Genomic DNA, 115343 nt, shown 5'->3' on the forward strand with positions numbered 1-115343 from the left:
CAGCAATGCATGGAGCTGGGCTTCGAATATTTCCAGGGCTATTATTTTGCGCGGCCCGTCATCCTGAGCGGCAAGAAGATTTCGCCGTCGCAGCGCAGCGTGCTGCATTTGCTGGACTTGCTCAACACCGAGGCCAGCAGTCACGAGATCGAACGCAGCGTCAAGCATGACGCGCTGATCACGCTGAACCTGCTGAGGCTGGTGAACACGCCGGCGGTCGGTGCGCGCTACCGCATCAACTCGGTCGGCCATGCGCTGATGGTGCTGGGGCGGCGTCAGCTCAAACGCTGGCTGCAGATCCTGCTGTACGTGAAGGGCGGCGGCGCGCAGGAGTTCACCTCGCCGCTGCTGCAGCTGGCCACCACGCGCGGCAAGACCATGGAGCTGATGGTCGAGCATTTGCGGCCTGGGCAGCGCGTCAGCGCCGATATCGGCTTCACGGTGGGCGTGATGTCGCTGATGGACACGCTGTTCTCCATCCATATGCGCGACGTGCTGGAAAGCGTCAACGTGCTGGACGAAGTGCGCGCCGCGCTGCTGCATCGCAGCGGCGACTACGGCAGCATGCTGAGCCTGATCGAGCACATCGAGCGCAACCGCGACGGCAAGCTGCTGGCGCAGATGCTGCACCAGCTGGAGCTGACGCCGGCCGAGCTGTACGCGATCCAGCTGGCCGCGATCGAGTGGGTGACGGACTACACCCGCGGCGTCTGACCCCGCTTATTGGCCCAGCAGCAGGAACACGGTGGGCTTCTTGTGGAAGTCCGGCGCCTTGGCGCTCTTCCATTGCGACGCGCTCATGGTGCGGATGGTTTCCGATGGCAGGCTGAGGTCGGTCGCCACGCAGATCAGCGTGCTCGGCGCGCAGGCCGCCGTCAGCGCTTCCAGCATGGCGGCGTTGCGGTAGGGCGTTTCAATGAACAGCTGCGTTTGCTTTTCCTTGCGCGAGCGCTGTTCCAATTCCTTGATGCGGGTGGCGCGCTGCGCGGCGTCGGTCGGCAGATAGCCGTTGAAGGCGAAGCTCTGTCCGTTCAAGCCGCTCGCCATCACCGCCAGCAGCAGTGACGACGGCCCCACCAGCGGCCGCACCGGGATGTTGTGCTGATGCGCCAGCCGCACCAGGTCGGCGCCAGGATCGGCCACCGCCGGCACGCCGGCTTCCGACACCAGTCCGCCATCCTGGCCGGCCAGCAGCGGCGCCAGCAGGCCCGCCAGCGCGGCCGCCGGAGTGTTGACGTTGAGTTCGGAGATCTTGATTTCCTGTAGCGGCTTGGCCAGCGGATGGTTGGCGTTGACCAGCTTGAGGAAGGCGCGCGCCGTCTTGGCGTTCTCGGCGACGAAGTAATCGAGTTGCGCAGTGATCCGCTGCACCTGTTCGGGCAGCACGGAGGAGAGCGCTTCAGTCTCGCCCAGGGTGTTCGGTATTAAGAAGAGGGTGCCGGTCATAAAAACAGTCAGGTATTAAAGAAGGAAACGCCAATGTTGCGCAGCATGCCTGTCAGCGCGATCAAAGGCAAGCCGGTGAGGGCGGTCGGGTCGCTGCTGTCGATGCGTTCCAGGATGGCGATGCCCAGCGCCTCGTTCTTAGCGCTGCCGGCGCAGTCGTAGGGCTGTTCGATGCGCAGGTAAGCGTCGAGTTCGGCGTCGGGCAGGTCGCGGAACTTGACGACGGTCTGGATGTCTTCAACCTGTGCCGTGCCGGTGCGGCCATCCCACACGCACAGCGCGGTGTGGAAGATTACTTCGCGGCCGCGCATCTTCTGCAGCTGGACCAGCGCGTTGGCATGGTTGCCCGGCTTGCCGATCTGCTCGTCGTCCAGCGTGGCGACCTGGTCGGAGCCGATGACGATGCGGCCAGGCAGCTTGGCGGCCACGGCTGCGGCTTTCTCGCGCGCCAGGCGCAGCGCGGTGGCGCTGGGCGTCTCGCCGGGCAGCGGGCTTTCGTCGATATCGGGCACCGCCACGTCGAACGGCAGTTGCAGCCGTGATAAGAGTTCGCGGCGGTACGCGGAACTGGAGGCGAGTACGAGTAAACTTGATGTCATGAGGGGAATGTTATATGCTCTGTCGCCGGACGTGCCAGCGGCAAAAAAGAACGAAAAATACGCTAAGGCTTTGACTTGACGATGAAAACCCTGTTATTATCGCAGGTTTTCCGGGGAAATTTTCTGTAATGAATGCTATTGTGATCGACGCCTTTGAATTTTGTCGGAGCAACGGCAGCCAGCAAGGCGTGACGCCTGTTGCCGAAATGACCCGTTTGACCAAGGATTGTGCCGATACGTCGGGTACGATCGCCTGGAAAGCAGTAGGGGGCACCAGCAAGATGGGCTTCCCGCAGATGACGCTGTCGGTTTCCGGCACCGTGCAACTGGTCTGCCAGCGCTGCCTGACGCCTTACGCACACACCATCGACGCACAAACCGTGCTGATGCTGGGTAAGGACGATGAGCAAGCGGACGAGATCGAAGAAATGATCAACGACGAGACGATCGATGTGATCGTCGGCAGCCGCAGCATGGAGCTGATGGACTTGGTGGAAGACGAAGCGCTGCTGGCCCTGCCGCATACGCCGAAACATGATGTCTGCCCCGACTCCGCTCTGCTGGACAAGGCAAAAAGCGAAAAGTTGTCGCCGTTCGACGCCCTCAAGGGCCTCAAATCCGAATAAGCAGTACCGAATAAGTAGTGTTGTAAAGAACGTGTCAAACGCGTGTAGTAAATCGAGTATGGCAAGTCAGCAGTGAAAATGTAGTAAATCTCAGTTTAACTATGCCGGTTCAGTTTTGCCGGCAGGATACTCGATTCGCATGTATTTGCTGGTCGAATGTGTTAAAATTTTAGAACTTATGTATTAGGAGTCATTAACATGGCAGTTCAACAGAACAAGAAGTCCCCTTCGAAGCGCGGTATGCACCGTTCGCACGATTTCCTGGTTGCTCCACAACTGGGTATCGAGCCAACCACCGGTGAAACCCACCTGCGTCACCACATCAGCCCTAACGGCTTCTACCGTGGTCGTAAAGTCCTGAAAACCAAAAACGACGAGTAATCGACGCTTTTGCTGGACCCGGAAATAGGCGGTGCTACGTGGATAACTCGCGGAGCATCGCTTTTTCTTTATCATCGGCTGCAATCCTCTTTTGCACACCGTCATTTTGAAACGCGTAGACCTGGATGTGGTTGGTCCGCAGCTTGCCGCAGCTTGCCCCGCATGGGCTGGAGCGTGGTACTGAATCAAAACAAATGACAATCAAAATTTCTATCGACTGCATGGGTGGCGATCACGGCCCGTCGGTCACTATCCCCGCAGCAGTTTCCTTCCTCAAACGTGAGCCTGACGCTGAACTGATCCTGGTCGGTTTGGAAGACGTTATTCGCGCGGAATTGAAAAAGCAGCACGCCGATACGCATCCGCGCATCACCGTGCAACACGCCTCCGAACAAGTCACCATGGACGATCCGCTCGAAGTGGCCCTGCGCCGCAAGAAGGATTCGTCGATGCGCGTCGCCATCGAGCAAGTCAAGGACGGCAAGGCCCAGGCCTGCGTCTCGGCCGGCAATACCGGCGCGCTGATGGCGGTGTCGCGCTACGTGCTCAAGACCATGACCGGCGTCGACCGTCCGGCCATCTGCGGCATCATGCCGAACCAGAAAAATGGCCCGACCTATATGCTGGACCTGGGCGCCAACGTCGATTGCGAACCGCATCACCTGCACCAGTTCGCCATCATGGGTTCGGTGCTGGTCTCGGCCATGGAAAAAATCGCCCGCCCGACCATCGGCCTGCTGAACGTCGGCACCGAGGACATCAAGGGCAATGAAGTGGTCAAGGCCACCAGCAAGCTGCTGCAGGCCGATCACGAACGCGGCGCGCTCAACTTCCACGGCAACGTCGAGGGCAACGACATCTTCAAGGGCACCACCGATATCGTGGTGTGCGATGGCTTTGTCGGCAACGTGACCTTGAAGGCGGTGGAGGGCGTCGCACGATTCTTTGGCGACACCCTGCGCACGGAATTCAAGCGTAATCTGTTGACCATGCTGGGCGCCTTGCTCGGCGGCGGTGCGCTGAAGGCGGTCAAGGACCGCTTCCAGCCATCGCGCCACAACGGCGCCAGTCTGCTGGGCCTGCGCGGCCTGGTGTTCAAGAGCCATGGCGGCGCCGATGCCTATTCTTTTGAGTGGGCGATCCGACGCGCGTATGATGCTGCAAAAAATGATGTGTTGGGGCATATCTCGGAAATGATCGCCGAGCTCATGCCGCGCAACACGGATACCCCGGAAGTACCAAGCTCAACTATTTAGTGGACGGTAGAACGGCATGACTTTGTACAGCAAAATTATAGGCACCGGCAGCTACCTGCCGGAAAAGCGTGTGACCAACCAGGACCTGGCTGATCAACTCGCCGCCAAAGGCATCGAGACCTCGGACGAATGGATCGTCAGCCGCAGCGGTATTTCGGCACGCCACTTCGCCGAGCCTGAACAGAAATCGTCGGACCTGGCGGTCAACGCCGCCAAGAAGGCGCTGGAGATGGCTGGCCTGGAGCCGAACGACATCGACCTGATCGTGCTGGCCAGCTCGACGCCGGACTTCTTCGGCAGCTTCCCCAGCACCGCCTGCATCGTGCAGAAAAAACTGGGCATGACCAACAACAGCGCGGCAGTCGACGTGCAAGCCGTGTGCAGCGGCTTCGTCTACGCCGTGTCCACCGCCGACGCCTTCATCCGCGCCGGCGTGCACAAGAACGTGCTGGTGATCGGCGCCGAAGTGTTTTCGCGCATCCTCAATTTCGACGACCGCACCACCTGCGTGCTGTTCGGCGACGGCGCCGGCGCCATCGTGCTGAGCGCGTCGGAAGAGCCAGGCATCCTGGCCACCAAGCTGCACGCGGACGGCCGTCATTCGGACATCCTCAGCGTGCCGGGTTCGGTCGATGGCGGCGCGGTTGCCGGCAGCGCCTTCCTGTACATGGATGGTCCCGCTGTCTTCAAGCTGGCCGTATCGGTGCTGGAGAAGGTCGCGCACGAAGCGCTGGACAAGGCCAATATGACCTCCGACCAGATCGACTGGCTGATACCGCACCAGGCCAATATCCGCATCATGAACAGCACCGCCAAGAAGCTGGGCCTGCCTGCCGAGAAGATGGTTGTCACCGTCGACCAGCACGGCAATACGTCGGCCGCTTCGATCCCGCTGGCGCTGGACGTGGCTGTGCGCGATGGCCGCATCAAGAAAGGCCAGCACATCATGATGGAAGGCGTCGGTGGTGGTTTCACCTGGGGCGCGGTTTTGGCGCGGTTTTAACGGCCTGAATTAGAATTAGAGTTCTAACGGACTCGTCGGTAGCAAAGCTGTCACGATGGCATGCTAGCGTAGCGTTCAATAAAAATGAGATGGATGAAGTATGACTAAATTTGCTTTTGTATTTCCAGGCCAGGGTTCGCAAGCGATCGCGATGATGGACGGCTTTGCCGGCAATCCGGTGGTGGCGCAGACCATCGCCGAGGCATCCGACGCGCTGCAATTCGACCTCGGCAAGCTGATCGCCGAAGGTCCGAAGGAAGAGCTGGACCTGACCACCAACACCCAGCCGGTCATGCTGACCGCTGCGGTTGCCGTCTACCGTGCATGGATCGCCGCCGGCGGTCCGCTGCCATCCATCGTTGCCGGTCACAGCCTGGGTGAATACTCGGCGCTGGTGGCTGCCGGTGTGATTTCGTTCAAGGATGCCGTGCCGCTGGTGCGCTTCCGCGCGCAAGCGATGCAGGAAGCCGTGCCGGTCGGCATGGGCACCATGGCTGTCGTGCTGGGCCTGTCGGACGACGACGTCCGCGCCTCCTGCGCCGAAGCCGCTGCCGCCGTGCCTGGCTCGGTGGTCGAGGCCGTCAACTTCAACGCGCCGCTGCAAGTTGTGATCGCCGGCGACACCATCGCGGTCGAGCGCGCCTGCGAGATCGCCAAGGCCAAGGGCGCCAAGCGCGCCATGAAGCTGCCGGTGTCGGCGCCGTTCCATTCGTCGCTGCTGAAGCCGGCTTCGGACCGCCTGCGCGACTATATGGAAGGCCTGACGTTCTCGGCGCCGCAGATCGCGCTGATCAACAACGTCGACGTCGCCGTGCTGACCGATCCGGCCAGCATCAAGGATGCCCTGGTGCGTCAGGCCGCAGCGCCCGTGCGCTGGGTTGAAACCATGCAGAAGGTCGCCGCCGAAGGCATTACGCAAGTGGTCGAGTGCGGACCTGGCAAGGTGCTGATGGGCTTGACCAAGCGCATCGACGCCACGCTGGTCGGCGACGCGATCACCGATCAAGCCTCGCTGGAACGCGTGTTGACCCTGCTCAAATAAGCAGCCGGGTCTTCAGGCACACTCCCTAAACGTTTAAGGAACACCATGAATTTAGCAAATCAAGTTGCCCTGGTTACGGGCGCATCGCGCGGCATCGGCAAGGCCATCGCCCAGGAGCTGGCCCGTCAAGGCGCCCGCGTGATCGGCACCGCCACCACCGAAGCCGGCGCGGAAGCGATCTCGGCTTATCTGGCCGAGATCGGTGCCGAAGCCGGCAAGGGCATGGTACTCAACGTCACCGACCCTGAGCGCTGCGCCGCCGTCATCGACGAGATTGCCAAGACCTTCGGCGCCGTCGGCATCCTGGTCAACAACGCCGGCATCACGCAGGACCAGCTGGCCATGCGCATGAAGGATGAAGAGTGGGACAGCGTCATCGCCACCAACCTGAGTTCGGTCGGCCGCCTGTCGCGCGCCGTGCTGCGCGGCATGATGAAAGCCAAGACCGGGCGTATCATCAACATCACTTCGGTGGTGGCGTCCTCCGGCAATCCGGGCCAGATGAACTACGCCGCCGCCAAGGCTGGCGTGGAGGGCATGGGCCGCGCGCTGGCGCGTGAAATCGGCAGCCGCAACATCACCGTCAACAGCGTGGCGCCGGGCTTCATCGACACCGACATGACCAAGGGCCTGGGCGAAGAACAGCACGCCGCCCTGTTGACGCAGATCCCGCTGGCACGCCTGGGCAAGCCCGAGGATATCGCCGCCGCCGTCGCCTTCCTGGCGTCGCCGCAAGCAGCGTATATTACCGGCACCACCCTGCACGTGAACGGCGGGATGTACATGAACTGATGCGTTCCGGTGGCGTAAAATCCACCGGTTCTCGTCTTTTAGCAGTGATTTCGGATTAGTTGTAGGCAAATACGCAGCAGCTACCGAAATTAGTTTTTCAGTGCGCAAACCTGATAAAATGCGCGCTTTCCGTAACAAACAAAATGGAGCCATAACATGTCGGATATCGAACAACGCGTTAAGAAAATCGTCGCTGAGCAACTGGGCGTCGCCGAAGCAGACATCAAGATCGAATCCTCGTTCGTCGACGACCTCGGCGCTGACTCCCTGGACACCGTTGAACTGGTGATGGCCCTGGAAGACGAATTCGAAATGGAAATCCCTGACGAACAAGCAGAAAAGATCACCACCGTGCAGCAAGCGATCGACTACGCTACCGCCCACGTCAAGGCGTAATTTCTGCCCGATCGACTTTAGGAGAATCGCTTGAGAGGTTCTAAAAACCGTCGTGTTGTCATCACCGGCCTAGGCGCCGTGACCCCGGTCGGCAATACCGTTGCCGAATCGTGGGCCGCGATCACCGAGGGTAAATCCGGGATTGCCAACATCACCAAGTTTGATGCGCAAGCTTTCACCACCAAGTTCGCCGGTGAAGTCAAAGGCTTCAATATCGAGGATTACATCCCCGCTAAAGAAGCGCGCCACATGGATACCTTTATCCATTACGGCATGGCAGCCGGCATCCAGTCGGTGCAAGACTCCGGTATTGTCGTCACCGAAGAGAATGCCGATCGCATCGGCGTCATCATCGGTTCCGGTATCGGCGGCCTGCCGCTGATCGAAGCCACCAAGGAAGAGTACGACAAGCGCGGTCCGCGCCGTATCTCGCCTTTCTTCGTGCCTGCCTCGATCATCAATATGATCTCGGGCAACCTGTCGATCAAGTACGGCATGCGTGGTCCTAACCTGTCGATCGTCACGGCCTGCACCACCGGCCTGCACTGCATCGGCGCGGCCGCCCGCATGATTGAGTACGGCGATGCCGACGTCATGGTGGCCGGCGGTGCGGAATCGACCGTATCGCCACTGGGTCTGGGCGGTTTCGCCTCGGCCCGCGCGCTGTCGACCCGCAACGACGACCCAGCGACCGCGTCCCGCCCATGGGACATGGACCGCGACGGTTTCGTGCTGGGCGAAGGCGCCGGCGTGATGGTGCTCGAAGAGTACGAACACGCCAAGGCCCGCGGCGCCAAGATCTACGCCGAGCTGCTGGGGTTCGGGATGAGCGCTGACGCTTATCACATGACCTCGCCATTGGAAGATGGCAGCGGCGGCAGCAAGTCCGTGATTGCAGCGCTGGCCAACGCCGGCATCAATCCGGACCAGGTGAACTACCTGAACGCACACGGTACGTCGACCCCGCAGGGCGACGTGGCGGAAGTGCAGGGCATCAAGCGCACCTTCGGCGCGCACGCCAAGAACATGGTGATCAATTCGACCAAGTCGATGACCGGTCACCTGTTGGGCGGCGCCGGCGGCCTGGAAGCAGTGTTTACGGTACTGGCGGTACACCATCAGGTGTCGCCTCCGACCATCAACATCTTCAACCAGGACCCTGCTTGCGACCTGGACTTCTGCGCCAATGTGGCCCGTCCGATGAAGATCGAGTATGCAGTCAAGAACTCGTTCGGCTTCGGCGGCACCAACGGCAGCCTGGTGTTCGGCAAGATCTAAAGTCCGTAAAAGTTCAACTCCGCGTTGAACTAATCCGCGCAAGCCCTGTCCAAACAGGGTGAGCGTGGATTCGGCGCCGGCATTCGCCGGCGCCAGAATTGCCCGGCCTTCGCGGCCGGCGCTTCCGAATGTAATCCCCTGTGTTGTTGTGCGTCCGCTGCCCATGTCGATTGCGGTCTCTGTCATCGTTCGCCCCTCGTCCGGCTTGCGCATCGTGCATGCCGGCCTGTGCTGCTGCGTGATGGCCTCGGCCGCCGCCTGTCCGGGCTGGTGCGCGCCGCTGCTGTGCGTGCTGGCTGGCGTGCTCGGCTGGTGCGGGCGGCCGCATCGTAATGTGTGCCAGCTTGATATTTCCGGTGTCGGCCAGCTGCGGCTGGCGGTATACCGGGAACACGGGGTGGCGCTGCGCCTGCTGCAGGGTTCGACCATATGGCCGGGCTTGCTGCTATTGCGGCTGGGCGGCGACAGCGGCAGGGTGCAGGTGCTGATAGTGCTGCCCGACAGCGTCACGCCCGCCGACTGGCGCGCTTTGTCGCTGGCCTGCCGGGCCATCACCGCACGTGCTGAAATAAAAACGCGAACACTGTGAACTTCTTGCAGCGGGCTAACTCTATAGCATATGGCTACAGAATTCGGCCACGCTGCAGGCCACTGAGGAATGCAGGAGTGACGACAGAACGTGAGTGTGACCAGGTGCTGGTGGACCGGGTGCGGGATGGTGACAAGCAGGCGTTTGATTTGCTGGTGGCGAAGTACCAACGCCGGCTGATGCGCCTGCTGTCGCGCATCGTCCACGATCCGGCCGAAGCCGAGGATGTGGTGCAGGAGACGTTTATCAAGGCCTACCGCGCGTTGCGGCATTTCCGCGGCGACTCGGCCTTTTATACGTGGCTGTACCGCATCGGCATCAACACCGCCAAGAACTTCCTGGCCACGCAGGGGCGTCGCACGCCCACGTCGACCGAAGCCGACGCCGAACAAGCCGAAGCCTTTAACGATGGCGAGCATTTGCGCGACATCAATACGCCGGAATCCATGCTGGCGAGCAAGCAGATCGCCCAGACCGTCAACGCGGCGATGGATGCCTTGCCCGTGGATTTGCGTACCGCGATCGCCTTGCGCGAGATCGAGGGACTGAGCTATGAGGAAATCTCCGACATCATGGCCTGTCCCATCGGTACTGTACGCAGCCGTATCTTCCGCGCCCGCGAAGTCATCGCCGAAAAATTGAAGCCTTTGTTGGACTTGCCTGTTGACAAGCGCTGGTAAGGCGAGAATGATGGCAAGTGTTATTGGCAACTGGCAATGCGCCTGCGGCAGGCGCGGCGGACGTGTTTTGACATGGCGGGATACGCGATGGATACCCAGAAAAGACTGCACGAAAACATCTCGGCGCTGGCCGACGGTGAGCTGGCGGACAGCGAGCGCGAGCTCGCGCTGGCGGCGCTCGATACGGCGGAAGGGCTGGCGGCCTGGCGTGCCTACCATCTGGCCGGCGACGTGCTGCGCGACCAGGCCAGTGGCGCCTTGAGCGACGGCTTCAGTGCCTCGCTGTCGGCCCGCCTCGCGGCCGAGCCCGTCTACACGGCCACAGCCACCTCGGCCGAACGCGGGCCCGACCCGTCGGCGCCCGCACCCGACCAGGCCGAATCGCCGGCCGACGTCATCTTGCCCTGAAACGCATACGCTTATAACATCTGCGAGCGCGCCATCGGGCGACTTTTCGCTTACCATACGCTAGCCTTAGCCTCGCGCAACTTTGCCCGAGGGGTACTTGCGTTCCAGAACTTTACAAAGACTGATACTTTCCATGAAAAATAATTTCGCTGCTGGTAGTAAAACTCTTTCTGCGCTGCTGGTCAGCGCAAGCGTATGGATGTCGCCGGCCGTGCTCGGCATGGCCCCGGCGACGGCCGCCGCGCCGGTCACGGGCGCCGTCATCGGCCTGCCTGATTTTGCCGACCTGGTCGACCGCGTCGGCCCGGCCGTGGTCAATATCCGCACCACCGAACGTCTGAAGCTGGGCGGCCGCGGCAATGCCGACGGCCAGCCGGGTGAAGAAGAAATGCAGGAATTCCTGCGCCGCTTCTTTGGCGGCGCGCTGCCGCAGCCGGGCAACCCGGGCGGCAAGACCGTGCCGCGCGGCCGCCGCCAGGCGCCGTCCGACGAGCCGGTGCAGCGCGGCGTCGGCTCCGGCTTCATCCTGTCGGCCGACGGCTATGTGATGACCAACGCCCACGTGGTCGACGGCGCCGACGAGGTATTCGTCACGCTGACCGACAAGCGCGAGTTCAAGGCCAAGGTGCTGGGCGCAGACGCCCGTACCGATGTGGCCGTGCTGAAGATCGAGGGCGACAAGCTGCCCTTCCTGGTGATGGGCGATTCGGACAAGATCCGCGTCGGTGAATGGGTGATCGCGATCGGTTCGCCGTTCAACCTGGAGAACACCGTCACCGCCGGCATCATCTCGGCCAAGCAGCGCGACACCGGCGACTACCTGGCGCTGATCCAGAGCGATGTCGCGGTCAATCCCGGCAACTCGGGCGGCCCGCTGATCAATATGCGCGGCGAAGTGATCGGCATCAATTCGCAGATCGCCACGCTGTCGGGCGGCTCCAACGGCATTTCCTTCGCCGTACCGATCGACGAGGCGATCCGCGTATCGGAACAGTTGAAGAAAAACGGCAAGGTCACGCGCGGCCGCATCGGCGTGCAGATCGGCGAAGTCAGCAAGGAAGTGGCGGAGTCGCTGGGCCTGAAGAGCGCGCAGGGCGCCGAAGTGTCGCTGGTCGAGCCGGGCGGTCCTGCCGACAAGGCCGGCATCAAGGCGGGCGACATCATCCTCAAGTTCAACGGCGTGCCGGTGAACCGTTCGTCCGACCTGCCGCGTCTGGTGGGCGGCACGGCGCTGGCCAGCAAGGCCACCGTCACCGTGTGGCGCAAGGGCCAGCAGCTGGACCTGCCTGTCACCGTGGCCGAGCTGGAAGCGGACAAGGCCGCCAAGGCCGGCAAAGGCAAGGGCGGCAAGGCCGAACCGGAAGTGGCCAAGGCCAATGCGCTGGGCTTGAAGGTCAGCGATCTGACTGCCGAGCAGAAGAAGGAGTTGGGCGTCGACGGCGGCGTGGTGGTCGATTCGGCCGAGGGTGTGGCCGGCCGCGCAGGTGTGCAGGAGGGCGATGTGCTGCTGCAACTGAACAACATCGAAGTCAAGGACGTGAAGCAGTTCAACGCGGCCGTGGCCAAGCTCGATGCGAAGAAACCGTCGGTGCTGCTGGTGCGCCGCGGCGACGTGGCGCAGTTCGTTTCCGTGCGTCCTAGCGCGAAGTAAGGAGTTCGCCCCGCCCGCTTCGGCGCGGCGGGGCGCCAGTCATGCATTTCACCCTCTACTCCCGCAGCTACTGCCACCTCTGCCAGGACATGCTGGACGCCCTGATGCGCCTGCAAACCCCATCCCAGCCCATCACGGTGGATGTCATCGATGTCGATGCCGACGACGCCCTGGTGGCCCGTTTCGACGAACTGGTGCCGGTGCTGTACGCCGACCTGTCCCAGCCCGAGCTGTGCCACTACTTCCTCGACGAGGCCAAAGTGCGCGAAGTGCTTCGAATTGCTTAATTAATAGGCATTTCCGCCGCATTTTTTGCCTCAAAGGCTTAAGCAATATGCATTTCTCACTGCATAAGTCGGCCTTTCCCCTCTGAAATCCGGTAAAATGCGGGGGTAGAAAAGCTTCCGTTTTGCTTTCAGTGGCTGTCATCAAGGCGCTCGCCAGGGCATTACCGCCCCGCTCGGAGCGCTTTTTTCGTATTGCGCGCAGTTTCTGCGCCCCGTCGTTTCAAACCCGTTTTTGAATATTTGTTAATGAACAACATACGCAATTTTTCCATCATCGCCCACATCGACCACGGTAAATCGACCCTGGCGGACCGCATTATTCAATTGTGCGGTGGCTTGTCCGAACGCGAGATGGAGTCGCAAGTGCTCGATTCGATGGATCTGGAGCGCGAACGCGGCATTACGATCAAAGCCCAGACCGCAGCCCTGCAATACAAGGCCCGCGACGGCATCGTCTACAATCTGAACCTGATCGACACCCCCGGCCACGTCGACTTCTCGTATGAAGTGTCGCGCTCGCTGTCCGCCTGCGAAGGCGCGCTGCTGGTGGTCGACGCCTCGCAAGGCGTGGAAGCCCAGACCGTGGCCAACTGCTACACCGCGCTCGACCTGGGCGTGGAAGTGGTGCCGGTCCTGAACAAGATCGACTTGCCGAACGCCGATCCTCCGACCGCGATCGCCGAGATCGAAGACGTGATCGGCATCGAAGCCGGCGACGCCGTCCATTGCTCGGCCAAGACCGGCCTGGGCGTGGAAGACGTGCTGGAATCGATCATCGCCAAAGTCCCGCCGCCAAAGGGCGACCCCGACGCGCCGCTGCAAGCGCTGATCGTCGACTCGTGGTACGACCCGTATGTTGGCGTGGTCATGCTGGTGCGCGTGATGAACGGCACCCTGAAGCCGAAAGACAAGATCAAACTGATGGCCACCGACTCGCTGCAGCTGGTGGAAGACGTCGGCATCTTCGCGCCGCGCTCGGTCTCGCTGCCGCAGCTGTCGGCCGGCCAGGTGGGCTTCATCATCGCCGGCATCAAGGAACTGAAGGCCGCCAAGGTGGGCGATACCGTCACCCTGGCCAACCGTCCTGCGCCGGCGCCGCTGCCAGGCTTCAAGGAAGTGCAGCCGCAAGTGTTCGCCGGCCTGTTCCCGGTCGAGGCCAACCAGTACGACGCGCTGCGCGACTCGCTGGAAAAGCTCAAGCTGAACGACGCCGCACTGATGTACGAGCCGGAAGTATCGCAGGCGCTGGGCTTCGGCTTCCGCTGCGGCTTCCTCGGCCTGCTGCACATGGAAATCGTCCAGGAGCGCCTGGAGCGCGAATTCGACATGGACCTGATCACCACGGCCCCGACCGTGGTGTATGAAGTGGTCATGCGCGACGACAGCATCATCAAGGTCGACAATCCGTCCAAGATGCCGGAGCCGACCAAGATCAACGAAATCCGCGAGCCTATCGTCACGGTCAACCTGTACATGCCGCAAGAATACGTCGGCTCGGTGATCACGCTGTGCATCGGCAAGCGCGGCGTGCAGATGGACATGGCTTACCACGGCCGCCAGGTCAAGCTGGTCTATGAAATGCCGATGGGCGAGATCGTGCTGGACTTCTTCGACAAGCTCAAGTCCACCTCGCGCGGTTACGCGTCGATGGACTACGAGTTCAAGGAATACCGCGCGTCCGACGTGGTCAAGGTCGACATGCTGATCAACGGCGAGAAGGTCGATGCGCTGGCCATCATCGTCCACCGTTCCAACTCCGCCTACCGCGGCCGCCAGGTGGCCGCCAAGATGCGCGAACTGATCCCGCGCCAGATGTTCGACGTCGCGATCCAGGCCGCCATCGGCGTCAACGTGATCTCGCGCGAGAACGTCAAGGCGCTGCGCAAGAACGTGCTGGCCAAGTGCTACGGCGGCGACATCAGCCGTAAGAAGAAACTGTTGGAAAAGCAAAAAGCAGGTAAAAAACGCATGAAGCAAGTGGGCTCGGTAGAGATTCCACAAGAAGCGTTCCTGGCAATCTTACAAGTGGACGACAAATGAACCTGCAAGTGATCTTAGGTAACTTTGCTTTAATCCTGTTCGTGCTGATGGTGATCACCGGTGTGATCTGGTTCCTGGATGTGTTCTACCTGGCCAAGCAGCGCCGTGCCGCCGCCGACCGCGCGCTGGCCGACTACGACGCCCGCAACGCCAAGCTCACCGCCGACGGCATCAAGGTCGACAACCTGGGCAACCGCGCCGCGATCGAAGCGAACCTGCTGCGCCAGCCGACCTGGATCGAGTACTCGGGCAGCTTCTTCCCGGTGATCGCGCTGGTGTTCTTCCTGCGCTCCTTCCTGTTCGAGCCGTTCAAGATCCCATCGTCGTCGATGGTGCCGACCCTGTTGGTGGGCGATCTGATCCTGGTGAACAAGTTCACCTACGGCATCCGCCTGCCGGTGCTGAACCAGAAGATCGTGCAGATCAACAACCCGCAGCGCGGCGACGTGATGGTGTTCAAATATCCGCTGGATATGACCCAGGATTACATCAAGCGCGTCATTGGCGTGCCGGGTGATAAAATCACGTATGAAAACAAGCGCTTGACGGTCAATGGCGTGGAAGTGAAGTACTCGCCGCTGGACGACTACCTCGACGACGAACACTTGCAGTACAACAAGCAGTTCCAGGAAAACCTGACCGGCGTCAGCCACCGCATCCTCAACAACGAGGCGGCGCCTACGTTGAGCCTGGATGGCGTGAAGAAGTTCCCTTACAGCGAAAACTGCACCTACAAGTATGAAGGCTTTACTTGTGTGGTTCCGCAAGGCAACTACTTCATGATGGGCGACAACCGCGACAACAGCGCGGACAGCCGCTATTGGGGCTTTGTGCCGGACAAGAACATTGTCGGTAAAGCCATCGTCGTGTGGATGAACCTGGGCAATCTGCGCCGCATCGGCAGCATCAACTAATCATCCGCTCAGCGCATACTCGGTCGAAAGGGAATAAGATGCAATCAGGCTTGAAACGGCAGAACGGCATTTCCCTGGTCGGCTTGATCTTCGTGCTGGCCGCGCTGGGCTTCATCGGCGTGCTGGCGCTGAAGATCGTGCCGACCTACACCGAGTACCGCGCGATCCAGAACGCCATCGTCACGGCCAAGGCCACCGGCGGTTCCGTGCTGGAGATGCAGAAATCGTTCGACGCCAATGCGACCACCGGCTACATCAGCTCGATCACCAGCCGCGATCTGCTGATCGCCAAGGAAAACGGCGAGTTCGAAATCAGCTTCGCCTACGAAAAGAAAATCCCGCTGGTCGGACCCGCCAGCCTGCTGTTGGAATACCAGGGCACGACGTCGAAAAACGGCGTGCCGGCTCCGGCCAAAACCGATCAATAAAGTAAAGAACCGTACAGAACAATGAATCTTCAGTTATTGCAAACCCGTTTAGGCTATACGTTCCAGGATGCTGGCCTGTTGCAGCAAGCCTTGACGCACCGTAGCCATAGCAGTTTGCATAATGAACGACTGGAATTCCTGGGCGATTCGATCCTGAACTGCGTGGTGGCGTCCATCCTGTACGAGCGCTTTGTGGCGATCGACGAGGGCGACCTGTCGCGCCTGCGCGCCAACCTGGTCAAGCAGCAATCGCTGTACGAAATCGCGCAAAAGCTGGAGCTGTCGCAGTTTCTGCGGCTGGGGGAAGGGGAGTTGAAGTCGGGCGGTTTCCGCCGTCCTTCGATCCTGGCCGACACGCTTGAGGCGCTGTTAGGCGCCATTTTTTTGGATGGCGGCTTCAACCCCGCGCGCGACGTGATCCGGGCCTTCTACATTCCTATCCTGGAATCGGTCGACCCGCAAACCCTGGGCAAGGACGCCAAGACCCTGCTGCAGGAATTCCTGCAAAGTAAAAAGATTTCCCTGCCGCTGTACAATGTGGTTGCCACCCATGGCGCCGCGCACAGCCAGGAATTCGAAATCGAATGCCTGGTGCCCAAGCTGGGCATCCAGGTTTACGGACGCGGCGGCAGTCGCCGCGCCGGCGAACAGGCCGCCGCCAAACTGGCGCTGGAAGTGGCCGAGCAAGCGTTGGTCAAGACCCCGGCCGCCGGCCGCAAGGCCAAGCCACGCGCTGCCCAGCTGAAGCTGGCCGGCATCGCCACCGTGCAGACGACCGAGGCCGGTAACGAGCCGTCGCCACCGCCTGCCAAAGCAGCAAACAAGTAAAGAGAACTGAAATGAATACCGAAACGACCTCCGCCAACTTCCGTTGTGGCTATATCGCCATTGTCGGCCGCCCTAACGTGGGCAAATCGACCCTGATGAATACCCTCATCGGCGCCAAGGTCAGCATCACCTCGCGCAAGGCGCAAACCACGCGCCACCGCATCACCGGCATCCAGACCCATGACGATGCGCAGTTCATCTACGTCGACACGCCGGGTTTCCAGACCCGCCACTCGAACGCGCTGAACAACACGCTCAACAAGACCGTCACCAACACCCTGATCTCGTCGGACCTGATCCTGTACGTGATCGAGGCGGGCACCTTCGGCCCGGCCGACCAGCAAGTGATGGATCTGCTGCCGAAAGAAGTGCCAGTCATCCTGGTCATCAACAAGGCCGACCGCGTGCGCGACAAGGCCGCGCTGATGCCGTTCGCCCAGCAGGTCGCTTCCAAGCATGAGTTCGCTGCCATCGTGCCGGTATCGGCCAAGCTGCGTTTCCAGCTGGACGGCCTGGAAAAAGAGATCAAGAAACTGCTGCCGGAAAACCAGCCTATCTTTGGCGCTGACGACATCACCGACCGCAGCGAAAAATTCCTGGCGTCAGAGATCGTCCGCGAGAAGCTGTTCCGTCTGGTCGGTGATGAGCTGCCTTACACCAGCACCGTACTGATCGAGCAGTTCGAGCAAGAGGGCGACCTGCGCCGCGTGTTCGCCGCCATCCTGGTTGAGCGCGATACGCACAAGTCCATGGTCATCGGTAACAAGGGCGCGCGCCTGAAGGAAGTCTCGACCCAGGCTCGCCTGGACATGGAGCGCCTGTTCGGCGGTCCGGTGTACCTGGAAATCTGGGTCAAGGTCAAATCCGGCTGGGCCGACAACGAAGCGGGTCTGCGCGCCTACGGCTACGAATAAAAGAGAGGCGATGTCCACCACCACGCTAGACGCCGACATCGCAGCGGCACCGTCGCAGGCCGAACCTGAGGCGGAGCGTGAAGTGGTGCCCGCCCCGGCGCCGGCCGCAACCATCGCTGTGTCGGCCGCTGCATCAACCGCCGCGCCTGCCAAGCGCCCGCGCGCACCGTCGCGCGAACGCACCTTCGGCACAAAGGTCGCCGGCCAGCCGGCCTTCGTCCTGCACAGCTATCCCTACAAAGAAACCAGCCTCATCATCGACCTGTTCACGCGCGACTTCGGCCGCGTGGCCTTGATCGCCAAGGGCGCCAAGCGGCCGCACTCACAACTGCGCGGCGTGCTGCAAACCTTCCAGCCGCTGTCGTCGAGCTGGGTCGGCAAATCCGAACTGCGCACGCTGACCGACGCCGAATGGGTGGGCGGCATGCTGCCGCTGGAGAAGACCGCGCTGCTGTGCGGCTTCTACCTCAACGAGCTGCTGGTCAAGCTGCTGGCCCGCGACGACGCGCACCCGCGCCTGTTCGACCACTACGTCGCCACGCTCAACCAGCTCGCCCACAACGAACCTGCGCCCATCGTCTTGAGAAAATTCGAACGGGCCCTACTTAAAGAGACAGGCGTTGCCGCCGACCTGACCCGCTGCATCGAAACCCGCCGCGCCGTGCAGGCCGACGTGGTCTATGTGGTGGACCCTGAGCGCGGCCCGCGCCCTGAGCGCGCCGCCGATCCGTGGCCACGCGTGGCCGGCAAGACCCTGCTCGACATGGAGCGCGAAGATTACCAGGACGCCGCCACGCAGGCGCAGAGCAAGCAGCTGATGCGCTTCCTGCTGGCGCACCACCTGGGCGGAGCGCCGCTGAACACGCGCCAGATCCTGATCGACTTGATGCAGTTATAACTAGATAAACGGTATAAACTAATGAGCTTCCTGCAACCATCCGGCACCATCATCGACCTCGGCGTGAACATCGACCACGTCGCCACCTTGCGCAACGCGCGCGGCACCACGTACCCAGACCCGATCCGCGCCGCGCTGTTGGCCGAGCAGGCCGGCGCCGACTGCATCACGCTGCACCTGCGCGAAGACCGCCGCCACATCAAGGACGCCGACGTCATCGCGCTGGCGCCGCAGCTGCTGACCCGCATGAACCTGGAGGCGGCCGTCACGCAGGAGATGATCGACTTCGCCTGCCGCATCAAACCGGCCGACGTCTGCCTGGTGCCCGAGAAGCGCACCGAAGTCACCACCGAAGGCGGCCTCGATGTCGTCACCCATTTCAAGGCCGTGCAAGCTGCCGTCAAGCAGCTGCAGGCCGAAGGCATCCGCGTCAGCCTGTTCATCGACGCCGACGAGGCGCAGATGAATGCCACCGCCGAAATCGGCGCCCCGGTGATCGAACTGCACACCGGCCGCTATGCCGACACCGAAGGCGCCGAGCAGGCCGCCGAGCTGGAACGCATCCATCGCGGCGTGCTGTATGGCGTGTCCAAAGGCTTGAAGGTCAACGCCGGCCACGGTCTGCACTACACCAACGTACAGGCGATTGCCGCCATCCCGGAAATCGCCGAACTCAATATCGGCCACGCCATCGTCGCCCACTCGGTGTTCGTCGGCTGGGAAAACGCCGTGCGCGAGATGAAGGCCATCATGGTCTCGACACGTTTAGGCGCAAGAAAATGATTTACGGTATAGGCACCGACATCTGCAAAATCCCCCGCATCGAGGCGGCGCTGGCGCGTCATGGCGACCGTTTCGCCGCCAAGATCCTCGGTCCGCAAGAGATGGAAAAGTATTTGGCGCGCAAAGCCAAGCACGCGGCGCGCGGCATCCGCTTCGTCGCCACGCGCTTCGCCGCCAAGGAAGCCTTCTCCAAAGCCATCGGCCTGGGCATGCGCATGCCGATGACGTGGCCGGCCGCGCAGATGCTCAACGCCCCCAGCGGCAAGCCGATGATCGTCTGCAGCGGCGTGCTGAAAGAATTCATGGACAAGAACAAGCTGTCGGCCCAGGTGACGGTCAGCGACGAGGAAGAATACGCCGTCGCTTTCGTCATCGTCGAACAAGCGCAGTGAGAGCGGTATGACTGAAGTGGAAGTGGAAACAAGCGCCCCCGACCCGCGCGAACAAGTGCTGGCCACCGTGGCCAAGCTGCCCAACCTGCCGGGCGTGTACCGCTATTTCGACGCCTACGACAAAGTGCTCTACGTCGGCAAGGCGCGCGACCTGAAGAAGCGCGTCTCCAGCTACTTCCAGAAGAATCTCAGCAGCCCGCGCATCGCCATGATGGTCGAGCGCATCGCGCGGCTGGAAACCACCGTCACCCACAGCGAAGCCGAAGCGCTGATCCTTGAGAATAACCTCATCAAGGCCCTCAGCCCGCGCTTCAACATCCTGTTCCGCGACGACAAATCCTATCCCTACCTGAAGATCACCGGCGGCGACGCGCCCCGCATGGTCTACTACCGTGGTGGCGTGGACAAGAAGAACCAGTATTTCGGCCCGTTCCCCAGCTCGTGGGCGGTCAAGGAATCGATGCAGATCCTGCAGAAGGTGTTCCTGATCCGCACTTGCGAGGACAGCGTGTATTCCAACCGCACCCGCCCATGCCTGCTGCACCAGATCGGCCGTTGTAGCGCACCGTGCGTGGACCTGATCAGCAAGGAAGACTACAAGGTCGACGTCGACAACGCCGCGCGCTTCCTGCGCGGCCGCCAGAGCGAGGTGATGGCCGACCTGGAAAAGAAAATGCACGGCTATGCCGCCGAGCTCAAATTCGAGCAGGCTGCCGGCGTGCGCAACCAGATCCAGTCGCTGTCCCGCGTGCTGCACCAGCAGAGCATGGAGACCACCGGCGACGCCGACGTCGACATCATCGCGGTGCTGGTGCAGGGTGGCCGCGCCTGCGTCAACCTGGCGATGGTGCGCGGCGGCCGCCACCTGGGCGACCGCGCCTACTTCCCGGGCCACCTGGGCGACGCCGAGGCGATCGCCGAGCAGGCCATTGAAGTCGAGGTGCTGGCCGCCTTCCTGGCGCAGCACTACAGCGAGAAGTTCATCCCCGGTACGCTGATCCTCAATATCGAGTTCGACCACCCGGCGCTGATGCAGGCCTTGCAGGAGCAGTGCGGCCACCGCATCCACCTGATCTTCCAGCCGCAGGATCAGCGCCGCAAATGGCTGGAGCTGGCGCAGAAGGGTGCCGAGATCTCGCTGGCGCGGCTGCTGTCGGAGCAGGGCTCGCAGCAGTCGCGCACGCGCGCGCTGGTGGAGGCATTGCAACTGGAGCCGGAAGACATCGACGCGCTGCGCGTGGAATGCTTCGACATCTCGCACACGCAGGGCGAGGCCACGCAGGCCTCGTGCGTGGTGTTCCATCACCACCAGATGCAGAACGGCGAGTACCGCCGCTACAACATCAACGACATCACGCCCGGCGACGATTACGCGGCGATGCGGCAGGTGCTGTTCCGCCGCTACGAAAAGGTCGCCAACGGCGACGGCGTCATGCCGGACGTGGTGCTGATCGACGGCGGCAAGGGCCAGATCGAAATGGCGCGGCAGGTGTTCGCCGAGCTGGGACTGGATATCAGCCTGATCGTCGGCGTGGCCAAGGGGGAAGGGCGGCGCGTGGGCCTGGAGACGCTGATGTTCGTCGACGGCCGGGCCTCGCAGGAGCTGGGCAAGGAATCGGCGGCGCTGATGCTGGTGGCGCAGATCCGCGACGAGGCGCACCGTTTCGCCATCACTGGCATGCGCGCCAAGCGCGCCAAAACGCGCCAGACCTCGCGCCTGGAAGAGATCGAGGGCATAGGCGCCAAGCGCCGCCAGCGCCTGCTGGCGCGCTTTGGCGGCCTGCGCGGCGTGGTCGACGCCAGCGTCGAGGACTTGAAGCAGGTCGAAGGCATCTCCAGCGCGCTGGCCGAAGAGATCTACAAGCAGTTGCATTAGGGCGTGCACAGCAACAGTGCGCTGGTTTAATGTGCGGCGGCAAGGTAGACTAGCGGCGCATTAACAATTTTCATGGCCGCACTTATTTCCGAGCTTATGCCCTTCAATATACCGATACTGTTGACCTGGTTGCGCGTTGCGCTGATTCCGCTTGTGGTAGGCGTCTACTATCTGCCCACCACTGTCCTTCCCGTTGCGGATCAAAACCTGGCGGCTACGCTGGTGTTCATCGTCGCCGCCGTCACCGACTGGTTCGACGGTTTCCTGGCCCGCCGCTGGAACCAGACCTCGGCCTTCGGCGCTTTCCTCGACCCGGTCGCGGACAAGCTGATGGTGGCGGGGGCCTTGCTGGTGCTGGTGCAGCTCGACCGCGCCAATGCCGTGCTGTCGTTCATCATCATCGGCCGCGAGATCGCCATCTCGGCGCTGCGCGAGTGGATGGCGCAGATCGGCGCTTCCAAGTCGGTGGCGGTCAGCTCGCTGGGCAAGATCAAGACCACGGCGCAGATGACGGCCATCCCGCTGCTGCTGTTCCATGATGTGCTGTGGGGCGCCATCGACACCCAGTTCTGGGGCTCGCGCCTGCTGGAAGTGGCGGCCGTGCTGACGGTGTGGTCGATGTTCTACTACCTGCGCCTGGCTTGGCCGCTGATCAAGGAAAAAGCAGGTACGCTGAACTAGTAACAAAATGCTATGATCTGGTGAGGTTCACCCCACCAGATCAGGAGCAGCGCCATGGCGTTCCGGAGATTCCTGGCCGCTTGCGCGGCAACCGCAATCTGCCTGGCAGCGCAGGCGCAGCAACAGCCCTTCGTCTGCCGCACGCAGGAAGCAAGCCTTGGCCAGCCCAGCGTCGACAACCAGGACGGCATCGGCCACCCCGTAGTCGATGAAGCCAGCGGCGCCATTGTCGGCTACAGCCGCAATTGCAGCATCGCGACGCGGGTCGAGTACTTCTACCTTGCCGGCAGCCGCTTCAAGCCTTTCGATCCCGCCACCGGCTACACGGCGCCTCCACCAGACCTGACAACGTTTAAGCGCAACGGCGCGGCTGTGCCGTTCGTGGTGCGGGTTGAAGTCGGCACCATCAACCGCTTCGTCTACACCATCGCCATGCTGGCGCCGTCGGCCAAGCCCGAGTCGGCGGCCTGGAACCGCAAGCTGGTGTACTGGCTGGGCGGCGGCGTCGGCATCGGCCATCATCAAGGCTCGCCGCTGTGGTTCAAGCCCGGAGGCTTGAGCGGCAACGAGCGCCAGTTGATGGTCCCCATGCTGGAGCAGGGCTACGCCATCGTCAGCTCGACCGGCAATGAGGCCGGCGTTCATTACAACATGCGCCTGGCGGGGCAGACCGCCTTGCTGACCAAGGCCCGCTTTGTCGAAGCTTATGGCGCGCCGCTGTTCACCATCGGCCTGGGTGGGTCGGGCGGGGCGGTGCAGCAGTACCTGTTCGCGCAAAACCATCCCGGCCTGCTGGATGGCGGCATTCCGCTGCAGTCGTATCCGGACATGATCACGCAGACCATCCCGATCTCGGATTGCCCGCTGTTGAGCCAGTACTTCAAGGACGAGGTGGCGCTTGATCCCGCGTCGCCGTGGGCCAGGTGGACCAATCAAATCGTCATCGAAGGCATGAACGCCAGCGACACCGCGCGCCACGCCTGGACCGGCGGCGCAGGATCGACCGAGTGCATCAACGGCTGGAAGATGGCCATCGTGACGGTGCTGAACCCGCGCTACAAGGATGACCGCTACGACCTCGCCGCGACCTTCTACCGTTATCCCGCCGGTGTGTTTGACAAGGTCAAATGGACGCACTGGAACGATCTGGAAGACATCTACGGCACCGATGCGCAAGGCTACGCCCCCATCTCCATCGACAACGAGGGCGTGCAGTACGGCCTGCAGGCGTTGAGGGCAGGGCAGATCGGCGTCGACGAATTCCTGCGTCTCAACGCCTGCGTAGGCGGCTGGAAGGAGCAGGCCGACTTCGTGGATTGGCAGGGCAAGGACGACCCCTACGACAGCCTCAATATGCTGCGCAGCGCCACCTGTCGCGATCCTGAGGGCGTGCCTGCGCCACGCCGCAGCGGCAGCGTGGAGGCGATGCGCAAAGCCTACAGCGCGGGCCAGGTCTTCACCGGCCAGCGCCTCGGCATTCCGATGATCGATCTGCGGCCTTACCTGGAGCCGGAGCTGAACATGCACAACGCGCGGCAGGCCTTCTCGGTGCGGGCGCGCCTGCTGGGCGCCAATCGCGCAGAGGTCAAACGCCAGGTGATCTGGTTTACCCGCTCCGAGGCCGACATGCAGGGCCGGGTGCTGGAAGCCTTGTCGACCATGGACCGGATGCTGAGCGGCGGCCCGGCGCCGGCCGAATTCACCGACCGCTGCATCGATACCGGCGGCGCCGTCATCGCCGCCGGGCCATCCGTCTGGGACGGCGTCCTGGACGCCAAACCGCAGGGCGCCTGCACCAAAGCCTTCCCGCTGTTTTCCAGTCCGCGCATGGTGGCGGGGGAGTCGATCAAGGGCGATGTCTTCAAGTGCGCGCTGAAGCCTGTCGCGCAGGCGCTGCGGGACGGCAGCTATCCCGCCGGCGTGGAATGGACGGCGCGGCAAAAGGCCAGGCTGCAGCGGATATTCCCGCATGGCGTCTGCGATTACAACCAGCCGGACCAGGGCCGGCCACTGGTTTTGGAGCGGAATCGATAAGATTGGCATCAAGGCCATTGACAGGCGTCATGGATCCTCTATAATGCTGGCCTGTTGTTGATGACAGCGACGCGGGAGTAGCTCAGTTGGTAGAGCGCAACCTTGCCAAGGTTGAGGTCGAGAGTTCGAGACTCTTCTCCCGCTCCAAGTTATCAAGAACAAGTAGCACTGGCAATAACGGCAGCTAGCTGCTAGAATGTTGGACTCCAATGCGGGAGTAGCTCAGTTGGTAGAGCGCAACCTTGCCAAGGTTGAGGTCGAGAGTTCGAGACTCTTCTCCCGCTCCAGTTTCTTCGGGACTGGTTGGCGCAGTAAAAATCAGTAACTCCAATGCGGGAGTAGCTCAGTTGGTAGAGCGCAACCTTGCCAAGGTTGAGGTCGAGAGTTCGAGACTCTTCTCCCGCTCCAGAATTTCGGATCGCAGCGCGTAACCCCGCTGTGCGTCTCAGTAAAAAGTTTCCTCTGGCGAGGTAGCAAAGCGGTTATGCAGCGGCCTGCAAAGCCGTCTAGGTCGGTTCGACTCCGATCCTCGCCTCCAGACAATTTGAACTCCAAGCGGGAGTAGCTCAGTTGGTAGAGCGCAACCTTGCCAAGGTTGAGGTCGAGAGTTCGAGACTCTTCTCCCGCTCCAGTATGTAGAAGGGCAGCCGTTGTGGCTGCCCTTTTTGCATTTGCACGCTAACTTACACACGAAAGAACATCATGAAACAGCTGCTGTCCTCCTGCGTTATCGGCCTGACCCTGACTTTCGCCCTGGCGGGCTGCGACCGCGCCAAGGCGCCGCAAGCGCCTGCGGCCGCTGCCGTGCCTATGCAAAAGATCGATATCGTCGTCGGCACCGGCAAGGATGCAGCGGCCGGCGTCACCGCCGTCGTCAACTACACCGGCTGGCTGTACGAGCCGGCCGCAGCGGCGCAGCACGGCGCCCAGTTCGATTCCTCGATCGGCCGCGAGCCGTTCAGCTTCCGGCTCGGCGCCGGCCAGGTGATCCCGGGCTGGGACGAGGGCGTCAAGGGCATGAAGGTCGGCGGCAAGCGCACGCTGATCGTACCTGCCAGCATGGGCTACGGCGAAAACGGCGCAGGCCCGATCCCACCGAACGCCAACCTGATCTTCGACGTGGAGCTGCTGGACGTCCGCTGATGAGCGATGTTGTAATTCCGTAACGAAGCGAAACCTCGTTACCGTTCAATATCGCAAAACGAAAGATATTCTCGCTTAAAACCTGACGAATTTCTGTTGATATTTTCTTTTCATTGACTAAAACCTTATTTAATTCTAAGGTTTATTCAGGCTGAGCTTACGAAAACGAAAGCTTTAGCCGCGTCGTATTCCGCAAAAACTTATATTCGCAAATAAGAACGGAGACTATGCATGAAGAAAATACCGAAGGCAGGTAGCACTGCCGCGCGGCTATCGCTGCTCGTCCTGAGCCTGCTGTCCGGCGGTGCCGGGATGAACGGCGCATACGCCCAGTCGATCACCGGTGGGCTGTATGGCTCGGTGCCGGTGGGCGCGAGTGCGAACCGGGTGACTGTCACGAACGAGCAGACCGGCTTCAAACGCGAACTGCCGCTTGACGGACAAGGGCGCTACAAGACTTCCGGCCTCAACCCCGGTTTGTACACCGTGACGCTCAGGCAGGGGGAGCAGGTGGTCGCCGTCCGCCAGGTGAGCGTGAAGCCGAACAGCGACACCGCCGTCCTTGCCGTGACGGCGGAAAACCAGGGCGGCCCGGATGCGCTCGCCACTGTGACCGTGGCCGGCAACTCGGCCCAGACCATGGTGCTGCCCATCGACGTGAACACCCCGGAATTATCCAGCCACTACAGCCGGGAGCTGATCAACAGCCTGCCGCTCATCAGCGGCAACGCCGAATCGATTGCGCGCTTGCGCTCCAACGTGCGCTACGACCAGAACACGACCGGGCTGGTCCAGCTGGGCGGGGCTTCACCGGCGGAAAACCGCTACTACCTCAACGAATTCGACACCACCAATGACCGCACGCTGCTGGGCGCCAACCGCCTGCCGCGCGAGGCGATCCAGGAAACCGAGGTAATGGCGGGCAGCTTCGGCGCCTCGTGGACCAATGCCACCGGCGGCATCATGGCGCAGACGGTGCGCCAGGGTTCGAACAAATTCGAGGCGGGCTATGCGATGTATTACACGCCGGCGACATCGGATACCTTGATGCCGGCGGAAAAAGACATACACAACGGGCAGGGCGATTACTACCGCTATACCTCGAACAACCGCAGCGAAGCGAGCACGACGAACTACCTGTGGGCGTCGGGCGCACTGGTCAAGGACAAGTTGTTCGCCTTCGTGCTGCTGGGCGACCGGCTGCCATCGCGCAGCTACACCTTCAGCCAGAACCGCGAGTCGATCGCCAGTTCGCAAAGCAAGAACCTGCTGCTGAATCTGACCTGGAACATCAACGACGACCATACGCTCAACCTGACCGGCTCGCGGACGTGGAGTAGCACCAGCACCGACACCTATCGCCTGCTGAAGGACTACACCACGCAGGTCGGTGCCTTCTCGTCCAGTTCGTATGCACCCGTGACGGAGCGCATGCTGATTGCCAACTACCACGGCAACCTAACGCCCAACCTGGAACTGCGCTTGATGGGCGGTTTCCTGGGGCAGCTCAATGACCGCGCCCACGGCGCCGAGGACATTCCCTATGTCGACGCCTACAACAGCCAGACCCAGAAGACCAGCAACATCGGCATACAGGACCGCACCGTCAATTTCCGTCCCGACGATTACTGGCGGCGCGGCTACAAGGGCGACCTGAGCTGGAGCCTGGACAATCACAAGATCGTGTTCGGGGCCGAGTACTACCAGCACTTCCTCGGCCAGGACTGGCACACGCCGCAGGCCGGCTGGTACACCTATTACGACCGTCCCAACACCGTGCAACTGCCCAATGGCGAGCAGGTCAGCGGCAAGTATGTCGGCTACTATTTCAACCGCGAGTTCGGCCGCATGGTGTCGATCAACAAGGCGGCCTATCTTGAGGACTACTGGAAAATCGGTCACGGCGTGATGCTGTACGGCGGCCTGCGCTTCGACAAGTTCGTCAACAAGGATGCACTGGAACGCCCGCTGTTCTCGTTCCCGACCACCTCGCCGCGCCTGGGCTTGTCGTGGGACGTGCACGGCGATTCCAGCCTGAAGGTCGGCGCGAACCTGGGGCGCTATTCGCTGTCCATGCCGTCGAACTTCAGCTTCGGCGTCGCCGAGTCCCATCTCGAACAGCGCAAATGGTACCGTTACAGCGGCATCGACCCCAACACCCAATTGCCGCTGGGCCTGGCGCAGATAGGCTCCACCTACACCGCGCCAGGCCATGACGGCACGCCGCCGGCGTCAGACCAGGTCGCCACCACCAACCTGAAGGCGCCTTACCAGAACGAGTTGCAGCTGTACGTGCAGAAGGCGTTCAACCGCCACTGGGTAGGCCAGGTCGATTTCGGTTATGCCGAGCTGAAGCGCGTCATCAATTCCACCTGCTACGGCCAGGGCATAGGCAAGTATGCCAACGCCCACGGCTATCCGGACTATCCGAGCGACTACGAATGCTTCGAGCTCAATCCGGGCGAGGACGTCACGGTCACGCGCGATTTCCGCGGTGACGGCAAGCCGGTGTCGCTGACGATACCGGCCGCCGAATTCGGCCTGCCCAAACCCAAGCACAAGTACATCCACCTGACCTTCGATGCCAGCCACTCGCGCAGCGCCGGCGAGCCGTGGTACCTGAACCTGAGCTACACCTGGACCCGCTCGTTCGGCAATGACAACGGCTTCCTCAACCTGGAAAACCGGAACGCCGGCTATATCGGCCAGACCGGCATCTACGATTTTCCGGAGACGACACGCGGCGCCAGCGGCAACCTGACCAACGACATCCGCCACGCGTTCACCGCATCGAGTGCCTACTACTTCCCGAACGGCTTGCGCACCAGCGGCATACTCAGCATGCACAGCGGCGAGCCGGTCAGCTGCTTCGGCCTCAATCCCGACGTCAACAGCCTCTCCTACAACTGGGGTTCGTGGGGACACTACTGCGATGCCAGCACCAATCCGGTCGGGGTCAAGACGGCGGGCACCAGTGGCCGTCTGCCATTCTTCTGGCAATTCGACATGGGCGTGGGCTACGACATGACGATAGGCGCGCACAACAAGCTGAGCCTGGACCTGAGCATCCAGAACCTGTTCAACCGGCGCGGCATCACCGACCGCTACAACACCTACAGCGCCGACGTGAACGCCGACAACACCATCGTGCCGGATGTGAACTGGGGCATACCGAGCCAGTATCAAACGCCGCGCAGGGCCTCGCTGGTGCTGCGCTATAACTACCGTTAATCGTGACCGGAGTCCATACCTTGAATCTGACCAAAACTATCCTGGCCGGCCTGCTGGCCCTGGGCCTGAGCAGCACCCTGGCGTACGCGGCCGAGCCGTCGGCGCGCCCGCCGCACTTCGCCATCGACGGCGCGCACTTCAAGCTCGACGGCCAGCCGTTCGTGATCCGCTCCGGCGAAATGCATTACCCGCGCATCCCCCGCGCCGCCTGGCGCGAGCGCCTGCGCATGGCGCGCGCGATGGGCTTGAACACCGTGACCACCTATGCCTTCTGGTCGCAGCACGAACCGGAACCGGGGCAGTGGAACTTCTCCGGCCAGAACGATCTGCGCGCCTTCATCAAGACGGCTGCCGAGGAAGGCTTGAACGTGGTGCTGCGGCCCGGTCCCTATGTCTGCGCCGAGGTGGATTTCGGCGGCTTCCCGGCCTGGCTGCTGCGCACGCAGGGATTGCGCGTGCGCTCCATGGATGCGCGCTACCTTGCCGCCAGCGCGCGCTACTTCAAGCGCCTGGCGCAGGAGGTGGCGGACCTGCAGAGCAGTCGCGGCGGCCCCATCCTGATGCTGCAACTGGAGAACGAGTACGGTTCCTACGGCCGCGATCATGACTACCTGCGCGCCGTGCGGGCGCAGATGCGCCAGGCCGGGTTTGACGCGCCCTTGTTCACGTCCGACGGCGGCGCCGGCCGCCTGTTCGAAGGCGGCACGCTGCCCGATGTGCCGGCCGTGGTCAACTTCGGCGGCGGTGCGGACGATGCCCAGGCCTCGGTCCAGGAACTGGCCGCCTGGCGCCCGCATGGTCCGCGCATGGCCGGCGAATACTGGGCCGGCTGGTTCGACCACTGGGGCGAGCAACACCACACCCAGAGTCCCGAGGAGGCGGCGCGCACGGTGGACCGGATGTTGTCGCAGGGCGTATCGTTCAATCTGTACATGTTCCACGGCGGGACCAGCTTCGGCTGGCTGGCCGGCGCCAACTATTCGGGCAGCGATCCCTACCAGCCGGACACCACCAGCTATGACTACGCCGCCGCCCTGGACGAGGCGGGACGTCCGACGCCCAAGTACTTCGCCTTGCGCGACGTCATCGCGCGGCATGTGAAAACGGCGCTGCCGCCTGTGCCCGCCGCGCCGCAACCGCAGGCGCTGCCCGCCTTCGCGTTGCAGCCGGCCGGCAGCCTGCTGGCGCGGCTGGAGCTGCTGTCCAAGGGCCAGCCTTCGCGCTGGGCCAGGGCGATGGAGGAGTTCGGCCAGAACTACGGCTACATCCTGTATCGCAAGCGGCTCGATGCGCCGGCCAAGGGCAAGCTGGTGCTCGATGGCTTGCACGACCAGGCCACCGTGCTGGCCGACGGCCGCGTGATCGGCAGGCTGGACCGCCGCCTGGGCGAGAGCACGCTGGCGGTGGACCTGCCGGCGGGCGTCCAGCTCGATCTGCTGGTGGAAGCGATGGGGCGTATCGGCTTCGGCGCCAAACTGGTCGATGACACCAAGGGCATCACGCGCGCGGTAAAGCTGGGCGACGATGAGCTGGAGGGCTGGACGGTCTACCCGCTGCCGCTGGATGCCGCGGCGCTGAAGCGCCTGCCGGCCGGTACGGCGGGTGATGCGGCCGGGCCGGGCTTCTGGCGCGGCACGCTGACGCTGGCCAAGCCGGTCGATACCTTCCTCGACACGCGTGGCTGGGGCAAGGGGCAGGTCTGGGTCAACGGCCACCATCTGGGGCGCTACTGGCACATCGGTCCGCAGCAGACGCTGTATCTGCCGGCGTCGTGGCTGAAGGAGGGCGCCAACGAGGTACTGGTGTTCAGCACCGAAACGCCCACGGCTGGCACCATGCAAGGCGTTGCAGCGCCCGTCTACGAGACGCCGAAGCGAGACTAGGGGGTAATATTGGCAAATCGCTAGCAAGGATGTTGTTGGTCTTTCGTCACAATCGCCAGGGGAGCGCCTAGGTACGGGCAATCGGGACTAGAATTATCCTATATGGAAAAATCTCTTGCTTCCACGATAGCTCGTTTCACCGACCTGCTCATGGATGCCGTCTGCATGGTCGATGCGGACGGCCGCTTCGTGTTTGTCAGTGCCGCCTGTGAGCGCATCTTCGGCTACGCTCCCCAGGAAATGATCGGCATGCAGATGATCAATCTGGTCGCGCCGGCCGATCGCGAGCGCACGCTCGCGGCGGCGCGCAGCATCATGGACGGCCAACCCAACTCCCGGTTTGAAAACAGGTATGTCCGCAAGGATGGCAAGATCGTCCACATCATGTGGTCGGCGCGCTGGTCCGAGGCGGACCAGTTGCGCGTGGCCGTGGCGCGCGACGTCACGGCCACCAAACAGGCCGAGGCGATGCAATACACGCTGTATGCGATCTCCGAGGCCGCCCATGCCAGCGACAACCTGCCCGCCTTGTTCGAGCGCATCCACGGGATTATCGGCGCCATGTTGCCGGCGGCCGGCTTCGCGGTCGCGCTGCGGGGCGAGCTGGACGAGTGCCTGCAGTTCGCTTATTACGTCAACGCCAACGGCAGCGCCGCGCCGCATCCGGTGGCGCGCTGGCTGGGCGAGGAAGTGTCGCGCAGCGGACAGCCGGTGTTGCTGACGCCGGCCACCATGACGCTGCTGCCGCCCGCATTGCAGGCGACGGCCGGCCTCGCTCCGGTCTGCTGGATAGGCGTGCCGCTGGCGACCACCCACGGCCGCATCGGCGTATTGCTGTTGCAGGGCGGGGAGGCGTCCGGCCTGTCCGGCTACACCGACCAGGAGCAGGAATTGCTGCTGTTTGTGTCCAACCAGGTGGCAACGGCGATACATCGTCAACAGCTTTACACCAGGCTGCGCTTCATGGCCCAGCATGATGAGCTGACCCAGCTGCCCAACCGCCGCCTGTTCCACGACCGGCTGCAGATGGCGCTGGCGCGCGCCCAGCGCCACCAGAGCGAATTGGCGCTGCTGTTCATCGACCTCAACAAGTTCAAGCAGATCAACGACGACCACGGCCATGCCTGCGGCGACCAGTTGCTGCGCGAAGTGGCGCAGCGCCTGAAGCACTGCGTACGCGAATCCGACACCGTGGCGCGGCTGGGCGGGGACGAGTTTGTCGTCATTGTCGAAGAGGTGCTGGTGGCCGCCGACGCCCGGCAAATTGTCGAGAAAATCCACCAGGTGCTGGCGATGCCGATGGCGCTGGCCGACGGCCTCAGCCTGACCGCCACCGCCAGCATCGGCGTCGCCCACTATCCCGAGCACGGCAGCGACATCGCGCAGTTGATACGCTACGCCGACCAGGCCATGTACGCGGCAAAGCAGACGCTGGAACACACCGGCTAGCCTCCCGCAGTCCCATCCCATCAGTGCTGGTCACGCATGGCTCCTTCGGGAGCCATATTCATTTCGGTATGCCGGGATCGCGCGGTTGTGCCGATTTCGTCCATCTTTGGCGCTAACCGTGCCAAGACGTACTCAGCCGACCCACGTAAGCTTGGTGCCGATTCGATAGCCTCTGTTGAAGCAGGCTTTCGAAGTAAACCGGCAGTTTCATGACAACGATCCCGCACACGCGATGGGGGACGTCATTACCAGGAGACGAGTAATATGTTTCAGGAAAAAATAGCTGTACGCTGGGTAAAGTTTGCGCTGGCCTTGTTGTCGGCCAACGCCGTGGCGCTGGCGCAGGCGCAGGAGCAAGCGGAGGCGATCAAGCCCGACGCCAAGATGGAGCGGGTGGAAATCACCGGCAGTAATATCAAGCGCATCGCCCAGGAGGGCGTGTCGCCGATGACCATGATCACCAAGGAAGACATCAAGCGTTCCGGCGCGACTTCGGTGCTCGACGTGTTGCGCAACCTGCCTTCGGTCGGCGGCAACGGCCGCGATTTCGGCGGCGGCAACGACTTCCGCAACGGCGCCACCACGGCCAGCCTGCGCGGCATGCCGACGCTGATCCTGTTGAACGGCAACCGCCTGCCGGTGTCCGGCTCGGACGACTCCAACGGCTTCACCTCGGTGGACTTGAACATGCTGCCGCTGGCGGCGATCGAGCGCATCGAGGTGCTCAAGGACGGCGCCTCGGCGATCTACGGCACCGATGCGGTGGGCGGCGTGATCAACTTCATCATGCGCCAGAATTACCAGGGCGTGGACCTGAGCACCAGCTACGGCACCACCACGCTGGGCGGCGGCGATGTGCGCAAACTGTCGGTGGCCGGCGGCTACGGCGACCGCGCCACGCAGAAATTCAACCTGACCTACGCGGCCATGTACGAGGACACCAAGCGCATCAAGGGCACCGACCGCGACTGGGCCAACCACATCGACTTCGGCGCCAGCGGCGGCCTGCAGTACGCCAATGTGTACGGCGCCCACGGCACCGATCCCGGCACGCTGTCGATCGGCGGCAACCGCTTCGCCGACCCGGAATGCCCGGCCGGCTCCAAGCTGCCTTATCCAAGCGGCGCCGAATGGTTCCCTTCGCCGACCCGCAACGGCTGCCTGGCCGCGACGGCCGAATTCACCGACCTGGTCAAGCCGTCGCGCCGCGCCGGTGCGACGGCCGCGCTGAACTGGGACATCGCGCCGGACCTGACGCTGTTCGCCAACGCCTTCTACACCAACTTCGACAAGCGCATCGTCGGCCAGTCGTCGTGGCTGCAGAACCGCGCGCGCAACAACCTGGTCATCCCGGCCTCGAATCCCTTCAACACCTATGGCAAGCCGGTGACGATACGGCGCGATTTTCCGGTCTATGAAGGCGGCATCAAGACCAACGTCGACAACCTCTGGCTGCTGACCGGTCTCAAGGGCGAGATGGCCGGCTGGGACTGGTCGGCGACGCTGTCGCACGGCGAGGAGCGCGGCCGCACCGATACGCTGGGCGCCTACAAGCTGGAGGAGTTGAACCAGGCGGTCGACGACGGACGCTTCAATCCCTTCGGCGTCAACAAGAATTCGGATGCGCTGATCCGCGAACTGTCGGGCGAGATGTTCGTCAAGACCCGCAGCAAGACCGATTCCATCAAAGTGCAGGCCGCGACCGAATTCGGCGAACTGCCGGGCGGGAAGGTCGGCGTGTCGGTGGGCTCCGAGCTGCGCAAGAATTCGCTGTCGTACACGCCGTCGCAGGATTGGCAGCAAGGCTTGCTGGGCCAGTACGCGGTGCTGCCGTCGATCTCCGGTTCGGAAAAATTGTCGGCCGTGTATGCGGAGCTGAGCTTGCCGTTGCTGAAAACGCTGGAGGCACAGGCCGCCGTGCGCCACGACAAATATGAGCTGGCCGGCGCCACCACCAATCCCAAGCTCGGCGTGAAATGGAAGCCGAGCAGGGAGATCATGCTGCGCGCGAACTACAGCACCGGCATGGTGGCGCCGTCGCTGCCGCAGCGCTTCAGCCAGGGCCGCGACGCCTTCTACCAGACCAAGGATCCGCACCGCTGCGTCGAGGGCGATGTGTATTTCGATTCCTACTGCACCCGCCAGGTCAAGGCGTCCAACGTCGGCACCAAGGATCTGCAGCCGGAGAAATCGAACCAGTACAACATCGGCTTTGTCATCGAGCCGATCAAGGACTTGAACATCGGCCTGACCTATTACGACATCAAGTGGAAAAACAAGATCGACATCCTCGATACCACGACGGTGCTCGATAACGAAGACGGCGCCTACAAGTCGCACGTGACGCGTAAGGATGTCACCGCCGACGATATCGCGGCCTACGAGACGCTGTCGGCGGCCGACAAGGCGCGGCTGGGGCCTTTGCGCGGTGAGCTGTCCAACATCAAGACCGGCTGGGTCAACCGCTTCCAGACGCATACCTCGGGCATCGACCTGGACGCGTCCTACACCTTCCGCACCGAAAAGCTGGGCCGCATCAAGGTGTTTGGCGAAGCCAACTACACGCTGCGTTACGACACGGTGCTGTTGGCCGATAACGTCTACATCAACTGCCCGAACAACACCTCGTGCGATGCCGGCGAGTACGGCAATCCGCGCGTGCTGGCGAACGTGGGCGTGAACTGGGACCAGGGCGTGTGGAGCGGCACCGGCATCGTCAAATACGTGGCCGGCACCAAGGTGGATCGCTCGCCGTCGGCCGTGCAGAACCAATGGTATGACTTCTATGCCAAGGGACGGCGGATTCCCGCCATCGCCACGCTGGACGCATCGCTGGCCTATTCGGGCATCAAGAACGCGGTGATACGCGTTGGCGCCAACAATGTGTTCAACCGCGATCCGGCTTTCGATCCGGGCTCCTCGCTGGGCTACAACGATAGCTGGGGCGATCCGCGCGGCCGCTACGTGTATGTCAGCCTGGACTACAGCTTCAAGTAAGCGGCGCTGACGATCCGGCCGTCTTCTTCGCGGAGGCGGCCGGACTGAAAAACATTGATCAAAAAATCATATTTTTGCTATGCTTCAGAATTTAGGCGGAATATGAAGTTATTGGCATTCGCAGCGAGCAATAGCAGTAAATCGATCAATAAAAAATTAGTGACTTACGCGGCCGGTCTGGTGGAAGGTGCGGAGGTCGAAGTACTGGATTTAAACGATTACGAAATGCCGCTGTTCAGCATCGACAGGGAAGCGGCGTTGGGCCATCCTGAATTGGCCAAGGCTTTTCTGCAAAAAATCGCGGCGTCCGACGCCTTGCTGATTTCGTTCGCCGAACATAATGGCTCGTATAGCGCAGCCTTTAAAAACCTGTTCGACTGGTGCTCGCGCATCGAGCCCAAGGTGTTTCAGAACAAGCCGCTGGTTCTCCTGTCCACTTCGCCGGGCGCCCGTGGCGGCGCCAGCGTGCTGGCAGCAGCGACCGGCTCCGCGCCGTTCTTTGGCGGCCACGTCAAAGCCAGCCTTTCCATCCCCAGCTTCCATGACAACTTCGATCTCGAACGCGGCGTGCTCAAGCACGAGGAACTGAACAGCCAACTGGTCAAGGCCGTGGCCGCGCTGACGGAAGCCGCACTCGCCGCGTAAAGTATCGCCGCCATTTCGTCGATGAATGGCGGTACCTACTCCTTCTTGCTTATCCCATAAAACCCTTTTTGTTGCGATAATCGCTATATAGTCAACTATATTGCGCTATGCCCCGGTACCCATTAAGGTCCGGGGCTAAGGTTTTTTTACATGGGGAAGTTATATGGAACAGAAGGAAAAGCGCGGCCGTCGGCTGACGTTGATGGCGTCGGCAGTGCTGGCGCTGGGGGCCGGCGGCAGTGCGGCGGCTCAACAGGGCGGCGAGGCCCGGCCGTTCGAACTGGGCACCGTGGTCGTCACCGGCACGCTCGATCAGGTGGGCGAAATCGGCAAGGAACAGGTGGCCTCCGTCATCGGCCGCAAGGAGATGCGCCAGTTCAATCGCGACAATGTGGGCGATGCGCTCAACCTGCTGTCGGGCGTCACGCTGTCGACCAACTCGCGCAATGAAAAAACCATCGCCGTGCGCGGCTTCGATGCGCGCCAGGTGCCGCTGTATATCGACGGCGTGCCGGTCTACGTACCGTACGACGGCTATGTCGACTTCGCCCGCTTCAGCACCGCCGACCTGGCCAGCATCCAAGTGGCCAAAGGCTTCAGCTCGATGGCGTACGGGCCGAACGCGCTGGGCGGCGCCATCAACCTCATCTCGCGCAAGCCCACGGCCGCCCTCGAAGGCGACGCGGCGCTCGGCTGGGCCAGCGGCCACGGACGCCAGGCTTCGGCCAACGTCGGCAGCAAGCAGGGCATCTGGTATGTGCAGGCCGGCGCTTCCTACGACCAGAGCGACAACTTCCCGCTGTCGTCCGATTTTCGCCCCACGGCCACCGAGGACGGCGGCGCCCGCAACAACGCTTACCGGCGCGACAGCAAGGTGTCGCTGAAGCTGGGCGTGACGCCGCGCGCGGGCGACGAGTACGCGCTGAGCTACTACCAGCAGCACGGCAGCAAAGGCCAGCCGCCATCGACCGATCCGGCCACCGCGCGCTACTGGCAGTGGCCGTACTGGGACAAGGAAAGCATGTACTTCATCTCGCGCACCGCGCTCGGCGGCGGCGCGGCGCTGAAGGTGCGCGCCTATCACGACAACTACGGCAACGAGGTCGACAGCTACACCAACGGCAGCTACACCACGCTCAAGACCTCCGGCGCGGGCAGCCTGGGCACGGGCCGCAGCATCTACAGCGACTGGACCAGCGGCGCATCGATGGAACTCGAAGCGCAGCAGGCGGCGATCAACACGCTGCGCCTGATCGCCCACTACAAGGTGGACAAGCACGTCGAACTCGACGGCGCCGGCGCCACCAACGCCATCTTCAAGGATGCGCTGGCGTCGCTGGCGCTGGAGGACAATGTCCAGCTGCGCCCATCGACCATGCTGTCGCTGGGCGCGGGGCGCCACCAGTTGCGGCCGCAGACCGTGTACAGCGCCGGCAATCCCTACACGCTGCCGGATACGAAGACGGCGCACGACTGGCAGGCCGGCCTGTTCGAAGACTTGTCCGCCAGCGCGCGGCTGTACGCCACCATCGCCCACAAGTCGCGCCTGCCGACGCTGAAGGACCGCTACTCGCAACGCCTGGGCACCTACATCGAGAACCCGGCGCTGCGGCCCGAGTCTGCGCGCAACTATGAGATCGGCTACCAGGGCCAGCCCTGGAAAGATGGTCAGTTGCAGGCCGCCTACTTCTACAGCGAGATCGGCGACAAGATCCAGGCGGTGGCCAACGTCTCCGGCATCAAATCGCAGATGCGCAATATCGGCAGGGTGCGCTCGTCGGGCATCGAACTCGATGCGCGCGGCAAGCTGGGCAGCGCGGTCGAGCTGGCGGCCAACTACACCTACACCGAGCTGAGGAACCTGAGTTCGCCAACGACCAAGCTAACCGACGTGCCGCAGCAAAAACTGACCGCACAAGCCATGCTGCACCCACGCGACGACATCGACCTCATCGCCATCGCCGAGCGCAACAGCAGCCGCTGGGCCTCGGATACGGTGCAGCTTGCCGGCTACGCCACGCTGAACCTGAAGGCGGTCTATCGTCCGGTGCGCGGCGTCGCGCTGGCGGCGGGCGTGAGCAATCTGCGCGACCGGAATTATTCGCTGGCCGACGGCTTCCCCAGCGCCGGACGCCAGTGGTTCGGCAACGTCAATTATCAATACTAAGCAAAGGAAATAACGATGGGCTATCTGTTACGCAGGCTGATCTTCACGCTCGCGCTGGGTGCCGCCGTGCACGCGGCCGCGCACCCCACCGATGGCGACACCGCCAAGTACGTCACCACCCGCCTGGCCGTGACGGGCGCGGTGGAGCACGCGCTCAATCTCAACGTGGCGGACTTGCGCAAGCTGCCGCCGCAGAAGCTGGGCGAGCTGCCGATGGTGTGCCAGAGCGGCGCCAAACTCGGCCAGCTGGAAAACCTGAAGGGCGTGCGCCTGCGCGAACTGCTGGAGCAGGCCGTGGTGGTGTCGCGCGATCACAATGACGTCAAGAAGATGGTCGTCATCGCCACCGCCAGCGATGGCTACAAGGTGGTGTTCTCATGGTCCGAGCTGTTCAACTCGCCGGTGGGCGAGGGCGTGCTGGTCTACTTCGAAAAAGATGGCCAGCCGCTCGGCGACGACGAGGGCCGCATCGCCATGGTCTCCAGCAAGGATATCCGCAGCGGCCCGCGCCACGTCAAATGGTTGCAATCGATCGAGGTGAAGAAGATCGCCGACTAGGGCGCTCACTCCTTGATGATGTGCTCGGCCAGATAGTCGATCAGCAGCCGTATGCCGGGCAGCAGCCCCCGGCGCGACGGGAACACCGCGTGGATGATGCCGCCTTTCGGCGCCCATCCCGGCAGCGCCTCGACCAGCCGTCCCTGCTGCAGGTCGTCCTGCACCACCATGTAGGGCAGCTGCACGAGACCGGTGCCGCGCAGGGCCGCCTGGCGCAGCGCCGTCATGTCGTCGGTGATGTAGCGGGGGCGGTGCCGCACCTGCGCCTCCACGCCGTCGGGGCCGTCGAGCTGCCACACATGGTCGCGCGACGGTCCCCAGTCCAGGCTGGGCAGGTCGTCAAGATCGGCCGGAACGGTGGGGCGCGCGCGGCCGGCGAACAAGCCGTCCAGCAGGCCCGGGCTGGCCACCAGCCGCTGCGGGCTGGACGACAGCACGCGCATCACCAGGTCCACATTCTCCAGCGGCGGAAAGCGCACCCGCAAGGCCAGGTCCAAACCCTCGCCCAGCACGTCGACGCGGCGGTTGGTGGCGTCGAGGTGGACCTGCACCTTGGGATACTCGGCCATGAAGCGCGCCACCAGGTCGCCGATGCGATAGTCGAGCAGGGCGGTGGGGCAGCTCATGCGGATGATGCCCTGCGGCTCCGAGTGTTCGCGCTGCATCACCTCGCGCGCCGCCTGCGCCTCCACCAGCACGGCGACGCAGCGCTCGTAGAATTCCTGCCCCATCGCCGTCACCGAGAAGTGCCGCGTGGTCCGCTGCAACAGGCGCACATTGTGCTCGGCCTCCAGCGCCGCGATGCGCCGGCTGAGCTTGGACTTCGGCATATTCAACGCGCGGCCTGCCTGCGTGAAGCCGCCGTGTTCGACCACTTTTACAAAATAATATAAATCGTTTAAATCCATGATGGCTTATTGTTCCAATTGGAGAACACTGACGGCATTTTATGTTACTTCCGAGAATTATGTTAAGGATTTACCATGTGCTCAGTCTTGTTTTTTCAACCAAAGGAGTACCCCATGACCAGCGAAACCATCCGCGATCCCGCCACCGACCATCTGCTGACGCCGCAGAACAGCGCCTTTGTCATCATTGACTACCAGCCTGTCCAGGTGAACTCGATTGCCTCGATGGACCGGCAACTGCTGATCAACAACATCGTCGGCACCTCGAAGGCCGCCGTGGCCTACGGCCTGCCCATCATCCACTCGACCGTCAACGTCAAGACCGGCCTGAACAAGCCGCCCATCCCGCAGCTGCGCAAGGTGCTGGGCGACTACCCGACCATCGACCGCACCACCATCAACTCGTGGGAAGACGTGGAATTCCGCCAGGCGGTGGAAGCCACCGGCCGCAAGAAACTGATCATGACCGCGCTGTGGACCGAAGCCTGCCTGACCTTCCCGGCGCTGGACGCCCTCAAGGCCGGCTATGAAGTGTATGTGGTGGCCGACGCCGTCGGCGGCACCTCGGTGGCCGCGCACGAGATGGCGCTGCGCCGCATCGAGCAGGCGGGCGGCAAGCTGATCAGCACCGTGCAGCTGTTCTGCGAACTGCAGCGCGACTGGAAACGCACCGAAACGGTGCCGGCCTTCATCGACCTGTTCGTGTCCACCGGCGGCACCGCCGGCATCCAGTTTTCGTACGACCGCGCGGAGTAAGCGCGGGGGGCGGGCGCACTGCTGAAAACGGTGCGCGCCGCTTTATTGGCTTCTGCTAAGATGGATCGACGAAGTTTCCGGGGCGTCAAGCGACGCTGACTTGATCATGGAATTTGATCCTCTAGTTACCGCAGCACGCAGCCATGCCATGCCTTCGGGCGCCGGTGCGTGGCAGCATGCAGTGGAGCCCATCGATCCGCAACCGAGCTACGACCAGTGTCCGTATTTCGTCTTGACAGTGACGCTGGACGGCCGCCTGGCGGCCTTGAATCTGTACGCCCGCCAGCGCCTGGGCGCCGGCGGTTCGGGCGAACCGGCGGCACGGCTGTATGCCGACTGGGCCGGGCTGGTGCTGCAGGAAACGGCGCTGCCGGCCGCGCGCGAACATGGCTGCTGGCACGGCGAGCTGGAGCTGCGCGGCGCCGACGGCAGCCTCCATCCCGTGACGCAATCCATCGAGTTGCAGCCTGCAACGGAACAGCTGCCGGCGCGCTTCCTGTGCCTGGCCTACGACCTGAGCCACTACGACGTCTACGAATCGCTGCTGCGCTTCAAGCGGCTGTTCCAGGACCATCCGCAGCCGATGTGGGTCTACGATTTGCAGACGCTGCGCTTCCTGGTCGTCAACGCCGCCGCCGTCGCGCACTACGGCTACACGGAGGCGCAGTTCATGCAGATGACCATCAAGAACATCCGTCCGGCCGAGCACATTCCCGCGCTGGAACGCAATCTGGCGGCCGCGCCGCTCAAAGGCGCGGAGAAGGCCGGCAACTGGACGCATCTCAAGGCCGACGGCAGCCGCATCGAAGTCCAGATCTCTTCCCATTCCGTCACCATCGCCGGCCGCCAGGCGCGCTTTGTGGTGGCGCATGACGTGACCGGGCAGCTGCGCATGGAGGCGGCGCTGTACGCGTCGCGCGAGCTCAAGCAGCTGGTCATCAACCACATCCCCCACCAGATCTTCTGGAAGGATTTGGACGGCAAGTACCGCGGCTGCAATGCGGTGTTCGCCGCCGCCGCCGGCCTGACGGCGAACGAGGAGGTGGTCGGCAAGAGCGACGACGATTTCCCGTGGCGCCACAACGCCGAGGCGATACGCGCCGACGACCGCGACATCGTCGCCACCGGCCGGGCACGCCTCAACGTCGAAGACCATCTGGCGCAGCGCGACGGCCGCGTGCTCTGGTACCTGATCAACAAGCTGCCTTTCCACGACCAGCGCGGCAACATCATCGGCGTGCTGGGCACGATCGAGGACATCACCGCGCGCAAGCAGGCCGAGCAGACCTTGCAGCTGCGCCAGCGCGCGCTGGAGGCCAGCGACAACGCGGTGGTGATCACCGCCCACGGCCCGGCCGGCGAGCTGATCGACTACGCCAACCCGGCTTTCACGCGGCTGTTCGGCTACACCGAGGCGGAGGCGGCGGGCCGCAGCCTGGACATGCTGCTGGAGCAGGAAAGCGGCGACCGCGACGCCTTGCGCGCGGCGCTGAGCGGTGCGCACGAATTGACGATGACCTTGCGCATCGTCCACCGCGACGGCCACCTGCTGTGGGCGCGGCTGCATGTGGCGCCGGTGCCCGCCGTCGACGGCCCGCCCAGCCACCACGTGTGCGTGCTGACCGACATGACGGAGTCGATCAACTACCAGGTGCAGCTGGAGCACCAGGCCAACCACGATCCGCTGACCGGCCTGCCGAACCGGGCGCTGTTCGGCGACCGCATGGCGCAGGCCATCGGCTATGCCGAGCGCTACGGCCATCACCTGTGGGTGGTGTTCATCGACCTCGACAATTTCAAGCTGGTCAACGACAGCCTGGGCCACCAGGCCGGCGACGAGCTGCTGTGCACGGTCGGGGTGCGCCTGCGCGCCTGCCTGGACGACAGCGACACCGTGGCCCGGCTGGGCGGCGACGAATTCCTGCTGCTGCTGTCGGACTCGCCGGAGTCGCCGGCCTCGGCGCTGCTGCAGCAGGTGCAGGAAACCATCGCCGCGCCGATGGACCTGGCCGGACAGATGCTGACGGTCACGTGCAGCATCGGCGTCAGCGTCTACCCGCTGGACGGCGGCGAGCCGCACCAGTTGCTCAAGCACGCCGACATCGCCATGTACCGCGCCAAGGAGGCCGGCCGCAACCAGCTGCAGTTCTACGAGGCGGCCATGCACAGCCGCATCAGCGAGCGCGCCATGATCGAGGCCGAGCTGCGGCATGCGCTGGCGCGCGACGAGCTGCGGCTGCACTACCAGCCCAAGCTGGATTTGCGCACCGGCGCCGTGGTCGGCATGGAGGCGCTGGTGCGCTGGCAGCATCCCGGCATGGGCATGGTGTCGCCGGCGCGCTTCATCGGCGTCGCCGAGGAAACCGGGCTGATCGTGGAGATCGGCCGCTGGGTGCTGCGCAGCGCCTGCTTCCAGAACGCCGCGTGGCAGCAGGCCGGGCTGATGCCGCTGCGGGTGGCGGTCAATGTGTCGGCCCGCCAGTTCCGCGATCCGGACCTGAGCCGGGAAGTCCAGGCCGCGCTGTCCGACAGCGGCCTCGACGCGCGCTACCTGGAGCTGGAACTGACCGAAAGCCTGGTGATGCACAACGTCGAAGGCGCGGTGGCCGTGGTCAAGGGCCTCAAGCAGATGGGCATCGCGCTGTCGATCGACGATTTCGGCACCGGCTACTCCAGCCTGGCCTACCTGAAGCTGTTCCCGGTCGACTACCTGAAGATCGACCAGTCCTTCGTGCGCGAGATGCTGGCCGAACCCAAGGTGGCCGCCATCGTCCGCTCCGTCATCGCGCTGGGCCAGAGCCTGGGTTTCCGCGTCATCGCCGAGGGCGTGGAGACGGCGCCGCAGCTGGCCTACCTGCGCCACCACCTGTGCGACGAGATGCAGGGCTATCTGTTCAGCAAGCCGCTGCCGCCCGACGACTTCGGCGCGCTGCTGCGCGAGGAGCGCTGCCTGGCCCTGCCGTCCGACGAGGTGCCCGGCGAACAGCAGACCCTGCTGATGCTGGACGACGAGCCCGCGATCATGGCCGCGCTGACCCGCTTGCTGCGCCCGGACGGCTACCGCCTGCTGCGCGCCAACACCGCCGCCGAAGCCTTCGACCTGCTGGCCAGCCACCCGGTGCAGGTGGTGGTCAGCGACCAGCGCATGGCGGGCATGAACGGCACCGAATTCCTCAGCCGCGTGAAAGACCTGTATCCCGAGACCGTGCGCATCATCCTGTCGGGCTATATCGAGGTGGAGGCGGTGCTCAACGCCATCAACCGCGGCGAGATCTACCGCTTCTACACCAAGCCCTGGGACGACCATGCGCTGCGCGACAATATCCGCGATGCCTTCCGCTATCAGCGCATGATGTTCGGCAAGACGCCGCGCGGCGCCGAGCGTGTGCACGACGGATAGTATTGGTGAGTTTTGTGGCGGCAAAACTTGGCATAATGAATTAGCCCAACAATGGTTGATGGAGGCGCTATGTCCGAGCTTGTCCCGCGTTCGCGTATTATGGTCGTGGACGATCAGGCTGTGCATCTGAAAGCCTTGTGCGACATCCTGGGGCAGCACGATCTGGACGCCGCGGGCTTTACCACCGGCGAAGCGGCGCTGGCCCACCTGCGCGGCCAGGCCTACGACCTGCTGCTGACCGATATGAACATGCCCGGCATGGACGGGCTGGCCCTGATCGAAGCGGCGCGCGCGCTCGACCCCGGCATCGCCTGCATCATCATGACCGGCGCCGGCACGGTCGACACCGCCGTCAAGGCGATGAAGATCGGCGCCTTCGACTACATCATCAAACCCTTCAAGGCCGCCACCCTGCTGCCGGTGCTGGCGCGGGCGCTGGAATCGCGCCAGCTGCGCCAGCAAAACGTCAAGCTGGAGGCGGCGCTGCGCGACCGCATCGACGAGCTGGGCCGGGTGAACCTGTTTCTGGAGGCGGCGCGCAAGGAAGCCGAACGCACCAACCACGAAAAGTCCGCCTTCCTGTCGAATATGAGCCACGAGCTGCGCACGCCGCTCAACAGCATTCTCGGCTTCGCCCAGATACTGGCCAGCGACCGCTTCCCCAAGGGCGAGGGCGAGCGCCAGCGCTTTTCCCAGAACATCGTCTCGTCCGGCAAGCACCTGCTGTCGCTGGTCAACGAAATGCTGGACTTGTCCAAGATCGAGGCCGGCAAGGTGTCGCTGGTGCTGGAGGCGGTCATGCTGGACGAGGTGCTGCGCGAAGTCCATGCGCTGGTGGCGCCGCTGGCCGAGAAGCGCCGCATCGCGCTGCTGCTGCCGGCCGATTGCCGGTTCGAGCTGAGCGTGGACCGCATGCGGCTCAAGCAGATCCTGGTGAACCTGTTTTCCAACGCCATCAAGTACAACCGTCCGCAGGGCAGCGTCAGCGTCGACTGCCATGTCGGCCAGCGCGGCTACGCCAGCATCGCCATCAGCGACAGCGGCATCGGCCTGACGGCCGAACAGTTGCAAACCATCTTCGTGCCGTTCGGCCGCGCCGGGCTCGACGAATCCGACGAGGAGGGGACGGGGCTGGGGCTGACCATCACCAAGCGCCTGGTCGAGGCCATGCGCGGCTCCATCGGCGTCGACAGCAAGCCGGGCGAGGGCAGCACCTTCCGCATAGAACTGCCGCTGACTAACACCGCGGCCACCGCCGCCGGAGCACGCTCGACGATGCACCACGCCACCTGACCACCATCCTTCGCAGGAGTCTGCATGAAACGTCTGGATTTCAAGGCCCTGTTGCTGCTTGCCGTCGCCGTCTTCGTTGCCGGCGTTTGCCTGTGGCTGGCCTTGCGTCCGGGCGCCAAGCCGCAGGCGGCGCCGGTCTCCATCGTCATTGCCACCAACACCGAGTATGTCGGCGCCTGCCCGGTGCTGGCGGCCCAGGCCCAGGGCTATTTCGCCGGCCAGCAGCTGACGGTGCAGCTCCAGCCCTACACCAGCGGCAGGGGGGCGTTGCAGGCCGTCGTCGCCAACCGGGCGGACATGGCGACCGTGGCCGATATTCCCATCATGTTCTTCGCCATGGAGGCCGCGCCGGTGAAGGTGGTCAGCACCATCTTCCGCACCGGCAGCGACCACGGCCTGGTGGCGCGGCGCGACCGCGGCATCGCCAAGCCCGCCGACCTGAAGGGCAAGCGCATCGGCGTCACGCTGGCCACTTCCGGCCACTTCACGCTGGACGTGTTCCTCAACCGCCAGCGGCTGGACAGCCACGACGTCGATCTGGTGAACTACCCGCCCGATGCCCTGGCGCAGGCGCTGGCCGACGGCCTGGTCGACGCCATCAGCGGCTGGGATCCCTTCCTGGCGGCGGCCGAGGAAAGCCTGGGGGCCAACGCCATCCGCTTCAGCGGCGCCGATGTCTACGAGAGCATCTACAACATGGTGGCGCTGTCGGGCTACATACAGCAGCATCCGCAGACCATGGTCCGGCTGTTGCTGGCGCTGGACCAGGGCGAGCGTTTCTGCATCCAGAATCCGGCCGCCGCCGTGGCGTTCTTTCCCAAGCTGTCGCCCAAGGGGCAGGCGGCGATGCTGGCGGCCTGGCCCGCCCATCATTTCGGACTGGCGCTGGACCAGAGCCTGCTGCTGGTGCTGGAAGACCAGTCGCGCTGGGCGATCAAGGGCGGGCTGACCAAGGCGCGCGAGGTGCCCAACTTCCTCGACCATGTCTACCTGGACGGCCTCAAGACCGTGCTGCCGGGCGAAGTGACCATCATCTACTAGGGGCCGCGCGTGAAGATCTCCACCCGCCTCAAGCTGGCGCAAATCATCTGCATCCTCCTGCTGGCGGTGATGGCGGTGGTGTTCGCCCGCACCACGCAGCAGATGCGCCAGGAGATCTCCAAGGCGGCGGTCAGCGGCGAGGTGCTGCGCGGCGCCGCCGCGCTGCGCTACCTGTCGCTGGAATATGTGCTGTACCACCAGACCCGCACCCGGGCGCAGTGGCTGCAGCGGCACAGCTCCTTGCAGGCGGTGATCGCCGGCGACAGCGATTTCGCCGGCGAGGCCGAGCTGGAGCTGCTGCACGATATCCGCGAGCGCCACCAGTCGCTGAAAAGCCTGTTCGTCGAGCTGCAGGGCCTGCAGGGCGAGCTGGCGCGCCAGCCGGAACGGCGCGTGATCCTGCAGGAACTGGAGGCGCGCTTGTCCGGGCTGATGATCAACCGCGCCCAGTCCATGATGTCGGACGCCGAGGACATGGCCCGCCTGAGCCGGGCCAATATCTTGTCGGCGCAGGCCAACCTGGTCGCCTCCGGCGCGCTGCTGGGCGGGCTGGTGCTGGTGGTGGTGATCGGCGCCATGGGGTTGACGGTGCGCAGCGTTACCAAGCCGCTGTCGCGGCTGCACCAGGCCACCGAGGTGGTGGGCGCGGGCAGCCTGGACTTCGTGCTCGATGCGCGCGCCGACGACGAGATCGGCAGCCTGGCGCGCTCCTTCGACCGCATGGTGGACCGGCTGCGCCAGACCACGGTCTCGCGCGACGAACTGATACACGCCAACGTGGCCTTGCAGACCGAGGTGTCGGAACGGCTGGCGGCCGAGCGCAAGGTGGTGGCCCAGCTGGCGCGCATGAGCCTGCTGCACCAGATCACCCGCTCGATCGGCGACCGCCAGGACTTGCCCAGCATCTTCCAGGTGGTGATACGCTGCCTGGAAGACCAGCTGCCCATCGATTTCGGCGCCATCTGCATGTACGACGGCAGCGCGCTGGAGGTCAGCTGCGTCGGCCTGCGCAGCCGTTCGCTGGCGCAGACGATGGCGATGGGCGACGGCGCGCAGATCGGCATCGACCAGAACGGCCTGTCGCGCTGCGTGCGCGGACAGCTGGTGTACGAGCCGGATGTGCGCGCGGTCGACTTCCCCTTCCCGCAGCGCCTGGCCAAGGCCGGCATGCGCTCGATGGTGCTGGCGCCGCTGCTGGCCGAGAGCACCGTGTTCGGCGTGCTGATCGTCGCCCGCTCGGCCAGCAGCGACTTCTCCAGCACCGACTGCGAATTCCTGCGCCAGCTCAGCGAGCACGTGGCGCTGGCGGCCAACCAGGCCAGGCTGTACGGCGCGCTGCAGCAAGCCTACGACGACCTGCACCAGAGCCAGGTGCAGGTGACCAAACAGGAGCGCCTGCGGGCGCTGGGGCAGATGGCCAGCGGCATCGCGCACGACATCAACAACGCCATCTCGCCGATCGGCCTGTACGCCGAATCGCTGCTGGAAACCGAGCACGGCCTGAGCGAGAACGGCCGCTCCTGCCTGCAGGTGATCGAGCGCGCCATCGACGACGTGGCCTCGACCGTGGCGCGCATGCGGGAATTCTACCGCCAGCGCGAGCCGCAGCTGACGCACAGCACCGTCAACGTCAACCTGATGATCCAGCACGTGGTCGACCTGACCCGCGCGCGCTGGTCGGACATGCCGCAGCAGCGCGGCATCGTCATCGAGATGCGCCAGGACCTGGCCGAGGACCTGCCGCCCATCCTCGGGGTCGAGGGCGAGATCCGCGAAGCCTTGACCAACCTGATCTTCAACGCGGTCGACGCCATGCCCGACGGCGGCGCGGTGACGCTGCGCACCCGCTACGCCGAGCAGATGGACGACGGCTCCGGCCCCTACGTGCAGGTCGAGGTGGCCGACAGCGGCACCGGCATGGACGAGGCGACCCAGCGGCGCTGCCTGGAACCGTTCTTCACCACCAAGGGCGAGCGCGGCACCGGCCTGGGCCTGGCCACCGTCTACGGCATGACGGAACGGCATTCGGCCCGCATCGCCATCGTCTCCGAGCTGGGCCAGGGCACGGCGGTGCAGATGTATTTCCCGGTGGCGGTGGTGTCCGATACCGGCGTGCCGGTGATGCCGTCGTACGTGCCGGGGCCGGGGCTGCGTATCCTGATCGTCGACGACGATCCCACCGTGCTCGCTTCGCTGGAGAACATCCTCAAGCTCGATGGCCACCAGGTGACGAAGGCGGACGGCGGCCAGGCCGGCATCGACCTGTTCAGCGAGGCCGAGGCGGCCGGGCGCCGCTACGAGGTCGTCATCACCGACCTCGGCATGCCGTATGTCGACGGCCGCAAGGTGGCCGAGACCGTCAAGCGGGTGGCGCCGGCCGTGCCGGTCATCCTGCTGACCGGCTGGGGCCAGCGCCTGATCCCCGACAGCGGCGACGCGCCGGTGCATGTCGACCAGGTGCTCAGCAAGCCGCCCAAGATCCGCGAGCTGCGGCTGGCGCTGGCCAAGTGCAGCGGGCAGCTGGCCTAGGCCGGGCCGCCGCTTGGTCGCCGCTTGGTCGCTGCTTAATCGCTGACCTCGAACGCGACCGGGTCCAGGCGGTCCAGCGTCGCCATGCCGTCGCGGCCGGCCGCCTGCACCTGCAGGCGCGCGCGCAGCTGGGCCAGATAGTCGGCGCGGCTGCGGCGCAGCGCGTAGTCGCGGAAATTGCTGTGCTCCAGGTCGCACCAGGCTTGCGCGCGGCCGGCGCTGGAACGGCTGGCGGCCAGCTCGTGCAGCGCCGTCAGGCCGCCGGCGTTGCCAGCGGTCAGGCGGGTGTAGCCGTAGCGGTCCATATAGCCGCCGGCCAGCGTCTCGATCAGCTCGATCTCCGCCAGCGACAGCTGCTGCTTGAACTTGTCGATGTTGGCGGCGATCGGCGGATAGCAGTTGGACGACCACAGCGCCGACATCTGCGCCAGCTGGCGCGCTTCCCGCGAGGCGGCCACGTCCAGCATCTGCGGCAGGAAGGCTATGCCCAGGAAGCGGCACAGCGCCTCCAGCGTGGCCTGCTGGCGCGACAGGAAGTCTTCATAGCGTATCGTCAGCACCCGCTCCGGCCATTGCCGCATGACCTGGTCCGCCGCCTGGTGGGCGGCCAGCCAGGCCTGGGCATTGAGCAGGGTGTCGAATTCGTGGATGATGGCCTTGTTCATCGACGCCACCTGTGCGCGCGGATCGCGCACCACGTTGACGAACAACATGTCCGGATACAGCCGCATCAGCTCCGGCGCGTAGTGCACGCTGTCGAGCGACTTGTCCATCACCACGCCGGCGCCCTGGCGCTCGCCGGCGCGCAGCAGCAGTTCCCACACCACGCGGTGCACGCTGCGCGGCTGGTCGCGCAGGGTTTCGAACAGCTCGACCGGGTCGAACACCATGTCCGGCCATTTGACCATGCTCACAGCCTGCAGGCCGACCACGTCGACCACCAGGTTGAAGTAGGCGCGGTCGTCGCGCAGGTCGCCGTACAGCGGCAGCAGCGGCACCAGGTCGACGATGTGCAGCGGGTAGGGCGAATAGAATTGCGGCGACAGGTTCAGCCGCAGGCGCAGCGCGTGACTGCCGCAGCGGCGCAGCGGTATCATCATCACGGGACGCGGCCGCTGCGGGCCGCCGGGCGATACGGTAGTGCTCATTTCAACTCTCCTCAGAAAACCAGCCAGCCGGCCAGCGCCGCGCACAGCACGACCCAGGCGGCATCGATATGCCAGCGCGCCAGCGCCCACAGCGCCAGCGCGCAGATCAGCACCGCCGCCCAGCCCGGCTGCACCAGCCCGGCCAGGGTGAAGGCGGCGGAAAACACCATGCCCGCCAGCGTCGCGCGCACGCCGCGCAGCGCCGCCTGGACCCTGGCCGAGCCGCGGATGCGCTGCATGGCGCCGCTGGCGGCGATCATCAGCACGGCGCTGGGCAGGAACATGCCGGCGCTGGCGGCGATGGCGCCGGCCAGTCCGGCCACCTTGAGGCCGACGAAGGCGGAGCTGATCATCACCGGGCCGGGGCTGAGCTGGGTCAGCGCCAGGGCGTCGACGAACTGGCGCGGCGCCAGCCAGCCGTAGGTGTCGACCACGGTGTGCTGCAGCAGCGGGATGAAGACGTAGCCGCCGCCGAAGGTCAGCAGGCTCATGCCGGCGAACACGGCGGCCAGTTGCAGCAGCAGGCCGGCCTTGGCGCTGAAGGCGATCATGCCGCTCAGCGGCAGCAGGCCGGCGGCCAGGGCCAGCGGCAACTCGTGGCGCAGCGCGGCGGATGCGGCCGGGGCCGCCGTCGCCGCATTGGCTGCGGTGGCGGTGGCGGTGGCCGCAGCGGCGGCCGCCAGCAAGGCCGGGCGGCGGTCGGTGCAGCCGACGACGGCGGCCACGGCCATCAGGGCCAGCGTGGTCGGCAGGCCGGGCAGGGCGGTCAGCGCCAGCGCCGCGCCGATGCCGAGCGCGGCCTGGCGCCAGTCGTGCACCGCCGCCGACCACAGCCGGCAGCCGGCGGCCAGCACCACGGCGACGATGGCCGGCGTGATGCCGAGGAACAGCGGCCGCAGCGTGTCCATGCTGCCGAAGCGGAAATACAGGGAGCCGAGCAGCACGATGCAGATAAAGGCCGGCAGCACCGCGCACAGGATGGCGACGGCGGCGCCGCTGACGCCGCGCAGCCGGTAGCCGGTGTAGGCCACGACATTGATCGCCACCGGTCCGGGCAGGATGGAGGCCAGCGCCAGGCCGTCCAGCAGGTCCGATTCCGGCAGCAGGCGATGGCGTTCGACGATGACGTGCTGCGTCACCGCCACCATGGCCATGAAGCCGCCGACGCTGGTGCAGCCTATGCGCAGGAACAGCAGGGCCAGCGTGGCCAGCGGCAGTGCTTGGTCACTGGGCATGATCGGCACCGGCCGCCGGAAGATGGTTGATGCCGGCCGCCGCCTTGCGTCCGCCGCCGCCCTCGAACTGCTGGCAGAAGCCGCAGGCGCTCAAGGTCAGCGGGGCGCCGGAGCGCACGCTGACCAGGTAGGAGCCGTCGCCGCGCTCGTTGAGCACGGCGAACGAGGCGCCGCCGTGCGCGGCCGCCAGCCGGTTGGCCAGCACGCCGCTGATGCGCCGCGCCCACGCGCTGGCGGGCAGGATGTAGACCGCGCCGCCGGCCAGCTCGGCGTGCGGACGCAGGCCCTGCATCAGCGCGCAGTCGTCGCGGTAGCCGGCGCACAGCGCGCGGTAGGCGTCGCTGGCGGCGATGAAGTCGAACGGGCTGTCGTGGCCGCCGAGCGCGCGGTACAGCGCGGCCGGCGCCATGTGCAAGTCCTGCTCGCATTCGCCGTAGGCATTGTAGTTGACCACCTGGCCCAGCTGCGCCAGCGCCGCCACCGCGCCCTCGTCCAGCCCGATGCCATGCGCCAGCTGCCGCGCCGCGCCGGCCAGGTTGTCGCCGAAGGCCGCCGCCACCGCCCATGGCCGGTGGCGGCCGTGCAGGTGGCGGTCGACCAGGATGCTGGTGCAGACGTCGGGGGCGCCGTCGCAATGCAGGCGCAGCCGTGGATGGGCGAAGGCGCAGTCGGCCGAATGGTGGTCGAAATACTCGACCTCGGCGCCGCCGTCGAGCAGGCGGCGCAGCGCGGCGGCGTTGCTGTCGAGCGAGATGTCGAGCACCGTGACCTGGCCGGCGACGGCGTCGTCCGGCAGCCGTTGCAGCAGGCCGGTGTCGCGCTTGACGCCGCTTACCAGCCGGGCGCGGCGCGGCGTGTGCAGGCGCAGCTGGTGCAGCGCGAAGATGCCGTCGGCGTCGCCGTTGAAGACATCGTAGTGCAGCGCGGCAGCCATGGCATCAGACGAAGCGGCGCGACAGTTGCTGGTACAGCAGCTCGCATGCGGAGTTCAGCGACAGCGCGCCGGTGTCCAGCGACAGCGCCGGCGCCAGCGGCGCCTCGTAGGGCGCGGTGATGCCGGTGAACTCCGGTATCAAGCCGGCGCGCGCCTTCTTGTACAGGCCCTTGGGATCGCGCGCCTCGCACAGCTTGCGCGAGGTGCTGACATGGACTTCGATGAAGTTGTCGGCGCCGATCAGGCGGCGGGCCATTTCGCGGTCCTGGCGCAGCGGCGAGATGAAGGCGCAGATGACGAACAGGCCGGCATCGTTCATCAGCCGGGCCACTTCGGCGCTGCGGCGGATGTTTTCCTGGCGGTCGGCGGGGGAGAAGCCGAGGTCGCTGTTCAGGTGGTGGCGCAGGTTGTCGCCGTCCAGCACATAGGCCGGACGGCCGGCTGCCACCAGCCGGTTTTCCAGCGCGCAGGCCAGCGTCGACTTGCCGGCGCCGCTCAGGCCCGTGAGCCAGAGCGTCGCCGCCTGCTGCCCGGCCTGGCGGCGGCGCGCTTCAGCCGTGACCTGGCTGCCGTGCCAGAAGATATGCGGGGCGCCGGCCAGGACAGGGCTGTCGAGTTTGTCCATTTTTCCCATGATGATTTCTCCAGATCAGAACTGTTCCCATTCCTGCGCGGGGGCCCTGGCCTCGCCGCGCGCGCGGCTGGCCGCCGGCAGCGCGGGGGCGCGCTTCAGGCCGGACGGCACGGCCACCGCCACCCGCTGCAGCGCGGGCCGCGCCGCGCCGGACTGGGCCTCGGTGCGGAACACGCTGACCAGGTCGTTCAAGCTGTTGACCTGGTCCTGCATCGCATGGGCGGCCGCTGCCGCTTCCTCCACCAGCGCGGCGTTCTGCTGGGTGACGTCGTCCATCTGGGTGACGGCGGTGTTGATCTGCTCGATGCCCGACGATTGCTCCTGGCTGGCCTGCATGATCTCGGACATGATGTCGGTCACGCGCCTGACGCTGGAGACCACGTCGTGCATGGTGGTGCCGGCCTGTTCGACCAGGCGGTTGCCGGCCTGGACCTTGTCGACCGAATCGCCGATCAAGTCCTTGATTTCCTTGGCGGCGGCGGCCGAGCGCTGCGCCAGGTTGCGCACCTCGGTGGCGACGACCGCGAAGCCGCGGCCCTGTTCGCCGGCGCGGGCCGCTTCCACCGCGGCGTTCAGCGCCAGGATGTTGGTCTGGAAGGCGATGCCGTCGATGACGGCGATGATGTCGACGATCTTGCGCGCCGAGACATCGATGGCGGCCATGGTGTCGACCACCTGCGCCACCACCGCGCCACCCTTGGCGGCGACGTCGGAGGCCGATTCGGCCAGGCCGTTGGCCTGGCGGGCATGGTCGGTATTGAGGCGCACGGTGCTGGTCAGCTCTTCCATCGACGAGGCGGTTTCCTCCAGCGTGCTGGCCTGCTGTTCGGTGCGCGAGGACAGGTCCAGGTTGCCGGAGGCGATCTGGCCGGCGGCGGCGGCGATGGTCTCGGTGCTGGCGTGCACCTGGTTGACGATGCGCGCCAGGCTGTCGCGCATGGAGCGCATGGCGAACAGCAGGCTGTGCTGGTCGTTGGGCTTGGGTTCCACGCGCACGGTCAGGTTGCCGGCGGCGATCTGGCCGGCGATTTCGGCCGCCTCGGCCGGTTCGCAGCCCAGCTGGCGGGTCACGCCGCGGGTGATCAGCCAGGCCGCCACCACGCTGGTCAGCAATGCCAGCGAGCCGATGATCAGCATCACCGTGCGGGCCTGGGCGTAGGCGACTTCGGCGGCGTCGGCCGCTTCGGCGTTTTGTTTTTCCTCGACCGCGATCAGCTTGCGCAGCAATTCCCACCAGCGTTTCTGCACCGGCCGGAATTCATAGCGCAGCAGCTTGTAGGCCTCGTCCTGTTTCTGTTCCAGCGCCAGCGCGGCGGCGCGTTCGATGAAGGGCGCGGCCAGCTCGGCCTGCTTGCGGATCTGCTCCAGCAATTCCTTTTCCTCGGCCGAGGTGGCGCTCAGCTTGGCGAACATCTGGCCCAGCTGGTCCTGCGCCGCCGCGTATTTCTTCTGCTGCTCGGCGATGCGCTTGACCTCGATCTGGATTTCCTTGTCTTCCTTGAGCAGGATGAGGTTGCGCATGGCCAGCGCGCGCTCGGTCACGGTCAGGTCCATGAGCTGGGCCAGCTTGGTTTCCACGTCGTTGACCTTGGTGATCTCGTCCAGGCGGTCCTGGATCTGGCGCATGCTGCTCAGGGCCAGGCCAATGATCACCAGCAGAAACATAGCCCCCATGCCGAAACCTAAGCCCAGCCTGTTTGCTATCGTCCAATTCTGAAATTTCATATCGCCTCCTTAAGGCCTTATGTGCATTCCGAATATCCAAATGAGATTTGGGTAGAACGCTGTCATGATCTTAGTAGGCTGAGGTCGCTTGGAAACTCTCCGATAGTCACTTTCGGCGTGAGTGCAACAAAGAAATATGTGTTGATGGCAATCTCTGAAACTTTTTGGCTCGGATGGATGCCGCCAGGCAAGCCAAGTACATGGCGTTTTTGCATTTATTCGGCTCAAATGGCCTCCTACGCAGAATCCGCCCCTGTGCAGGGGCGGCCAACAGGTCTAAAATGCTGTTTGGGCCCGTTGCCGGATTACGACAAACCGTCTTACATCCCGAAACGGAGAAATTCAATCGGCGGGTATCGCCCGCATGACATGGAATGAACATGGCAACACAGAAAACTAAAATCATCTACACGCTGACCGATGAAGCGCCTATGCTGGCGACCTATTCGCTGCTGCCTATCGTCCGCAAATTCGCCGCCTCGGCTGGCGTAGACGTGACCTCCAGCGATATTTCGGTGGCGGCACGGGTGCTGGCCGAGTTCCCCGAATACCTGACCGACGAGCAAAAAGTGCCAAATACCCTGGCCGAACTGGGCGCACTGACCCAGCTCGCGGACACCAACATCATCAAGCTGCCGAATATTTCGGCATCGGTCTCGCAGCTGGTTGCCTGCGTGCGCGAGCTGCAAAGCCGCGGCTACAAGCTGCCGGACTACCCGGAAGACGCGAAAAGCGACGAAGACAAGGCGCTCAAAGCCCGCTTCGGCAAGTGCATCGGCAGCGCCGTCAACCCGGTCCTGCGCGAAGGCAACTCGGACCGCCGCGCGCCCAAGGCCGTCAAAGAGTTCGCCCGCAAGAATCCGCATTCGATGGGCGAGTGGAGCCAGGCTTCCCGCACCCACGTTTCGCACATGCACCACGGCGACTTCTACCATGGCGAAAAATCGCTGACGCTGACCCAGGCGCGCGATGTCAAGATGGAACTGATCACCGCCTCGGGCAAGACCATCGTGCTGAAACCGAAAGTTTCGCTGCAAGCCGGCGAGATCATCGACAGCATGTTCATGAGCAAAAAAGCGCTGCTGGAGTTCTACGAGAAGGAAATCGACGACGCGTTCAAGACCGGCGTGATGTTCTCGCTGCACGTCAAGGCGACCATGATGAAGGTGTCGCACCCGATCGTGTTCGGCCACTGCGTCCGCATCTTCTACAAGGAAGCTTTCGCCAAGCACGCCGCGCTGTTCGATGAACTGGGCGTGAACGTCAACAACGGCATGGCCAACCTGTACGAGAAAATCGAAACCCTGCCGGCCTCCAAGAAGGACGAAGTCCTCAAGGATCTGCACGCCTGCCACGAGCACCGTCCGGAACTGGCCATGGTCGATTCGGCCAAGGGCATCACCAACTTCCACTCGCCGAACGACATCATCGTCGACGCATCGATGCCGGCCATGATCCGCATCGGCGGCAAAATGTGGGGCGCCGACGGCCGTCCGAAGGATGTCAAGGCTGTCATGCCGGAATCGACTTTCGCCCGCATCTACCAGGAGATGATCAACTTCTGCAAATGGCATGGCAACTTCGATCCGAAGACCATGGGCACCGTGCCTAACGTCGGCCTGATGGCTCAGCAAGCCGAAGAATACGGCTCGCACGACAAGACCTTCGAAGTGGCTGAAGGCGGCGTCGCCAACATCACCGACCTGGCCACCGGCGAAGTGCTGCTGACCCAGGTAGTGGAAGCAGGCGACATCTGGCGCATGTGCCAGGTCAAGGACGCACCGATCCGCGACTGGGTCAAGCTGGCCGTCACCCGCGCCCGCAACTCCGGCATGCCTGCCGTGTTCTGGCTGGACCCGTACCGTCCGCACGAGAACGAAGTCATCAAGAAGGTCCAGGTCTACCTGAAGGACCACGACACCAAGGGCCTGGACATCCAGATCATGTCGCAAGTGCGCGCCATGCGCTACACGCTGGAACGCGCATCGCGCGGTCTGGACACCATCTCCGTGACCGGCAACATCCTGCGCGACTACCTGACCGACCTGTTCCCGATCCTGGAACTGGGCACCAGCGCCAAGATGCTGTCCATCGTTCCGCTGATGGCGGGCGGCGGCATGTACGAAACCGGCGCCGGCGGTTCGGCTCCGAAACACGTCAAGCAGCTGGTGGAAGAGAACCACCTGCGTTGGGATTCGCTGGGCGAGTTCCTGGCGCTGGCGGTATCGCTGGAAGACATGGGCATCAAGACCGGCAACGCGAAAGCCAAACTGCTGGCCAAGACGCTGGACGAAGCCACCGGCAAGCTGCTGGACAACAACAAGTCGCCATCGCCACGCACCGGCGAGCTGGACAACCGTGGCAGCCACTTCTACCTGTCGCTGTACTGGGCACAGGCGCTGGCTGCGCAGAACGACGACGCTGAACTGAAAGCCTACTTCGCGCCGCTGGCGAAAAGCCTGGCCGACAACGAAGCCAAGATCGTCGCCGAGCTGAACGCGGTGCAAGGCAAGGCAACCGATATCGGTGGTTACTACTACCCTGATCCAGCCAAGACCGAAGCGGCCATGCGTCCAAGCGCCACCTTCAACGCGGCAATCGACGCGATCTGATCGTAGCGTAGCTTGCGCAAACTAAAAGGGGCAGCCGATTTGGCTGCCCCTTTTTTATTGCGCGGTGCTTGTGGGCGCGTCCCGCGCATCCACATAGGCCCAGGCCAGCGTGCCCGAAGCCAGCCTCACGCGCTGGCGACGGTAGGCCGCCACTTCGTAGCGGTCCGAATTCCGCAACTCCTCCGCGGTGATCGCCAGCACCGAGCCCGTGACTGCGTCAGTGGGCGAGCCGGTGTGCGAGACGATGGGGTGATGCGTCTTGCCGCTGGTCTCGACTACTGCCGGATCGTCGATCGCCAGCATGGCCAGCTGATAGGCGGGCAAACTGTCCGGGCGGCCGGATAGCAGGCGGCCAAAGGTCGCCTTCTGGACATCGGGCTGTTGCAGGGTGCCGTAGGAGAACAGCATTTCGCTGGCATCCAGCGCGGCGTCGTCCAGCGCTTTACGCGTGGCCCACACAATCGGCAGGCCGAACAGGAAGATATGGGACAGCAGGTCCAGCACCGTCGACAACGGCTGGAACGTGACGGGGCGGGGGAAGGCCGACAGCGGCAATACCACCAGCCGCATCGCCAGGAACACCAGGGCTCCGAACAAGGCTGCCGACAGCAGCGGCCTGGCCGTCAACGCCGGTGCGCGGCGGGCCGCCAGCAGGAACAGCGCCATCCACACGAAGCTGAGCGCGAAGTGGCACAGCAATCCGATCGCCGCAGTCAGCGCGCCGCCGCTGAAGGCCGCGCTGCCTAGCAATCCGCTGGCCACGACCTGCAGCAGGCGCTCCGGCGTCAGCCCGTTGTAGACGGCAAAGGAAATCGCGAACGTGATATCGAGCGCGCCGGCAATGGCGCCGCCCACGAGTACGGCATAAGGAATGGACCAGCGTTTCATGCATCAGCCTCCAATAGTTTTGCAATATCTTATATTAAAAACAAATCTACAGGAGGTCGAGCTTACTAGATCGCGCGTCCGTCGTAGTGCGTGACGGGGATGGACTCCAGGTCTATGCCTTCGATACAACGGATATTGATCGCCGCCATGGCGTCGCCGTTGGGCGCCGCGCCCTCGCTGTACGGCGCGATGCCGCAGGTAGGGCAGAAGCGGTGCTTGATCAGGTGCTTGTTGAACAGATAGGTGCTGGCGTTATCGTCCGGCGTCAGCAAGTGCATGTTCTGGCGCGGGACGAACCACATCAGCACGCCCTTGCGCTGGCACATCGAGCAGTTGCATGACATGGCCGACGTGATCTCGCCTTCGGCCTCGAACTTCACATTGCCGCAATGGCAGCTTCCCTGGTATTTCATAGCGAACCTCCTGTAAGTAGACGATCAAGACTGCTAAAGAAAAGGGCCCAGCCGCGCTCGTGGTTGATGCGCGCCTGTTCGTCGAAGAAGCGGTCATGCACGAAGCTCAGCTCCGTGCCTTCCGCCACCGGCGTGAGTTCGATGCTGATGCGCGACACCCGCTCCGGCGTGCTGTGCCAGGCCCAGGTGAATACCAGCCGCGTGTACGGCTTCACTTCCTGGTAGACGCCGGTCATTTGATTCAGGCCGCCATCGGGGCCGGCGAAGGCGAGGTGGTACTGGCCGCCTTCGCGCAGGTCGATGTCGGCCTTGGTCAAGCTCGCCTGGCCGGGGCCGAACCACTGGCTCAGCGCTTGCGGGTCGGTCCACGCGCGCCAGATTTTTTCGGGGGCGACGGGGTAGGTGCGGCGGATGCTGACTTGGGCGGGCTGCTCGGTGTTGGGCATGATGCGATTTCCTCTTGGTGGTAGAGATAGCGACCCAGCGAATCGAGCTGGTCGGTCCAGAAGCGCTGGTAGTGGGCGATCCAGGCGGCGGCATCCTGCATGGGCGCGGCATCGAGTTCGCAGCGCACCACGCGGCCTTCCTTGGAGCGGGCGATCAGGCCGGCCGTTTCCAGCACCGCCAGGTGCTTCATGAAGCCGGGCAGGGACATCTCGTATTGCTGCGCCAGCTCGGTGACGGTTTGACTGCCGTCGCCCAACTGCGCCAACACCCCGCGCCGCGTGGCGTCGGACAGTGCGGCGAAGATCAGGTCCAGGTGGGGGTCTTTATAGTTAACCATAAGGTATAGTATTGGCGAGGGTTCAGAACTTGTCAAGCATGTATTTGTGACAAAATAGGCATTTTTCAGAAAGGCGTCTGATGAGCGATGTTCTGGATGACAGTGCGGGTGATACTAAAAACCTACGGCAAGTGAAAGCGCTTTATCGGGTGCTGAAATCGAAGGACCAGCAGTCGATACGGGAGATCTTGGTTGACGAGCCGGTGTGGGATGTTGCGCCAGGTTTTCCGGAGGGCGCAATCTATCGGGGCATCGCCGAAGTGTTTGGCGGGTTCTATCCAAAACTGCTCGCGCACGTTCATACGTTTGGCGCGTTTCCGGACAGGTTCGTCGACGGCGGCGATACGGTCGTGGCGCTGGGCCACTATCGCATCACAAAAACCGAAGACAGCCCGCCGGTGCTGGTGCGCTTCTCGCATGTGTGGGGAGTGAATGAGCAGGGGCGGGTGAAAGGCGTGTGGCAGGTTGCGGACTCCGCGCAGTTCTTTGCCGCTTAATTCAATATTGCAGCTATCAAGGAGCACATATGAAAACAGAGGAAAAAGTAAAAGGCCCCGCATCTTACTTTCCGTCCATTGAGAAGACCTATGGAAAACCAATAAATCACTGGCTAGACATCGTAGGCTCTTTGAAAGATAAGAAACATATGGAAATCGTAGCGACGCTTAAAGAAGACTATAAACTTGGTCATGGGCATGCAAATGCTTTGGTTGCGTATTATCGTGCTCAGAGCGAGATTTGAGCGCTGTCGGCGGGGAGAGAGCCTTAATCTAAGGATGGCAAATGAAGACATTAGCACGTGCATTAATTCTGGCCACAAAATATGTGGACAGTCGTGTATGCGAGGATGCGTTGGATGATGATGTTGCGGTGCTCGAAAGCATCTCGGTTGAGTTGAGAAAATGCTCAGTGGACGAAAAACGTTGCCTTATTCAAGTTGCCCAAGAGCTAGGATTCGAATCGTGGCCGGATGAGATGGGCATTGTGTAAATTTAGACGTCAAGCACACCGGTCGGACTCGGCCTGCACCAGCCAGACAAAAATAAGACAACAAAACCGTTCCATTGGAAGGAATAATCCGGCGTGAAGATAGGTCCATATGCGGCTCTGATGAGTTTACTTATAGCCCTGCCGGTTTGGGCAAGCGAGCTATCGTGCACGTCCGAGTACGAGCGAGGGCGACGTGAAATGGGAGCCTGGGCCGAGATGGTGGGTGTCATGGAGGGCGTAATCTATGGACACTCTCTAGCATTGTCGCCGGCCAAATTTTGCTTGTCTGGGACGCCTAAGGAACAAGTGCAGGCCATCGCACGTGCGCTCGACGGTGATTCATATAAGGCGAACCCTATCTTGATAGATGATGTGCCGACGAGAGAACAGGCTCAGCAATTCTTGGAGCGGTTTTTTCCGTGCAAATAACCAATCCAGTCGACGATATACGGCCAGCAGCTGTCGCTCGCCAGAGCAAGTTTTCAAACCTGGCTTTGATGAGTTTGACTCCGTTGATTTTGGTAGGAGCCGTAGTGTCGAAGGCTGGTTGAATGGTACAACTGCTCAATAGCCGAAACCGGCTGTGGGCGCTTGCGGCCGAGCCGGCCGACTGCGGGCGCTGCCGGCCAACATGTAACAGCAAGGGGAGGAAATAAGCATGACCGTTGGGAAAAAGCCGGACACCGCGCGGCTGGACAAAATTGTGGCCGACGCACGACGTGCGGCCGACCAGCGCGAGCTGGGCTATCGCGAGCGCTCACTGAAAATGTACCCGTGGGTGTGTGGGCGCTGCATGCGCGAATTCACGCATACCAATGTGTCGCAACTTACTGTGCACCATCGTGACCACAATCATGACAACAATCCGCCTGATGGCAGCAACTGGGAATTGCTGTGCCTTTACTGCCACGATAACGAACACTCGCGTTATCTTGAGGCTGACCGGGGACTTAGTCTGAAATCGGCCGAGGTCGCGCCGGCAACGCATAATCCGTTCGCTTCATTGGCCGGTCTGATGAAAAAGAAAGAATAAATTCAGGGGTGGTGCCCACGGCGTGATAGGCACAATCGGCCAGAAACGGCCCTTTGCAAAACCATCTCGATTACGGAAACCCTTGATGAACCAACTTTCGAAAGAAGAACTCTTCCGGTACCACAAGAGAACCGGTTGTCCTTTGCTAGATGCGAGGACACTGCTCGAAAATATGGAACCTACTCTCTTTTTACGTATAGTTGAGGCGACTCTTCGCCCTGCTGGTGAGCTCAATAGATTGTTGGACCCGATAGAATTTGCGGAAGATACTAGAGATATCGTTTCTACGGCTCACGCTAGAGCAGTGGCTTTGATATCTCAACGACAGGGGCAGCGAAGGGGGATGTGCCACGCCGTTTGGGACGAACAGACCCGTATATTGAAAGACGACTATGGCCTTATTTGGTTTTCACCTCGGAAAATGAATCCTCACGCTTACTTTGATTGACTCATGTTATTGTAGCTCTGACGCATTTCGGCCAGTACCAGCCACTGAATTTTTGAAGCAGATAAATGAGTATAGATAACACTGAAGCCAGGTTGATTGCCAATGCTCTTTACGAGATACGTTTGCTGTTGAGTCCCTATATGGGAAGTGAAAATGATGCGCCCCATGATGTGCGTTTAGCGGCTCACGTAGCGTATGCTTTGCATAATGAAGCGGCAGCATTAATCGATGCAGAAAAATTTGACATAGAGACTGCGCTCCGAAAAGTGGCGGCAATCGATAACGTCCTGCCAGGGAACGATGGTGACCGACTGGCTTCGACGTGGGCCACTCCAAATAGAGTCGACCGGTCAGACTGAAACCGGCCAAGAGCTGCTGTTCAGAAATCAAATGATCGTACTTACTTCAACAGGCTGGATTCTCTTGGCGTTTTCTGTGGTAACGCTTTGTCTTGACGCTTTCGCTATTTGGAAGGTATTCGCCTCGCCGTTTTACGAGCCTGCGCAACGATGGGGGCAAGCAGTTCTTATCCTGCTCGTACCAATATTCGGAGCTTATCTGAGCTGGTACTTGGCCCGTGAACAAGTGGCACTTTTTCAATCGCCGCCTGTCGATCATGTTAAGGATATTGACCCAACCTGCAGTGATATTGATTATCATGGATGAAACGGGCCTGACCGCCATCGGCTGCGGAAGCTGCCGGTCTTCGGATGCCCTGTGTTAGGTCACATTTGAGATGGCTTGACCAGCACCACCTCTTTGCGCCAGACTCCCGCTCACTCGACAACAACGCGAAGGGCGGAAATGAAGCATATCGTTATGTTCAATAAGTTCCACGGAAGTTTTTGCCTGGCGGCTGCGCTGCTGGGCGCTTGTATCGCCGGCCCGCTGCACGCCGCGCCTGCTACTTCGGCCATCTCAGCCGCCACGCCGCTGGTGATCGGCGAAAGCTTCAACATCGAATCGAAGGTGCTGGCGGAAACGCGGCACATCAATGTCTACATGTCGCGCGGCTACGGCTTGCCGGCCGACGCGCCGCTGCCTGTGCTCTACATGCCCGACGGCGGCCTGCGCGAAGATTTCCTGCATATCGCCGGTCTGCTGCAAGTGTCGGTCGATAACGGCACCATGCGCCCGTTCATGTTGGTCGGCATAGAAAACACCCAGCGCCGCCGCGACATGACCGGCCCCACCGACAACGCGGAAGACAAGAAGATCGCCCCGGTAGTCGGCGGCTCGGCGCAGTTCCGCCGCTTCATCAAGGAAGAGCTGATGCCGGAAGTGAAGCAGCGCTACCGCACCACCGGCGAAACCGCCTTGATCGGCGAATCGCTGGCCGGCCTGTTCGTGGTCGAAACCTTCCTGCGCGAACCGCAACTGTTCGACCACTACGTCGCCGCCGACCCCAGCCTGTGGTGGAACGACAGCAAGCTGCTCGCCGAAGCTCCGCAGTTGCTGGACAAACGTCCAACCCGCCCGCAGACCCTGTACTTCGCCAGCAGCGGCAACGCCGGGATCGTCAAGGGCGCGGACCAACTGTCGGCCCTGCTGACCACCCGCGCACCGGGCGGCCTGCAATGGCACTACCAACAGATGCCCGCTGAAACCCACGCGACCATCTACCAGCCCGCAGCGCTGCAAGCCTTCCGCATGATGCTCAAGCCTAAGCCAGCAGCCAACTAAGGCAGGCTCAATCCGGACTGGCGCCGGCCGCGAGTTGCAACTGCACCGTGGCCGTCGCCAGATCCGCCGTCGCCTGCAACCAGGCGAGATAGACCTCATCGGCCGAGCGCTGCGCCGACAACAGTTCCAGCAGCGACGCCGCGCCTTTTTTATACGACAGGCGCATGCCCTCGGCCACCTTGTCCGCATGCACCAGCACCGAGTCGCGATAGCGCTGCTCGTTGGCCTGCGCCGCACGGAACTGCGCATGGACGCGCCGCACATCGGTCTGCGCCTTCAGCTCGGCCGAACGAAGAGCCAACGTCGCCTGCGTCACCGCCGATTGCGCCTGCAACACCTCGCCGCGCTGGGTGCGCGACAGCGGAATCGGCACGGACACCGTCAAGCCCAGGCTCAACGAACGCTGCGTCGGCGAGTTGCTCGTCGCACCCCCAGCATCCAGCACCGGCCGCACTGCCGGCGTATTCTTCAAGCTGACATTGACCACCGGATCAACCCAGCGGTTGGCCTGCGCCAGATCGGCCGACGAGCGCGCCGCATCCAGCGCCGCATGGGCGATGCGGATATCGTCGCGCTCATCCTGCGCCTGCCGCACCAGCTGTTCCACATCGTCCAGCCCGCTGACGGCCGGCGCATCGCAAGCCAGCGCCGCGTTGCCGAACACCTCGCTGTAACGCCGGCCCAGCGGAATCGACAGCGATTCAGCCGAAGTCTGCACCTGCGCCCGCGCCATCACCACATCGGCCTCGAAGCGGTCGTGCTCGACCTGCGATTGCGCCAACTCCAGCCCGCCGATATCGCCAACCTTGCGCCGCACATTGTTGGCGTTGACGATCTCGCCCAGCGCCCGCAGCGTCGCCTCCTGGCGCTCCAGCGCATTGCGCGCGCGGCAGGATTCGGCGTAGGCCGCCGCAGCGTCGGCGTACAGCTGGCGGCGTCCGCCTTCGAGAGTCGCCTCGCCGAGCTTGACCGCAGACTGCGCCACGCGGATGCGCTGCGCCCGCTTGCCGGCCGTCTCGATAGTCAGCGCCACGCCCATCGTCAACGCGGTGGATGCGTTCGGCTTGTTGGCGGCGGACAGTTCCTTCGAATCGATGCCCGCCGTCAGCACCGGATCGGGCCGCACACCGGCGATCGATATGCCGGCCTGCGCGCTGCTCACGTTCTCGCGCTGCATCTGTAAGTCCAGGCTGTATTTCGCCACGGCGGACGCATAGTCGCGGAACGTGACCTGCGCGGTGGCGGGCAGGGCGGTGGCGCACAGGGCCAGCGATACCAGCGCGCACAAAGGGTTGAGTTTAAATGTCATGAGCATGCTCCACTTGGGCCGGACCATCGTCGGCCGGCTTGGGTTTGTTTTCGATATAGCGTTCGACAAGGTAGTACAGCGCCGGCAGCCACACCAAGGTCAGGCCGGTGGCGGTGATCAGGCCGCCGACCACCACGGTCGCCAGCGGACGCTGCACGTCGCTGCCCAGTCCATGCGCCAGCGCCGCCGGCAGCAGGCCCAGTGCGGCCACGCTGGCCGTCATCAGCACCGGACGGAAGCGGCTGTACGCGCCCTTGAGCACCGCGTCTTTCAGCGACAGCTTGCCCTCGGCACGCAACTGGTTCAGGTTGGACACCATCAGGATGCCGTCCATCACCGCCACGCCGAACAGCGCGATGAAGCCAACCGCGCTCGACACATTGAGCGTCATGCCGCGCAGGTGCAGGGCGACCAGGCCACCGAGCGCGCCCAGCGGCACGGCCGCCAGGATCATGGCCGGCTGGCGCAGGTTCTTGAACTGCGCGAACAGCAGCACGAACATCAGCGCCACCACCATCGGCATGATCAGCGCCAGACGCGCCTGCGCCCGCTGCTGGTTCTCGAACTGACCACCCCAGGCCAGCTGGATGCGGCTGTGGTCGTACTGCACCTTGTTCTCGATCTGCGCCTTGGCGTCGTCGAGGAAGGAGGCCAGGTCGCGGCCGCGCAGGTCCAGCCGCACGGTCAGGTGGCGCTTGCCCATCTCGCGGGTGATGGTGCTTTCGCCATCGTCCAGCCGTATCGTCGCCACCTGGGCCAGCGGTATGCGCGCCCCCGTGGCCGAGGTCAGCAGCAGGTCGCCGATGGTGTCGGGATTGCTGCGCGAGGCATCGTTGAAGCGCACGCCGATGTCGTATTGGCGGTCGTCGATGAACACCTGCGACACCGGCTTGCCGCCGATGCCGGTGCCGATCAGGTCGGCCACATCGGCGGCGTTGATGCCGTAGCGCGCGGCGGCAGCGCGGTCGACCTCGATGCGTACCTGCGGCAGCGGCGGTTCCTGGTCGATGATGACGCTTTCCGCCCCGGGCACGGCCGACAGGGTGCGTTCGACGTCGGCGGCGATGCGGCGCGTTTCCTTGAAGTCGCTGCCGTAGATTTTCACCACCAGGTCGCTATGCGCGCCAGCCAGCTTGTCGAGCACGCCGTCGATCATCGGCTGCGTGAAGCCGACCCGCGTTCCCGGCAGCTTGGCGAAGCGCTGGCCCATCTTCTCGATCAGCTCCTGCTTGCTCAGGCCGGATGTCCACGTATCGTAGGGATGCAAGGTCACGCTGACCTCGATGTGCGACGGCGTCCACGGATCGGTGCCTTCGTCGTTACGGCCCAGCTGCGTGACGATGGTCGCTACTTCCTTGAATTCCAGCGCCGCACTGCGCAGGCCGTCCGACATTTGCGCCGCCTTTTCCAGCGAAATGCCCGGCGGCAGCGTCACTTGCAGCCAGATTGAGCCTTCGTCCAGATACGGCAGGAAGTCGCGGCCGATGGTGGCGCCCAGCGCGCACACGGCGGCGAAGGCCAGCGCGAACGCCGCCAGCGTCACACGCGACTTGCCGACCACGGAGGCCAGCAGCGGCTCGTACAACTCCTTGGCCTTGACCAGCACCGGATTGTTGAACACCTTGCGCGGCTTGCGGTAAGCCTGGTAGGCCAGTCCCGGTATCAGCGTAAGCGACACCACCAGCGCGCCGAACAGCGCGAAGCCGATCGCGAACGCCATCGGCGAGAACAGCTTGTACTCGATGCGCTGGAAGGTGAACAGCGGCAGGTAGGCGGTGATGATGACGATCATGCCGAAGAAGATAGGCTTGCTCACTTGCAGCGTAGCCTGCATCACATCGCGGGCGCGCAGCGGGGCGCCGTGGTTTTCCTCGTATTTGCGCAGGATGTTTTCCATCACCACGATGGCGCCGTCCACCACGATGCCGAAGTCGATCGCCCCCAGCGACAGGAGGTTGGCCGGAATATGGAAGTGGTGCATGAAGATGAAGGCCGTCAGTAGCGCCATCGGGATGGTCACGGCGACGATGGCCGCCGCGCGCGGGCTGCCCAGGAACAGCAGCAACACCAGCGTCACCAGCAGCATGCCTTCGACCAGCGTCTTGCCGATGGTGTGCAGCGTGGCGTCGACCAGGCCGGTGCGGTCCAGGTACGGGACGATCTTCACATCCTTGGGCAGCACATGGTCGTTCAAGTCCTGCACGGCCTCATGCACGCCTTTCAGCACCTGCGACGGATTCTCGCCCTTGAGCAGCAGCACGATGCCTTCGATGGTGTCCGGGTTGTTGTCCTTGCCGAGGATGCCGTGGCGCTCCTTGCTGCCCAGGCGCACTTCGCCCAGATCCTTGACCAGCACCGGCACGCCGTCCTTCTGCGTGACGACCACGTTGCCCAGGTCGTCCAGGTCGCGTATCAGACCGACGCCGCGCACCACGAAGCCTTGCTGGCCGCGCGTGAGGATGCTGCCGCCGGCGCTGGCGTTGTTGGCGCCGATGGCGTCGGTGATCTGCTTGAGCGACAGCTTGTACTTGCTCAGCTTGGCCGGATCGAACTCCAGCAGGAATTGCGTGGTCAGGCCGCCGAAATTGCCGACGTCGGCGATGCCGGCCACCTGCTTCAGGCGCGGGATCACTTTCCAGAACTGCAGCTCGGACAGTTCGCGCAGCGAGCGGGTCTTCGATTCCAGCGTGTAGCGGTAGATCTCGCCGATGGGCGAGGTCAGCGGATCGAGGCCGGGCTGGGCGCCGTAGGGCAGGGCTACGCCGGCGATGCGCTCTTGCAGGCGCTGGCGCGACCAGTAGTCTTCCACGCCGTCGCGGAACACCACGGTGATCAGCGACAGGCCGAAGGTGCTCTTCGAGCGCATCACGTGCATGCCGGGCGTGCCCATGATCTCGCGTTCGAGCGGGATGGTGATCTGGGCTTCGACTTCCTCTGCGGCCAGGCCGGGCACTTGCGTGACCACCTGCGAGCTGGTGTCGGCGATATCGGGATAAGCTTCAAGCGGCAGCTGGTTCCAGCAGAACACGCCATACAGCGCGACCAGCAGGAACACCAGCCACGCGATGCCGCGCCGCTGGAAGCACATGGCAATCAGGCGATCAATCATTGAGCAGTACTCCTTCCTTGGCGACGATGCGGGCGCCGGCTTTCAGGCCGGAGGCGATTTCCACCTGGTCGCCGCTGTGGATGCCGGTGGTGACGGTGCGGGCTTCGAAGGTCCAGGCGGCGGTTTCCACGTAGACCTGGGTCTGCGTGCCGTTCTGCACCAGCGCCGAGGCGGGCACGACCACGCCACGGTGCGGCGCGGCGCTGAAGGTGACGCGGGCGAACATGCCCGGCTTCAGGCGGCCGTTGCGGTTGTCCACCGCCACACGGACCTTGACGGTGCGGGTGTCCGGATCCAGCACTTCGCTGACGTAGCCGACCTTGCCGGCAATGTGCTCGCCGGGATAGGCGTTCAGTTCGATGTCGGCGGTCTGGCCGGCGAAGACGGCGGCCAGGTCTTTTTCCTGCACGCTGGCGCTCAGCCAGACGGTCGACAGGTCGGCCACCACCATCACCGGGGCGTTGGTGTCGTTCCAGAATCCGCCCTGGCCGCCGTTCAGCTCGATCACGTGGCCGGACAGCGGGGAACGCAGCGTGTACAGGCGGCCGCCGCCCGCGCCGCTGCCGGCGCCCAGTTGCGCCAGTCGGGACTTGCTGCGTTCGCTTTCGCTGAGGGCCTGGGCGTAGTCGCTCTCGGCCTGTTCCAGATCCTTGCGGGCCGAAATGTCGGCGGCGCGCAATTCCTTCTGGCGTTCCAGGTTATGGCGGGCCAGCGTCAGGCTGGCCTGGGCCTTGCCGCTGTCGCTGTAGGCTGCCGCCACATCGGCGGAGTCCATGGTGAACAGCGCGTCGCCGGCCTTGACCGTGTCGCCCAGATGCTTGAGCAGTTGGCCGATGCGGCCGGAAACCGGCGGCACCACGCGCACCAGATGGGCCGGATCGGCTTCCACCACGGCCGGCACCGGAATGGCGCGCGCCACGTCGTGCTCTTCGACGGTGGCAAGTTGCAGCGATTGCCGCAGTGGCGAGGCGGCCGGCACGCTCAGCGCCGCGCCCTTGCGCACGACGGCGCTGGCCGGCGCGGTGCCGGTTTCGGAAGGATGGCCGCAGCCGCTCAGCGCTGCGCACAGGAGGGAGAGCAGCAAGGGCTGCTGCAAACGTGGGTCGATGTTCATCATGGCGTTTCCTGAAGGCGAAAGGAGTCCACGACGCCGGAATGCGCCTGTGTCGTCCATGGGTAAGAGGAATGGGCCGAAGTGTACAGAGAAGCAAGCCCGGCGATCCTGAATCTTCCTTCAGGAAACATCCATGACGGCCGGGCAGCGTTAAAATGCAGCCATGACCAAGATATTGCTGATCGAAGATGACCAGAAGGCGGCCCGCCTGCTCAAGCGCGGCTTGCAGGAGGAAGACTTCGCCGTCGACGCCGTGCACAGCGCGGAAGAGGGCGAACCGGCCGCGCTGACCGGCGACTACGATCTGATCGTGCTGGACTGGATGCTGCCCGCCAAGGACGGCATCACGCTATGCGGCGAGCTGCGCGCACGCGGATTGACCACGCCCATCCTGATGCTGACCGCGCGCGACGGCCTGGGCGACCGCATCGCCGGCCTCGACACCGGTGCCGACGATTACCTGACCAAGCCGTTCGCCTTCGACGAACTGCTGGCCCGCATCCGCGCGCTGCTGCGCCGCTCCACGCTGACGCAACCGCCGCCGCTGAAAGTGGCCGACCTGACGCTGGAGCCGCAAAGCCACGTGGTCAAACGGGCAGGTCAGGTGCTGGACCTGACACCCAAGGAATACGCCATCCTCGAACTGCTGATGCGCCAGGCCGGCCACGTGGTCAGCCGCCAGCAGCTGGCCGAGCGCATCTGGACCGCCGACCTGATCGCGCTCGACAACCTGATGGACGCCCACATGCGCAACCTGCGCCGCAAGCTCGATCCCGAAGGCATGCCGCGCCTGATCCACACCGTGCGCGGCCAGGGCTTCCGTCTGGCGGAGGCTGCCGATGATGACGCTTAATTTCCGGCGTCGGCTGGCGCTGGTGCAAACCGCCGTCATCGTCTCGGTGCTGGCGGTGGCGGCCATCGCCGGCTACCTCAGCCTGTCGGACGCGGTCAACGAACAGCTGGATGGCGCCTTGCTGGCGCTGGCAGAAACCGAATCATCGATGCTGCGCGCCGCGCCCGGGCAGCAGCCCAAGGTGCACGACGCCGAACAAGGCTCGGCGCCGCCGTCGCTGGCGCGGCTGGACCGCTGGGTGCAGATCGTCGACGCGCAAGGCAAGGTGCTGGCCCGCAGCGCCAACCTGGGCGCGGCCAACCTGCCGGCGACACCGGCGCTGATGGCGCGCATGGCCGCCGGCGACACCGTGTTCCAGACGCTCGACCATTTCGCCGAGGAGCCGGTGCGTATCGTCTCGCTGCCGGTGCCGGGCAAGCCGCTGCGCTATGCGGTGCAGGTGGCCGGCTCGCTGGACGACGTGCGCCACGTGATCGCGTCGGCCAGCCGCATGTTCCTCGGCATGGCGCTGGTGCTGCTGGTGGCGCTGATCGTGGCCAGCGCCTCGATCACGCGCTGGGTGTTCCGCGCCATCGACGACATCGTGCGCCAGGCGCAGCGCATCGGCGAGGCCGACCTCGACAAGCGCCTGCCCCATCCCGGCACCCGCGACGAAATCGGCCGCCTGGTCGACACTCTCAACGACATGCTGGGCCGCATCGACCAGAGCTTCCAGATGCAGCGTCGCTTCACCTCGGACGCTTCGCACGAACTGCGCTCGCCGCTGTCGCGCCTGCGGGCCGAAATCGAGATCACGCTGCGCCGCCCGCGTGACGCGGCCGAATACGTCGACACGCTGCGCTCCTGCATGGAGGAGGTGGAGCGTCTGACCTTGCTGGTGGAGGAGCTGCTGGCGCTGGCCCGCTACGACGCCGGCCAGGACCGCGACGGCATGGCCAGCACCGCGCTGGACGACATCGCCGCCGCCGCCATCGAGCGGGCGAGGGCGATGGCGCAGCAGCGCGGCGTCGGCCTGTCGTTGCAGGCGGGGGCACAGCCTGTGTTCGCGGCCATCGGCGACGGCGCGGCCACGCTGATCGTGGTCAACCTGCTGGAAAACGCCATCAAGTTCACGCCGGCCGGCGGCGCCGTCGGCATCGACATCCGGCGCGATGGCGACTGCGCCTGCCTGCGCATCACCGACAGCGGCCCCGGCATCGGCGTCGACGACCTGCCGCATCTGTTCGAGCGTTTCTACCGGGGCGCCTCGGCGCGTTCCGGCGCGGTGGCCGGTGTCGGCCTCGGGCTGGCGCTGACGCAGGCCATCGTCCAGGGCCACGGCGGCCGCATCGAAGCCGCCAATTTGCCGGCCGGCGGCGCCGCGTTCACGGTGCATTTGCCCGCCGCCGCGCGCCCCTGACCCTTGCACGGAAATTATTTTTCACATCGCCTGTAACTTATTGCGTCGCCAAAGATATTCTACATAGGCAAACACGCAAACCCATCCATGCAAGCGATTCAGGCTCTTTATCAGCAGCACGCAACCGTCGTCTACCGCTTCTCACTGGGGCTGTGCGGCGACAAGCATCTGGCCAACGACCTGGTCGCTGAAACCTTTGTGCGGGCGATGATGTCGTCCAGCCCGATCGGCATGGAGACAGTGCAAGGCTATCTGTGCACGATTGCGCGGCGACTGTATCTGAAGGAATGGTATCGCCATCAGCGGCATACCGAGCTGGAGGATGTCTACCGCGACATGGCGCCGGGGCCCGAGCAGTCGCTGATGGTGGCGCGGGAACTGCAGCATACGCTGTACGCCCTGCAGCAATTGCCTGAAATCGACCGCGCCGCCGTGCTGATGCGGGCGGAGGACGAGGTGCCTTACGAAGACATCGCCCGCGCGCTGGACATCTCGCTGTCCTCGGCCAAGGTGAAGGTGTTCCGGGCGCGACTCAAACTACTCCAGATTACGAAGGAAGCATCATGACCGATCTTCATGAAGACATCATTGTCGATCTACTGCCGCTGTACTATTCCGGCGATGCCAGCGAGGCCACGCGGGCCACCGTTGAGGCTTATCTGGCCGCCCATCCCGAGTTCGCCGCCACCATGCGCGAGGCCATGGCGGCGTCTCCCCAAGTGCCCGGCAACGCTGCGCCGACGGACGGCGTACGCACCATCAAGCGGGTCCGCTCGCAAGTGGCGCTGCGCGGCACCTTGATCGGACTTGGCATCTTCTTCAGCCTCATGCCCTGCACCTTCATTTACGCCCATGGCCGCCTGGTCTACTTCATGTGGCGTGATGCACCGGGTTCGGCGGCCTTGTATGCCGGCCTTGCCCTGGTGGCGTGGATCGCCTTGTTCATCACCATACGTCGCACCAACAAACTCTAACAACCGGAGAACAATATGAAACGCATCATCCTGCTGGCCACTCTGTGGACCGGCCTGGCTAGTCACGCCCAAACCCTGACGATTGCACCGGCCGGCCCGGTCCTGACCGGCGATCCTGTCTCCATCACGCTGAGCGGCTTGCCGCCCAAGGCCGACGTCCAGATCGTCGCCGAACGGCTGATGAAGAACGACGCACAACCGGTGCTGTACCGCGCCGAGGCGGCCTACCGCAGCGATGCGGAAGGCAAGCTCGACCTGGGCCAGAGCGCGCCCAGCAGCGGCAGCTATCGCAAGGCCGATGTGCGCGGCCTGTTCTGGTCGATGACGCCGTCCAAGGATGCGCCGGCGGCAGGCATGGTGCCCGGCGTGGTGCAGCTGTCGGCGCGCATCGACGGCAAGGAAGTGGCACATGCCCGCATGCAGTTCGTCAACACGCTGCCGGACGTTAAGGTGGAAGCCGTCGACGCCTTTCCCGGCGCGGTGTTCGCAGCCTTGCCGGGTAGCGGACGGCGTCCGGTCATCATCGTGCTGGGCGGATCCGAAGGCGGCAGCTCCGCAGTGCGCGAGCTGGCGCCCATGCTGGCTGCGCACGGCTACGCGGTACTGGGCTTGCCTTACTACTCGCCGGCCGCCTGGAACAGCACCGAACGCGAACTGCCCATGCTGCCGCGCAGCTTCGTCGACATCCCGGTCGACCGGCTGGAGCAGGCCCGCACTTGGCTGGCCGCGCGCAGCGATGTCGATGCCGCGCATATCGGCCTGCTCGGCTATTCCAAGGGCGCGGAATTCGCGCTGATCGCCGCCAGCAAGATGCCGTGGATTAGCGCCGTGGCCGCCATCGCCGCCACCGATGTGGTGTGGCAGGGCTGGGGGCCGGATGTCAATCCGCCCGACAGCCGCCGTTCGTCGTTCTCGTGGCATGGACAGGCCTTGCCCTTCGTGCCCAACCAGGACTTCCTGCAGGAGATGGCCGGCTTCCAGACCGGCGCCGACGTGCGCTACCGCCGTCCGCAGGACAAGGGCCGCGCCGCGCATCCCGAAGCGGCCGTGGCGGCGCGCATCCGCGTCGAGGACTTCAAGGGCGCGATGCTGGTGGCCGGCGGCATCGAGGATCAGATGTGGGCGTCGGGAATGATGGCGCAAAACATCGCCGAGCGCCGCGCCGCCGCCGGGCGCGACACCGTCGCCCTGGTCTACACCGACGCCGGCCATGTGCTCAACGGCAGCGGCTGGAGCCCGACCACGCAGTACGACGCCGGCCCGTTCAAGACCGGCGGCACGCCCGAGGCGAACGCCCGGGCGCAGGCCGATACCTGGCGTCAGACGCTGGCTTTCTTCAAGCGTACGCTTTAATGTCATACGCCGGTAATTTCTAACTGGCAATATGCATTCCTGAAGTCTCTTCATGTGGTCTTACCCTTGCTGCCTCTTGCCTGAGGCAGTTTTTTTTTGAGAAGGATAATCGGTATGCAGACTGCGGAAGTCGCGTTCTCGCGGCAGCACGATGTGGTGACGATGACGCTCAGCATGGACGGCAGCGTGATCGTCGCCAGCGCCAGCCAGGAAACCATCGCGCGCGAGCTGCAGATCCGGGCGGTGCGCTTCGTGGCGCTGGACGGCCTGTTCACCACCGAATTGCCGACCACGGAAAAAACGCTGGCCGAGGCGTCGAACGTGGCGTTTGCCGAGCCGATGCCGGCGCTGAAACTGATCGCCGCCTGCTCGGCGGTGGGGGAGACGGTGGGCTTCCTGTTCCCCGAGCGCCGCCGCAAGCCGCGCGAACCGCAAGCCGAAGATACGCAATCGATGCAGGATTGATGCGGCAGGCCCAGCAAACCCCGGCGGTTACCCGGCCGCTGATTCAGGATGCATCGTTGCGCGCTGCAGGTCGGCCAGGGTGGCCGGCTTGGTGAGGTGCAGGTCGAAGCCGCTGTTGAGGGCGCGCTCGATATCTTCTTTTTGTCCGTAACCCGTCAGCGCGACCAGGCGCAGCGGCGCGCCGTCCGCCAGTTGCCGGATCGCCGAGGCCAGCGCGTAGCCGTCCATGTCCGGCAGGCCTATGTCCAGTATCGCCACCTCCGGCAAGCGTTGCCGCACCGCCGCCAGCGCCTCGGCGGCGTTGTGCGCGACCTGCACCGTATGGCCCAGGGTTTCCAGCAGCGCCGCGCCGGCGATGGCGGCATCGGCGTTGTCGTCCACCAGCAGCACGCGCAAGCCGTTGCCGTCGGCCGCGGCCACCGCCGCCGTCTGCGGGCGGGGCGGCTCGCACAGGGGCAGCACGACTTCGAACTGGCTGCCTGCATCGGCTCCGCTGCTGCGCGCATGCACCGCGCCGCCGTGCAGGTCGACGATCTTGCGGACGATGGCCAGGCCCAGGCCCAGCCCGCCCGTATGCCGCGCCAGCGATTGCGGCGCCTGCTGGAACGGTTCGAACACCCGCGCCAGCAGCTCGCCGTTCATGCCGATGCCGTTGTCGCTGACCAGCAGCCGCGCGTGGACGCCGTCGCTGCTCAGCTTGACCTCGGTGGCGGTGCTGCCGAAGCGGGCCGCGTTCGACAGCAGGTTGTTGAGCACCTGCGTGAGCCGGCTGTCGTCGCCCATCACCCATACCGCGTCGGGCACCGACAGCACCACCCGCTGGCCGGTCGCCACCGCCACCGCATGGCGCACCAGCTCGGCCAGGTTGACCGGATGCGCGTCGATCTGCAGCTTGCCGGAGGTGATGCGCGAGACGTCCAGCAAGTCGTCCACCAGCCGCCGCAGGTGGTTGACCTGGCGCCGCATGATGGCCCGTTCCTTCTGGCTGGCCGGATCGTCGCGCCGGTCCAGCAGGTCCAGCGAGGTGACGATGGGGCTGAGCGGGTTGCGCAGTTCGTGGCCCAGCACGGCCAGGAATTCATCCTTGGCGCGGCCGGCTTCGCGCGCTTCGGTCAGCGCCAGGTTCAGCGAATCGAGCAGCTTCTTGCGTTCCAGTTCCTGCGCGCTGCGCTGGCGCTCGGCCTGCGCCAGCGCCTGGCGGGTCAGTTCGATTTCGGTGATCGACGAGTGCGTCAGCGTCAGCGGCGCACCGGAGCCGAGCGCGACGGCGCCTTGCTGCAAGCCGCGTATCTTCGCCACCAGCCGGTTCGACAGCAGGGTGGCCAGGACGATGCAGGCCAGCAGCGACAGGGCGATGCCGGCGCCGTACACGCCCAGCCGTTCCAGCGCGGGGGCGCGCAGCTGCGCGGTCGGGCGGCCCACCGCCACCGACCAGCCGTAGCGCGAGCGCGTGGTGTAGGCGGTGGCGACGTCCTCGCCTTCGATGGTGCGGGTCAGGCCTATGCCCTCGGGGCCGGCGCTGCGCATCAGGGCCTGCATCGACGGGCTGGGGGCGGTGCCGACCGTGCCGCTCTGGTCGGTGGAGCGGGCCACCGCCAGGCGCTTGCTGTCGCGGATGGAGATCACGGCGCCGCTGGGCACGCGCTGGCGTTCGATCACGCGCACCATGCGGTCCGGGCGTATCACCGCCGTCAGCGTGTACAGCTCGCCGTCGGCGTCGATGGCCGGCACTCGCACCGGGAAGGCGGCGCGGCCGCCGAAGCCGCGCGCGATATGGCCGACCACCGGCTGGTGCGTGGCCAGCACCTGGCTCAGGCTCTCGGGATCGGCCACCTGCGCGGCCGGGGCGCCGTAGGCATCCATGGTGCGGAACAGGATCTTGCCGCTGTCGTCGGTCAGTATCACGCCCAGCCATTCGGGCTGGGTCTTGGCCAGCGCGCTGGCGGTGTTGTAGAAGGCGCGCAGGTCGCCTTCCTGCAGGGCTGGCGCGCGGCCCAGGTTGGTCAGCATGCCGACCGCGCCGTCCAGCTCGGCATCGGTCGCGCTGGACAGGGCGCGCGCCAGGTCCAGCATCAGGCGCTCCTGTTCGCGCTGCTGGTATTCGCCGGCGGCGTGGATGCTCCAGACTCCCAGCAAGGCCAGCGGCAGCAAGCCTATCGCCGTCAGCATGATCAGCAGGTGCCGCAAAGAGAACGTCAGCCGGGGGCCAGGATGCATGGCAATCACAAGTAAAGGTGGAGGTTGCCAATTTACCTGAAGATCGTCTTCTTGTGCGCATTTGACGGGAGCGCTGTGGCATACTCGGCGGCTATGAAGCTTGCCCCGATTGTCCGCTGCCTTGCCGCTGCCGCCATGCTGTGCCTGCATCTGGCCGCGTCCGCCGCGCCGTGCGTCGAGCCCGCGCCCGATCCCGCCAACACCTACGACGCCGCGCACACCTACGACAAGCTGGTGCGCGACTATCCGTTCATCCGCATCGCCAGCGCGGCGCCGCCGGCGGACGTGAGCCGCGTCGCCGGCCAGACCTATGCGCAGTACGGCGGGCGCTGTTTGAATCTGGACCTGTATCTGCCGCAGGCCGGGCATGCCAGCGCCGGCCTGCCGGTGGTGGTGCTGGTGCACGGCGGCGGCTGGCGGGCCGGCTTCCGCGCCGAGTTCGCGCCGATGGCGGTGCGGCTGGCGCAGCGCGGTTATGCGGCGGTCACGCTCAGCTACCGCCTGTCCGGCGAGGCGCAGTACCCGGCGGCGATCCACGACGTGCGGGCCGCCGTGCGCTGGGTGCGCGGCCATGCCGGCCAGTATGGGCTCGACCCGCGGCGCATCGCGCTGGCGGGCGGATCGGCCGGCGGCCAGATCGCCAGCCTGGCCGGCGTCACCGGCCACCTCGACCGCTTCGATCCCGGCGCAGCCGAAGGCGCCGTATCGAGCGCGGTGCAGGCGATCGTCAACATCGACGGCCTGTCGGACTTCACCACCGAGGCCGCGCTGAAGTACGAAGACGATCCCCGCAAACAGCCATCGGCCGCCGGCGCCTGGTTCGGCGGCCGTTACGCCGAGCGCAGCGCGCTGTGGGCCGAAGCCTCGCCGATCCGCTACGTGCGGCCCGGCATGCCGCCGATGCTGTTCATCGCCAGCGCCCAGGCGCGCTTTTCCGCCGGCCGGGAAGACATGGCGGCGCGCATGGCCCAGGCGGGAGTGGCCAGCAGCACGCTGGTGCTGCCCGATACGCCGCACGCGTTCTGGCTGTTCGATCCCTGGCTGCAACCGACGGTGGACGCCGTGGTCGCCTTCCTGAACCGGCAGATGCCGGAAAAAGGTTAGCCCGGCCTCTCCATTTAGCCAGTGGTTTTCCGTCGGTCCGCGACCTAAGATGAACGCAGCCGCGCTGGATGCAGCGGGCGCGTATCCACCTCATCACAATGGAAGCTATCATGACCAACCCCAAACTCGAAGTATTGACCCCTACGAACTGCCAGCTGATCTTCATCGACCAGCAACCGCAGATGGCGTTCGGCGTGCAGTCGATGGACCGCCAGGCGCTGAAGAACAACACCGTGGCGCTGGCCAAGGCCGCCAAGGTGTTCAACATTCCGACCACCATCACCACCGTCGAAACCGAAGCCTTCTCCGGCCACACCTATCCTGAACTGCTGGACGTCTTCCCGGGCAAGCCCATCCTGGAACGCTCGTCGATGAACTCCTGGGACGACCAGAAAGTGCGCGACGCGCTGAAGGCCAACGGCAAGAAGAAAGTGATCGTCTCGGGCCTGTGGACCGAAGTGTGCAACAACAGCTTCGCCCTGTGCGCGATGGCCGAAGGCGACTACGAGATCTACATGGTGGCCGACGCCTCCGGCGGCACCTCGAAGGAAGCGCACGACTACGCGATGCAGCGCATGATCCAGGCCGGCGTGGTGCCGGTGACGTGGCAGCAAGTCATGCTGGAATGGCAGCGCGACTGGGCTCGCCGCGACAGCTACGACGCCGTGATGGCCATCGTCCGCGAACACTCGGGCGCCTACGGCATGGGCGTGGACTACGCCTACACCATGGTGCACAAAGCACCGCAGCGCACCACCACCAGCCACGAAACGCTGGCCGCCGTACCTGCCAAGTAAAAATCCGGGGTCAAGTCTGACAATTGGACACGAGCTCCACCGTAGTGCTTGCTACGGCGGAGCTCGTGTCCGAATGTCAGACTTGACCCCAGGTGTTATGGGGTGCCGTCGTAGTTGAGGGGCAGCCATGCGTAGGCGCCGTTCTGCGGGCGGATGTGGCCGAGGCCGGGAAAGGCGATGTGCGCGGCGCCGATCAGCATCTGTTTGCCCGCCGCCATCTGCAGCAACTGGCGGCGCGTGGCTTGCGCGTCGGCTTCGCCGGTGTCGTACTTGACGGTGGCGGCCGGATGCGGCAGCTGCAGCGCCGCGACGTGCACGATGTCGCCCCAGATCAGCAATTGTTGCGAACGGCTTTGCACCAGGTACATCGCGTGCCCTGGCGTGTGGCCGGGCGCAGGCAGGGCGTCGATGCCGGGCTCGATCCGGCCGAACGCGGCGTAGGGCTGCCAGCGCGCCTGGTAAGGCGCTGCCGCGGCGACGGCGCTGTCGAAAAAACTGGACAGGAAGGCCGGCGCGGACGCCTTGTTGGCCGGCGTCAGCCAGTAGTCGGCCTCGGCCTGCGACAGCCGCACGACGGCGTTCGGAAACACCGCCGTGCCCTGCGCCGCGATGCCGCCCGCGTGGTCCTTGTGCAGATGCGTCAGCAGCACTTCGTCGACCTGCTCGGGCCGGTAGCCGGCGGCGCGCAGGTGGCCGATCAGCTTGCCGCAGCAGTCGCCGTACAGGCTGCCCGCGCCGGCGTCCACCAGGATCAGTTTGCTGCCGGTGTTGATCAGGAAGGCGTTGATCGAACCTTGCACCGGCGCTTGCAGCGCGGCGTCCGCCAGGTCCCGGGCGATCTGCGCCGGTTCGATGTTGGTCATCACCGTATCGATGGGGAAGGCGTGGGTACCGTCGGACAGCGCGGTGATTTCAAAGTCGCCCAGCATCATGCGGTAGTAGCCGGGCGCCTGCGTGCGCACCTGCGGCGCGGCCGCCTGCGCGGCGGCACACAGCATCAGAGGGCAGGCCAGCAGCGCGGTGGCGAGAGGGGAAACGGTCATGGCAGGATTCCGGTAACGAAGATGCAGCGATACTAGCGCTTACCGCGCCGCCGCACACCTGCCATTAGGCTCCCCCCCTCGGGGGGGCACCCAGGTCAGGCTCCTATAAATTCCACATGGCAATTATTGACTATTGTTCAGCGACGAGCCGCCCAGTCTGCTATACAATCGCCGGATGGTGCACCACGCCCATTTACGCCCCGGAGGCTGCAATGTCTACCACCCATACCTTCCGCCCCGACTATGTCGGCGCAGAGGTCGTCGAAGCCGGTATCGAAGTTGCTGACCGTAAAGGTGCGGACAGTGCCGCCACCTACCTCAGCCAGCGCGGCGTGCCGGAGAATGTGATCCAGCGCGTGGTGTCCGAGCCCGAGCACCGCCGCAATCCGGGCCGCCTGCGCAGCCGCGACGAGCGGCTGATCGAGGAAGCCTCACGCTTCAAATTCAAGGTATAGGCCGTCGAGCACGGCGGCTGCCGTAGGACTGGGACCACAGCGGTCTCTGTCAACTGCCTACAGGTAGCGCGTCCGTACTCCTATAATCGGCCGCACATAGCGCGGATATAGTGTTGTTCATCAGGTCGCAAGACCTACCACTGAACAAGAGGTCCGCCATGTACCAAGCCACTCACACTGCCGTTGCCCAAGACGTAGTGCGCTCCATGCAGGCAGAGGCATCCGCTCCCGCCATCAGCCTGACCGGCGCGCAACAGAACGAGCTGCTGCGCGCACTGTCGCGCGAAGAACTGATCGCGTTGTTCGAGCATCTGGAACTGGTGCCGCTGGCCGCCGGCAAGCACCTGTTCGACTTCGGCGACAAGATGGAATACGCCTACTTCCCCACCAACGCCATCGTCTCGCTGCAATTTGTCACCGAAGACGGCGGCGCCGCCGAGATCGGCGTGGTCGGCCGCGAGGGCGTGGTCGGCGTATCGATGTACGAGACCGAACGCGCCAACTGCTCGGCGGTCGTGCACTGCGCCGGCTACGGCTACCGCATCAAGGCCTCCGTGCTGCGATCGGCCTTCTTCGACGGCGGCGCGCTGGCCCGCCAGCTGATGCGCCATACCAGCGCGCTGTTCGCCCAACTGGCGCAGACGGTGGCCGGCGCGCGCCACGGCAGCATCGAACAGCGCCTGTGCCGCTGGCTGCTGGAACGCCTGGACCGCTCGCTGTCGAACGAATTGAAAGTCACGCAGGAAATGATCGCCAACATGCTGGGCGTGCGCCGCGAGAGCATCACCTGCTGCGCCGGCAAGCTGCAGGAAGAGGGCATGATCGAATATCGCCGCGGCACCGTCGTCGTGCTCGACCGCAGCGCCATGGAGCGCCGCGCCGGCGGCTGCTACGTCCCCGCCTAATGCAAGTACCGTGGCGCGTGCTGGAGCTGCTCCAGCTTGCGCTGCACCAGCCGATACCATGCGCTGGCCCAGCGCGTCGCCCGCACCGATTCCTCCACCGTCTCCGCTGACATGCAGCGCTGCACCGCCATCATCTGGCGGTGCAGTGCGTAGGCGGCGGGCGGCGGCTTGGGGTGGCGGTGTGAAGTATCCATGAACCCATTGTGGACCGCCACCGCCGCCGTGGCTGTACGCTAGTTCACCGAGCCGCCCAACGGCCGGCAGATAAACAAACGCGATTATCTTCGTGTTCAAGATCGCCGCCACTCGCTATACTCCGCCCCTGAGAGACATGATGAAGGGTACAGATGGGTAAGCAAGTGAAAGCATATCGCGCGCTGGCGCTGCTGTCGGCCGGCGCAATGGCCGCCGCGCAGGCCGCCGAGACGGAAGTGGGCACGGAAAAAATAGACCGCGTCGAAGTCACCGCCACCCGCTCGGCCAGCGCGGTCGATGTGCAGCAGGTGCCGGCGGCGATCACCGTATTGAAGCCGGAAAGCCTGACCCGCTACGGGCAGGGCAATTTGAGCGATATCGCCAACCTGGTGCCGGCGATGTCGGTGCAGCAGCAGGCGCCGGGCGTCAACAACATCACCATGCGCGGGCTGGTGGTGCGAGGCATCGTGCCGTCCGAAGTGCAGGATGCATCGCTGGTGGCGGTCTACATCGACGATATGCCGGTGACGCTGAAGTCCTCCAATCCCGACCTGAAGGTGCTGGACCTGGAACGCGTGGAAGTGCTGCAAGGGCCGCAGGGCACGCTGTTCGGCGCGGGCGCGATGGCCGGCGCGGTGCGCCAGATCACGCAGAAGCCCGACCTGGCCGACTTGTTCGGCACGGTGGAGGCGGTGGGTTCGAACACCTCCGGCTTTGGCGGCACCAACCGCAATCTGCGCGGCATGGTCAATGTGCCGCTGAAGGCCGATGTGCTGGGCCTGCGCCTGACCGGATACACCGGCAACGACTCCGGCTACATCCGCAACCAGCTGGCCGGCAGCAGCACCTATGGCAAAACCACCAACGACGTCTCCACCAACCAGGCACGGGCCGCGCTGCGCCTGCGCGCCTCGCCGGACCTGCTGGTCGACGCCAGCATCACCGCCTCCAACATCAAGGGCGGCGTCAACGACGCCTATGCGGGCCTGGCTCCGTACACCACCTACGCGCTGCTGCCGCAGACCAGCAACGACAATCTGCAGCTGTACAACCTGGGCGTGAGCTACGACCTGGGGAGCGCGCAGCTGGTGTCGTCGACCTCCTATCTGCACCGCGACACGCTGTACGTGACCTCGGCCCAGTATCCGGCCACCGCCTTCATCTTCGGCGGCAAGGCGCCGCTGATGCAGGCCGCTTACACGATCGGTAATCGCGTCACCGATTTCGCGCAGGAGTTCCGCCTCAACTCCAAAGGCAGCGGCCCGTTGAAGTGGACCGCCGGCGCCTTCTTCGAAACCGGCAAGCGCAACACGCGCCAGGACGAACCGACCGTCGGCTTCGACGAGCGCTTCGCCGCCACCCACAACTTCCCGGGCTATAACTCGCAGACCAACGACCTGGCCTTCAATCCCAACGATTTCTTCTCCGGCACGCAGAACACCAAGTCGCGCCAGATCGCCTTGTTCGCCGAGGGCACTTACACCGTCTGGGATAAGCTGGACCTGACGGCCGGCGTGCGCCTGTTCCGCGGCACGCAGGACTTCGACCTGCGCTTCACCGGCTTGTTCGGCAACCTGGTCGGCGCCACGCCGTCGGCGCCGGTGGGCCAGCCGGAAGTGAGCAACAGCAGCGCGACCTCGCAGGGCGCCAATCCGCGCTTCGCGGCCGCCTACCATGTCGATGCGGACCATACGCTGTACGCATCGGTGGGCAAGGGCTTCCGTTACGGCGGCAATAACCAGCCGGTGCCCTTCAATTTCTGCGGCGTGAACGCGCCCGCCACGTTCGCGCCGGACAGCCTGTGGAACTACGAAGTCGGCTCGAAGAACACGCTGCTGGACCAGCGCATGACCTTCAACGCCAGCGCCTACGTGATCGAATGGAAGGACGTGCAGGTGTTTAACAAGCTGCCGTGCACCTACTACTTCACGCAGAACGCCGGCAAGATCCGCAGCGAAGGCCTGGAGCTGGAAACCGCCTTCAAGCTGACCCGCCACGCGTCGCTGGGTTTGAGCGCCGCCTACAACCACGCCTACGCCACGCGCACCGTCGTCACCGGCATCGCCGCGCAGAACATCCCGGAAGGCAGCCGCGCGCCATATGCGCCGCGCCTGTCGGCCACTGCCACGGCCAGCTACACGCTGCCGGTGCGCGGTAATGATGAAGTGGGCATCGCCGCCAGCTACGCCTACCACAGCGACGCTTACACCAACTTCGCGGCGGCGCAGGGCAGCTACGCGCAGATACCGTCGTCGAACACGCTCAACGCCACCATCACCTACAAGACCGGCGCCTACGAGTTCGGCCTGTTCGGCACCAACCTGACCAACGGCGCCAAGATCAGCGACGTCACGCCGAACACCATCGCCATCCAGCCGGGAGATACCCTGTTCATGGTGCGTCCGCGTACCATAGGCTTGCGCGCCAGGGCGCGCTTCTAACGGACCGCCATGGACTCCCCCAGCCTGAAGCAGCAGCGTTCCGAATATTTCGATGCGCCACAACGGGCTGAAGTCGCCGCCGAGCGCGGACGCCTTCTGTGGCTGGGGGAGTGGCCGACATGGCTGCTGATCGCCGTGATCCACGGCGGCTGGTTAGTCACGCTGGCGTACTGGCGCCAGATCGGCAACGTGCCCGCCACGCTGCTGATGATCTGGTGGTGCGCCTGGTATATGTCGCTCCAGCACGAGCTGATACACGGCCATCCGACGCGCTGGGTGTGGGTCAACCGCCTGTTCGGCTATGTGCCGCTGGCGGTCTGGTATCCCTACCGCCTGTACCGCGACAGCCATCTGCGCCACCACATCGACTTCCACCTGACGATGCCTGCGCTCGACACCGAGAGCTACTACGTGTCGCCCGAAGTATGGGCCGGCATGAGCCGCCCGGTGCGCCTGCTGTACTGGTTCAACAAGACCTTCTGGGGACGGCTGCTGGTCGGTCCCGCCATCGCGGTCGCCTCGGCGTGGAGCGAGGCGCTGCGCCAGCCCTTGCGCGGCGACTGGAGCAATGTGCCGATGTGGCTGATCCACTTCGCCATGCTGGGCGGGCTGCTGTGGTGGGTGCATGCGGCGTTCGGCATGTCGCCGCTGTACTACGTGCTGGCGATATCGTATCCGGCGCAGTCGCTGACGATGGTGCGTTCGTATTACGAACACCGGCCGGCGGCGGAGCACAAGCAGCGCATCGTGCTCAATGAAGCGGGCCTGTTCTTCCGGCTGCTGTTCTTGAATAACAACCTGCACCTGGTGCACCACGACCTGCCGTCGCTGCCGTGGTATCTGCTGCCGCGCGTGTACCGCGCACGGCGCGCGGCGTACAATACCCGCAGCGGCGGCTTCCATCTGCACGGTTACGGAGAACTGATGCGCCGCTTTGGCGTGCGTCCCGTCGACGCGCCGGTCCACCCCGACATGCCCACATCATGACCTGGAAAATCGCCCTGCCGATGTACAACGTCTCGCCGCGCATCGAGGGCGCCTACGAGGCCCTGTTGCTGGCGCTGGCCGGCGAAGCGGGCGTGAACGCGGAGCTGGTGCGGCCGCATGACCTGCCGTCGTTCTGGCGCAGTCCCGAGCTGCTGCTCAGCCAGACCTGCGGCTATCCCTACATGACGCAATTGCGCGGCGAGGTCGCGCTGCTGGCCACGCCGTGCTTCGATTTCCACGGCTGCGAAGGCAGTGACTATCGCAGCGCCATCGTGGTGCGCGAGGGCGGCGGCATCCGCAGCCTGGCCGATGCGCGCGGACGTGTCGCCGCCGTCAACGAGCGCCACTCGCACAGCGGCATGAATGCGCTGCGTCACGCGGTCGCGCCGCACACCCGCGACGGCCGCTTCTTCGCATCGGTCAAATGGTCCGGCAGCCACGCGGCCAGCCTGCGCCTGGTGCGCGAGGGCGCGGCCGCCATCGCCGCTATCGACAGCGCGACCTTCGGCTACCTCGCGCTGGAACAGCCGGACAGCCTGCGCGGCCTGTCCATCCTGCAGTACTCGGCGCCGTCGCCGGGACTGCCGCTGATCGCCGGCCGCGCCGTGCCGGACGAATTGGCGGCGCAGCTGCGGGCCGCTTTGCTGGCGCCATCGCCGGCCGTTCAGCAGCTGATGAGTGCCTTGCATATCGATCGCTTCGAGCATCGCGCCGATGCCGACTACGAGCGCGTGCTGTTGCTGGAAGCCGAGGCCAGGGCGGCCGGATATCCGGTGTTGACTTAGCGTCAAGCTTGCGTTGCGTTTTTGGTTGTGGCGCGCTGTAATTTGTCCTGGAGTTATTTTGCGGTAACACTGTTCCGTTATACTGGTCTATGGCCGCAGAGACGGCCGGCTCCTCCACCACTACTATGGAAAAAGTCACCATGACTATTACAAAGCGCTTGATCTTGACTCTGTCATTGGCGTTACTTGCGCTGATATTCGTCGGCATCACCGGCCTGACCCAACTCTCCCGAGCGCAGCAGCGCCTCGATGTCGTGCAAACCCGTTTAATCCCCAGCATCGCAGGCCTGAACATGGCCAAGGGCTACCTGGCCGACAGCCGCCTGGCCGGCTACCGCCTGTCGGTGTTCTCCAACCTGGCCGACAAGACGGCGCTGGACAAAGCCTACAACGACGCCCACGCCAAGTTCGACGAGGTGATCGCGACCTACGAAAAAGAACACATCTTCGACGACACCGACCGCAAGATGCTGGAAGCGGACAAGGCCAACATGGCCGCCTACCGTCAGGCGCTGGTGCCGTTCCTGGCCGGCGCCCACGCCGGCGACATGGATGCGGTGCGCGCCACGCTGTTGGCCGGCACGCCGCTGGCGCTGTCCGCCGGCGCGGTCAAGAAAGGCTTCGACGACCATATCGCCTACAACAATAAGCTGATCAGCGACGTGCGCGAAGAGAGCGACGCCGCCTACAAATTCGCCTTCCGCCTGATGGTGAGCGTGGTGGTGCTCGGCCTGCTGGTGACTGGTGCGCTGGCCTGGCAGCTGTACGTCATCATCAAGGGCAGCCTGGCGTCGATACGCGGCACGCTGGAAGACGTCAGCCAGTCGCTGGACCTGACGCACCAGATCAAGATCGAACGCATGGACGAAATCGGCCACACGGCCGTGGCCTTCAACAAGCTGCTGGAGCAGATCGCCGGCGTGATCGACACCGTGCGCGCATCGACGCTGGCCGTCGGCACCGCCTCGCAGGAAATCGCCGGCGGTACCGGCGACCTGTCGCAGCGCACCTCGTCGCAAGCGGCGGCGCTGGAGCAGACCGCCGCCAGCATGGAGCAGCTGACTTCCACCGTCGGCCAGAACGCCGACAACGCACGCCAGGCCAACCAGCTGGCGCGTTCGGCGTCGGACGTGGCGGCGCAGGGCGGCACCGTGGTGGAGCAGGTGGTTGTCACCATGGGCTCGATCAACGAATCGTCGCGCAAGATTGTCGACATCATTTCGGTCATCGACGGCATCGCCTTCCAGACCAACATCCTGGCGCTGAATGCCGCGGTGGAAGCGGCGCGTGCGGGTGAGCAGGGCCGTGGCTTCGCGGTGGTGGCGACCGAGGTGCGCAACCTGGCGCAACGCTCGGCGGCTGCGGCCAAGGAGATCAAGGCGCTGATCGATGATTCGGTGGAGAAGGTCGGTTCCGGCACCAAGCTGGTGGAGCAGGCCGGTACGACGATGCAGGAAGTCGTCGCCAGCATCAAGCAGGTGACCGACATCGTCGGCGAGATCAGCGCGGCCACGCAGGAGCAGAACGACGGCATCGCCCAGGTGCATCAGGCGGTGACGCAGATGGACGAGACCACGCAGCAGAACTCCGCGCTGGTGGAGCAGACCGCCGCCGCCGCGCAGACCTTGCGCGATCAGGCGGACAAGCTGGAGCAAGTGGTCAGCGCGTTCAAGATCAATGCGTCGCATGTGGCGCATAAGGCGCCGGCACGCCCGGCAGCGCGCGCGGTTGTCGCCGTCGCCGCGGCGCCGAAGACGCCGCGTCCCAAGGTGGCCGCCAAAGCTGCCCCCGCCGCCGCGCCGAAGAAACTGAAGACCAGCGCCGGCGACAGCAGCGGCGAGTGGGAAGAGTTTTAAAAGTTCTTGATCAGCGTCGCCCGTAGCGAACGCGATTCGATGGGGTGGAAGTGGATGTCGTTGACCGGCTCCGCTTCCCCTCTCAGTTGCGACGGGTAGTAATAGTCGATCGCCGAATCCTGGCGATTGGTCAGGTTGAAGGCTTCCAGTTCCAGCGTCAATCCCTTCCTGATTTTCCATCCCAGTCGTCCATTCAGCATCAGGCTTTGCTTCGAGCGCACGCTGTTGTTCTCGATGAGCGGGCGCGGGCCGAAGTAGCGCAGCTTCAGCGAGCCTGAATACGGCCCACCGTCGTCCACCGTCAGCGCCAGCTGGCCCGTGCCTTCGATGGCGCCGGGGATGTAATTGCCTTCGGACGCATCGTCGCGAGAACGGGCGCGCGCATAGGCCAGGTCCAGGTCGACCGACAACCACTTCAAAGGCTTGTAGTAGTTGGAGAACTCCACGCCATAGCGGCGGCTGGGCCGTCCCGCCTCGGTGGTGCCGGCATCTCCGGCGAAGCTCAGCTCCGAATCGAAATCCAGCCGGTACAGCGACAGCGACGACTGCAAGCCAGGCAGCCAGCTGCTGCGCGCCCCCAGCTCCATGCCGCGTGACCGCACCAGCGGCGACACCTTGCCGGCCGCCTCGCCGGTCTTGGGATCGATCCGGATGGTGGCGCCACGTGCGTCGTTGCTGTGGAAGCCGTTGCCGATGTTGGCGTACAGTTCCGCCGTCTGCCACGGGCCGTAGATCACGCTCAGGCTGGGGCTCGCCAGATGGTCGCTGGCCTTGCCCGAATTGGCGGCCAGGCTGCTGCGCACGTCGAAGCGGTAGCTGTCCACGCGTACGCCCGCCACCGTGCGCAAGGCGGCGTTCCAGCGCGTGTTGTTCTCGACGTAGAGCGCGGCGCTGGATTCGACGATGTGGTCCTGACGTGTGACCGACAGCGGCTTGCGCGCCTGCGTGTTCAACAGACCGTTAAAGATATTATCGTTTTGCAGCTGGACGCCGATGGTGGTGGCGCTGTTGTCGCCGTCCGTGTGCTGGTGCCAGCTGTGGCTTGCATTCAGGCCGGTGGTGACGCGCTTGTCCGGCTGTGCGAACTGGTCGCCGTGCAGCGGGTCGTCCATGAAGTAGGTGAAGTTGGAATACAGGTCCAGCTGGTTGGCGATCAGGTAGGCGTTGACCTTGGACGCGCTGTCGTCGCTGGTGCGGCGCCATGCGCCGGAAAGGCTGTAGCGGTGGGCCTTGCCGCCGTCGGTATTGTCGATGGCGTCGTTGCGGCCGATGCTGCCGTCCTGCACGGCGCGCAGCGGAATCTGGTCGGTCGAGTTCCAGTCGGCGCGGTAGGCCATCAGGCTGACGTTGTAGCCGTTGTTGGCATAGCCTTCGCTGTAGCGCAGCACCGCGTTCAATTTTTGATAATCGTCGGGACGCGTGTACGAGCCGTCGTTGTGCAGCGCTTCAATCGCGTACAGCAGGGTGCCGTTGCCCGCGTCCAGCGAATCGGCCAGCAGCGCGCGGCCGTAGCCGTGCTGGCCGGCGGACGCGGTGGCTGTGCCGCGCAGCAGCCGGTTGGCGTACACCACCGACGCCGTGCCGGCCGAAGCGAAGTCGCCTTCCTCGGCGGAGTAGGGGCCTTTCTTGTAATCGAGCCGCACCGCCAGTTCCGGGATCAGGAAATTCAGGTCGGTCCACCCCTGGCCGTGTGCGTGGCTGCGCTGGTTGACGGGCATGTCGTCGACGGTGGTGCGCAGGTCGGTGCCATGATCGAGATTGAAGCCGCGCAGGTAGAACTGGTTGGCCTTGCCCTCGCCGCTGTGCTGACTGACGATCAGGCCTGGTACGGCTTCGAGGATTTCGCCGGGACGGTAGACGGTGCGCGCCGCCAGCTCCTGCTGCGTGATGCTGCCGGCGCTGGCCGCATCGGCCACGCCCAGCTGGCTGGTGCGCGAGCCGTCGACGAAGACTCTTTGCAGGATCTGGTCGTCGGCCTGCGCCGAGCCTAGCGCGAACAGCAGCAGATATTTAACGGGTGGTTTGATCGATGCTGCCTTGATCGAAGATGAGAGTCTGGACGGGGCCATCGGTTTGCAGATTGACTGTGTTCTTTTGAGATGGCAGGAAGTCTATCAGCAGCGCGTTGTGTATGCGAGTCGCGGGCGCCAGTTTCAGGCCCTCGATCTCCTGGAAGATGACGATGCTGTCGGCATCTGCCTTCACGCCCACCCAGTTCAGCGGCAGGCGTTTGTGGTCCGGGCCTTCGAGGTAGAACTGCTTTTCCACGTAGCGGCGCAGCGGTGCTTCGCTGTCAGCCTGGCCCAGGTCGAGATTGCGGCCGTAGAGATTTGCCAGCAGCGTGGCGACATCGTGCGCGGTGTAGGTGTGCACGATCTCGGTATTGCCGGTGCGGTCGTTGTAGCTGATGTCGGCTATGCCCATGTGAAAATTATGTGCGTGAGCCGCCGTGCCGGCAAACGCCAGCACGGAAGCTACGATCAAGCGTAAAGCGCGCGACATCATTCCGACGACGAGTCCTTCGACGACTTGTCGCCCTTGCCCTTGAGCGGGGTATTGTAGTCGCGCATCAGGTTGTTGCGGTCACGCTCGGTCTTGAACAGCTCCATGCGCGACTGCGTCACCTTGCGCGGCCAGGCGTTGTTGCTGGTGTCGATGTCGGCGGTTTCCCAGTATGGATCCTGGGTCAGGCTCACCATCGGCTCGTCGGTGACGATCAACTTGGTGATCTTCTTCGGCGAGTAGCGCCATACTTCGGCCGGAATGCGCTCGATGTACTTCTTGCCGCTCTTGAGTTCCACTTCCAGGATCAACGGCATCACCATGCCGCCCAGGTTGGAGAAGTCCACCAGGTACAGGTGCTTGCCCTGGGCCAGCAGCTTCTTCTCCCACGGCTCCAGCTTCTCGATGGCTTCGGCGTAGGTGTTGCGGTCCTTGTTGGTGACGGTGAACTCGTCATGCTCGTTGTAGAAGTCCTTCAGCTCCGGATGCTCGCTCAGGCGCTTGGGCAGTGCCTTGTTGCGCTGCTCGGAAATCGAAATCGGCTCCGCATCCTTCTGCGCTTTTTTCCAGGCCTTTTCCTTTTCAGGATCCTTGGTGCTCACGCCGTATTCGCTGATGCCGTCGATGCTGATGTCCACCGCGTCGGTGGTGTAGAACCAGCCGCGCCAGAACCAGTCAAGGTCGGTGCCGGACGCGTCTTCCATGGTGCGGAAGAAGTCGGCCGGGGTGGGGCGCTTGAACTTCCAGCGGCGCGCGTATTCCTTGAACGCGTAGTCGAACAGGTCGCGGCCCAGGATGGTCTCGCGCAGGATGTTCAAGCCGGTGGCCGGCTTGGCGTAGGCGTTGTTCCCGAACTGGAGCAGCGACTCCGAGTTGGTCATGATGGGCACCTGGTTCTGGCTGCGCATGTAGTCGACGATGTTGCGCGGCTCGCCGCGGCGCGACGGGTAGTTGTCTTCCCACGCCTGCTCGGCCAGGTACTGCACGAAGGTGTTCAGACCTTCATCCATCCAGGTCCACTGGCGTTCGTCCGAGTTGATGATCATCGGGTAGTAGTTGTGGCCCACCTCGTGGATGATGACGCCGATCAGGCCATACTTGGTCTGCTGCGACCAGGTGAGGGCACCGGTCTTCTTGTCCTTGGCCGGGCGCGGGCCGTTGAAGGAGATCATCGGATACTCCATGCCGCCGACCGGGCCGTTGACCGAGATCGCGGTTGGATACGGATAGTCGAAGCTGTACTTGTTGTACTGGTCGATGGTGTGGATGATGGCCTGGGTGCTGTACTTGCCCCACAGCGGATTGCCTTCCTTCGGATAGTAGGACATCGCCATCACGTTGGTGGAATCCTTCTTGAAGCCTTGCGCATCCCAGATGAATTTGCGGCTGGAGGCCCAGGCGAAGTCGCGCACATTGGCGGCCTTGAAGTGCCAGGTCTTGGACGCGGTGCTGACGGATTTCTCGGCCTTCTCGGCTTCTTCCTGCGTCACGATGACGACCGGCGCGGTCGCGGTGCGCGCCTTGGCCAGGCGGTCGCGCTGCGTTGCGGTCAGCACGTCGTTGGGGTTTTGCAGTTCGCCGGTGGAGGCCACCACGTGGTCGGCGGGGACGGTCAGCTGCACATCGTAGTCGCCGAATTCCAGTGTGAACTCGCCGGAGCCCAGGAACTGCTTGTGCTGCCAGCCCATCACGTCGTAGTAGGCCGCCATGCGCGGATACCACTGGGCGATTTCGAACAGGTCGTTCTTGTCGTCTTCGAAGTGCTCGTAGCCGGCGCGGCCGCCCAGCACCTGCTGTTCGTTGATGTTGTAGGACCAGTCGATATTGAAGGCGAAGCTCTGGCCCGGCTGCAGCGGCGTGGGCAGGTCGATGCGCATCATGGTGCGGTTGATGGTGTACTTCAGCGGCTGGCCGCCGGCCGACACGGTCTTGATCTTGTAGCCGCCGTCGAACTCGCGGCCGGCCAGGATGCTGCGCATGCCTTCGAACTTGTAGCCGTCTTCCGGCGTGCGCGGCTTGGCCCATGCTTCGCGCGAAGGCTGCGTTAGCATCATGCGGGCGTCGGAATCTTTTTTGTAGATGTTCTGGTCGAGCTGCACCCACAGGTAGCTCAGCGTGTCGGGCGAGTTGTTGTGGTAGTTGATTTGCTCGCTGCCGGTGATGGCGCGCTTGGCTTCATCGAGCGTGGCGCGGATCGTGTAGTCGGCGCGCTGCTGCCAGTAGGCGGCGCCGGGCGCCCCGGAGGCGGTGCGGTAGGAGTTGGCGCTGGGGAGAACCTCATCCAGCTGGCGGAACTTGTCGTCGAAAGGCTCCGCTGCAAACGCGGATACGGTGAAGCAAAGAGCCACAAAGCTGAATGTCTTGCGCATAGTTTGTATTCCTGGTGTATGCCCGAATAAAAGAAGCTAGTGTATAGCAACTTTTCAAAGAATTACCGGGGGATACAATAAAATACAAACTAAGTGGCAGTTTTCATTTTTGTTTAGTTGGTTTTCCTCTGTTGGTCCTGGAAGGCGTGGTGGGCGTCGTCGGTGGCGGTGATCGCGGCCGATGGAACGTCCAGCCGCATCAGGCGGGAACCCTTGCCGCTGCTGGCGCGCGGCCATTCGGGCAGGCCGGCGCCGTTGGGGTTTCCGGTCTTGATAAAGTTGGCGAAGTAGGTCTGCATCTGTACCGACAGCGCGTGGTCGTCGGCGCTCCATGCATAGACTTTATTCGTATCGAGATTGCCCAGCGCGTATTCGATTTCGACCGAATGGCCGGCGCCTTCCTGGCCGGGGCGCGGATGCGCGTAGTAGTAGCGGTAGACCGGCTGGCCACTGGTGCGCGCGTGCGTGTCCAGCCACTTCCAGGTGCCGTGGGCGATGAACAGATCGCCGGCCAGGTCGTTCGCGGCTTGTTTAGTATCGCCGCTGTAGGCCAGCAGTGCGGCGTCGGCGCGCGCGCCGTACATCTCGCGCAGCACCTTGCTGAAGTTCTCAGGCGTCGGCGGGTTGTCGCGCAGGACGTTGGAGTAGTGGCCTTCCTGCGAATTCCAGCCCGCCAGCAGCGGCACCTTGGCCTGCTGGCCGGCGGTGTAGATGGCGAGCGGGCTGCGGGGCAGCACGTAGCCGTCCTGGATCGCGGTGAGCCATGGCGCGTCCGGGCGTTTGAGTGTGTCGAGCAGCTGCTGCGCGGGCATGGCGCGCAGCGCGGCCAGCGTCGGAGCGCCGATTGCATTGGCGAAGGCGGCGCCGTTCTTTTCCGCGAGCGCCAGCGGCAGCGGGGCGTTGTGGCCGAGCAGTGAGCCGCTTTCGCCGATGGCGCCGGCGATCAGGCCTTTGGATAGAGGCGTCATCATCTGCGCGCTGACCGACCATGAGCCGGCCGACTCGCCGGCGATGGTGACGCGCTTTGGGTCGCCGCCGAAGGCCGCGATATTTTTCCGCACCCATTGCAGCGCCGCCGCCTGGTCCATCAGGCCGTAGTTGCCGGAGGCCTTGTGCGGCGACTCGGCGCTCAGTTCGGGGTGGGCCAGGAAGCCGAAGATATTCAGGCGGTAGTTGACGGTCAGCGTGACGATGCCTTTGGCGGCCATGCTGGCGCCGTCGTAGCGCGGCTCGGAACCGTCGCCCGCCGCAAAGCCGCCGCCGTAGAAGTAGACCAGCACCGGCAGCTTGTCCTTTGCCGATTTGGCGGGCGTCCAGACGTTGAGGTACAGGCAGTCTTCGCTGACGCCGTCGGAGCGGAACACCATGTCGTCGAACAGCGGCAGCTGCATGGCGCGCGGGCCGAAGCGATCGGCCTTGCGCACGCCGCGCCACTTCTGCGCCGGCTGCGGCGCCTTCCAGCGCAGATCGCCGACGGGCGGCGCCGCGAATGGAATCCCTTTGTACGATTTGATGCCGGAAGCCTCCAATGTACCCTCGACCACGCCGGCGGCGGTCACGGCGCGTGGCGATGAGGCCGCCAGGGCCGAGGAAGCGAAAACGCCGGAAGCGATCAGCATCAAACCAAATTTGTTCATATCGTTTACCAAAGAAATAGCCGTGGCGTCACTATAGCTGGAATGCTTTCCAGTGGCGATAGAAACGATACGCGTCAATCGGACGTGGGGAACTTGAGAGTAAACTTCACGACGACCTATCCATCCTGTTCACGATCATGGCAGCCCAACTCATCCCAAGAAGCGCGAGCATCCAAGAGCCGTTATCAGAGCTTGACCGGAAATTATTGGCGCGACAAGCCAAGCTCATCAAGGCACTAAAACTTCGGCGGTCGTACCAGCCGCCTGAGCCACCGTTATCCCGAGAAGAAGTACAGCAAATTGGCCGGCGCATCGGCATCTGGACCGCCACCGGAAAACTAACGGCGTCCTATAAAAAATGATGCGCGACATTGCAGGTCCGGCAGTCGTTGCCTATCACGGCTGCGATCTCAGCGTGGCCACGGACGTTGTTTCCGGGAGCATTCCTCATTTATTGCCGAGTAAAAATCCGTACGACTGGCTGGGTGACGGCATCTATTTTTTTGAAGACGATCCGGTGCGGGCACAGAAGTTTGCGGAAACTGCGGCGGAGATGCCTGCTTTGCGTTTGACGGCTAAGCCGATCCTGCGTCCTTATGCGGTCGGTGCCGTTATACGGCTTGGTCACTGCCTGGATCTCTCCAAGCAAAACGGCATCGATGAATTCAGATTGGCCTACGAAACCTTGGTGCAAAGTATGGGCGAGGAACAGGAGCTTCCGACCAATAGAGCAGCCAGTCAGGAAGACAAAGAGGGCATACTGCATCATTTGGACCGGGCGATAATTAACTTTATCCACGGCCAGCGGCTCAGTCTCGGACAACAGGCATATGACACTGTCCGTGGATTTTTCTGGCAAGGGGCGCCTGTTTGCCCGACGTCGGCTATTGGTCGACTTTCACATGTGCAAATCGCAGTAAGAAACACCGCTTGCGTTCTCGGCTACTTCCATCCCCAGTCGCCAACGGCTGACCGTTTTCAGGGCTTGGAGCGAATCCCGCCTCCTCCTTATCGAAAGAAAATACGTTCCGCTAAATAGGCGATTTCGCCGCTCCGAGTGCTGGTTTTATCGAGGCATGGTTGAATGTCGGGTTTTGATGCATACTGGCTAGAGGCAAAAACCATACATTCGGACTAAATGTCGAAGTCGAAATCCATACAAGATGAAAGCCAGGCCATCGCCTGGCTCGGCCGGTTCGAGCAGCACGCCGGGCCGCGCTATATGCAGATCGCCGATTTTGTCGAGCGGGGGCTGGCCGACGGCCGTCTGAAGCCGGGCGACCGTCTGCCACCGCAGCGTCGCCTGGCGCTGCTGCTGCAGGTCGACCTGACCACCGTCACGCGCGGCTACGACGAGGCCAGGCGCCGCAACCTGCTGGAGGGGCAGGGCGCGCGCGGCACCTACGCCGCCACGCCCAAGGTGGAGCTGGCGCAGCTGCTGGACCTGAGCATGAATATTCCGCCGCCACCTGACGGCATCGACTTCGACGATCTGCTGAAACAAGGCCTGGCCCAGGTGCTGCTGCGCACCGACAGCGGCCTGCTGATGAACTACCACCTGGGCGGCGGCAGCCAGGCCGACCGCGCGGCCGGCGCCGCGTGGCTGGCGCCCATGCTGGGCCGGGTGGACGAGGAGCAGGTGGTGGTCTGCCCCGGTGCGCAGTCCGCGCTGGCGGCGCTGATACTGACCTTGAGCCGGCCCGGCGACATCATCCTGGCCGAGCCGGCGGTGTACCCAGGCCTGCGCACGGCGGTCGCGCAACTGGGGCGGCGCGTGCAGGCGGTCGAGGTGGACGCCGCCGGCATGCTGCCGGACGCGCTGGAAAAAGCCTGCGGCAAACAGCGCGTGGCGCTGCTCTACCTGAATCCGACGCTGCAAAATCCCACCACGCACACCATGCCGGCCGCGCGCCGGCGCGAGATCGCCCGCGTGGCTGCGCGCTGCGGCGTGCAGATCATCGAGGACGATCCCTACTGGCTGCTGGCCGGCGCGCCGCCTCCGCCGCTGGCGCACTACGCGCCGCGCCAGGTCAGCTATATTTCGACGCTGTCCAAGTGCCTGGCGCCCGGCCTGCGCACGGCCTTCGTGCTGCTGTCCGATCCGCAGCAGCGCGAGGCCTTCATGGCCGCGCTGCGTTCCTTCGTGCTGATGCCGGCGCCGCTGACGACGGCGCTGACCACGCAATGGATACACGACGGTTCGGCCCAGCGCTTGCTGGCGGGTGTAAAGGAGGAGGCGCGCAAGCGCCAGCTGCTGGCGCACCAGCTGTTGGCCGGCAAGGCGGAGGCGGGCGGCGATGGCATCCATGTCTGGCTGCCCCTGCCCGGTTACTGGACCGCGCATGAATTGGCGCGGGCGGCGCAGGCCGAAGAAGGCCTGGCCGTGACTTCATCGGAAGCGTTCTACGCGGGCCCCCGCCCGCCGAACGCGATCCGTATTTCGCTGGGCTCGATCCGCGACAGCCACCGGCTGGCGGCCGCCTTGCGCAAGCTGTCGCAGCTGTTGGCGCGCAAGCCGTCGTCGCGGCATCAAGCCCTGATCTGAACCCGGATCAGCCGCGACGCGCGCGGCGGCGTGCCAGGCCGATCAGGCCCAGGCCACCGAGCATCATGGCGTAGGTTTCCGGTTCCGGTACCGCGGTGACGGTGCCGTTGACGGCGAACGGCAGTTCCACCGACAGGCCGCTGCCGGCTTCTTCCAATGTGGCGAAGGCGCCGCCGCCGGTCGCTTGCGCGGCGTTGCCTTCACGGGCGTCGGAGGTAGGCGGCTGCCAAGGACCGGACAGGCCGGTGCCGGACAGGCCCCAGGTCAGCCAGTAGTGGCCGGAGCCCAGCGTGATGTCGGTGATGTCGGCGTCGATCTTGTAGATGCCGCGCTGCTTGTTGGTCAGCGTGGTCTCGGTGACGCGGTAGCCGGCCAGGCCGCCATTGGTGACGCCGGTGGTGCCGGAGGCAACCACGGTACCCGAATTGACGTCGGCGCCCGAGACGATGCTCCAGGTGGCCGAAGTGAAGCTGAAGGCGCCGGCGCCGGTCTGGTAGCCGAAGAAGCTCAGGCTGGAGACGTTCCAGCTCTTGCCTGCCGTGACATTGAAATCGTCGGCGACGAAATTGCCCACACCGCTTTGCGCACCGAAGCCGAAGGTAGTGGCGCCCGGTCCGAGCACGGAGACCCCGGTGGCGTCGACCACCGGGCCATTGTTATACAACTCTGCGGCGTTGGTAACGCCGGCAATCAAAGCGAGTACTGCGAATGCGATCTTTTTCATCATTTCCCCATCTCGGTTGTAAGAGATGAAAAAATATCATCATTCCCCGCTGTTGCCAATTAATTATTTCAAATATGCAAATAACAATTGGTCAACGTAGCGTTTCCGTCAGTACCCGGCCTTCGGCGCCGGACGGCGGGCGCACTTGCAGCAGATGGGCCAGGGTCGGCGCGATGTCGACCACTTCCGCGTACTGGCCGTAGGCGCCCGGCTTGATCCAGCGTTTGCCCATGATCATCAGCGGCACATTGGTGTCGTAGGCGTACGGCGAGCCGTGCGAGGTGCCGCTGGTGCCGGTGCCGAAGTACCAGTAAGGCTTGGTGACGACCATCAGGTCGCCCGAGGCTTCGCGGTTCCAGGCGCGGCGCATCAGGGTGGCGATGCGGGTGGTGTTGGCGGCGCCGCTTTCGAGCTGGGTGCGGGTGTAGGCTTCGACGATGCCGTTCTGCGCCAGCAGGTAGCGGGCGGCGGCGCTTTCCACGTCCTCGCGTTTCAGACCGCTCTTGTCGATCTGCGCGTAGTCGAGGTGGATGTTGGGCAGCGACCAGGCGCTCAGCAGCTTGGCGCCGCCGAATTTTTCCGACAGGTGCTTGTCGAGCGCGGCCATCAGCTTGTCGCCGTCGATGCGCTGGGCGTCGTTGTGCTGGGTCTGGGCGAACTCCGGCGTGTTCGGGAAGCCGTGGTCGGCGGTGAGCACCACCAGCACATTGTCCATGCCGACTTTTTTGTCGAGGTAGGTGAAGAAGTCGGCCAGCATGCGGTCCAGGCGCTGCAGGTGGTCGTGCGACAGCTTGCTTTCCGGGCCGAAGGCGTGGTTGACGTAGTCGTGCGCCGACAGGCTCACGCCCAGCAGGTCCGGCACGCCGGCCGGATTGCGGCCGAGGTTTTCGCCGTCCACCGCGGCGCGCGCGAAGTCCAGCGTCAGCTGGTCGAGGAAGGGGCCGGTCTTCAGGCTGTTGTAGTAGCCGGCGTCGATCTCGCCGCTCTCGCTGTAGTAGCTGTACGGCAGGCGGTTGTGGGCGCCCGCCTTGACCTGGTTCAGGTCGGGATTGGCGTCGCCGGCGTAGGCCGCTTCCGGCAGCAGCGCCGTCCACGACTTGCCGTAGTAGCGGTCCTGCGGCTTGGCGGCCTGGTATTGCTGGACCCAGCCCGGATGGGCTTTCATGTAGAAGGTGCTGCTGGCGAAGTTGCCGCTCTTGTCCATGTACATGTAGGCGGTGCCGGTCTTGCCCGCCAGCAGAATCGCGCCGCGGTCCTTGCCGGACACGGTGACGACCTTGCTGCGGCTGCCGGTGGCGTAGCGCAGCTGGTCGCCCAGCGTGTCGACCTTCAGGCGGGTCGGCGCGGTGCCGTCGCTGGACTTGGTTTCTTCGCCGATGTAGGTGTAGTTGGTGTCTTCGGTGCAGTACACCGATTTCTTGGTGATCGGGTCGATCCAGTTATTGCCGATCACGCCGTGCACATACGGGTAGGCGCCGGTCAGCACGGCGCTGTGGCCGATCGCGGTGACGGTGATGCCGTGCGCCTGGTGGGCGTTGCTGAACGACGCGCCCTGGTCCAGCATGCGGCGCAGGCCGCCCTGGCCGAACTGGTCGCGGTAGCGCAGCAGCTGTTCGTTCGGCAGGCCGTCCACCACCAGCACCACCACCAGCTTGGGCTGGGCCGCAGCGGCCGCGCTGGCGGCAGGGGCGGCGGCATAGGCGCCCAGGGCTAGGCAGGAAGTCGCGATTACGAGTGCGGGCAGGGACAGTTTCTTTGTCATGTTGGGTCGTCGTCAGGTTGAAAGATGGTCGGGCGCACAGCCTACCATGCGCCCGCGACATCGTACTCCATCCTTGTGACGGCTCCATGACAGGCGCGGCGGTCCCGCTACAGCTGCAGGTGCATGAAAGTGGTTGCGCCCAGCGTGCCGTCGGGCAGGGCGGCGTAGCCGGGCACCACGCCGGTGACGGCGAAGCCCAGCTTTGCATACATGGCCTGGGCCGGGAAGCCGGTGCAGGTGTCGAGCACCAGCAGCGTGCGGCCCAGCGCCCGCGCGCTGGCCAGCGCGTGTTCCATCAGCGCCTGTGCGATGCCTTGCCGGCGCGCGCCGCTGTGCACCAGCATCTTGGAAATCTCCGCCCGGTGCCGGCCGTTGGGCATGCCGCCCACCACCAGCTGTACGGTGCCGCACAGCGCGCCGTGCGCATCGTGGGCGACAAACAGCAGCCGTTCGCCGCTGGCGATCTGCGGCGCCAGCGACAGCCAGAAGTCCTGCGCTTCCGCCAGCGGGCAGGGCAGCAGGAAGCCGACGCTGGCGCCGTGCAGCACGCAGTCGCGCAGCACTTCGGCGAGGTCGGGCGCGTGCCGGCGCAGGCCGTCGGCATCGAGTTGTTTTATGGTGGGCATATGGCGATCAGGTAGCGGGCCGGCGTGGGCCCGGGACAGAAAAAGCGCGTGGCGCCGAACAGGTGGAAACGCAGGCAGTCGCCCGCCTGCAACTGGTGGGTGGCGCCGTCGAGGGTGTAGTCCAGCGCGCCTTCGAGCAGCCACAGATGCTGCTCCATGCCTGCCACCGGCGCCTGCTCGTAGTCGATGCGGGCGCCGGCCGGCAGCCAGCCTTCGACCAGCTCGACCGCGTAGCCGCGCGCCGGCGGCGACACCATGCGGCGGCGGAAGCCGGTGTCGGGGTCTTGCCACAGCGGCTGGTCGGCGGTGCGCAGCAGCTCGCCGGGCTGGGCTTCGGCCTCGGCGACCAGGCGCGACATCGGCAGGCCGAACACGGCGCACAGCTTGCCCAGCAGGGCGGCGGTGGGGCTGGTTTCCTCGCGCTCCAGGCGCGACAGCGTGGCGCGGCTGATGCCGCTGGCGGCCGCCAGCTCGTCCAGCGACAGGCCGCGCTCTTCGCGCAGCGCGGCCAGGCGGCGGGCCAGGCGGGATTCGATATCGCTTCTCATAAGTGAGAATATATCCCGATTTTGGGAATCAAGCAAGGCGCGGCTTTGGTTTATCGGCGTTACTTCTGCGTTGTATCAATCCCGCGGCCATTGCTGCCAGTATCTTTTGAGGGCAATCCATGCGAAAGGAGACGATCATGGCAGGCATTTCCAACCCCCACATCATTCCCGGCAGCGGCCAGCTGGCGCTGCAGGGTGCGGTCGCGCTGGGTCCGGTGGCGGACGAGCAGACCATCGAAATCACCGTGCGGCTGCGCGCCGCGCCCGACCACGCGCAGATCGACCTGCAGGCCGCCAGCGGCGACACCCAGCCGGTCGAGCGCCGCTACCTGAGCCGCACGCAGTTCGCCCAGGCGCACGGCGCCAGCGACGCCGACATCGCCACCGTGACGGCCTTCGCGGCGCAGCACGGCATGGTGGTCATCAGTAGCGACGCGGCACAGCGCCGCGTGGTGCTGGCCGGCACCGCCGCGCAGATGAACGACGCCTTCGGCGTGCAGCTGGAAGAGTACGAGTATCCGGACGGCAGCTATCGCGGCCGGGTTGGCGAACTCAGCGTGCCGAACCAGCTGGCCGGCGTGGTCGAAGGCGTGTTCGGGCTGGACGACCGGCCGGTGGCCACGCCCAAGTTCCAGCGCTTGCAGGCCGACGGCTTCGCGTCGGCGGCGGCGGCCAACATCGCCTTCACGCCGCCGCAGCTGGCGCGGCTGTACAACTTCCCGCAGGGGCTGGACGGCAGCGGCCAGTGCATCGGCATCATCGAGCTGGGCGGCGGCAGCCGGCCGCGCGACCTGAAGATCTATTTCAACGAGCTGGGCTTGCCGGCGCCGCGCGTCAAATCGATCTGCATCGACCACGCCAAGAACCGTCCCACCACCGCCAACAGCGCCGACGGCGAAGTGATGCTCGACATCGAAGTGGCGGGCGCGGTGGCGCCGGGCGCGCTGATCGCGGTGTACTACGCGCCCAACACCGAGCGCGGTTTTCTCGACGCCATCACGGCCGCCGTGCATGACGACGTCCACCAGCCGTCGGTGATCTCGATCAGCTGGGGCGCCCCGGAATCGGCCTGGACCGGGCAAGCCATGACCGCCTTCGAGCAAGCCTTCGCCGACGCCGCCGCGATGGGGGTGACGATCCTGTGCGCGGCCGGCGACAACGGCTCCACCGACGGCGTCGCCGACGGCGGCCAGCATGTCGACTTCCCGTCGTCGGCGCCGCACGCGCTGGCATGCGGCGGCACGCGCGTCATGCTGAAGGATGGCGGCGGTGCCGTCGAGACCGTCTGGAACAGCGGCCCCAACAGCGCGACCGGCGGCGGTTACAGCAGCTTCTTCGGGCGGCCCGACTACCAGCAGGGCGTGGCGAACGGCCAGGCCGCGCGCGGCGTGCCGGACGTGGCCGGCGACGCCGATCCGGCCAGCGGCTACAAGGTCAGGGTCGACGGCCAGAACCTGGTGTTCGGCGGCACCAGCGCGGTGGCGCCGCTGTGGGCCGGCTTGCTGGCGCTGGTCAACCAGCGGCTCGGCCGCCCGGTCGGTTTCCTGAACCCGCTGCTGTACGGTTCGCTGCAAGGCAAGGGCGTCACGCGCGATATCACGGATGGCAACAATGGCAGCCAACAGGCGGCGCCCGGCTGGGATACGTGCACGGGGTGGGGCTGTCCCGATGGGGAAAAACTATTGCAGGCATTAAGCGATTAATTCTGTATATTAAAACAATTCCGCACCGCAAGTTTCGCATGGGAAAAAGACACTTTTTAGCCTTGGATGCCGCTAAAAATGGTGATTGTTGCCAAAACCTTGATAGAATAATGGGGTAGAAATTTTTTTTGTTCGACCGTCCCGGGGCGTCGTCAAACAGGAGTCGATTATGATTATGGTGAACAATATTGGTGGTCCGAACCTGACTGCGGCGGTTGCTGCGGAGAAGGCGTTCGAGCCCAAGAAAGTCGCCTCCGCTGTCGCCGATACCAATGCGGATTTGAGCGCCTCGGTCGCAGCCTACCTGTCGCTGCCCGGCTTCAATGCGTCGGTGCAAAACGGCCTGTCCACCGCCCCGGTCGACCAGAAGGCCAGCGCCGTTGTCAAAGCCGTGGCCGAATCGGACGACGACGGCCTCAAGCTGGCGCTGAAACAGTTCGACGAAGGCTTGAAGCGCCTGGTGCAGCGTCCTGAAACCGAGTTCTTCAAGGCCAAGTTCGGTCTCGACGGCAACGGCGACGACAGCAACAGCCTGGTGTCGCCCGATCCACTGCCTGGCGTCGATGAAAACGGCGTGCTCGGCAGCGGCAAGGTCGACATGGCCGCCGACACCAACAAGGACGGTAAGATCAGCCCGGAAGAACTGCGCCGCTACCAGATGCCGATCACCTATCGCAGCAGCGAGCGCGCGACTGATTCCGTGGTCAACGGTCCAACGGCCTTTTCGCTGACCGAAGCCAACCGCGCCTACGGCGTGGTCGCCACCGCCGACGCCACTGCCTGACCGGTACACACCAGATCCCCTGAAACGGGCTACGCTTTTGCGGCGTAGCCCGTTTTTTTATGTCCGCCGCTTTCATATCGATACAAAAAACACACTCGGCCCGCAAAAAATGCGAATATGTCAGGCAAAAGTGCAGTTCAGTTAACTTTTCGGTTTGGCATGAACCTCAAGCGGGAGTTTTTTGTGAGAAAACAGAACTTCAGGCAGTTCCATCGGCACGTGTTGCGGGCCGGAGCGGCAGCGCTGGTCGCGGCAGGACTGGGCGGCTGCGCCCTCGGTCCCGATTTCAAAACCCCGGCCGCCCCGGCGGCGGGCGACAGCTACACCCCCACGCCGCTGGCGGCCAAGACCGCGTCGGCACCCGGCGCGGCCGGCGGCGCCCAGCAGTTCGCGATGGGGCAGGACATCCCCGCGCAGTGGTGGGCCGTGTTCCGCTCGCCCGCGCTGGACCAGTTGATACGCGGCGCACTGGAGCAGAACCCCAGCATGGCGGCGGCCGAGGCGGCGCTGCGCCAGGCCCAGGAAAGCTACAACGCCGAAGCCGGCAGCCTGGTCTATCCCTCGGTCAACGGCCAGCTGGGCGTGGCGCGGCAGAAAACGGCGGCCGCCGGCGACAACAAAGGCGGCGTCTTCAACCTGTACAACGCCTCGGTCAACGTCGCCTACACGCCGGACGTGTTCGGCGCCACCCGGCGCACGCTGGAAGGCGCGCGCGCCCAGGTCGACTACCAGCGCTTCCAGGTCGAAGCCACCTATCTTGCGCTGAGCGCCAACGTGGTGACGACGGCGATCCGCGAAGCCTCGTTGCGCGCGCAGCACAAAGCCACGCAGGAAGTGCTGGACGCGCTCAACAAGCAGATGGGCGTGATCGAGAAGCAGTTCGAGTTCGGCGCCGTGCCGCGCAACACGCTGCTCACCCAGCGCAACCAGGTGGCGCAGATCGCCGCCACCTTGCCGCCGCTGGAAAAGGCGCTGGCGCAGAGCCGCCACCAGTTGTCGGTGTTGGCCGGCAAGCTGCCGGGCGAGGCGGGCATGCCCGAGTTCGCGCTGGAATCGCTGACCCTGCCGGATTCGCTGCCGGTGTCGCTGCCGTCGGCGCTGGTGCGCCAGCGGCCCGACATCCGCGCCAGCGAAGAGCTGCTGCACGCGGCCAGCGCGCAGATCGGCGTGGCGACGGCGGCCCAGTATCCGCAGTTCACGCTGAGCGGCAGCTACGGCTCGTCGTCGCAAACCTTCAGCAAGCTGTTCGACGCCGAGACCACGGCCTGGAACCTGGCCGCCGGCCTGACCGCGCCCATCTTCAACGGCGGCGCGCTGAGCGCCAGGCGGCGCGCGGCGGAAGCGGCCTACGACGTGGCGGCGGCCCAGTACCGCAGCACCGTGCTGGCGGCCTTCCAGAACGTCGCCGACAGCCTGCGCGCGCTGGACTCCGACGCCGCCGCGCTGAAGGCGCAGGCCGAGGCCGAATCGCTGGCGGCCGAGTCGCTGGCGCTGGCCACGCAGCAGTACAAGCTGGGCGGGATCAGCTACCTGGTGCTGCTGGATGCGCAGCGCAGCTACCAGCAAGCCCACGTGGCGCTGGTGCAGGCGCAGGCGGCGCGCTATGCCGACACGGCGGCGCTGTTCCAGGCGCTGGGCGGCGGCTGGTGGAACCGCAGCGGCGGCGTGCCGGCGGCCACGGCGGTCTCGGCGGCCGCACCGTATGGCAGCGGCGGCAGCGCCAAGTAAGCACACATCAAACAACACTAAAAAGCAGGAGATCGATTCATGACCAAGCGTATGTTCATCATGATAGGCGGCGTCCTTTTACTGATCGCCGTGCTGGCGTTCGGCAAGTATCTGCAGATTAAAAAGCTGATCGCCAGCTCGCCCAAGCCGGGCGCGCAAACCGTGACCGCGATCAAGGCCGAGGAATCGCAGTGGCAGCCGCAGCTGACCTCGGTCGGCACGCTGGTGCCGGTGCGCGGCGTCGACGTCACCACCGAGATCGCCGGCCTGGTGCGCCAGGTGCACTTCAAGTCGGGCGACGAGGTCAAGGCCGGCCAGGTGCTGTTCGAGATGAACGCCGATTCCGACATCGCCCAATTGCGCGCGCTGCAGGCCGCCGCCGACCTGTCGGCCTCCGTGCTCAAGCGCGACAAGCTGCAGTTCGCGGCCCAGGCCATCAGCCAGGCCCAGCTCGACAACGACGACGCCGACCTGAAGAGCCGCAAGGCGCTGGTGGCGCAGCAGCAGGCCGTGGTCGACAAGAAGACCATCCGCGCGCCGTTCGCCGGCAAGCTGGGCATCACCGCCGTCAATCCCGGCCAGTACCTGAACCCGGGCGACAAGCTGGTGACGCTGCAAACCATCGATACTGTTTATGTCGATTTCTTCGTGCCGCAGAAACAGCTGGCCGGCCTGTCGATCGGCCAGAAGCTGAACCTGACCGCCGACGCCTATCCCGGCCTGGCCTTCCCCGGCAAGGTGACGTCGATCAGCCCGAAAATCGATGCCGCCACCCGCAATGTGCAGGTCGAGGCCACCGTGCCGAACGGCAAACGCCAGCTGCTGCCCGGCATGTTCGCCAACGTCAGCCTGGACCAGGGCGAGCAAAAGAAATACCTGACCCTGCCGCAGACCGCCATCACCTACAACCCGTACGGCTCGACCGTGTTCGTGCTGGCGCCGCCGCCGGCCGACGCCAAGGACCCGCTCAAGGATGACAAGGGCAATGCCCACCTGGTGGCGCAGCAGGTGTTCGTCACCACCGGCCCGACGCGCGGCGACCAGGTCGCCATCCTGACCGGCCTGAAGGCGGGCCAGACCGTCGTCACCAGCGGCCAGCTGAAACTGAAGAACGGCACGCCGGCCGTGATCGACAACAAGGTGCAGCCGGCCAACAGCCCGAATCCGACGCCGCAGGAACACTAAGGGAAGCCGCGCCATGAATTTCACCGACATCTTCATCAAGCGGCCGGTCCTGGCCAGCGTGGTCAGCCTGCTGATCGTGGTGCTGGGCCTGCGTTCGCTGTTCAGCCTGCCGATCAACCAGTATCCGAAGACGCAGAACGCGGTGGTGACGATTTCCACCACCTACTACGGCGCCGACGCCGCCACCGTGGCCGGCTTCATCACGCAGCCGCTGGAAGGCGCCATCGCGCAGGCGCAGGGTATCGACTACCTGTCGTCCTCGTCCAACAGCGGCGTGTCCGTGATCACCGCCACGCTGCGGCTGAACTACGATTCCAACCGCGCGCTGACCGAGATCACCACCCAGGTCAACTCGGTGCGCAACCAGTTGCCGCAGCAGGCGCAGCAGCCGGTGCTGACGGTGCAGACCGGCCAGACCACCGACGCCATGTACATGGGCTTCTACAGCAACACGCTGCCGACCAACAACGTCACCGACTTCCTGGCGCGCGTGGTCAAGCCGAAACTGGATTCGATCCAGGGCGTGCAGACCGCCGAGCTGCTGGGCGCGCGCCAGTTCGCCTTGCGCGCCTGGCTGGACGCCGGCAAGATGGCGGCGCACGGCGTCACCGCCACCGAGGTCAGCGCCGCGCTGGCGCAGAACAACTACCTGACCGGCCTGGGCGCTTCCAAGGGCCAGATGGTGACGGTGCCGCTGACCGCCGGCACCGACCTGCACACGGTGGAAGAATTCAAGGCGCTGGCCGTCAAGCAGTCCGGCGGCGCCATCGTCCACCTGGAGGACATCGCCACCGTCACGCTGGGTTCGGAAAACTATGACTTCAACGTCGCCTTCAGCGGCGTGCGCTCGGTGTTCATCGGTATCAAGGTGGCGCCGGAGGCCAACATCCTCGACGTGGCCAAGCGCGTGCGCGAGGCCTTCCCGCCGATCAAGGAGCAGTTGCCGAACGGCCTGACCGGCGAGATCGTCTACGACTCGACCGAGTTCATCAACACCTCCATCGACGAGGTGGTCAAGACGCTGGTCGAGGCGCTGATCATCGTCACCATCGTCATCTACCTGTTCCTGGGCAGCTTCCGCGCGGTGATCGTGCCGGTGATCGCCATGCCGCTGTCGCTGGTCGGCACCTTCTTCGTGATGCTGATGCTGGGCTATTCGATCAACCTGCTGACCCTGCTGGCCATCGTGCTGGCGATCGGCCTGGTGGTGGACGACGCCATCATCGTGGTCGAGAACGTCGACCGCCACATGAAGGAGGGCATCAAGCCCTTCGACGCCGCCATCATCGCCGCGCGCGAGCTCGGGTCGCCCATCCTGGCGATGACGGTGGTGCTGATCGCCGTGTACGTGCCGATCGGCTTCCAGGGCGGCCTGACCGGCGCGCTGTTCACCGAGTTCGCCTTCACGCTGGCCGGCGCGGTGGCGGTGTCGGGCATCGTCGCGCTGACCTTGTCGCCGATGATGTGCGGCCACTTCTTCGACCCCAAGCAGGACGAGGGGCGTTTCGTCAAGGCCATCGACAAGGTGTTCGAGAAAGTCCACAACGGCTACCTGCGTTTGCTGCACAGCCTGCTCAACACCTGGCCGGTGCTGATCGTCATGGGCCTGATCCTCAGCGTGCTGCTGGGCCTGATGTTCAAGATGTCGCAGTCGGAACTGGCGCCGGAAGAGGACCAGGGCATCGTGCTGTCGCAAGTGGTCGGGGCGCCGACCGCCACCTCGGACCAGATGCAGGCCTACGCCAAGCAGATCTTCGACATCTCGCACTCGCTGCCCGAATACGAGCAGATGTTCCAGATCACCGGCGTGCCGACCACCAACGCCGGCATCGGCGGCGTGCTGTTCAAGTCCTGGGACAAGCGGTCGCGCTCGGCGCACGAGATCCAGCAAGACTTGCAGGAAAAGTGGAACCACGTGGCCGGCGGCCGCGTGGCGGCGTTCCAGTTCCCGGCGCTGCCGGGCAGCTCGGGCTTGCCGGTGCAGTTCGTCATCACCACCACCGAACCGTTCGAGAACCTGAACACGGTGGCGCAGGCGGTGCTGGACAAGGCGCGCAAGGACAATAAATTCTACTTCGCCGACGTCGACCTGAAGATCGATTCGCCGCAGGCGCGCGTCGAAGTCGACCGCGACAAGCTGGCCACGCTGGGCCTGACGCAGCAGGACTTCGGCAACGCCATGGGCGCGGCGCTGGGCGGCGGCTACGTCAACTACTTCTCGATCTCGGGCCGCTCGTACAAGGTGATCCCGCAGGTGCAGCAGGTCGACCGCCTGAACCCGGCCGACGTGCTGGACTTCTACATCAAGACCCCGAGCGGCGCCATGATACCGGCCAGCACCGTGGCCAGCATCAAGTACAGCGTGCAGCCTGAATCCGTGACCCGCTTCCAGCAGCTGAACTCGGCCACCATCGCCGGCGTCACCGGCGCCTCGCAGGGCGAGATCCTGGAATACCTGCGCAACACCGTCAAGGAAGTGGCGCCGTCGGGCTACACGGTGGACTACTCGGGCGGCTCGCGCCAGTACATGAGCGAATCGGGCGGCTTCGTGGTGACGATGGCCTTCGCCGTCATCATCGTGTTCCTGGCGCTGGCGGCGCAGTTCGAGAGCTTCCGCGATCCTATCGTGATCCTGTTCTCGGTGCCGATGGCGCTGTTCGGCGCGATGACCTTCATCTTCCTCGGCTACGCCTCGATCAACATCTACACCCAGGTCGGGCTGGTGACGCTGATGGGGCTGATCTCCAAGCACGGCATCCTGATCGTCGAAGTGGCCAACCACCTGCGCGCGGCCGGCAAGAGCAAGCGCGAGGCCATCGAGGAAGCGGCCGCCACCCGCCTGCGTCCGATCCTGATGACGACGGCCGCGATGGTGTTCGGCGTGGTGCCGCTGGTGATCGCCTCGGGCGCGGGCGCGGCCGGCCGCCATGCGATGGGCCTGGTGATCTTCACCGGCCTGTCGATCGGCACGCTGTTCACGCTGTTCGTGGTGCCGGCCATGTATATGTTCCTGTCGGGCCAGCACAAGGTCGACCCGCAGGCCGCGCAACTGGCCGCCCAGCACGGCGGCGCAACACCGGCCCATGGCGCCGGCCAAGCTACGTAAAGCGATTGAAGATGTCCGACGCAGAAAAGGGAGAGGGCGGCCGCTTCGGCTGGCTGTCCGGCAGGCGCAAGCGCAGCATCGAAGAAGTGATCCTGATGTTGCTTTGCACGCTGAGCATCCCCAGCATCCTGCCGTTCGGCATCTACCGCCTGGTGCAGCGCAACTGGCTGTCGGCGGCGGTGGACATGGCGCTGGTGCTGGCCATGCTGGCGGTGATCGTCCACGTCTGGCGCACCGGCCGCCACCGCGTGGCCAGCTTCTGCGTCACGCTGGCGTATTCGGCCGGCATGCTGGTGACGGTGTACCTGCGCGGCGTGTCGCTGGTGTACTGGGTGTATCCGACCATGATCGCCTGCTACTTCGTGCTGCGGCCCGGCGTGGCGGTGGCCATCAACAGCGGCTCGCTGGTGGGGCTGGTGGCGATCCTGGCGCCGCAGCTGGAGGTGCTCAACCTGATGACCATCGTCGTCACCGTCGGCCTGGTCAACCTGTTCGCCTACATCTTCTCGCACCGCACGGGCGAGCAGAACAAGGCGCTGCACACCGAGGTGGAGCTGGACTTCCTGACCGGCGTCGGCAACCGCCGCTCGCTGGACCGCAAGCTGGCCGACCATGCCGACGAGCGCCGCCCGCATCTGGCGTCCTGCCTGCTGCTGCTGGACCTGGACCATTTCAAGCAGGTCAACGACCGCTACGGCCATGCGGCCGGCGACCGTGCGCTGGTGCGCCTGTGCGAAGTGATGCGGCTGCACACGCGCGCCACCGACCGCCTGTTCCGCTACGGCGGCGAGGAGTTCGCCATTATCGCCAATGGCGCGGCGCTGCTGGCGGCCAGCCGGCTGGCGGAAAACCTGCGCGCGGCGGTGGCCTCGACCTGCCTGATCGACGGCCATCCGCTGACGATATCGATCGGCGTGGCGGCGATGGACAAGCGCACCGCGCCGGCCGACTGGCTGATGCAGGCCGACAAAATGCTGTACGCGGCCAAGCAGGGCGGCCGCAACGCCGTCCGCGTGGCCGACGCGGTGGCGCCGTCAGACTATGCCCAGGGCGCGTAGCAGCGCCAGCCTGTTGTCGCGGAACTCGATGGCCTGAGTGTTCAGCTCAAGCAATTGTTCCTCATCGCTGAGCGGCGTGCCGTCCTGCTTGCTCATGTTTTGCTGCGACGACTTGATCAGGTGCCAGGCGTGCTGCGCCCATTCCTGCGGGCTTTCCTTGCCGTCGATGACGGCGCTGATGAACAGCTGCCGGATGCGCGCGACAGGAACGCCGGAACCCGTCACCGGACTGGCCAGCATTGTTACCTCGCTGCCTCCGCGCGCTTGCCGCAGCAAGCGCTGGTTCAGGCGGTCGGTATGGGGGCGGCGCAGGGCGGTGGCGGCGGGAGACTGGGCGACGGCCATCGCTCCCTTGCTCACCAGTAGCAGGCAAGCCTCATGCACCTGGTTGAGCGTGATGCCTTTGCTTTGCAGGGACTGTTCGATCTCGCCGAGCGTGCGCACGGCATGGTCGGCCATCAAATCGACGATGGGCAGGTAGATGGACTCGTTCAGCTGGGCCTCGCCGAGCGCGCCGTTGATGACGGGTTTGAAGATGCTGGCCGGCTCGCACAGCACCACGTGCAGCTCACGCACTTGCTCGACGTATTCCATGGGCTGCAGGCGGCGTTTGCCCTTGACCCAGTAGTCGCGGCGGAACATCTGGTTGATCATGAAATCGTAGACGCTCTCGCGCAGCACCGTGTCGGGAATTTCATTGAGCATGGCACGCTGCTCCGGCGTCACGTTCAGCGTATGTACCAGCTCGCTGTAGGTGGCGGAGCAGGCGAAATCCATCTTGGCATCGGCCAGCCAGCCGGCCATGTCGGAGAAAGACATGGGCTGCCAGTCGCGGTTGAAGTACTCGTGGGCCAGATAGTTGCGGTCCTGGTCTTTCATCACTTTCAAACGCTCGGTCACTTGCGGATTGATCCGCGAGAACAGGGGATTGGTGGCGATCAGCTTGTTGGCGAACTCCATGGCGCTCTCGACCCTGGCGACCACGCCGGCGCCCGGCGGCGACATCATGGCGGCGTGCTGGGTCATCAGGTTGCGCATCGGGACCATCGCCGCAAAGCCGGGCTGGGTGTTGTAGCTGACGTACATCACGCCGCCGACCTTCAGCTTGCGCCGCACGAAGTCGACGATGATGGCGCGGTTTTCATCCGAGATCCAGCTCCAGATGCCGTGCAGGCCGATGAAGTCGAAGTCTGGCAGATCGGTGCGGCTGCAGAATTCGGCGAACGACTGGTCGAACAATTGCGGGCCGTCCTCGACGCAGGCAGCCAGTTCCTGTGCATAGCCGGCCTGCGCCGGATTGAAGTCGGTGCCATACCATTGGGTGGCCGATGCGGCGGCGTGGACATTTGCGCTGACGCCTTGGCCGAAGCCCAGTTCGCAGGCCGTTCCGGTCTGCGGGAGCACCACGCCGACCTTCAGCAACGCCAGCTTGACGCGCAGAGGATTCAATAAATCATAGCAGCCGTAGGTGTAACCGATGTCCGCCACGTAGCCGCTGGTCCAGTCCGTCATATTTCGTTCCTCTCCATGTGATGATCTACAGATTTTAAATTGATTTTGCTACTATGACAGTAGTGAAATGATGCGGTGTGCAGAAAATGGAGATTAGATGAGGAAAATTATCGCCGCCGCTTGGCTGGCCATCATGCCGCTGGCCGCGTCGGCCCTGCCGGAGCCGCAGCAACAGCCTTCGCAGCCGGAGCCGGTGGTGCGCGATCTCAGCCTGCCGCCCCCATTGTCCGACGAGCTGATACGCCAGGCGGTGCGCGCCGTCGTGGCCGAAGATCCGCATCCGGTCGACCCGGCCACCCGCGCGGCCGGCGCCTTCGGCACCACCTCGCCCACGGTGCGCGACAAGATGAGCGTCGCCTTCGAACAGGCCAAGGTGCCCGATTGCCTGCACGAGGATGCGCTCAAGCTCCAGCCGGCCTACATCGGCCCCATCGCCGTGGTGGGGCCGTATTCGCTGCCGTGGGTGATCGCCGCAGTCATCCGCGGCAAATGCCACTGAGTGCCTAGAACGGCTTCACGCCGATCAGCGTCAGGTGCAGCCAGTGGGCGAACAGCACCGACGCGCCGAAGCCCACCACCACCGTCGCCAGCGTCGCCACCCACTTGCCGGGCGGGTAGACGGTGCCGGCGGCGGCATCGCGCTTGCGCGTCGCGCGGAACAGCAGCACCGACCACACCAGGAAACTGCCGAACAGGATGATGTCATGCAGGGTGCCGTTGGCCAGCAGGTGGGCCAGTGCCCAGACCTTGACGGCCAGCGTCATCGGATGATGCAAGCGCGCCTTGATGCCGTTGCCCGGCACATAGGCCGCCACCAGCAGGATGAAGGCCAGCATCATCAGCGGCGCGGCGATGTGCGCCATGAAGGCCGGCGGCGACCACACAACGACGGGCTGCTGCCGCGCCAGGCTGTAGCCCCAGATGATCAAACCGAAGCCGGCCAGCGACACCACCGAGTAGAGACCCTTCCAGCCGTTCTCGCCCAGGCGCGCGCGCATGGCGGTGCGCCAGTCGTCGGCGAAAATGCGGACCGAATGCAATCCGAGAAAAACCAGCAAGCCCAGTATCAGTACGGTCATCGTTGCATCCTTGGTCATGGTTGAACTGCGGTGACGATACACTGGCAGGCATCGCCACGCAAGCTCAGCGCAGCCATCCCGCCAGGTGCACCGTATCGGCCGCGCCGAGCAGGCGCAACGCGCGCCGGCCGTCGGTATCGGCCTCGGGCGCCAGCTGCACCGACAGCGCTTCGCCGTCCAGCGCGACGGGGCGCAGGAAGCGCACCTCGATCTCGCGGAAGCTGCGCGGCGCAAGCGTCTCGCAGCTGCGCGCCAGGCTGCCGAAGCCGTGCAGCACCTTGGCGCCGAACACCGAGCGCCGCGCCAGCGGCCCGCACCAGTGGATGGGATTGAAGTCGCCGGTCAGCAGCGAGAAGCGCAGGCCGTCGCCGGCCTCGGCCCGCCATGTGCCGGCGGTTTGCCAGGCCGGATCGGGCGGCCGCGCCGGCGCCGTGCGCGCGCTGCGCGGACCGGACAGGCGCACCCGCATGTGCAGCCGGGTTTCCACCAGCCGCGCATGCTGCGCCGTGCCGGTGACGATGGCGACCACGATCCTGGCCCAGCCCTCGGCATGCGCGATCTGCTCGACCGAAGCGTGCAGCATCAACGCTGCGCCGCGCGGCAACGGGCCGTGCACGGCCATCGACACGCCCTGGTTGATGATGCCGGTGAGCCGGTAGGGCAGCTGCATCAACAGCTCGCTCACCAGTGGCAGGCTCCATTGCGACACCATGTGCGGCGGCAGCTCGCCGTCGTAGCGGCCGGCGGCGCCGCACCAGCGGATGTAGTGCTCTACCAGTTGCGCCGGCGGCGCGGCGATGCTGCGCTGTAGCGGCGCGATGGCGTTCGCAGAGGGCGGGGTATTCGCATGGCGGCGCGCGGCCGATGGCAGCACGGACCGTCCGGCCGCCTGCAACAGCATACGGGCGGTCGCCCGCAGCATCGCGCCCTGGTGGCGCAACAGGCTGTAGGGAACCGCGCCGCCGCTTGCCGCCATCATTCCAGCGCCTTGACCACGGCGGCAAGCAGCGCCTGCGGCTGATAGTTCAAGCTGCGCGGGGTCAGTCCCAGCCGCACCACCAGCAGCTGCTTCGACGGCACGATGGCGATGCTCTGGCCATCGTGGCCTTCCAGCCAGTAGGTGTCGGCCGGGAGCTTGAACGGCAGGTCAGGGTTCTGTTCTTCCGGCGCAGTACCGGACGGCCCCCAGCGCCACACCTGGCCCTGTCCATACTGGCCGCCCGAGGCCGGCGCCACCTGCTGCATGCCGGCGACAAAGCCTTCCGGCAGCAGGCGCTTGCCCTGCCATACACCGTCCTGCAGCAGGAACTGGCCGAAGCGCGCCCAGTCCTGCGTGCTCGCATACATATAGCTGGAACCGACCATATTGCCGCGCGCGTCCGCTTCCATCACCGCGCTGCTCATGCCCAGCGGGTCGAACAGGCGCTCGCGCGGCAGCGACAGCACGGCGGCCGATGTCGCAGCGTGTTTGGCATCGGCCGCCGCGCGCTGCCAGATCCGCGACAGCAGCAGCGTGGTGCCGCTGGAGTAGTTCCATGCGCCGCCCGGCGCCTGCGCCAGCGGCAGCGAGCCGCTGTAGGCCGCCATGTCCGGCTCCAGGTACAGCATGCGCGTCACGTCGGAGACGGCGCCATAGCCCTCGTTGAATTGCAGGCCGCTGCTCATCGCCATCAGCTGCGCCAGCGTGATGGCCGCGCGCGGGTCGCCGGCATCCGGCCAGAAACCGTTCTGCTGCGGCTTGAGCGTGCCGTCGGCGATCTGCATGCCGACCAGCGCCGCGCTGACGGTCTTGGTCATCGACCAGCCCAGCAGCGGCATGCCGGCGTGGAAGCCCGCGCCGTAGCGCTGCGCGACCAGCCGGCCCTGGTGGATCACCGCCATGCCGCGCATGCCGGGACCGGCCAGCGCATCCTGCTCAAGCAAGGCCTGCACCGCCGGCATGGTCTCCGGCTGCGAGCCGGTCGGCCACGGCACGCTGGACGAGGGCGCCCACATCTTCAGCGGCGCAAACTGGTACTGCATGGCCTTCTCGACATCGCCGTCCGGCACCGCCGCGCAGCCGGTGCCGGGCCGGTACACGGCCAGGCCCTTGCCGACAAAGCCCAGCAGATCGGCGCGCACCAGCTTGTGGTCCGTGTCGACGCGCAGCTGCAGCAGCTTGAGGATGGGATGGCCGGGCGCCTGCACGTCGTCGGCCAGCACGGCCTGCGCCTCGCGGCCCGCGATGAAGACGTTGGAACAGACCATCTTGGCGCCGTAACCGGCGACCACGCGCAGCAGTTCGGGCGGATGCAGCGCCAGCGTCAACACCGCGCCGCCCGTCAGCACCAGCGCTGCCGCGGCGGTCAGCTTGAGCCAGCGCGCCATCTACAGGCTGGCCCGGAATTCCACCGCGATCATGCGCGGCGGCGTGAGGTAGGCGTAGGGACCGCCATACTGTTCGGTTTGACCGCCAAGGTTGGTGATGTAGCGCTGGTCGAACACATTGTTGACCAGCAGCGCCACGCCGTAGCGCGAGCTGGGGCTGTCCCAGGCCAGGCGCAGATCGAACTTGCTGGTGGCCTTGCCGGTCTTGAGCTGCGCGGTGCTCAGACACTGGAGCTTGGCGGTGTCGTTGTTGCAGCGCTGCGCGGTCGCGTGCGTGCCCTGGAAATTCAGGCTGCTGCGGCCGCCCAGCGTTTCCCAGTTGACGTTCACGCCCGCCATCGCCGTCAAGCGCGGCGTGCCGACCGGCTGGCCGCCCAGGTCCAGCGTGACGTTGCCGGCGGCGTCGAGGCGCTGGTAGCGGGTGTAGGTCTGGTCGATGTACTCCATGCCGCCGAACACCGTCACGCGCGGCGAGATGCGGATGCGGCCATCCAGGTCCAGGCCATGCGCCTTCTGGTCGCTGGACACCACGTTATAGGTCGGCACCGTGCCCACGCTGTACAGCTGGATGTCCTGCAGGTTCTTGAACTTGTAGGCGAACAGCGAGGCGTTGACCGTGGCGCGCAGCGCGGGCAGGGCCAGCTTCACGCCGGCTTCGAAGTTGGTCATCTTCTCAGGCTCGAAGCTTGGGTCCTTGCCGGCGGCGGCCGGCGCGGCGGGATTGGGCGGCGTGAAGATGTTGAAGCCGCCGGCCTGGTAGCCGCGCGACAGGGACGTGAACAGCAGCGTGTCTGGGTTCAGCTTATGGTCCAGCACCAGGCGCGGGCTCCAGTCGGTCCAGTCCTTCTCGCGCGTCACCGGCGACGCCGCCAGTTGCGCGGCCGTGCTGAAGATCACGTTGGACGGGAAGGCCGATGCATCCAGCCCGGCCAGCGGCCCGTAGCTGTTGAGGAAGTTGTCCAGCTGCGGCGACACGCGGCCCGGCACGAACCACGTCATCTGCTTCTTGTCCTGCGTGTAGCGCAGGCCGGCGGTGACGTTGGTCGACGGCGACAGGTGCCAGATGGTGTCGCCGTAGATCGAGGCCGACTTGGTCCGCACATCGCTGTAGTGCGTCTCGTCCCAGCTGAACACCGTGTCGGGGCCGACGCCCGGCAGGCCCGCCGCGCCCAGGCCGCCGAACAGCATGGCGAAATTCGGCTGGCCTCCGGCGAACTGGCTCAGGGTGTCGAGCGTGCCGGTGGTGACGAAGGCGCCGGCATCCTGGTGCTCGTTGTTGTGGTAGAAGCTCAGGCCCGCGATCCAATCGAGCTGGCCGCTCTTGCCGGACAATTTGAACTCCTGCTGGAAGCTGTGGGCGCGCTTGGCGTCCTGCGTGGTCAGGTACAGGTCGGGGCGGTTGCCGCCGTCGTTGTCGGTGATGTTGTGGGTGGTGAAGCGACGGTAGGCGGTGGTGGAGTTGAACACCATGCCGGCCAGCGGCGTTTCGAAGCGCAGCGTGGCGCCGTCGAACATGCGGCCTTCGGTGCCTTGCTGGTCGTTCTGCAGCGGCGCGGTGAACGGGTTGACGAAGTTGGCGGTGTAGGCCGCGTCGTAGACGCCCGTGTAGCCGCCCAGCGGCAGCCGTGGATCCTTGATGACGCCGAAGGCAGGACGGCCGTACTGCTCCATGTTCTCGTGCTCCCACGCGAACACCAGCTTGGCGGCGTCGAAGTCCTTGCGCAGCATCAGGCGGGTGGCCCAGTCCTTGTCGCCGCCGGACTTCTTGCCGGTGGTGGTGTTGTCGACCCACCCCTCGCTGCCCGAGCGCACCGCCACCAGCCGTGCGGCGAAGCTGTCGTTGATGGGGAGGTTGATCATCACGTCGGCATTGGCGCGGCCGTATTTTCCCAGTTTGATGCGGCCGGCGGCGTCGACTTCCTTGCCCGGTTCGTTGGTGGTGATGGCGATGGCGCCGGCCGCGCTGTTACGGCCGAACAGCGTGCCCTGCGGCCCCTT

101 protein-coding genes and 5 tRNA genes (2 of these 106 cut by a window edge) are annotated in these 115343 nt (G+C 64.6%); 75 read left to right on the plus strand and 31 right to left on the minus strand.

Translation table 11 applies throughout. The annotated features are described in order from the left end of the window. Positions 1-714: the 3' portion of an EAL and HDOD domain-containing protein gene (locus GEV01_RS09040; protein WP_152803527.1), read on the plus strand. The gene continues 555 nt to the left of window position 1, outside the view; only the last 714 of its 1269 coding nucleotides appear in the window; the start codon falls outside the window, past its left edge; the stop codon is at positions 712-714. A gap of 6 nt (positions 715-720) precedes the next feature. On the opposite strand, the gene GEV01_RS09045 is transcribed toward GEV01_RS09040, so the two are convergent. Further along, entirely contained in the window at positions 721-1446 is a 726-nt protein-coding gene (locus tag GEV01_RS09045) for an SAM-dependent methyltransferase (RefSeq protein ID WP_152803529.1), read from the minus strand. A gap of 8 nt (positions 1447-1454) precedes the next feature. Further along, on the minus strand, positions 1455-2045 hold the full coding sequence (locus GEV01_RS09050; protein ID WP_152803532.1) for a Maf-like protein: 591 nt from the start codon (positions 2043-2045) through the stop codon (positions 1455-1457). A gap of 128 nt (positions 2046-2173) precedes the next feature. Here GEV01_RS09050 and GEV01_RS09055 point away from each other — a divergent pair, with 128 nt between their 5' ends. From GEV01_RS09055 to GEV01_RS09235, 37 genes are all read left to right on the plus strand, one after another. Further along, a complete protein-coding gene (locus GEV01_RS09055) occupies positions 2174-2671 on the plus strand; it encodes a YceD family protein (RefSeq protein WP_152803534.1) in 498 nt (165 codons plus the stop codon). Positions 2672-2869: 198 nt separating this feature from the next. After that, on the plus strand, positions 2870-3052 hold the full coding sequence (gene rpmF, locus GEV01_RS09060; protein WP_008449924.1) for a 50S ribosomal protein L32: 183 nt from the start codon (positions 2870-2872) through the stop codon (positions 3050-3052). A 194-nt stretch (positions 3053-3246) separates the two neighbouring features. Continuing rightward, a complete protein-coding gene (gene plsX / locus GEV01_RS09065) occupies positions 3247-4308 on the plus strand; it encodes a phosphate acyltransferase PlsX (RefSeq protein WP_043481077.1) in 1062 nt (353 codons plus the stop codon). Positions 4309-4324: 16 nt separating this feature from the next. Continuing rightward, positions 4325-5311 carry a beta-ketoacyl-ACP synthase III gene (locus GEV01_RS09070; RefSeq protein ID WP_152803535.1) on the plus strand — a complete coding sequence of 329 codons (987 nt, stop codon included), beginning with the start codon at positions 4325-4327 and terminating at the stop codon, positions 5309-5311. A 100-nt stretch (positions 5312-5411) separates the two neighbouring features. Then, on the plus strand, positions 5412-6353 hold the full coding sequence (gene fabD / locus GEV01_RS09075; protein ID WP_152803537.1) for an ACP S-malonyltransferase: 942 nt from the start codon (positions 5412-5414) through the stop codon (positions 6351-6353). Positions 6354-6398: 45 nt separating this feature from the next. Further along, the gene (fabG, locus tag GEV01_RS09080) at positions 6399-7145 is read left to right on the plus strand and encodes a 3-oxoacyl-ACP reductase FabG (protein WP_152803539.1); all 747 of its coding nucleotides are present in this window, start codon (positions 6399-6401) and stop codon (positions 7143-7145) included. A 156-nt stretch (positions 7146-7301) separates the two neighbouring features. Then, the gene (gene acpP, locus GEV01_RS09085; protein ID WP_008449912.1) at positions 7302-7541 is read left to right on the plus strand and encodes an acyl carrier protein; all 240 of its coding nucleotides are present in this window, start codon (positions 7302-7304) and stop codon (positions 7539-7541) included. Positions 7542-7571: 30 nt separating this feature from the next. Beyond that, positions 7572-8819: a beta-ketoacyl-ACP synthase II gene (fabF, locus tag GEV01_RS09090; RefSeq protein ID WP_008449908.1), complete on the plus strand. Its 1248-nt coding sequence runs from the start codon at positions 7572-7574 to the stop codon at positions 8817-8819. 163 nt (positions 8820-8982) lie between these two features. Next, entirely contained in the window at positions 8983-9408 is a 426-nt protein-coding gene (locus tag GEV01_RS09095) for a protein YgfX (RefSeq protein WP_152803541.1), read from the plus strand. Positions 9409-9485: 77 nt separating this feature from the next. Further along, a complete protein-coding gene (gene rpoE / locus GEV01_RS09100; RefSeq protein WP_008449903.1) occupies positions 9486-10088 on the plus strand; it encodes an RNA polymerase sigma factor RpoE in 603 nt (200 codons plus the stop codon). 87 nt (positions 10089-10175) lie between these two features. Continuing rightward, the gene (locus GEV01_RS09105) at positions 10176-10496 is read left to right on the plus strand and encodes a sigma-E factor negative regulatory protein (RefSeq protein WP_152803543.1); all 321 of its coding nucleotides are present in this window, start codon (positions 10176-10178) and stop codon (positions 10494-10496) included. Positions 10497-10629: 133 nt separating this feature from the next. Next, positions 10630-12147, plus strand: a complete 1518-nt coding sequence (locus GEV01_RS09110) for a DegQ family serine endoprotease (protein WP_408014825.1) — start codon at positions 10630-10632, stop codon at positions 12145-12147. A 41-nt stretch (positions 12148-12188) separates the two neighbouring features. Then, positions 12189-12434, plus strand: coding sequence for a glutaredoxin family protein (locus GEV01_RS09115; RefSeq protein WP_152803545.1), 246 nt, complete (start codon positions 12189-12191; stop codon positions 12432-12434). A gap of 246 nt (positions 12435-12680) precedes the next feature. Then, positions 12681-14474 (plus strand): translation elongation factor 4, encoded by a 1794-nt coding sequence (gene lepA / locus GEV01_RS09120; protein WP_008449896.1) that lies wholly within the window; start codon positions 12681-12683, stop codon positions 14472-14474. Then, entirely contained in the window at positions 14471-15388 is a 918-nt protein-coding gene (gene lepB / locus GEV01_RS09125; RefSeq protein WP_152803547.1) for a signal peptidase I, read from the plus strand. Before lepA ends, lepB begins: the two co-directional genes overlap by 4 nt. Before the next feature lie 38 nt (positions 15389-15426). Next, a complete protein-coding gene (locus GEV01_RS09130) occupies positions 15427-15816 on the plus strand; it encodes a DUF4845 domain-containing protein (protein WP_070360846.1) in 390 nt (129 codons plus the stop codon). 21 nt (positions 15817-15837) lie between these two features. Continuing rightward, entirely contained in the window at positions 15838-16644 is an 807-nt protein-coding gene (gene rnc / locus GEV01_RS09135) for a ribonuclease III (protein ID WP_152803548.1), read from the plus strand. An 11-nt stretch (positions 16645-16655) separates the two neighbouring features. Beyond that, the gene (gene era, locus GEV01_RS09140; RefSeq protein ID WP_152803550.1) at positions 16656-17558 is read left to right on the plus strand and encodes a GTPase Era; all 903 of its coding nucleotides are present in this window, start codon (positions 16656-16658) and stop codon (positions 17556-17558) included. Positions 17559-17568: 10 nt separating this feature from the next. Continuing rightward, positions 17569-18456: a DNA repair protein RecO gene (gene recO / locus GEV01_RS09145; RefSeq protein WP_152803552.1), complete on the plus strand. Its 888-nt coding sequence runs from the start codon at positions 17569-17571 to the stop codon at positions 18454-18456. A gap of 21 nt (positions 18457-18477) precedes the next feature. Then, entirely contained in the window at positions 18478-19239 is a 762-nt protein-coding gene (gene pdxJ / locus GEV01_RS09150; RefSeq protein WP_152803554.1) for a pyridoxine 5'-phosphate synthase, read from the plus strand. Beyond that, positions 19236-19631, plus strand: a complete 396-nt coding sequence (gene acpS / locus GEV01_RS09155) for a holo-ACP synthase (RefSeq protein WP_152803556.1) — start codon at positions 19236-19238, stop codon at positions 19629-19631. The genes pdxJ and acpS overlap by 4 nt, the downstream gene beginning before the upstream one ends. 7 nt (positions 19632-19638) lie before the next feature. Further along, positions 19639-21507 (plus strand): excinuclease ABC subunit UvrC, encoded by a 1869-nt coding sequence (uvrC, locus tag GEV01_RS09160; RefSeq protein WP_152803558.1) that lies wholly within the window; start codon positions 19639-19641, stop codon positions 21505-21507. A 96-nt stretch (positions 21508-21603) separates the two neighbouring features. Beyond that, positions 21604-22188: a CDP-diacylglycerol--glycerol-3-phosphate 3-phosphatidyltransferase gene (gene pgsA / locus GEV01_RS09165; RefSeq protein WP_152803560.1), complete on the plus strand. Its 585-nt coding sequence runs from the start codon at positions 21604-21606 to the stop codon at positions 22186-22188. 54 nt (positions 22189-22242) lie between these two features. Continuing rightward, positions 22243-24222 carry a DUF6351 family protein gene (locus GEV01_RS09170; RefSeq protein WP_152803562.1) on the plus strand — a complete coding sequence of 660 codons (1980 nt, stop codon included), beginning with the start codon at positions 22243-22245 and terminating at the stop codon, positions 24220-24222. 71 nt (positions 24223-24293) lie between these two features. Continuing rightward, positions 24294-24369, plus strand: a tRNA-Gly gene (locus GEV01_RS09175). A 64-nt stretch (positions 24370-24433) separates the two neighbouring features. Then, positions 24434-24509: transfer RNA gene (locus GEV01_RS09180), tRNA-Gly, on the plus strand. Positions 24510-24554: 45 nt separating this feature from the next. After that, a tRNA-Gly gene (locus GEV01_RS09185) sits at positions 24555-24630 on the plus strand. A 56-nt stretch (positions 24631-24686) separates the two neighbouring features. Beyond that, positions 24687-24760, plus strand: a tRNA-Cys gene (locus tag GEV01_RS09190). 17 nt (positions 24761-24777) lie between these two features. Beyond that, positions 24778-24853: transfer RNA gene (locus GEV01_RS09195), tRNA-Gly, on the plus strand. A gap of 71 nt (positions 24854-24924) precedes the next feature. Beyond that, complete coding sequence (locus GEV01_RS09200) at positions 24925-25365, plus strand: FKBP-type peptidyl-prolyl cis-trans isomerase (RefSeq protein ID WP_152803563.1); 441 nt, start codon at positions 24925-24927, stop codon at positions 25363-25365. A 231-nt stretch (positions 25366-25596) separates the two neighbouring features. Continuing rightward, positions 25597-28596, plus strand: a complete 3000-nt coding sequence (locus tag GEV01_RS09205) for a TonB-dependent receptor (RefSeq protein ID WP_152803565.1) — start codon at positions 25597-25599, stop codon at positions 28594-28596. A 20-nt stretch (positions 28597-28616) separates the two neighbouring features. Next, on the plus strand, positions 28617-30479 hold the full coding sequence (locus GEV01_RS09210) for a glycoside hydrolase family 35 protein (RefSeq protein WP_217428377.1): 1863 nt from the start codon (positions 28617-28619) through the stop codon (positions 30477-30479). 102 nt (positions 30480-30581) lie between these two features. Next, on the plus strand, positions 30582-31928 hold the full coding sequence (locus GEV01_RS09215; protein ID WP_152803567.1) for a sensor domain-containing protein: 1347 nt from the start codon (positions 30582-30584) through the stop codon (positions 31926-31928). 264 nt (positions 31929-32192) lie between these two features. Beyond that, the gene (locus tag GEV01_RS09220; protein WP_152803569.1) at positions 32193-34925 is read left to right on the plus strand and encodes a TonB-dependent receptor; all 2733 of its coding nucleotides are present in this window, start codon (positions 32193-32195) and stop codon (positions 34923-34925) included. Between the two features lie 54 nt (positions 34926-34979). Beyond that, positions 34980-35570 (plus strand): NADPH-dependent FMN reductase, encoded by a 591-nt coding sequence (locus GEV01_RS09225; protein WP_235914289.1) that lies wholly within the window; start codon positions 34980-34982, stop codon positions 35568-35570. Positions 35571-35733: 163 nt separating this feature from the next. Next, positions 35734-37737: a TonB-dependent receptor plug domain-containing protein gene (locus GEV01_RS09230; RefSeq protein ID WP_152803571.1), complete on the plus strand. Its 2004-nt coding sequence runs from the start codon at positions 35734-35736 to the stop codon at positions 37735-37737. Between the two features lie 15 nt (positions 37738-37752). Then, positions 37753-38295, plus strand: coding sequence for a molybdopterin-dependent oxidoreductase (locus GEV01_RS09235; protein ID WP_152803573.1), 543 nt, complete (start codon positions 37753-37755; stop codon positions 38293-38295). A 5-nt stretch (positions 38296-38300) separates the two neighbouring features. Here the strand turns inward: GEV01_RS09235 and GEV01_RS09240 are convergent, their stop codons facing one another. Next, positions 38301-39206: a LysR substrate-binding domain-containing protein gene (locus GEV01_RS09240; RefSeq protein ID WP_328595484.1), complete on the minus strand. Its 906-nt coding sequence runs from the start codon at positions 39204-39206 to the stop codon at positions 38301-38303. A gap of 111 nt (positions 39207-39317) precedes the next feature. Here GEV01_RS09240 and GEV01_RS09245 point away from each other — a divergent pair, with 111 nt between their 5' ends. The 5 genes from GEV01_RS09245 (at position 39318) to GEV01_RS09265 (ending at position 48222) form a co-directional block, all read left to right on the plus strand. After that, positions 39318-39959, plus strand: a complete 642-nt coding sequence (locus GEV01_RS09245; protein ID WP_152803577.1) for a hydrolase — start codon at positions 39318-39320, stop codon at positions 39957-39959. Between the two features lie 148 nt (positions 39960-40107). Next, positions 40108-43359, plus strand: coding sequence for an EAL domain-containing protein (locus tag GEV01_RS09250; protein WP_152803579.1), 3252 nt, complete (start codon positions 40108-40110; stop codon positions 43357-43359). Positions 43360-43428: 69 nt separating this feature from the next. Then, positions 43429-44652, plus strand: a complete 1224-nt coding sequence (locus GEV01_RS09255) for a hybrid sensor histidine kinase/response regulator (RefSeq protein WP_152803581.1) — start codon at positions 43429-43431, stop codon at positions 44650-44652. Positions 44653-44676: 24 nt separating this feature from the next. Then, positions 44677-45693, plus strand: coding sequence for an ABC transporter substrate-binding protein (locus GEV01_RS09260; protein WP_152803583.1), 1017 nt, complete (start codon positions 44677-44679; stop codon positions 45691-45693). Positions 45694-45702: 9 nt separating this feature from the next. Continuing rightward, a complete protein-coding gene (locus GEV01_RS09265) occupies positions 45703-48222 on the plus strand; it encodes an ATP-binding protein (protein WP_328595467.1) in 2520 nt (839 codons plus the stop codon). Between the two features lie 35 nt (positions 48223-48257). Here GEV01_RS09265 and GEV01_RS09270 read toward each other — a convergent pair whose 3' ends face one another. Genes GEV01_RS09270 through GEV01_RS09290 form a run of 5 tightly spaced genes read right to left on the minus strand, consistent with a single transcriptional unit; the run spans position 48258 to position 53898 of the window. Further along, the gene (locus tag GEV01_RS09270) at positions 48258-49370 is read right to left on the minus strand and encodes a sulfotransferase family protein (protein ID WP_152803585.1); all 1113 of its coding nucleotides are present in this window, start codon (positions 49368-49370) and stop codon (positions 48258-48260) included. 11 nt (positions 49371-49381) lie between these two features. Beyond that, positions 49382-50605 carry a chromate efflux transporter gene (gene chrA, locus GEV01_RS09275; protein ID WP_152803587.1) on the minus strand — a complete coding sequence of 408 codons (1224 nt, stop codon included), beginning with the start codon at positions 50603-50605 and terminating at the stop codon, positions 49382-49384. Beyond that, complete coding sequence (locus tag GEV01_RS09280) at positions 50595-51539, minus strand: hypothetical protein (RefSeq protein WP_152803589.1); 945 nt, start codon at positions 51537-51539, stop codon at positions 50595-50597. Before GEV01_RS09280 ends, chrA begins: the two co-directional genes overlap by 11 nt. 4 nt (positions 51540-51543) lie before the next feature. Then, on the minus strand, positions 51544-52173 hold the full coding sequence (cysC, locus tag GEV01_RS09285; RefSeq protein ID WP_152803591.1) for an adenylyl-sulfate kinase: 630 nt from the start codon (positions 52171-52173) through the stop codon (positions 51544-51546). 15 nt (positions 52174-52188) lie between these two features. After that, positions 52189-53898: a methyl-accepting chemotaxis protein gene (locus GEV01_RS09290; protein ID WP_152803594.1), complete on the minus strand. Its 1710-nt coding sequence runs from the start codon at positions 53896-53898 to the stop codon at positions 52189-52191. Positions 53899-54278: 380 nt separating this feature from the next. Between GEV01_RS09290 and GEV01_RS09295 the strand changes: the two genes are divergently transcribed. Continuing rightward, positions 54279-56510, plus strand: coding sequence for an NADP-dependent isocitrate dehydrogenase (locus tag GEV01_RS09295; protein WP_152803596.1), 2232 nt, complete (start codon positions 54279-54281; stop codon positions 56508-56510). A gap of 54 nt (positions 56511-56564) precedes the next feature. Here the strand turns inward: GEV01_RS09295 and GEV01_RS31415 are convergent, their stop codons facing one another. The 4 genes from GEV01_RS31415 to GEV01_RS09315 form a co-directional block, all read right to left on the minus strand. Continuing rightward, positions 56565-57398: a gamma-glutamylcyclotransferase gene (locus tag GEV01_RS31415; protein ID WP_328595468.1), complete on the minus strand. Its 834-nt coding sequence runs from the start codon at positions 57396-57398 to the stop codon at positions 56565-56567. A 65-nt stretch (positions 57399-57463) separates the two neighbouring features. Next, entirely contained in the window at positions 57464-57811 is a 348-nt protein-coding gene (locus tag GEV01_RS09305) for a GFA family protein (RefSeq protein WP_008449843.1), read from the minus strand. Beyond that, complete coding sequence (locus GEV01_RS09310; RefSeq protein WP_152803599.1) at positions 57808-58257, minus strand: SRPBCC family protein; 450 nt, start codon at positions 58255-58257, stop codon at positions 57808-57810. The genes GEV01_RS09305 and GEV01_RS09310 overlap by 4 nt, the downstream gene beginning before the upstream one ends. Next, positions 58158-58595: an ArsR/SmtB family transcription factor gene (locus GEV01_RS09315; RefSeq protein WP_152803601.1), complete on the minus strand. Its 438-nt coding sequence runs from the start codon at positions 58593-58595 to the stop codon at positions 58158-58160. The genes GEV01_RS09310 and GEV01_RS09315 overlap by 100 nt, the downstream gene beginning before the upstream one ends. A gap of 80 nt (positions 58596-58675) precedes the next feature. Between GEV01_RS09315 and GEV01_RS09320 the strand changes: the two genes are divergently transcribed. The 7 genes from GEV01_RS09320 (at position 58676) to GEV01_RS09350 (ending at position 62749) form a co-directional block, all read left to right on the plus strand. After that, the gene (locus tag GEV01_RS09320; RefSeq protein WP_152803603.1) at positions 58676-59092 is read left to right on the plus strand and encodes a nuclear transport factor 2 family protein; all 417 of its coding nucleotides are present in this window, start codon (positions 58676-58678) and stop codon (positions 59090-59092) included. Positions 59093-59121: 29 nt separating this feature from the next. Further along, positions 59122-59337 (plus strand): DUF4287 domain-containing protein, encoded by a 216-nt coding sequence (locus GEV01_RS09325; protein ID WP_071658956.1) that lies wholly within the window; start codon positions 59122-59124, stop codon positions 59335-59337. A 41-nt stretch (positions 59338-59378) separates the two neighbouring features. Next, on the plus strand, positions 59379-59585 hold the full coding sequence (locus GEV01_RS09330) for a hypothetical protein (RefSeq protein ID WP_152803605.1): 207 nt from the start codon (positions 59379-59381) through the stop codon (positions 59583-59585). Between the two features lie 658 nt (positions 59586-60243). Next, positions 60244-60618 carry a YajD family HNH nuclease gene (locus tag GEV01_RS09335; RefSeq protein ID WP_152803607.1) on the plus strand — a complete coding sequence of 125 codons (375 nt, stop codon included), beginning with the start codon at positions 60244-60246 and terminating at the stop codon, positions 60616-60618. Between the two features lie 513 nt (positions 60619-61131). Continuing rightward, positions 61132-61425: a hypothetical protein gene (locus GEV01_RS09340; RefSeq protein ID WP_152803609.1), complete on the plus strand. Its 294-nt coding sequence runs from the start codon at positions 61132-61134 to the stop codon at positions 61423-61425. Positions 61426-61456: 31 nt separating this feature from the next. Then, entirely contained in the window at positions 61457-61732 is a 276-nt protein-coding gene (locus tag GEV01_RS09345; protein WP_152803611.1) for a hypothetical protein, read from the plus strand. Positions 61733-61870: 138 nt separating this feature from the next. Further along, a complete protein-coding gene (locus tag GEV01_RS09350) occupies positions 61871-62749 on the plus strand; it encodes an alpha/beta hydrolase (protein ID WP_152803612.1) in 879 nt (292 codons plus the stop codon). A 7-nt stretch (positions 62750-62756) separates the two neighbouring features. On the opposite strand, the gene GEV01_RS09355 is transcribed toward GEV01_RS09350, so the two are convergent. From GEV01_RS09355 to GEV01_RS09365, 3 genes are read right to left on the minus strand one after another with little or no spacing between them, the layout of a single operon-like run. Further along, positions 62757-64058, minus strand: coding sequence for a TolC family protein (locus tag GEV01_RS09355; protein WP_152803614.1), 1302 nt, complete (start codon positions 64056-64058; stop codon positions 62757-62759). After that, positions 64048-67167 (minus strand): efflux RND transporter permease subunit, encoded by a 3120-nt coding sequence (locus tag GEV01_RS09360; RefSeq protein ID WP_152803615.1) that lies wholly within the window; start codon positions 67165-67167, stop codon positions 64048-64050. The genes GEV01_RS09355 and GEV01_RS09360 overlap by 11 nt, the downstream gene beginning before the upstream one ends. Then, entirely contained in the window at positions 67160-68284 is a 1125-nt protein-coding gene (locus GEV01_RS09365) for an efflux RND transporter periplasmic adaptor subunit (RefSeq protein WP_152803617.1), read from the minus strand. The genes GEV01_RS09360 and GEV01_RS09365 overlap by 8 nt, the downstream gene beginning before the upstream one ends. Positions 68285-68444: 160 nt before the next feature. Between GEV01_RS09365 and GEV01_RS09370 the strand changes: the two genes are divergently transcribed. The 6 genes from GEV01_RS09370 (at position 68445) to GEV01_RS09395 (ending at position 73325) form a co-directional block, all read left to right on the plus strand. Next, the gene (locus GEV01_RS09370; protein ID WP_152803619.1) at positions 68445-69134 is read left to right on the plus strand and encodes a response regulator transcription factor; all 690 of its coding nucleotides are present in this window, start codon (positions 68445-68447) and stop codon (positions 69132-69134) included. Further along, complete coding sequence (locus GEV01_RS09375) at positions 69121-70533, plus strand: ATP-binding protein (RefSeq protein ID WP_175022991.1); 1413 nt, start codon at positions 69121-69123, stop codon at positions 70531-70533. The genes GEV01_RS09370 and GEV01_RS09375 overlap by 14 nt, the downstream gene beginning before the upstream one ends. An 87-nt stretch (positions 70534-70620) precedes the next feature. Then, a complete protein-coding gene (locus GEV01_RS09380) occupies positions 70621-71100 on the plus strand; it encodes an RNA polymerase sigma factor (RefSeq protein WP_152803621.1) in 480 nt (159 codons plus the stop codon). Further along, a complete protein-coding gene (locus tag GEV01_RS09385; protein WP_152803623.1) occupies positions 71097-71507 on the plus strand; it encodes a hypothetical protein in 411 nt (136 codons plus the stop codon). The genes GEV01_RS09380 and GEV01_RS09385 overlap by 4 nt, the downstream gene beginning before the upstream one ends. A gap of 15 nt (positions 71508-71522) precedes the next feature. Further along, entirely contained in the window at positions 71523-72860 is a 1338-nt protein-coding gene (locus GEV01_RS09390; RefSeq protein ID WP_152803625.1) for an acyl-CoA thioester hydrolase/BAAT C-terminal domain-containing protein, read from the plus strand. 114 nt (positions 72861-72974) lie between these two features. Continuing rightward, the gene (locus GEV01_RS09395) at positions 72975-73325 is read left to right on the plus strand and encodes a hypothetical protein (RefSeq protein ID WP_152803627.1); all 351 of its coding nucleotides are present in this window, start codon (positions 72975-72977) and stop codon (positions 73323-73325) included. Positions 73326-73352: 27 nt separating this feature from the next. On the opposite strand, the gene GEV01_RS09400 is transcribed toward GEV01_RS09395, so the two are convergent. Beyond that, positions 73353-75542 (minus strand): hybrid sensor histidine kinase/response regulator, encoded by a 2190-nt coding sequence (locus GEV01_RS09400; RefSeq protein WP_152803629.1) that lies wholly within the window; start codon positions 75540-75542, stop codon positions 73353-73355. A gap of 93 nt (positions 75543-75635) precedes the next feature. On the opposite strand from GEV01_RS09400, the gene GEV01_RS09405 reads away from it, so the two are divergent. Together GEV01_RS09405 and GEV01_RS09410 are read left to right on the plus strand one after the other, a co-directional pair. After that, on the plus strand, positions 75636-76646 hold the full coding sequence (locus GEV01_RS09405; RefSeq protein WP_152803632.1) for an alpha/beta hydrolase: 1011 nt from the start codon (positions 75636-75638) through the stop codon (positions 76644-76646). A gap of 110 nt (positions 76647-76756) precedes the next feature. Further along, the gene (locus tag GEV01_RS09410) at positions 76757-77443 is read left to right on the plus strand and encodes a hydrolase (RefSeq protein ID WP_008449813.1); all 687 of its coding nucleotides are present in this window, start codon (positions 76757-76759) and stop codon (positions 77441-77443) included. Between the two features lie 95 nt (positions 77444-77538). Here GEV01_RS09410 and GEV01_RS09415 read toward each other — a convergent pair whose 3' ends face one another. Beyond that, positions 77539-78486, minus strand: coding sequence for an MBL fold metallo-hydrolase (locus tag GEV01_RS09415; protein ID WP_152803634.1), 948 nt, complete (start codon positions 78484-78486; stop codon positions 77539-77541). Positions 78487-78698: 212 nt separating this feature from the next. Here GEV01_RS09415 and GEV01_RS09420 point away from each other — a divergent pair, with 212 nt between their 5' ends. Beyond that, positions 78699-78941, plus strand: a complete 243-nt coding sequence (locus tag GEV01_RS09420; protein ID WP_008449810.1) for a hypothetical protein — start codon at positions 78699-78701, stop codon at positions 78939-78941. 158 nt (positions 78942-79099) lie between these two features. Beyond that, positions 79100-79846, plus strand: coding sequence for a Crp/Fnr family transcriptional regulator (locus GEV01_RS09425; protein ID WP_152803636.1), 747 nt, complete (start codon positions 79100-79102; stop codon positions 79844-79846). Here the strand turns inward: GEV01_RS09425 and GEV01_RS09430 are convergent. Next, positions 79843-80040 carry a hypothetical protein gene (locus GEV01_RS09430; protein ID WP_152803638.1) on the minus strand — a complete coding sequence of 66 codons (198 nt, stop codon included), beginning with the start codon at positions 80038-80040 and terminating at the stop codon, positions 79843-79845. The genes GEV01_RS09425 and GEV01_RS09430 overlap by 4 nt on opposite strands. A 165-nt stretch (positions 80041-80205) precedes the next feature. Here GEV01_RS09430 and GEV01_RS09435 point away from each other — a divergent pair, with 165 nt between their 5' ends. From GEV01_RS09435 to GEV01_RS09450, 4 genes are all read left to right on the plus strand, one after another. Next, positions 80206-82482: a TonB-dependent receptor gene (locus GEV01_RS09435; RefSeq protein WP_175022993.1), complete on the plus strand. Its 2277-nt coding sequence runs from the start codon at positions 80206-80208 to the stop codon at positions 82480-82482. Positions 82483-82491: 9 nt separating this feature from the next. After that, a complete protein-coding gene (locus GEV01_RS09440) occupies positions 82492-83469 on the plus strand; it encodes a fatty acid desaturase (protein ID WP_152803642.1) in 978 nt (325 codons plus the stop codon). After that, positions 83466-84254 carry a phosphate/phosphite/phosphonate ABC transporter substrate-binding protein gene (locus GEV01_RS09445; RefSeq protein ID WP_152803644.1) on the plus strand — a complete coding sequence of 263 codons (789 nt, stop codon included), beginning with the start codon at positions 83466-83468 and terminating at the stop codon, positions 84252-84254. Before GEV01_RS09440 ends, GEV01_RS09445 begins: the two co-directional genes overlap by 4 nt. Before the next feature lie 140 nt (positions 84255-84394). Next, entirely contained in the window at positions 84395-86110 is a 1716-nt protein-coding gene (locus GEV01_RS09450) for a methyl-accepting chemotaxis protein (protein WP_175022995.1), read from the plus strand. On the opposite strand, the gene GEV01_RS09455 is transcribed toward GEV01_RS09450, so the two are convergent. From GEV01_RS09455 to GEV01_RS09470, 4 genes are all read right to left on the minus strand, one after another. Next, complete coding sequence (locus tag GEV01_RS09455; protein ID WP_152803648.1) at positions 86107-88179, minus strand: TonB-dependent receptor; 2073 nt, start codon at positions 88177-88179, stop codon at positions 86107-86109. The genes GEV01_RS09450 and GEV01_RS09455 overlap by 4 nt on opposite strands. Further along, on the minus strand, positions 88121-88594 hold the full coding sequence (locus GEV01_RS09460; RefSeq protein WP_235914290.1) for a DUF6702 family protein: 474 nt from the start codon (positions 88592-88594) through the stop codon (positions 88121-88123). Before GEV01_RS09460 ends, GEV01_RS09455 begins: the two co-directional genes overlap by 59 nt. A gap of 17 nt (positions 88595-88611) precedes the next feature. Beyond that, the gene (locus tag GEV01_RS09465; protein WP_152803652.1) at positions 88612-90981 is read right to left on the minus strand and encodes a M1 family metallopeptidase; all 2370 of its coding nucleotides are present in this window, start codon (positions 90979-90981) and stop codon (positions 88612-88614) included. Between the two features lie 113 nt (positions 90982-91094). Continuing rightward, the gene (locus GEV01_RS09470) at positions 91095-92618 is read right to left on the minus strand and encodes a carboxylesterase/lipase family protein (RefSeq protein WP_152803654.1); all 1524 of its coding nucleotides are present in this window, start codon (positions 92616-92618) and stop codon (positions 91095-91097) included. A gap of 137 nt (positions 92619-92755) precedes the next feature. On the opposite strand from GEV01_RS09470, the gene GEV01_RS30925 reads away from it, so the two are divergent. The 3 genes from GEV01_RS30925 (at position 92756) to GEV01_RS09480 (ending at position 95163) form a co-directional block, all read left to right on the plus strand. Continuing rightward, positions 92756-92980 (plus strand): hypothetical protein, encoded by a 225-nt coding sequence (locus GEV01_RS30925; RefSeq protein ID WP_217428379.1) that lies wholly within the window; start codon positions 92756-92758, stop codon positions 92978-92980. Then, complete coding sequence (locus GEV01_RS09475; RefSeq protein WP_008449795.1) at positions 92977-93657, plus strand: hypothetical protein; 681 nt, start codon at positions 92977-92979, stop codon at positions 93655-93657. Before GEV01_RS30925 ends, GEV01_RS09475 begins: the two co-directional genes overlap by 4 nt. 99 nt (positions 93658-93756) lie before the next feature. Continuing rightward, positions 93757-95163 carry an aminotransferase-like domain-containing protein gene (locus GEV01_RS09480; RefSeq protein ID WP_152803656.1) on the plus strand — a complete coding sequence of 469 codons (1407 nt, stop codon included), beginning with the start codon at positions 93757-93759 and terminating at the stop codon, positions 95161-95163. A 7-nt stretch (positions 95164-95170) separates the two neighbouring features. Here GEV01_RS09480 and GEV01_RS09485 read toward each other — a convergent pair whose 3' ends face one another. From GEV01_RS09485 to GEV01_RS09500, 4 genes are all read right to left on the minus strand, one after another. Beyond that, positions 95171-95887, minus strand: coding sequence for a PEP-CTERM sorting domain-containing protein (locus GEV01_RS09485; RefSeq protein ID WP_235914291.1), 717 nt, complete (start codon positions 95885-95887; stop codon positions 95171-95173). Between the two features lie 91 nt (positions 95888-95978). Then, complete coding sequence (locus tag GEV01_RS09490) at positions 95979-97649, minus strand: alkaline phosphatase family protein (RefSeq protein ID WP_152803660.1); 1671 nt, start codon at positions 97647-97649, stop codon at positions 95979-95981. Between the two features lie 107 nt (positions 97650-97756). Further along, positions 97757-98275, minus strand: coding sequence for a GNAT family N-acetyltransferase (locus tag GEV01_RS09495; RefSeq protein ID WP_152803661.1), 519 nt, complete (start codon positions 98273-98275; stop codon positions 97757-97759). Then, entirely contained in the window at positions 98263-98823 is a 561-nt protein-coding gene (locus GEV01_RS09500) for a helix-turn-helix domain-containing protein (protein WP_152803663.1), read from the minus strand. The genes GEV01_RS09495 and GEV01_RS09500 overlap by 13 nt, the downstream gene beginning before the upstream one ends. Before the next feature lie 137 nt (positions 98824-98960). Here GEV01_RS09500 and GEV01_RS09505 point away from each other — a divergent pair, with 137 nt between their 5' ends. The 6 genes from GEV01_RS09505 (at position 98961) to GEV01_RS09530 (ending at position 108387) form a co-directional block, all read left to right on the plus strand. Beyond that, positions 98961-100526 carry a S53 family peptidase gene (locus GEV01_RS09505; protein WP_235914292.1) on the plus strand — a complete coding sequence of 522 codons (1566 nt, stop codon included), beginning with the start codon at positions 98961-98963 and terminating at the stop codon, positions 100524-100526. A 169-nt stretch (positions 100527-100695) separates the two neighbouring features. After that, positions 100696-101310, plus strand: coding sequence for an EF-hand domain-containing protein (locus GEV01_RS09510; RefSeq protein WP_152803667.1), 615 nt, complete (start codon positions 100696-100698; stop codon positions 101308-101310). Between the two features lie 183 nt (positions 101311-101493). Then, positions 101494-103038 (plus strand): efflux transporter outer membrane subunit, encoded by a 1545-nt coding sequence (locus GEV01_RS09515; RefSeq protein ID WP_328595469.1) that lies wholly within the window; start codon positions 101494-101496, stop codon positions 103036-103038. A 39-nt stretch (positions 103039-103077) separates the two neighbouring features. Then, positions 103078-104223, plus strand: a complete 1146-nt coding sequence (locus GEV01_RS09520; RefSeq protein ID WP_152803671.1) for an efflux RND transporter periplasmic adaptor subunit — start codon at positions 103078-103080, stop codon at positions 104221-104223. 13 nt (positions 104224-104236) lie between these two features. Further along, positions 104237-107329, plus strand: a complete 3093-nt coding sequence (locus tag GEV01_RS09525) for an efflux RND transporter permease subunit (RefSeq protein ID WP_152803673.1) — start codon at positions 104237-104239, stop codon at positions 107327-107329. A gap of 11 nt (positions 107330-107340) precedes the next feature. After that, a complete protein-coding gene (locus GEV01_RS09530; protein WP_152803675.1) occupies positions 107341-108387 on the plus strand; it encodes a GGDEF domain-containing protein in 1047 nt (348 codons plus the stop codon). Here GEV01_RS09530 and GEV01_RS09535 read toward each other — a convergent pair. Beyond that, the gene (locus tag GEV01_RS09535; RefSeq protein WP_152803677.1) at positions 108364-109899 is read right to left on the minus strand and encodes a class I SAM-dependent methyltransferase; all 1536 of its coding nucleotides are present in this window, start codon (positions 109897-109899) and stop codon (positions 108364-108366) included. The two genes, GEV01_RS09530 and GEV01_RS09535, sit on opposite strands and share 24 nt — an antisense overlap. A 97-nt stretch (positions 109900-109996) precedes the next feature. On the opposite strand from GEV01_RS09535, the gene GEV01_RS09540 reads away from it, so the two are divergent. Then, positions 109997-110398, plus strand: a complete 402-nt coding sequence (locus tag GEV01_RS09540; RefSeq protein WP_152803679.1) for a hypothetical protein — start codon at positions 109997-109999, stop codon at positions 110396-110398. A gap of 4 nt (positions 110399-110402) precedes the next feature. On the opposite strand, the gene GEV01_RS09545 is transcribed toward GEV01_RS09540, so the two are convergent. The 4 genes from GEV01_RS09545 to GEV01_RS09560 form a co-directional block, all read right to left on the minus strand. Then, positions 110403-110978: an NnrU family protein gene (locus tag GEV01_RS09545; protein ID WP_152803681.1), complete on the minus strand. Its 576-nt coding sequence runs from the start codon at positions 110976-110978 to the stop codon at positions 110403-110405. 64 nt (positions 110979-111042) lie between these two features. Further along, on the minus strand, positions 111043-111957 hold the full coding sequence (locus tag GEV01_RS09550; RefSeq protein WP_152803682.1) for a MaoC/PaaZ C-terminal domain-containing protein: 915 nt from the start codon (positions 111955-111957) through the stop codon (positions 111043-111045). Then, positions 111954-113345 (minus strand): serine hydrolase domain-containing protein, encoded by a 1392-nt coding sequence (locus tag GEV01_RS09555; protein WP_152803684.1) that lies wholly within the window; start codon positions 113343-113345, stop codon positions 111954-111956. Before GEV01_RS09555 ends, GEV01_RS09550 begins: the two co-directional genes overlap by 4 nt. Then, positions 113346-115343, minus strand: the 3' portion of a protein-coding gene (locus GEV01_RS09560) for a TonB-dependent receptor (protein ID WP_152803686.1). 399 nt of this gene lie beyond the right edge of the window; only the last 1998 of its 2397 coding nucleotides appear in the window; its start codon lies beyond the right edge, outside the window; it ends in the stop codon at positions 113346-113348.

Origin of the sequence: Rugamonas rivuli (assembly GCF_009380165.1) — a bacterium.
Lineage (GTDB): Bacteria > Pseudomonadota > Gammaproteobacteria > Burkholderiales > Burkholderiaceae_D > Rugamonas > Rugamonas rivuli.

Excerpts from the sequence above, each read along its gene's own strand:
- plsX (WP_043481077.1), top strand. The coding sequence starts at position 3,247 with ATGACAATCAAAATTTCTATCGACTGCATGGGTGGCGATCACGGCCCG.
- GEV01_RS09070 (WP_152803535.1), top strand. The coding sequence starts at position 4,325 with ATGACTTTGTACAGCAAAATTATAGGCACCGGCAGCTACCTGCCGGAA.
- GEV01_RS09305 (WP_008449843.1), bottom strand. The coding sequence starts at position 57,811 with ATGAAATACCAGGGAAGCTGCCATTGCGGCAATGTGAAGTTCGAGGCC.
- GEV01_RS09430 (WP_152803638.1), bottom strand. The coding sequence starts at position 80,040 with ATGGATACTTCACACCGCCACCCCAAGCCGCCGCCCGCCGCCTACGCA.
- acpP (WP_008449912.1), top strand. The coding sequence starts at position 7,302 with ATGTCGGATATCGAACAACGCGTTAAGAAAATCGTCGCTGAGCAACTG.
- GEV01_RS09290 (WP_152803594.1), bottom strand. The coding sequence starts at position 53,898 with ATGAAATTTCAGAATTGGACGATAGCAAACAGGCTGGGCTTAGGTTTC.
- GEV01_RS09510 (WP_152803667.1), top strand. The coding sequence starts at position 100,696 with ATGATTATGGTGAACAATATTGGTGGTCCGAACCTGACTGCGGCGGTT.
- GEV01_RS09365 (WP_152803617.1), bottom strand. The coding sequence starts at position 68,284 with ATGATGAACATCGACCCACGTTTGCAGCAGCCCTTGCTGCTCTCCCTC.
- GEV01_RS09330 (WP_152803605.1), top strand. The coding sequence starts at position 59,379 with ATGAAGACATTAGCACGTGCATTAATTCTGGCCACAAAATATGTGGAC.
- GEV01_RS09500 (WP_152803663.1), bottom strand. The coding sequence starts at position 98,823 with ATGAGAAGCGATATCGAATCCCGCCTGGCCCGCCGCCTGGCCGCGCTG.
- lepB (WP_152803547.1), top strand. The coding sequence starts at position 14,471 with ATGAACCTGCAAGTGATCTTAGGTAACTTTGCTTTAATCCTGTTCGTG.
- GEV01_RS09395 (WP_152803627.1), top strand. The coding sequence starts at position 72,975 with ATGCAGACTGCGGAAGTCGCGTTCTCGCGGCAGCACGATGTGGTGACG.
- GEV01_RS09465 (WP_152803652.1), bottom strand. The coding sequence starts at position 90,981 with ATGCGCAAGACATTCAGCTTTGTGGCTCTTTGCTTCACCGTATCCGCG.
- GEV01_RS31415 (WP_328595468.1), bottom strand. The coding sequence starts at position 57,398 with ATGAAACGCTGGTCCATTCCTTATGCCGTACTCGTGGGCGGCGCCATT.
- recO (WP_152803552.1), top strand. The coding sequence starts at position 17,569 with ATGTCCACCACCACGCTAGACGCCGACATCGCAGCGGCACCGTCGCAG.
- GEV01_RS09550 (WP_152803682.1), bottom strand. The coding sequence starts at position 111,957 with ATGATGGCGGCAAGCGGCGGCGCGGTTCCCTACAGCCTGTTGCGCCAC.
- GEV01_RS09445 (WP_152803644.1), top strand. The coding sequence starts at position 83,466 with ATGACCTGGAAAATCGCCCTGCCGATGTACAACGTCTCGCCGCGCATC.
- GEV01_RS30925 (WP_217428379.1), top strand. The coding sequence starts at position 92,756 with ATGGCAGCCCAACTCATCCCAAGAAGCGCGAGCATCCAAGAGCCGTTA.
- GEV01_RS09250 (WP_152803579.1), top strand. The coding sequence starts at position 40,108 with ATGCCTTCGGGCGCCGGTGCGTGGCAGCATGCAGTGGAGCCCATCGAT.
- pdxJ (WP_152803554.1), top strand. The coding sequence starts at position 18,478 with ATGAGCTTCCTGCAACCATCCGGCACCATCATCGACCTCGGCGTGAAC.
- GEV01_RS09455 (WP_152803648.1), bottom strand. The coding sequence starts at position 88,179 with ATGGCCCCGTCCAGACTCTCATCTTCGATCAAGGCAGCATCGATCAAA.
- GEV01_RS09095 (WP_152803541.1), top strand. The coding sequence starts at position 8,983 with ATGTCGATTGCGGTCTCTGTCATCGTTCGCCCCTCGTCCGGCTTGCGC.
- rnc (WP_152803548.1), top strand. The coding sequence starts at position 15,838 with ATGAATCTTCAGTTATTGCAAACCCGTTTAGGCTATACGTTCCAGGAT.
- GEV01_RS09110 (WP_408014825.1), top strand. The coding sequence starts at position 10,630 with ATGAAAAATAATTTCGCTGCTGGTAGTAAAACTCTTTCTGCGCTGCTG.
- GEV01_RS09485 (WP_235914291.1), bottom strand. The coding sequence starts at position 95,887 with ATGAAAAAGATCGCATTCGCAGTACTCGCTTTGATTGCCGGCGTTACC.
- GEV01_RS09045 (WP_152803529.1), bottom strand. The coding sequence starts at position 1,446 with ATGACCGGCACCCTCTTCTTAATACCGAACACCCTGGGCGAGACTGAA.
- GEV01_RS09440 (WP_152803642.1), top strand. The coding sequence starts at position 82,492 with ATGGACTCCCCCAGCCTGAAGCAGCAGCGTTCCGAATATTTCGATGCG.
- uvrC (WP_152803558.1), top strand. The coding sequence starts at position 19,639 with ATGACTGAAGTGGAAGTGGAAACAAGCGCCCCCGACCCGCGCGAACAA.
- GEV01_RS09490 (WP_152803660.1), bottom strand. The coding sequence starts at position 97,649 with ATGACAAAGAAACTGTCCCTGCCCGCACTCGTAATCGCGACTTCCTGC.
- GEV01_RS09340 (WP_152803609.1), top strand. The coding sequence starts at position 61,132 with ATGAGTATAGATAACACTGAAGCCAGGTTGATTGCCAATGCTCTTTAC.
- GEV01_RS09050 (WP_152803532.1), bottom strand. The coding sequence starts at position 2,045 with ATGACATCAAGTTTACTCGTACTCGCCTCCAGTTCCGCGTACCGCCGC.
- GEV01_RS09205 (WP_152803565.1), top strand. The coding sequence starts at position 25,597 with ATGAAGAAAATACCGAAGGCAGGTAGCACTGCCGCGCGGCTATCGCTG.
- GEV01_RS09535 (WP_152803677.1), bottom strand. The coding sequence starts at position 109,899 with ATGACGGACTGGACCAGCGGCTACGTGGCGGACATCGGTTACACCTAC.
- GEV01_RS09355 (WP_152803614.1), bottom strand. The coding sequence starts at position 64,058 with ATGACATTTAAACTCAACCCTTTGTGCGCGCTGGTATCGCTGGCCCTG.
- acpS (WP_152803556.1), top strand. The coding sequence starts at position 19,236 with ATGATTTACGGTATAGGCACCGACATCTGCAAAATCCCCCGCATCGAG.
- GEV01_RS09315 (WP_152803601.1), bottom strand. The coding sequence starts at position 58,595 with ATGGTTAACTATAAAGACCCCCACCTGGACCTGATCTTCGCCGCACTG.
- GEV01_RS09350 (WP_152803612.1), top strand. The coding sequence starts at position 61,871 with ATGAAGCATATCGTTATGTTCAATAAGTTCCACGGAAGTTTTTGCCTG.
- GEV01_RS09380 (WP_152803621.1), top strand. The coding sequence starts at position 70,621 with ATGCAAGCGATTCAGGCTCTTTATCAGCAGCACGCAACCGTCGTCTAC.
- GEV01_RS09230 (WP_152803571.1), top strand. The coding sequence starts at position 35,734 with ATGGAACAGAAGGAAAAGCGCGGCCGTCGGCTGACGTTGATGGCGTCG.
- GEV01_RS09345 (WP_152803611.1), top strand. The coding sequence starts at position 61,457 with ATGATCGTACTTACTTCAACAGGCTGGATTCTCTTGGCGTTTTCTGTG.
- GEV01_RS09215 (WP_152803567.1), top strand. The coding sequence starts at position 30,582 with ATGGAAAAATCTCTTGCTTCCACGATAGCTCGTTTCACCGACCTGCTC.
- GEV01_RS09390 (WP_152803625.1), top strand. The coding sequence starts at position 71,523 with ATGAAACGCATCATCCTGCTGGCCACTCTGTGGACCGGCCTGGCTAGT.
- GEV01_RS09540 (WP_152803679.1), top strand. The coding sequence starts at position 109,997 with ATGAGGAAAATTATCGCCGCCGCTTGGCTGGCCATCATGCCGCTGGCC.
- GEV01_RS09450 (WP_175022995.1), top strand. The coding sequence starts at position 84,395 with ATGACTATTACAAAGCGCTTGATCTTGACTCTGTCATTGGCGTTACTT.
- GEV01_RS09420 (WP_008449810.1), top strand. The coding sequence starts at position 78,699 with ATGTCTACCACCCATACCTTCCGCCCCGACTATGTCGGCGCAGAGGTC.
- GEV01_RS09335 (WP_152803607.1), top strand. The coding sequence starts at position 60,244 with ATGACCGTTGGGAAAAAGCCGGACACCGCGCGGCTGGACAAAATTGTG.
- GEV01_RS09255 (WP_152803581.1), top strand. The coding sequence starts at position 43,429 with ATGTCCGAGCTTGTCCCGCGTTCGCGTATTATGGTCGTGGACGATCAG.
- GEV01_RS09470 (WP_152803654.1), bottom strand. The coding sequence starts at position 92,618 with ATGAACAAATTTGGTTTGATGCTGATCGCTTCCGGCGTTTTCGCTTCC.
- GEV01_RS09480 (WP_152803656.1), top strand. The coding sequence starts at position 93,757 with ATGTCGAAGTCGAAATCCATACAAGATGAAAGCCAGGCCATCGCCTGG.
- GEV01_RS09055 (WP_152803534.1), top strand. The coding sequence starts at position 2,174 with ATGAATGCTATTGTGATCGACGCCTTTGAATTTTGTCGGAGCAACGGC.
- GEV01_RS09400 (WP_152803629.1), bottom strand. The coding sequence starts at position 75,542 with ATGCATCCTGGCCCCCGGCTGACGTTCTCTTTGCGGCACCTGCTGATC.
- GEV01_RS09375 (WP_175022991.1), top strand. The coding sequence starts at position 69,121 with ATGATGACGCTTAATTTCCGGCGTCGGCTGGCGCTGGTGCAAACCGCC.
- GEV01_RS09385 (WP_152803623.1), top strand. The coding sequence starts at position 71,097 with ATGACCGATCTTCATGAAGACATCATTGTCGATCTACTGCCGCTGTAC.
- GEV01_RS09520 (WP_152803671.1), top strand. The coding sequence starts at position 103,078 with ATGACCAAGCGTATGTTCATCATGATAGGCGGCGTCCTTTTACTGATC.
- GEV01_RS09545 (WP_152803681.1), bottom strand. The coding sequence starts at position 110,978 with ATGACCGTACTGATACTGGGCTTGCTGGTTTTTCTCGGATTGCATTCG.
- GEV01_RS09505 (WP_235914292.1), top strand. The coding sequence starts at position 98,961 with ATGGCAGGCATTTCCAACCCCCACATCATTCCCGGCAGCGGCCAGCTG.
- GEV01_RS09115 (WP_152803545.1), top strand. The coding sequence starts at position 12,189 with ATGCATTTCACCCTCTACTCCCGCAGCTACTGCCACCTCTGCCAGGAC.
- GEV01_RS09170 (WP_152803562.1), top strand. The coding sequence starts at position 22,243 with ATGGCGTTCCGGAGATTCCTGGCCGCTTGCGCGGCAACCGCAATCTGC.
- GEV01_RS09130 (WP_070360846.1), top strand. The coding sequence starts at position 15,427 with ATGCAATCAGGCTTGAAACGGCAGAACGGCATTTCCCTGGTCGGCTTG.
- GEV01_RS09360 (WP_152803615.1), bottom strand. The coding sequence starts at position 67,167 with ATGATTGATCGCCTGATTGCCATGTGCTTCCAGCGGCGCGGCATCGCG.
- pgsA (WP_152803560.1), top strand. The coding sequence starts at position 21,604 with ATGCCCTTCAATATACCGATACTGTTGACCTGGTTGCGCGTTGCGCTG.
- GEV01_RS09295 (WP_152803596.1), top strand. The coding sequence starts at position 54,279 with ATGGCAACACAGAAAACTAAAATCATCTACACGCTGACCGATGAAGCG.
- GEV01_RS09320 (WP_152803603.1), top strand. The coding sequence starts at position 58,676 with ATGAGCGATGTTCTGGATGACAGTGCGGGTGATACTAAAAACCTACGG.
- lepA (WP_008449896.1), top strand. The coding sequence starts at position 12,681 with ATGAACAACATACGCAATTTTTCCATCATCGCCCACATCGACCACGGT.
- GEV01_RS09410 (WP_008449813.1), top strand. The coding sequence starts at position 76,757 with ATGACCAACCCCAAACTCGAAGTATTGACCCCTACGAACTGCCAGCTG.
- GEV01_RS09270 (WP_152803585.1), bottom strand. The coding sequence starts at position 49,370 with ATGAGCACTACCGTATCGCCCGGCGGCCCGCAGCGGCCGCGTCCCGTG.
- GEV01_RS09415 (WP_152803634.1), bottom strand. The coding sequence starts at position 78,486 with ATGACCGTTTCCCCTCTCGCCACCGCGCTGCTGGCCTGCCCTCTGATG.
- GEV01_RS09425 (WP_152803636.1), top strand. The coding sequence starts at position 79,100 with ATGTACCAAGCCACTCACACTGCCGTTGCCCAAGACGTAGTGCGCTCC.
- GEV01_RS09495 (WP_152803661.1), bottom strand. The coding sequence starts at position 98,275 with ATGCCCACCATAAAACAACTCGATGCCGACGGCCTGCGCCGGCACGCG.
- chrA (WP_152803587.1), bottom strand. The coding sequence starts at position 50,605 with ATGCCCAGTGACCAAGCACTGCCGCTGGCCACGCTGGCCCTGCTGTTC.
- GEV01_RS09245 (WP_152803577.1), top strand. The coding sequence starts at position 39,318 with ATGACCAGCGAAACCATCCGCGATCCCGCCACCGACCATCTGCTGACG.
- GEV01_RS09200 (WP_152803563.1), top strand. The coding sequence starts at position 24,925 with ATGAAACAGCTGCTGTCCTCCTGCGTTATCGGCCTGACCCTGACTTTC.
- GEV01_RS09105 (WP_152803543.1), top strand. The coding sequence starts at position 10,176 with ATGGATACCCAGAAAAGACTGCACGAAAACATCTCGGCGCTGGCCGAC.
- GEV01_RS09310 (WP_152803599.1), bottom strand. The coding sequence starts at position 58,257 with ATGCCCAACACCGAGCAGCCCGCCCAAGTCAGCATCCGCCGCACCTAC.
- GEV01_RS09475 (WP_008449795.1), top strand. The coding sequence starts at position 92,977 with ATGATGCGCGACATTGCAGGTCCGGCAGTCGTTGCCTATCACGGCTGC.
- GEV01_RS09235 (WP_152803573.1), top strand. The coding sequence starts at position 37,753 with ATGGGCTATCTGTTACGCAGGCTGATCTTCACGCTCGCGCTGGGTGCC.
- cysC (WP_152803591.1), bottom strand. The coding sequence starts at position 52,173 with ATGGGAAAAATGGACAAACTCGACAGCCCTGTCCTGGCCGGCGCCCCG.
- GEV01_RS09555 (WP_152803684.1), bottom strand. The coding sequence starts at position 113,345 with ATGGCGCGCTGGCTCAAGCTGACCGCCGCGGCAGCGCTGGTGCTGACG.
- era (WP_152803550.1), top strand. The coding sequence starts at position 16,656 with ATGAATACCGAAACGACCTCCGCCAACTTCCGTTGTGGCTATATCGCC.
- GEV01_RS09370 (WP_152803619.1), top strand. The coding sequence starts at position 68,445 with ATGACCAAGATATTGCTGATCGAAGATGACCAGAAGGCGGCCCGCCTG.
- rpmF (WP_008449924.1), top strand. The coding sequence starts at position 2,870 with ATGGCAGTTCAACAGAACAAGAAGTCCCCTTCGAAGCGCGGTATGCAC.
- fabD (WP_152803537.1), top strand. The coding sequence starts at position 5,412 with ATGACTAAATTTGCTTTTGTATTTCCAGGCCAGGGTTCGCAAGCGATC.
- GEV01_RS09530 (WP_152803675.1), top strand. The coding sequence starts at position 107,341 with ATGTCCGACGCAGAAAAGGGAGAGGGCGGCCGCTTCGGCTGGCTGTCC.
- GEV01_RS09525 (WP_152803673.1), top strand. The coding sequence starts at position 104,237 with ATGAATTTCACCGACATCTTCATCAAGCGGCCGGTCCTGGCCAGCGTG.
- GEV01_RS09405 (WP_152803632.1), top strand. The coding sequence starts at position 75,636 with ATGAAGCTTGCCCCGATTGTCCGCTGCCTTGCCGCTGCCGCCATGCTG.
- GEV01_RS09325 (WP_071658956.1), top strand. The coding sequence starts at position 59,122 with ATGAAAACAGAGGAAAAAGTAAAAGGCCCCGCATCTTACTTTCCGTCC.
- GEV01_RS09220 (WP_152803569.1), top strand. The coding sequence starts at position 32,193 with ATGTTTCAGGAAAAAATAGCTGTACGCTGGGTAAAGTTTGCGCTGGCC.
- GEV01_RS09280 (WP_152803589.1), bottom strand. The coding sequence starts at position 51,539 with ATGGCTGCCGCGCTGCACTACGATGTCTTCAACGGCGACGCCGACGGC.
- GEV01_RS09260 (WP_152803583.1), top strand. The coding sequence starts at position 44,677 with ATGAAACGTCTGGATTTCAAGGCCCTGTTGCTGCTTGCCGTCGCCGTC.
- fabG (WP_152803539.1), top strand. The coding sequence starts at position 6,399 with ATGAATTTAGCAAATCAAGTTGCCCTGGTTACGGGCGCATCGCGCGGC.